This is a genomic window from Streptomyces sp. NPDC030995, assembly GCF_055571215.1.
The window spans coordinates 54,880-152,438 of record NZ_JBVIFS010000019.1 but is presented as its reverse complement, the minus strand read 5'-3'; the positions used below and the strand labels follow the sequence as shown (position 1 = coordinate 152,438).

Genomic DNA, 97,559 nt, shown 5'->3' with positions numbered 1-97,559 from the left:
CTTGCCACTGTCCGTCCCCCCCCCTCCCGGTGTTTTGGTGGCCCCCCCCCCCCCCCCCCCCCCCCCCCCCCCCCTCCGCCTTGCGATGCACGGCACCAGACAACGCGGGCTTGACCGGCAAGATCCGAAAGAGACGGCCTAGGGCCGAGCTCGTCCCCGTCCCCGTTCCCGTCCTCGTCCCCCTCCTCCTCGACCTCGACCACCCCGACCCGTCCGGTCGGCCACGGTCAGCGCTGGTACGTGCCGACCAGAGTGCCTACGGCCAGTTCCTTGCCCTTGACCGCGCGGTGCACGGTGTCGACGGCGGGCCGGTCGTGCAGGGTGAGCGGCTCGGACAGCGCGTACAGGCGGAAGAAGTAGCGGTGCGGTCCGTGCCCCGGCGGAGGCATCGGCCCACCCCAGCCCACGCGCCCGAAGTCATTGGGCCACGGCAGCCCGCCTCGTGGTTTCTGCCCCTCCTCGGCTCCGGTGGCCCCCGGATCGATGCCGGTGACCAGCCAGTGCAGGAAGGTCCCTCCCGGGGCATCCGGGTCCTCGCAGAGCAACACGAGCTCAGCGGTCCCCTCGGGCGCCGCCGACCAGGTCAGGGGCGGCGAGACGTTCTCGCCCTCACCGCTGTACCGGCGGGGGATCGCGGTGTGATCGTCGAACGCGGCGCTGCTGAGTTCAATTCCGGTCATGCGCGGCGCCCTACCCGCGGGCGGCGGCGCGGACACCAGCCCGCCGGGCAGAACACCCGATCAGCGGCGTCTTCCCGCCGAACGGGCGCCGATGATGGCAGTGTGCCGACAAGGATTCTGCTCGAAGGACGTCCGGGCGTGGGCAAGACGACCGCCATTCGCCGGCTGGCGGATCTGCTGCGCACGCGCGAGGCCGTGGGCTTCACCACGGAGGAAATCCGTCAGGGTGGCAGCCGGGTTGGTTTCGCCCTGGAGACACTGATGGGCGAGCGGGCGATGCTCGCCCACACCGGATTCCCGGGTCCGACGCGTGTCGGGCGGTACGGGGTCGACTTGAGCGTCATGGAACGGCTGGCGCTGCCGTCGCTCCAGCCGACGGCGGCGCCCGGGCGGCTCGTCCTGATCGACGAGCTCGGCCGGATGGAACTGGCTTGTGTCCCGTTCCGGGACGCGGTACGGGCACTGTTCGGCACTGCCGTGGACATCGTCGCCACGGTTCAGGCGCACCGAGACCCGTTCACCGACGCCCTCAAACAGCGCCCGGACGTCGAGGTCGTCCACCTCACCGCGGCCAACCGGGACAGCCTGCCCGAAGCACTGGCGGCCCGGCTGGAGGGCGGGCCCTCGTGAACCGTCCGCCTGAGCACCGGCTCCCCAGCCACCCGTGACCGGAGCCGGGACCCCTCCCGGATGCGTGTTCCGGCCCCGCCGAGGATCGTGGATCCTGGCTCTTCTGTCCGCGCTCTGCCAGAGCACGGCGGCCTCCGGGAGGTTCGATGCGCCGTGTACTCGCACTTGTGCTCTCGGGGCTGTTCGCGGCCATGACGGGCTGCTCCGGACAAGCCACGGTCACCACGGCACCGGCGAGCAGCACGCCGGTCCGGGGAGCGGCGATCGCCGTAGAGCCGCCGCCCACACCGTCCCGGCCCGCTGCCGCCGGGGTGGGGACCACCATCGACCTCACCGGCCTCAACGACGGCGAGAACCTCGCGGTCACCCTAGTGAAAGTCGTCGACCCGGCCCGCGCCAAGAACCCGTACTCCACCCCCGAGGCGGGAGCTCGGTACGTGGCGGCCCAGTTCCGGCTGAAGAACACCGGCACCGCTGTCTACCAGGACTCTCCGAGCAAGGGCGCGAAGGTCGTGGACACCCAGGGTCAGCAGTTCAACGCGGCATACGCGGAGACCAGCGCCGGCCCCGATTTCCCCGGCAGCATCACCGTCGCGCCCGGGGACACCGCACTGGGATTCATCAGCTTCGAAGTTCCCGCCACATCCGAGATCACCAAGGTGCAGTTCTCGATGAACAGCGGCTTCGCCCGGAACACCGGCCAGTGGAACGTGCCCTGACCCCGCCTGGCTTCCCACCCTTCGGCTCGGCTCACAGGTTCGCGAGCTTCCGCACCGCCCGCTCGGATGCCCAGCACGGCTCGGCGGCGAACAGGTCCAGCCCCCAGCAGCCTCCGAGGTCGAGCCCACCACGTGCATGCGGACACCCAGGGCCAGTCACTGCCTGTCTTCACCCTGGCACACCTGCTGGGCTTCGACCTCATGCCCAGGATCAGGAACTGGAAGGGCCTGACCTTCTACCGGCCCAGCAAGACCACCGAGTACGTGCACATCGACGCTCTGTTCGGCGAGGCGGGTAAGAACTCCATCGGCAACCAGGGCGTACTCGCCGACAACGACCCCGTCGAGCAGGAGAAGGCGATGAAGTTCAACTCTCTGCTCACGAATGCGGTGATCTTCCACAATGCCCTGGACATCTCCGAGATCGTCCGCCAGCTGCTGGAAGAGGGATGGGCGATCGATCCTGAGGACCTGGCCCATATCTCGCCGTACCTGACCGAGCACATCAAACGGTTCGGCGAGTACAGCACGCACGAACTCGGCATCGAACCCGACGCGTACGACCCGAAGCTCGACGTCGACTTCACCCTGCTGCGCGAGGGGGATCTGAACGTCGTCGGCTTGGACCAGGCCGCGTGATGCCGGGTGCGGCCACGATCGGTGAGGCGGCGAGCAGCCCCGTGCGCGCGGGCCGGTGTCTGTACCGCGCCGGTGCGCCCGCGGCGACGACGCGGGCGCCGAGTCGTCAGGCGGGCTGGACGGTGATTGTGCAGAGGCGCTTGGTGGCCCGGGTCAGGGCTACGTACAAGTCCCTTTCCCCGCCGGGGCGGGCCGTGATGATTTCCTCGGGGTTCATGACGACGACCCCGTCGAATTCCAGGCCGCGTGCTTCGGACGCCGGCACGATGCGTGCGTGGTGAGCGATGCCTTGGGCCGTCAGCTCGCTCACCCTGGTGTCCGCGCAGATCACTCCTAGAAGCTCGCCCGAGTGCGCGGTGCTCTGGGCGCGCAGTTCCTGAACGACGGCGGTGACCAACCCGTCCGGAGGTGTGGTCACGGTGCGAGGGCTCTCACCGCTTCGCAGTGACCGTGTGGGCTTCTGGTCCGGAGCGATCCGCGTGAGCAAGTCCCTGACGCTCTCCAGGATCTCCTGCGTGGTGCGGTAGCTGACGGTCAGGTTGTGCAGTTTGAACCGCGGTCCGACGTGGGGGCTCAGTGCTTCCTTCCAGTCGCGTGCTGTCGCGACCGGGCCTGCCTGGGCGAAGTCACCCACCAGCGTCATCGCCCTTGCCGGGCAGCGGCGGACGATCATCCGCCACTGCATGGCGGTCAGTTCCTGCGCCTCGTCGACGACGACGTGCCCGTACGTCCGCTCGGGGGGGCCGTCGACCAGGCTCGCCGCCTCGTCCAGCAACGGCACATCGGCATCGGTCCACGGGTCGTCCGGACCGCGCAGCAGAAGGGACCGCTCCTGCGCGGTCAGGCGGGGCAGGCGCTCGGCGAGAGCGCCGGCGTTCGTCAGGAGCGCCTTCACGAGGTCACCGGGTACCAGCTGCGGCCACAACACCTCGACCGCTCGCTCGACGTCGGCGTCGCCGAGGAGATCGGCTCGGATGGCGTCCAGGTCCAGCTCGTGGGCCGGCCCTGGATCGGGCGCACCTTCGACACGGCGCTGGGCGGCTCCCGTGAACCGGTCGAGGTTGAGGCCCGTCATCCTTTCGGCATCGGCGTCGATCTGCTCCAGGAGGTCGCCCATGTCCCGTTGCATCGCGTCGGTGACGGCGTCGGCCAAGAGCTCTTTGAACACCTGGCGCGCGGGGTTGTGCCCCAGTACGGCTGCCACGGCGGCGTCGCGTGCCGTGGCGACTTCCTCGCCGGAGAGGTGGACCAGCTCCTGTCCGACCCGCACGGTGAAGTCACCGGCGGGGGCTTGGTGGACGCGCAGCAGGCCGGCCAAGGCGTCGGCGAGGTCGGAGCTGCCCTTGAGACGCGCCGTATCGAACGGGTCCACCGTGTCCGTGGACACTCCGGCCAGTTCCCGGCAGGTCGCCAGAACGACGTCGTTCTCTCCGAGCGAGGGAAGGACCTGGGAGATGTAGTCGAGGAACCGGGCGTTCGGGCCCACCACCAGGACACCCTCCTCCGCGGCGCGCGGGAACGCGTACAGGACATAGGCCGCCCGGTGCAGGGCGACCACCGTCTTGCCGGTGCCGGGCCCGCCCTGCACCACGGTCACCCCGCGGTGGGCGGAGCGGACGATCTCGTCCTGCTCGGCCTGCAGCGTCGCGACGGCCGCGTGCATCCTGCCCGTACGCCGTGCCGACAGAGCCTCGGTCAACGGGCCGTCCCCCACGACGTCCTCGTCGGTCGGGGCGGTCCCGTCCAGCAGTTCGTCGCTCACCGAGATGACCGTGCGCTCCTGGAGGCGCAGGTGCCGGCGCCGCCGCAGGTCCATCGGGTGGACCGGTGTCGCCTCGTAGAAGGGCCGCGCCGCGTTCGCGCGCCAGTCCACGAGCAGAGGCAGGTCATCCTCCTCCGTATGCAGTCCGATCCGCCCGATGCGCAGAGCCGTGCCATCCGTCCAGTCGATGCGGCCGAAGACCAACCCCTTTTCGGCGCCCTCCAGCCGGCCGATTTCCTTGGCCAGACGCTCGGCGGCGATTTCTCTCTCGTATGCCTCACCGGCGCTTTCCGTCGGGGCCTTCAGCACATTCGCTCGGTGTACTTGCGCCTCGGAAAGCCGCTCGGTGAGCAACTCGTATAAGGAGGACACATAATCCCGCTCCGATTCAACCGCACGCACAGCGGGATCATTCATTTTCGACAACAGGGGGCTCCTTCGATTCGAGCCACACCATACGGTCAAAGTTCCCTAAAGATAAGTCTTGACTTACTTGGCAAGCCATGGCCTGGCCTACGACTGAATCCATGACGGCTGACCGTATGGCGCATCTTGCATTCCGCCGTTCCGTATATCGCTACTTGCGCTCCCGATGCCCGCGTGCCTTATGGCGAGCCCGCCCTTGGATGCCGGCGATGTTTTGCCGCGCTCGGGAAAAGGGGGAAGATCCGGCGAGGCGACCGGCGCCATCGAGCTCACTGCCAGGGGGCATCTGGTCGCTTCGTCTGGCGACCCGACCGAGGAGACGAGCACAGAATGGGTCAAGCCCTCGACCGGTCCACCACTGCCCGACCCGTGCCGACGGCCCCGTCTCAGGACCGCAGCACCACGCCGCCGTCGGTCGCGGCCGACCCAGAGAACGGATCGGTGAACTCTCACCCCGTTCGCCGCCGCGACGCCCGGCGGCAGGCCCGTCCGTGCCCGGACCATCCGACCCGCGCCGCCCAACCTGGATCCGCCGATCTTCGGCCTCCGCGTCTTTGATGTCGTCAAAGGAACGAATGACGACAGGCGCGGCGGGCCTCCAATGAACGGCCCCGGTTGTCTTCGAGGAGCAGGCCGGGACCTCCAGCGCGAACTGACCTACGACGGGCTGCGGGCCGCCGAGGCGAAGGGCAACAAGGGCGGGCGCCGCCCCGCCGTCGCGGACCTCCTGCCCGAGTACACGGCCGTCGATCCGGGCGCCCCGCCCCGGAACTGGCGGTCGCCGTCGACATGCCGGGCAAGGTCGCCGACTTCCTCCGCGCCGCCGAACTGGAGCCCGCCGAGCGCGCCACACTCGACCAGGGCATCACCGTACGACGCGGCCAGGGCTACACCCTGCGCGTCACCGCCGTCCTCGCGGTCCACCGGCGACTCCTCGACCTCTGCCAGGTCCTCGACGGCACCGCGGCGCTCCCGGCCCAGCGCAAGGCCCGCCGCGAGTACGAGAACCGCGTCAACGCACTCCCGGCTGCCAGCCTGCGTTGAGCTGACCGACCACCACACCCGCCAAGATCAAGAACTGGCGGCTTTTGGGCTTACCTCGGCGCTAGCCCTCGAGGACTTCACCGTCGATGCGACTTCGGGTTCCATCGCCGACGTCGCCTCTTCCGTGGTCACTGCCGTCGGCTGGCACTGACCCTCGACCTTCTACGGATGGTGCCGGCGTGCGACGCCCGTAGCAGGAGGGCGATCCAGCTGCGGTAGGGCTTCCACCTCTCGGCAATGCGGACCAGTGCCTCGGTGCCGGTCGTCCCGCTCTCAAGGGTGTACGCGTCGGCCATGGCGGCGTGCAGCCGGGGTTCGTGGCGGGGGAACACGTCGGGGTGTCCGGCGCCGCGTACAAGGATGAGCTCGGCAGAGAACGGGCCGATGCCCGGCAGTTCCCGCAGTGCGGCGAGGGCGTCCTCGGCCGGCAGCGCGCGCAGGCGGGCGGCGTCCAGTTCGCCGGCGGCTGCGGCTTCGGCCACGGCGTGCAGCCGCCGTGTCTTCACCTCGGTCAGGCCGGGAAAGCTCGTGATCGTCCGCAGGACCGCCGGTGCGGGGAAAGCGAACAGCTCTTGGCCCGCGACCTCGACGCGCTGTCCGTGCCGCCGGGCGAGCAGGGTTTTCACGGCGGCGGCGTGGCTCATACGGACCCGCTGGCCTACGATCGCCCACGCCGCGGCCTCGTAGGGCGAGTTGAAACAGACTGGCCGCAGGCCGGGGAACTCCCGCATCAACTCCGCGACCACCGGATCGGCAGAGCTCAGCTCGGGAAGGCGAGTGCCGTCCACGTCCAGCGAGAGGATACGCGCCACGTCGGCGGCGGCAGCCTTGTCGCGGGGGTCGCCGGGCGCCACGGGCGATGCCAGACCGGTGCCGTCGGCGTCGGCGGGGTGGAGCACGATCTCAGCCCGCACCGCGCCGGCCGCCCCCGCAGCCGCCGTCTCGTCCTGCCGCACCGCGGCGGTGACGGTGAAGCGGCCGTCGTCCGAGGGGAAGGCCAGCCGGAGGATGCCGTCCTGCCCGCCTCGGTAGGGGGCCGGGGTGAAGCCCTCGAGGAAACGCAGGCCGGCCGCGAGCGAGAACGGGCCCTGGGGGGTGAAGACGACGGCCGTCATGGTCAGCCTCCGTGCACGGTGAGCCGGTAGCCCTCGGGGCCGGTGAAGGTGAACATGGGGCCGAACGGGCCGTCTTGGAGCGGAGTGACGTCGACGCCGGCGCTCACGAGCTGCTCGTGCACCTGTGCGGCATTCGTGGTCCGCAGCCACAGGGCCACCCCGAGTCCGGGGCGCGTGTCGCCGTCCAGGTCGACACCCGGGAGCGGCTCGCGGACGGCGAACGGGATGGGGCTGCCGGCGAAGACCACCGCGCCGGGCGGTGAAGAGGGCGCACGGCGCATACCGAGGTGCCCTTCGAAGAAGGCCGCTGCGGCCTGCACGTCCTTCACCTGCAGAGCGACGAAGTCGGGGCCGTCGACGGTGGCGGGCATGGTTCCTCCCAGAACTTTGATGTCAACACTTTGACATCGAGACCGTAGGGCCACTGCTCGGGTATGTCAAAATGCTGACATGGAAGACCGTGCGCCGATCCCCCTGCCCCACCCCGCCCAAGACGTCACCGAGCACGTGGGTTACCGCCTCAAACGCGCCTCGGCGGCCCTGCGCGGTGCCATGGACAAGGCCCTGCGCGACCACGACCTCACCGTCCCGCAGTACTCCTGCCTCGAACTCCTCGACCAGAAGCCGGGCCTGTCCAATGCCGACCTGGCCCGCGGCACCTTCGTCACCAGGCAGTCCGCGAACGTCGTCCTGCGCGGCCTGAAAGAGGCCGGTCTCATCACCCGGCCCGCCACCACCGACCACGGCCGGGCCCTGCCCGTCCACCTCACCCCCGCCGGACAGGAGCGCCTGCACGCCGCCCGTGCCGCCGTCTACGCCATCGAAGTACGCATGATCAACGCCATCCCGGCCAAGCGCCTGGCAGCGCTCCTCGCGGACCTCGACACCATGACCGAGGCCCTCGGCGAGTGAGCAGACAGGGCAGGCGAGAGTCACCCCTGGGGGTTGTGTCGCGCACGCGCTCGGCGTCACTTCTGCACGTGGGCTCCCCGACTGCGACGACCCGGCCCCGCCTGTGGGTCCGGGCGCCCGGCGAGGCGCCCCCGCGGTTCGGCGCCCGGGGGCCGAGAGCGGTACCTGGCCAGCGGTGATCTCCGGCACCGAGGCGTACTTCGAGCGCGAGATGGGGCCGATCTCCCCCGTCCGGGCCGTGCCCGCGCCCCGCCTCTCCAGGGATCTGAAGTACGCCAGTTCACGGGGTCGCGAATGCGCCAGTTCAAAGGAACGGTGCATTCCCGTGCACGGAAAGTCTGTTCGAGAGCTGCCCGGTAGCTAAACAGCCTGTGCATTACGGATGCCTAGTTTGAGGCGTGATGAGGGCGCTGCCCGTCACGTTGTTACTGAGGAGTTGTCCGTGAGGTCGTATTCGCCGTACATCGCCGGACGCGATGTCGAGCCCAGCAAGTGGATCTACTGTCTGCGCGCCAGCGCGCTGCTGGACGACGCGTTCGGCGCGCTGTCACTCAAACGCGAACTGGACCGCGGCGCAGAGCCCGATCCCGACGACACTCGCATTGCCGGCCGGGTGGGGCTGTCCACCCTCGACCAGTCCGAGGCCGCCCTGAAGGCGGCCAAGGAGGCCCAGCGGGAGTGGGTCAAGGTTCCGTTCAAGGAGCGGCTCGCGTTCGGTGCGAGGTTCCACAGCGCGCTGCAGGACCGGGTGGACGAGTTCATCGACGTACTGGTCGCCGAAGGGCACCCCCGCCGGCTGGCCGAGTGGGAGGTCGCCGGGTGCATCACCGGGTCCAGCCCCGAGACGCTGGCGGCGAACGCGGAGATGATGGAGTTCTCGCAGCGCATCGGACAGCGCGAGGTGCGCCTGGTCCGCAAGGCGGACGGCGTGGTCTGCCTGAGCCCCCCGCAGAACGCCGCCGCGTCGAACTCGCTGCTGGGCATACCCGCGCTGATCGCCGGCAACTCCCTCGTCGTGAAGGCGCCGCGGAGCACCCCCCTGGGTGTCGCGTGGGCCTGGCGGGAGATCGCCGCGCCCCTGCTGGAGGAGATGGGCGCGCCGGCGGGGACGCTCAGCCTCGTGTGCGGTCCTCCGCGGCCGATCCTCGACCAGTGGCTGAACAGTCCGTACGTGGACGACATCATGTACTTCGGTGACAGCGTGCGCGGCGTCGAGCTGGGCAACGAGTGCAGCCGTCACGGCAAGAAGCCGATCCTGGAACTCGCGGGCAACGACGGCGTCCTGGTGTGGAAGGACGCCGAGCTCGACCTGGCCGCACGGGCGCTGAGCGAATGCTTCTACGGGTCGAGCCAGATCTGCATGGTGCCCAAGTACGTGCTGGTGCACCCCGACATCGCCGACGAGCTGAGCGCCCGTCTGGTGAAGCTCGTGGAGGAGCTGCGCCCCGGGCGCCCGGAGGCCCCCGACGCGGTCCTCTCGCCGGTGATGAAGACGGCGGACTTCTTCACCGTCCTGCAGGACTCCCTCGAAGCCGGCGCCACCCTGGTGCGAGGCGGCGAGCGGATGGACTACGACGGCACCATCAGCTCCTCGGGTGTCTTCGTCACGCCCACCGTCCTGCGCGTGGACGGTCTGGAGGCGGCCGAGCAGGTGCGCGCGGTGCGCGAGGAGACCTTCTTCCCCATGCTGCCGCTCGTGGTGCCGAGCCCGGCGTCGGACGCCGAGGTCCTCGCGGACGCCATCGCGTTCATCAACAACAACCCCTACGGCCTGCGCAACTCCCTCTGGGCCCAGGACCCGGGTGTGATCGAGGCGTTCTGCGACGAGGTCGGCAACGGCGGACTCCTCAAGATCAACGACAGCCACCTCGGCTTCGTGCCCTCCCTGCCCACCCACGGCGGCACGGGGCTGACCGGCGGAGTCTTCGGAGAGTGCAACTTCCCGATGCTGCGCACCAGCCACCTGCAGGGCATCAGCATCGCCACCGACGTCATGCCGCGCATCTCCGTCTTCGACAGCGCGCTGCCCCCGGGCCGCACCGCCACCCCCGCCCCGACGGCCGAAGGGGCCGCCCGATGAGCTGGCTGTCTTCCGAACGCGACACCCTGGAGAGGTTCCTGCCGGGCCTGGACAAGTCACTGGCCGCGCTGGCCATGACCGAGCTGGAGAAGGAGGGCAACCCGGGCCTCGCCCTGTTCAAGGACGCCGGCGGTACCGGACTGCTGGTCTCCGACGAACACGGCGGCCTGGGGGCGACCGCGCTGGAGGCGGTCCGCTGCACCCGCGCCATCGGGGTCCGGTCGCCGTCCCTCGCCGTGGCCACCACCATGCACAACTTCTCGGTGGCCTGCCTGGTCGCGCTGGCGCAGCACAGCGAGGGCTTCGAATGGATGCTCCTCGACGCGGTGGCCCGTGACCACCTGCTGATGTCCAGCGCCTTCGCCGAGGGCAACACCAACCAGGGCATCCTCGCGCCCACCATGACGGCCCGCCCCGACGGGACGAACTGGCGGATCAGCGGCACGAAGCGGCCCTGCAGCCTCTCCCGCTCGATGAACCTGATCACGGCGAGTGTCGCTCTGATGCAGCCCGACGGCAGCCAGCAACTCGGGATCGCCGTGATCCCCGCCGACTCGCCGGGGATCACGGTCCGCCCGTTCTGGCAGAGCACCGTGCTCACCGGGGCCGAGAGCGACGAGGTCGTCCTGGAGGACGTGTCCGTCTCGGAGGAGCTGATCGTCCGGCCGCAGCTGGATCCCGATACCAACCTGGACTACCTCCAGACGGTCGGTCTGGTGTGGTTCTCGCTGCTCGTCGGCGCGAGCTACCTGGGCGCGGCGAGCGCGCTGGCCGAGCGGCTGCTCGCCTCCGGCCGGGGCACTCCCGCCATACGGGCCGAGGTCCTCACCGAACTCGAGGGCGCCGCCATGGCGTTGGAGAACGTGGCATCGATCGTCGACGCCGGTCACGTCGGCAACGACACCCTCGCCAAGGCCCTCATCGCCCGCTACACCGTGCAGGGTGCCATCCGGCGCGCGGTGGACACCTCGGTGGAGGTGCTGGGCGGCATGGCCTTCATCACCGCGCCGGAGGTGTCGTACCTGGCGGCGGCGTGCCACGCGGTGCAGTTCCACCCCCCGGCCAAGCACTCGATCGCGGCGGCGCTCGAAGCCCACTTCACCGGTGAAGCCCTCCGGGTCCAGTGACCCCGGCGGCCCCCGCCGCACCGCCGCGTGCGGGGGCCCGCCACCGACACACACTTCCGTACCGATCCAAGGAAGAAGACCTGCATGACCACTTCGGACACACACCCCGATGCCGCCGTCGCAGCCCTCGACGCGGCGGCCGACACGCTGAGCGCCTTCCGGCGGCACCTGAGCAGTGGCCGGGCTTCGCTGGGCGAGATGTTCGGCGGGCACCTGGAGGCGCGTTCACACGGCACCCTCCTGCACACCCGTGGCGGCATCGACTACCTCAACTGCGCGGGCTACGGGGTGTTCATCCTCGGTGCCACCCACCCGCACGTCACCGAGGCCGTCATCGAGCAGGTCCGCACCCACCCGGTGTCCTCCCGGATCCTGCTGGAGCCGCTCGCCGCCGAGGCTGCCCAGGCCCTCGTCGACGTCTGCCCGCCGGGACTGACCAAGGTGCACTTCGTCGGTTCGGGCACCGAGGCCACCGAGACCGCGATCAAGCTGGCCCGCGCCCACGGCAAGCGACGCCTGATCACCACGGTCAACGGCTACCACGGCAAGACCATGGGCGCCCTCAGCGTCACGGCGCGCGGCATCTACCAGGACACCTTCCGGCCGCTGCTGCCCGAGGTCGAGCAGGTCCCGTACGGGGACGCCGCCGCGCTGGAGCAGGTCCTCAAGGACGGCCCCGAGTCCTGCTTCATCCTCGAACCGGTGCAGGGCGAGGGCGGAGTCATCATTCCGCCCGTCGGCTACCTCACCGAGGTGCAGCGCCTCTGCCGCGCCTACGGAACCTTCCTCGTCGTCGACGAGATCCTCACCGGCATAGGCCGCCTGGGCCGCTGGTGGGGTGTGAACGCCGAAGGCATCGAACCCGACGTGATGCTGGTGGGCAAGGGACTCTCCGGTGGCGTCATTCCGGTGGCTGCCGCCGTGGCCACGGAGAAGGCGTACAAGCCCTTCGACAAGGACCCCTTCCTGCACACGTCGACCTTCGCCGCCGCACCGGTGGCCATGGCCGCCGCGAAGGCCGCCATCGAAGCGGTGACCTTCGAGGACGCCGTCGGCAAGGCCGCGAAGATCGGCACCCTCCTACGGGAAGCCATCGCGGCCAGCGCCCAGCGCCACTGCCCGCACCTGATCCGCGAGGTCCGCGGAGAAGGCCTGCTGATCGGCATCGAAGCCCACGACGCGGGCCTCGCGGGCGAGCTGGTGCTCGACCTCCTCGACGCCCGCGTGCTGGTCAACCACTCGCTGAACAACTCCACCGTGCTGCGCCTCACCCCGCCGGCACTGATCACCGACGCCGAAACGGACCAGCTCCTCACCGCCGTGGACGATTCGTTCGCCGCGCTGGGCCGCCGCTTCCCGTCCGCCGACCGATAAGGAACCCAGGCAATGCAGACCGTCACCATCGACGCGCTCATCCATGGCCGCACCGCGACGGACGTGTTCGACACCGTCAGCGACTTCGCCCGCTATCCCGCCCTTGTCGAAGCGGTCCGGCTGGTCCGGGTGGACCCGCCGACCGCCGACGGCGCCCTGCCCAGCTACTGGGAGGTGTACTTCCGCAACGGCATCCTGCGCTGGAGCGAGTCGGACCGGTTCGACCGGGAGAACCTGACCATCGTCTTCGAGCAGACCGAGGGCGACTTCGACGTCTTCCAGGGGGAATGGCGGCTCGCCGCGGACGGAGCGGACACCACCCTGTCGTTCCGCTCGGAGTTCGACTTCGGTGTGCCCAGCCTGGCCAGCATCATCGACCCGGTCGCCATCCGTGTCCTCACCGAGAACATGGAGCGCATCCTCCTCGGCCTCTTCGACGAGAAGGTCACCTTCCGCCACGCCTCGTCCACGCTGGACCGCTCGGCTCGGGTCCCGGCGGCGCCGTCAGGCTCCTAACCGACTGACCTGCTGACCTGCTGACCTGCTGACCGGCTGACCGACCGGCTGGTTGTCCGACCGGCCGAGGTCATCAAGACGGCGTGGGCGCCACGCGGCGAGACGGCTCAACCCCCGAAGTCGTCGATGCCCCCCGCGTGGCCGCCCACGCTTCACCCCGATCACGCCTCGGTTTGCTCCACCCTGTCACGCGCGGCCGACAGACCCTGGACCCCCTCTCCCGGATCCGCCACGCAGGCGCCGCTCGCCCGGAAGGGCTCGGCGAGCTGGGCGAGATAGCCCACCGGGTAGTCGGGCTTGTCCGCCATTCCGAGGTCCGCGCTCGTGAACCGCCGGGCCGGATCGAAGGAGTACGTGCCCAACATCCGGTCCCAGATGAGCGTGAACAGGCCGAAGTTGACGTCACCCACCCCCGCCCACTTCAGGTGGTGGAAGCGGTGCCCTTCGTTCAGCGCCAGCACCCCTCGCAGCGGTCCCACGCGGTAGTCGGCGTTGGAGTGCTGCATGAGCAACTGGACGGCGGCCGCGAGGGAGAGCCCGGCGGCGACATCGACCGGGAGCCCGATGACCAGGAGGGGAGCCACGCCGACGGCCAGCTCCACACTCTGGTGCAGGGGATGTTTCATCAGTCCGTTGAAACCGTAGAACCGGCCCACGGAGTGGTGGACCGCGTGGAACCGCCACAGGATTCCCACCTTGTGGCTGGCGAAGTGCACCAGGGTGGTGCCCGCATCCGCCACCAGGATCGCGAAGAGCACCTGGAGGGCGAAGGGCCACCCGTGCGGCCACACGTCGGCGACGGTGACGAAGGCGGCCAGCAGCGGGATGGTCGTCACACTGCCGAGGACCAGGGTCTCGTTGACCACCGCGTGCGCGGCGTCACGGCCGCCGTCCCCGGCAGGCTCGTTCCACTCCGGGAGGTACGGCACGAGGCGCTCGGCCGTGAAGGACGCGGCGATCGCCACCGCGAGGAGTGCGAGCAGCCACAGCCTGGAGGCGCCCGCGGCCAGAAGAGCGATGCCCGCCCCGTTGATTCCCAGCAGCAGGAAGGGGGCGTAGATGTAGCGTACGAAGTCGTTGCCCATGTCCATCAGCGTGCGCCGCGCCGGCTCGACCGGCTTGGACGGATCCGCCGCGCTCTCGGACGGCGGGCCCCCTGTCAGAGCCCGCTGACAGGCCCTCGCCCCGGCCGCCGACCGTACCCACTGTGGGCCAACCGCGTGGTGATCCCCGACTTCGGCCTTTCCCGCGCGAGCCCGCGTCCGTTCTTCCGTCCTCCTTACGAGAACCTCGGAGTCGCATCACGGGCTGATCCCCGTCCGGCCGGCGGTCAGCCGCGTTCCGTCCTGCGCGCCGCCCCCGGACCGGGCAGCGCCTCCGATGAAGGTGGTCACCATGACGTCCCGACGCGAGACCCACAACGTGAGCGACACCGTCTTCCGCGCCGTCTACGACTCCCCCGCCTCATTGCCGGGCCGCCACCGATGGGTGACCCGCGAGGACGACGTGCGCAAGGTCGAGGAGCTGCTGGGGATGGAGGCCGGCACGATCGGCGCGCCGCTCTGGGTCAGCGGGGACACCCGGGAGTGTTCGGCATGCGGCAGGGAGCCCAGCTGGCTCGACATCGTCTCCTCGGCACTCGGCGAGGTGCACGAGCGCAAGATGATCGCCGAAGTGATCCTGGGTGATCGCAAGTACGTCAACGTCGAGGCCCCCGAAGCCATCGCCGGGCTGCGCTGTCACGGCTGCAGCACCCCGATCGAGGACCTGCGCAGTTTCAAATGCCACAACTGGGCCTACGCCTTCGGTGACCTGCAGCGGGTCCTCGACAAAATCGCCTGACGGTGGGCACGGTGCTGTGAGGCCGGGCCTTGGAAATCCCCGGCCTCACAGCACGCGCGCGGACCTACGTCCTCAGCGGCACAGGGCCGTGTCCACGACGCTGTCGAGATGCCTCGTGCCGGCCCCGTCGGTCGGAATGCTGGTCACTGCGACGTTGGCGGCGCGGCCGTCGTCGGTCACTCCGCCCCGGGTCTCGTATCCCGTGATGTCACCACCGTGACCCCAGTAGTCACCGCCGCACGACAGTGGCCTGCTCATGAGCCCCAGTCCGTAGCCGGCGCCGGTGTCCCCGATGGGGACGGTGGTACGCATCTGGGCGAGCTGGGCCGCCGGGAGGAGACGGCCGGCCAGGAGCGCGGTGAAGAACCGGTTGACGTCCGAGTTGGTGGAGATCATCTGACCTGCCGCCCAGCCCGCGGAGGGGTCGATTTCCGTGACGTCGCGCAGGGGTGCGCCTGCGGCATCCCTCCGGTAGCCCTTGGGATGCGGCTCCCGGATGGTCACGTCACCGGGGGCGGGGAAGTAGGTGTGGCGCAGCCCTATGCGCTTGATGACGCGCTGGTCGATCTCCTCGGCGAGGGTCCGCCCGGTGACCTTCTGGACGATCAGGCCGGCCACCACGTAGTTCGTGTTGCTGTACCCCCATTTCTCCCCGGGGGCGAAGTCGGCCTTGTGCTGGAAAGCGAGGTCCAGGAGCTCGCGGGGTTCGAAGTACCGGTGCCGAACCATGTCCTCCTCGACGTACTTCTCGTAGTCGGGAAGCCCGCTCGTGTGCTGGAGGAGCTCACGGACGGTGATGTGGTTTCCGTCGATGCCCTCCCCGCGGACGACGCCCGGAAGATAGGTGTCGACCATGGTGTCGAGGCCGACCTTCCCTTCAGCGACCAGTTGCAGCACGACCACCGCGGTGAACGTCTTGGTGGTGCTGCCGATCCGCACCTGCCCGTCCTTGGGCACCTTCGAGCCGGTGGCCACGTCGCCCACCCCTGCGGTGTACGTGCGGGTGCGGCCCTCGCCGTCCTTGACGCTCGCCAGCGCGGCGGGCAGGCCGTCGGTGTCCACCAGCGCGTTCAGGCCCTGCTGGACGGTGTCCGGCCTCGCGGCGGCGAACGCCGCGGGCGGCGCCAGGGCGCCCATCGCCATGACACCGACGGCCACGGCGACCGCGGCCGACATGAGTCTGCGCCGGCCGATCCGCTGCCGCCCGAGGGAACCCGACCTCTGCCATGCTTGCTCACGCACGAGCCAACTCCTGTGAAATCGTTGGGAAATCAGCGGTATGTACGGGTCCAGGTTGTCCTGATACGGCCGCCCGGGACGATCCTGCTACCGCCCATCTCCAGGTAGGGCTAACCCCCTGCGCGGGGTGGGCCTCACGCGCGCGGCTCGAAGCGCCAGGCCGCGAGCGCCGCCTGGTCGCGCCGGCGTAGCGCGGTGTTGAGGTCACCGAGCGGGCGGATCACGTCGCGGTAGCCGTCGAGCCCGAGCGCGAAGAAGAAGTCGATCACCACGCGGCCGCCGGGCTCGACCGCGAGCGTGCTCACCGAGGCGCCGGGCAGGAACGTCTGCTGGGGCGCGGCCGGAAAGCCGGTGCGGGCGAGCGCCGCCAGCAGTGCGTGGATCCGCGCGGGATCGACCCGGCCGCGCGCGCCGCGGACCTCGCCCCTGACCCACTGCTGGTAGCCGAGCGTGCCGTCGGTCGTCAGGGTCAGGACCTGCCGGCCCCACGGCGCGTCGGCCGCGGTCGGGTGGCCCTGCTCGAAGGTGATCGTACGCACCGCAGGCACCCGCATCGCGGCGAGCGGGGCGTCGTCGGGGCGGTCGTGGCCGTCGTGGCCGTCGTCGTCGGCCTCGTAGGTCACGTCGCTGCGGCCGTCGGGCTGGTGGGTGACCACCTGGCGCAGCTCGTCGCCGTGCCAGGTGTAGACGTCGCGCGAGGTCGGGGCGTCGGTGCCGTCGAAGTGGTCCTCGACCTGGGGCCGGCCGTCGGGATCCGTCTCGGTGCGGGCACGCGCGGTCAGGGTGCCGTCGGCGCGGTGCCGGTCACGCTCGATCACCCGGCCGGTCGCGGTCCGAGTCGTGCGCACCACCTCGTACGGGACCGCGCCGTAGCGCGTGGCGTGCCCGGTCGGCTCGACGCCTTCGTAGATCACCTCGCGGATCGCGCCTGCGTGGAACCGCTCGACGATCGCCCCGATCCCGGTGTCGATCCGCCGCACGTGGTGGGGCCGGCGGGCGGCGTCGGCGGCGGTGAGCTCGTCGTCGGGCTCGCAGCTCTGGTGGGCGAAGTAGCGGGTGCTCATATCCTTGACGTACTCCCCGCCCTAAAGGACGGGGATTCCTACCACGGTCGGCTGACCGTCTCGGTGGCTTCCTGCTTCAACGCGCTGCGCCGGGACTTTCGTCCTGGTCTTACCTGCGCTCCGCGAGGCGTTTAGCCTGTCCGCCCGTCCGGCGGCCAGGATGTTGCGTGCGGCGTTGACGTCGCGATCGTGGACGGTCCCGCACTCCTGACAGGTCCACTCACGGACCGACAGGGGCTTGGGACCGTCCTTGACGCCACAGGCCGAGCAGACCTGAGACGTCGGCTCGAACCGGCCGATCCTTCCGAAGTACCGGCCATGCTTAGCGGCCTTGTACTCCAGCATCCCGACGAACTGCGACCAGCCAGCATCGTGTACGGACTTCGCCAGACGAGTGCGGGCCAATCCCTTGACTGCGAGGTTCTCCACGTAGACCGCTTGGTTGTCGCGGATCAGATCGGTGGAGAGCTTATGCAGCCAGTCGCGCCGCCGGTCCGCCACGCGGGCGTGCTGGCGTGCGACCTTGGCCCGCGTCTTGGCGCGGTTGTTGCTTCCCCTGGCCTTTCGGCTCAAGGTCTTCTGCATCTTTTTGAGCTTCTTCTCAGCTCGGCGCAGGAAGCGGGGGCTATCGACCTTGGTCCCGTCGGCGAGCACCGCGAAGTGCCCGAGGCCGAGGTCGATGCCGGTCTCGGTGTCCAGCTCGGGCAGCACGTCGGGGTTGGTATCCACGACGAAGCTCATGAAGTACCGGCCCGAGGAGTCCTTGACCAGGGTCATGGAGGTCGGTGCGGCCGGGAGCGTTCGGGACCACTTCACCTTGACGTTGCCGACCTTGGCGACGTACACGGTCCCGTTGTCCGGGAGGGAGAAGGCGTTGGCGTTGAAGCGGATGGACTGCCGGGTGTCCTTCTTCGACTTGAACCGGGGTGCGCCCATCTTGGGGCGCTTGCCCTTGAGCCCGTCGAAGAAGTTCTTGTAGGCGGTGTCCAGGTCACGAAGCGACTGCTGGAGGATCACCGACGAGACGTCGGCGAGCCAGGCCCGTTCCTCGGTCTGCTTGGCCTGGGTGATGTGCAGTTTCGACAGTTCCGCCGACTGCACGAACGGCAGGCCGGCCGTGTACGCCTCCCTGCGGGCGCGCAGGCAGTCGTTCCACACCACGCGGGCGCACCCGAACGCCTGGGCCAGCGCACGGCGCTGGGGGACGTCCGGGTACACCCGGTAGGAGTAGCGAAGCTGCATAGTCGTGATCATAGTTGCGGTTGGTCTCATGCCTACAACTGACGAGTTCCGCCGTGGCAGACACGTGGTTTCAGCGATGCACGTGCACTTGGGCTTCGTGACGAAGTACCAGCGCGGGGTGTTCAACGACGAGATGCTGACGCGGCTCGAAGAGATCATGCGCAAGGTATGCGAGGACTTCGAGTCCGAGCTGAAGGAGTTCAATGGCGAACGCGATCACGTCCACCTCCTGGTGCACTTCCCGCCCAAAGTCGCCGTCTCCAAGCTGGTCAACAGCCTCAAGGGCGTCTCGGCCCGATTGATCCGACAGGAGTTCACCGGCCACATCAACCAAGCGATCACGCACGGACACCTGTGGTCGCCGTCCTACTTCGCAGCCTCGTGCGGCGGCGCACCGCTGGCGATCATTCACCAGTACATCGAGCAGCAGAAACGTCCGCTGTGACCTGCGGGTCAGAGCAATCCCGAGATGCATTCATCCCCGGCCTGAAAGCCGGGGCATTCTGCAAGATTCCCGGTAAAGCATCTGGTGAGACGCGACGGTGATCAAGGCTGCCGCGTGGACGGCACAATGATCCGGTGGGCGCCCCGATCAATGTCTTCAGGCTCTTCGACTACCAGCCGTGCCAGCACGGGCTGCTGGTGCGCGTGCTCCGGCCCGCCGCCTCGAACGCTGACCAAGGGGCGTTGGACGGCGCCGACTCCGTCGCCGATTCGGCGACGGAGCGCCTTCGCGCTTCGTGGGAGCGGGGGCACTTGCAGCTCGAATGTCCGCACCCGCACACGTCGAGCCTGGTCGCCGAGATGCAGTACGAACCCGTCGGGGAGGACCTCTTCGGCCCTGGTCGCCGGCAGTTCGGCGTATGGGTGGCGGGCACGAGGTACGGCGCACCGTGGATGGTCCTCGGGACCGCACCGACCGAAGCGGAGTTCTGGCGAGAGGTCCAGGAGGACCCTGACCTCCTCGCCCTCGGCCCCCAGGCGCCCGCCGAACTGCGCCACGTCCATTTCCTCACCGACGAGGACGGCCCATCAAGCCGGCAGTCCTGACGGAGAGCCGGCGGTCCGCCTGACCGGTGCGCGGCGCCCTGCCCTTCTGACCGCACGGCACCGCGAGGCACCGCGCGGCACCGCACATCTATCCATGACCTGTCACATGTGAAATATTACCTGCGCTGCGGCACACCGCCGGGCTCAACTCACGGAAAGGCAAGCCACGTTGCGCAGACTCGCTGCGGTGGGAGCGGCGATATCCCTCGCCGCCCTCACCCTCCTCTCCACCCCCGCGCTCGCCGCCACCCCGCCTCCCGCTCCGCCCCTCGGCGGGCCGCAGGCCGAACACGCCGCCGCCCCGCCGCCCGCTCCGCTGGAACTCCAGCGCCAGTCCCTGCGCCGCCAGGCCCTCGAAAGCGTCGCGGCAGGCGGCGGCGCCGGCCTGCGCGCTGAGGCGGACGGCACCCTCCCCCGTACCGCGAAGATCGACGAGCGGTACGTCGAACTCGCCCAGGAACGCAAGGACAAGGTCTTCGTCATCCTGGCCGAGTTCGGCGACCAGACGGACCCGCGCTTCGGCGGCACTCCCGGCCCCCTGCACAACACCATCGGCAGGCCCGCCCGGGACGACAACCACACCCTCTGGCGCAAGGACTTCGGACGGGACTTCTACCAGCGGCAGTTCTTCTCCACGGATCCCGGATCGGCGTCCATGCGCGCCTACTACCGGCTCCAGTCGTCCGGCCGCTACGACATGGACGGCACCGTCTCCGACTGGGTCAAGCTCCCCTTCAACGAGGCCCGTTACGGCACCGACAACTGCACCGAGCCGGGCCAGTGCCGCACCAACTGGGACATGATCCGCGATGCCACCGCCGCTTGGTACGACTCCGAGCGCGCGAAGGGCCGTACGCCCGAGCAGATCAAGGCGCAGCTCGCCGAATACGACGTGTGGGACCGTTACGACGCCGACCACGACGGGAACTTCGACGAGCCGGACGGCTACCTCGACCACCTGGTCGTGGTGCACGCGGGCAAGGACCAGACCTGGGGTGGCGGCGCCCAGGGCAAGGACGCGGTCTGGGCGCACCGCTGGTTCGCGTACTGGAACCAGGCCGGCAGCGCGGGCCCGGAGGGCAACAAGGCCGGAGGCACGCCGGTCGGCGACACCGGCATCTGGGCCGGCGACTACCTCACGGGCGGCGAGAACAGCGGAGCCGGGCTGTTCTCCCACGAATTCGGCCACGACCTGGGCCTGCCCGACCTGTACAGCTCCGACGGGGACAACAGCGTCAACTTCTGGTCCCTCATGTCTTCGGCGTCCTACCTCGGCAAGGGCCCGAACACGACGGGCGAGTTCCCCGGCGACCTCGACCCGTGGAGCAAGCTCCAGCTCGGCTGGCTGGAGTACACGGAGGCCGACGCGGGCCGCAAGACACGCGCGGTGCTGGGCGTTTCCGGCTACAACACCGAGGACCCACAGGCCCTGCTGGTGCACCTGCCGCCCTCGGTGACCCGTACCGAGCTGACCGACCCGTACGAGGGCGCCAGCCAGTGGTGGAGCGGCACCGGCGACTTCATGGACAACACCCTCGGCCGTACGGTCGACCTCACGGGGGCCGGCTCCGCCCGGCTGAACGCCCGCGTCTGGTACGACATCGAGCAGGACTTCGACTTCCTGACGGTGGAGGCGTCCACGGACGGCGGCACGAACTGGGCGCCGCTGCCGGGCACCGTCGACGGGGCCGCCATCCCGGAGAAGGGGGTCTCCGGCACCTCGTCCGGCTGGCGGGAACTGGGCGTCCCCCTGGACCGGTTCGCCGGGCGGAGCGTCCAGCTGCGGCTGCGCGTGACCTCGGACAGCAACACCCACGGCAAGGGCGTCACCTTCGACGACATCCGGATCACGGCGGACGGCGGCCGGGAGCTGCTGCGCGACGGCGCGGAACAGGGCGCGAACGGCTGGACGGCACACAAGTGGTCGCGCACGGAGGGCCGGACGGGCATCGCGGAGCACCCGCGCGCGTATTTCGCGGAGAACCGCCGCTACACGGGCTACGGCAGCCTGCTGAAGTCCGGCCCGTACAACTTCGGCTTCAGCGGGGACAAGGTGGAGTTCTACCCGTACCAGCAGGGCGTGCTGATCTGGCTCTGGAACACCGAGTACAGCGACAACACCACCAAGGCCCACCCGGGCGGCGGTCTGCTGCTGCCGGTCGACGCCCGTCCGGAGCCGCTGCGGTTCGCGGACGGCGTCCTGCTGAACGCTCGGGCCCAGACCTTCGACGCGCCGTTCTCCCTCCGGGCGAGTGACCGGATCGTGCTGCACAAGGCGGGCTCCCCGGTGGTGATCCCGTCGCGGCCGGGCGTCGCGGTGTTCGATGACCGCCACGGCTCGTACTGGAACGCCGAGCTGCCTCAGCTCGGGGTCCGGGTCCCGGACACCGGAACGCGGATCACGGTGGAGAAGGAAGCCTCGGGCGGCGCCCGCACCACCCTCCAGGTCAGCCCCTCCCCCTGACGGACCCAGACCGTTGCGAACGGCTCCGGCCGTTCGCAACGGTCTCTTCCCGGCTGTCGGCCCGCCGTGGGAGCGGACGCGGCGCAGCCGGGGCCGTGGGTCTGTGACTCCGCCCACCCTCCCTTGACCTGCGAAGGAAGGGTTGCCTAATTTCGATGCCATGGCCCCCGACGCCCCCGCCCCTTCCCCCGACGCCTCCGGCGCGCCCGCGCTGGTCGACTTCGCGGTCGACCTCACCTCGCAGGAGGTGCTCCGCCGCGCCCAGGTGATGGCGGCGCTCGGCCCGGACTGGGATCCGATCGACGTGCTGCTCGGCGAGGAGGCCGCTTACGACCTGCTGTACTCCGGACTCGACGCGGGGCAGCAGCGCCTCTACGACGATCTGGTCGCGGCCGGTGTGCTGCCCGCGCGGGGAGACGGCCGTGCTGCCGATTGACCCGCAGGCCGACCCCGGGCGCCGTGCCTGGGTGGCCTGCCCGAAGTGCGCGGACGCGCGCGGCTGCGAGCCCTGCGAGCAGCGGCGTACCTGTTCCACCCACTGGCGCTACCTGCTCACCAACACCGGCAGTCTGCTCCACCTCCAGTGCCCCGCGTGCACCCACGTCTGGGTGCACGAGACCGGTTTCGGCGCCACCCGCTCCCTGTGGGACCGCGTCCTGGGTGCTCTGCCCGGTTCCTGAAGCGTGCCGGGCCCGTGTGCCGCCTCGGCCCCGCCGCAGGCCTGCCTCCGTGCGGTGCGCTCCCCCGGCCGGCCGGCGGTCAGGCGACGACGCGACCGCGCAGGATGATGCGGCTGGGGTGGGCCAGGGCGGAGGGGTCGAGCGTCGGGCCGGTGTCATAGGCGACGAGGTCGGCGGGCGCCCCGTCGACCAGGCCGGGCAGACCGAGCCAGGAACGGGCCGCCCATGATGCTGCGCCCACAGCCGCTTCGGCCGACAGACCGGCGCGGACCAGCCATGCGACCTCCGAGGCGACGGTGCCGCACGGGAAGCTGTCGGTGCCGGCCAGCACGGTGACGCCGGCCTCGTGCGCGGCCCTGACGTTGGGCAGCATCCCTCCCATCCGGCCAGCCACCAGTCCCTGCCGGCACTCGGCTCCGCGGCGCGCCGTCGGTCCGCCCGGCGCCGAAGACGCCGAGCGTCGGAACGAGCGCCGTGCCTTGAGCGGCCATCCGGTCGATGAGGCCGGGGTCCAGGTGCATGCCGCGCTCCAGGCTGTCGACACCGGCCAGAACGGCGTTCCGGCTGCCGTCAGCCGTCTGGCAGTGCGCCGCCACCCGGCCGCCGATCGCATGCACGGCCTGTACGACAGCGCCGAGGATCTCCGGCGGCAGTGCCGGTTCATCGTGTTTCCAGTCGGCGATGACCTTGCACCAGCCCGAGGAGGCCTGGGCTTCCTCGACGGCGGCGCGTACGAGGTCGGCCTCGCTCACGTCCCGGCCGAAGCCGGGGAAGAACCGGCCGGGGGTGGCCAGCCAGCGTCCGGCCGAGCGGACCCGCGGCATGTCCGGGTCCTCGTCCACCCAGTCCGGGATGCGAGCGGCCGATCCGGGGGTGCGCACCAGGAGCACCCCGGCGTCGCGGTGATCGGTCAGGTGTCCACGGAGCACCTCGTCGCGGAACGGCTGCATGCCAGCGGTTGGCGGCTTCGCCCAGGGTGCGCCCGGCGCCCTCGGCCACGAAGGTCCACATGGCCGCGTCGAAGTGGAAGGCCGGGTCCACCTCACGGAGGAACCAGGCGCGCAGCGTCTGGCTGCAGCGCTGCCCCGGGGGCAGGACGGTGTCGGCCGTCAGCGGCTCGGTGAGTTGGCGGCCGACCGCGCGGCGGGGTGCGGGTGGCGGGGAGACGTGCCGTCGAGGACGGCTGCGAGCGTGAGCAGACCCGTACCGATCATCTGCGGGAGATCGTCGAGTAATGGGCCTGGCCGTCGGCGAACTGCGCGGAGCCGGCCGCGAGGTGGACGCCGAGATCCTGGCGCACATCTCGCCGGCCCGCAGCACGGTGGTGAACCACTACGGCTCGATCACCGTCGACTACGAGCACGAACTGGCCCAGCTCGACGAGCGGGGACACCGGCCGCTGCGGACCGTGGCCATGGACGATCCCGGAGCCGGGCTGTAGTAGCAGTAGCCCTCGGCGCCGCCTCCATGCGGGCGGCGCCGAGCCCGATCGGCGGTGAATCGCCCCACTGTGACTGCGGCAGCGCAGGGCAGCGGGGCGGGTCAGGAGGGGTGGGAGCGGACGGTCGCCCAGACCGCCGCCGGGTATGTCGTGTCTTCGCTACGGGCAGCTGGTGACGGTGTCGCCGGGGCCGGGGCCGGGGGCGCAGGTGTCGCTTCCGGGCCCGCCGTTGAGGGTGTCGGCGCCGTTGCCGCCACTGAGGATGTCGTTGCCGGGCTCGCCGTTGAGGGTGTCGTTGCCGTTGCCGCCACTGAGGGTGTCGTTGCCGGGCCCGCCGTTGAGGGTGTCGGCGCCGTCGCCACCGCTGACCGAGTCGTTGCCGGAACCGCTGAAGACGGTGTCGTTGCCGTTGCCCGCGCTGATGCTGTCGTTGCCGCCGAATGAGCAGATCACGTCGTTGCCGGCAGTGCCGACGAGGCTGTTGGCGGCGCTGGTGCCGAGGATCGTGCAGCCGTGGGCGTTGTTCACGGTGGTGTTCGCGGTGTCGGTGTTGTTGGCCGGCACGGGGTCGGATTCCGTGGCGCTGACCGTGGCGGTGTCGGAGATGGAGCCGGTGGCCGTGGGTTCGACGACGACGGTCACCGTGGCGCTGGTGCTGGGGGCGAGGGTGCCCAGGGTGCAGGTGGCGCTGGTGGATGTGGTGGTGCAGGTGCCCTGGCTGGGCGTGGCCGACACCAGGGTCGCGCCGGCTCCGCTGACGGTGTCGGCCAGCGTGACGCCGGTGGCCGACAGGGTGGTGCTGGTGTTGGTCACCGTCACGGTGTAGGAGGCTTGATCGCCCAGGCTGACGGTCGCCGGCCCGGTCTTGGTGACGGCCACGTCCACGCCGACAGGGGCAGCGCCATCCTCGTACCGGGCCAGCCCGAAGTCAGTGCCCGCCTGGCCGGCGGCGACGATCTTGCCGTCGGTCTGCAGCGCCACCCCCCGAGCATTGTCGAATGTGCCGAAGTCGGTGGTCACCGTGCCGTCGGTGTCGAACGTGGTGTCCAGGCTGCCGTCGGTGTTGTAGCGGGCCAGCGCGAAGTCGCCCGGCCCGCCGGCGGCGACGATCTTGCCGTCGGCCTGCAGCGCCACCCCGTTGGCCTGGCCGGCGAAGGCGGTGGTGACCTTGCCGTCGGTGTCGAAGGTGGTGTCCAGGCTGCCGTTGGTGTTGTAGCGGGCCAGCGAGAAGGCGGTCGACCCGCCGGCGGCGACGATCTTGCCGTCGGTCTGCAGCGCCACCCCGAAAGCCCTCTCGGTGCCGCCGAAGTCGGTGGTGACCTTGCCGTCGGTGTCGAAGGAGGTGTCCAGGGTGCCGTTGGTGTTGTAGCGGGCGAGCGCGAAGTCGAGGTTGCCGGCCGACTCTCCCTCCCCGGCGGCGACGATCTTGCCGTCGGCCTGCACCGTCACCCCGTGAGCCTGGTCGAAGCCGAGGGCGAAGTCGGTGGTGACCTTCCCGTCGGTGTCGAAGGTGGTGTCCAGGCTGCCGTCGGTGTTGTAGCGGGCCAGCGCGAAGTCGGTGTCGGTGGCGCCGCCCGTGTCCGTTCCGCCGGCGGCGACGATCTTGCCGTCGGCCTGCAGCGCCACCCCGAGAGCCTCGTCGCCGGCGAAGAAGCCGGTGATCACCTTGCCGTCGGTGTCGAAGGTGGTGTCCAGGCTGCCGTCGGTGTTGTAGCGGGCCAGCCCGAAGTCGAAGCCCGCCCCGCCGGCGACGACGATCTTGCCGTCGGCCTGCAGCGCCACCCCGTTGGCCCGGTCGTTGCCGCCGGCGAAGTCGGTGGTCACCTTGCCGTCGGTGTCGAAGGTGGTGTCCAGGCTGCCGTCGATGTTGTAGCGGGCCAGCACGAAGTCGCCCGCCCCGCCGGCGCCGACGGCGACGATCTTGCCGTCGGCCTGCAGCGCCATACCTCTGGCTACGTCGTTGCCGCCGGCGAAGTCGGTGGTCACCGTGCCGCCGGTGCCGAAGGTGGGATCCAGGTCGCCCGGCGCCGCCAGCGCGACCCCGGGACAGCACAATACGAGCGCCGCGCCCATGGCCGCTGCCGCCCCGACCCGGCTGTTCCTCGACCACTGCCCGCCTGTGGCACGTCTCGTACGTCGTCTGAACGCGAAGAGCAGATCAGGAAGAAACGTGGACATGGCCATTCAAGCTGCCTTTCGTCTTCGTGCCGCCACTCGCGCCACCGCATCCAGCGGTCATCGCAGCGACGCCACTTCTCGCGGGTACCTCGTGCACTCGCTCGTTGGCAGATCCCAGTAGGACGGCACACCGACCCGGGACGCTCACAACCACAGCTATTCCTCGCCACCCTGATGACGCTTCATGGGTTCGGCCAAGCGATGTCCAGCAGCGCCTGATCAGCCCAGTCATGACCTATTGCCCGACGGGCCGTCGGCGATCACCGAGACGGCCAGGCCCGCGCGCAGGACCGAGCAGGGATCATGAGGACTGGTGGGACGCCGCACAGTCGCGGCGGTCGGGGGGCGTTTCATAGGTGTTCGCTCGTGAAACACGGCGGCGTCCGCCGATCAAGCTGCAAGGTGGCCGTCCAATACCACACCGCCCGCTTCCGGCTCGTGACCCAACTCGCCAAGGCCCTGAACGTACCGACCCCCGCCCTGCGCAAGCCCGGCCGTTCGGTGATCTTACGGGCGCCTCACGATTCAGGATGGGCCAGCCGGCCGAGCAGCTCCACCGCCTCGTTGACAGCGACCGGCTGGAAGAAGCGCGCGTCGGCCTCTTCGACGGCGGCGATCGCGCGCGGCGCCAGCTCAGCGCCGGCGTCGGTGGCCCGCAGTCGCTTGGCGCGGGTGTCGGCGGGATCGACCTCGCGCTCGATCAACCCCTTGGCCTCCAGGGCGCGCAGGACCTGCGAGGTCATCTTGACGTCGGTGCCGGCCTGGCGGGCCAGGGCCAGTTGGTTGGGCCGTTCGCCCTGCGTGTTGAACCACCAGGTGCAGGCCAGCAGCACGAACTGGACGTGGGTGAGGCCGAGCGGGGCGAGGGCCGCGGCGATGCCGCGCTGCCAGCGCAGCGTGGCGTGCCAGAGCAGGAACCCGGGGCTCTCGCCCGGTGCGAGGGCCATCAGTCGCACGCCAGGTCGACGAGGGCGGCCATGGTCGAGGGCCAGTCGGCGGTGATGGCCGGGCCGATTTCGGGGCCGACCTCATCGGCCGCCACCCCGGTGATCTCCATCCGGTACGTCACCCGCGTACGCAGGCGCTCGCCCCGGTCGAGCCGGTGGACCGTGCGCAGGACCAGGCCGTCGAACCGGGCCTCGTCCACGAACAGCTCGTCGGCGGCCGCCTCGGCGATCCGCAGGTGCACCGGGTCCGGGCCTGCCGGGTTCATCACGATCTCGGTCCCCGCGGCGAACGGACCGTTGATCTCGATGCTCTCGATGTCAGCGTTCCACTTTCCCCAGTTCTCGACGTCGGCCCACAGGCGCCAGATCGCCTCGGGCGCGGCAGTGGTCTCGGTGCTGTGCTCGTACGTCCACATCAGGCGGTCTCCTCGGTCCGAAAGTCTTCGCACAGATTATCTGCGCGCAGCCTATCTGTCCATGAGCATCCCGGAGAATCCCGGCCCCGGGTGTCAGGCGCGGAGAGCGGCGTCGAGCTCGCGAATGAACTCCCCCACGCGCCCGCCTCCGGGCGGTGCGGCCGGCAGACGGCCGAGCACCGCGGTGACCTCGGTTGGTGCGTGATGACGCGCCCATTCGAGGGTCCCCGCGGTGACGCGCCGGTCTTCCCCGGATGCCAGCTCTTCCGCTCGCGCCGCATGCGCCGCCGCACCGAGAATGTGTTTCACCTGATGCGCGCTCGCCTTGGGATGAAGGTACGCAGCGGCCGCCGCATGGCTCGCTGCTCGTGCGGCGTCGACCGCAGCGGGTGAAGCGGCTTCTCGCGCCGCTCTGTGCGCCGCCCACGCACTCTGCCGCAGAGCGCCGGTGCGCCGGCCGCCCCCGGCGAAAGCGTGCGCCGCATCGATGGCGTCGCGAGGGCGCGTGTCGGCGGGCAGGCTCTGTTCGAAGATCGACAGCACCCTGCGCGCGCAGTCTGCGGCGTAGCCCGCGATCCGACGGAGTTCGTGTTCGCTCAGCTCGATCTTGTCCGACTCGGTTGGCACGGCTCAATCTTGCCGCAGCCAGCCCGTCCCCTCCGCAACCGCCGTCGTGAGGTCGTGCGCCACCGCGTGCTCCGTTGCCCGCACCTGACATGCTTCGTCTCATGTTGATGGTTGATGTCCTGGCAGACGTGGCGAAGACGGGTCGGCTGGGGCCCGTGTTCATCGGAGCCGACTGGGGCGACGTGGTCGCAGCCCTCGGTGAGCCGTGGGATGCCGGATCCATGAGCGGGGACGGCGAGTTGCCGCGTCTCTTCGGCTACGGGGACCTTGAGCTGAGTGTCTGCCACTGCCGGAAGGTCTCTCTCATCTGCATCCAGACCTGGCGCGACGCCGTCGCGCTCCCCCGGCCCGTGGTCGAGGGGACGGGGACCTTCCCCGCGGGGCTCACGTACGCGGAGGTGGTTTCCGCCCTGGACGGCGCCGGCTGCGCCTGGGAGCCCTACCCCGCGCTGACCTTCGGTGATCAATGCACGCTCGTGGCGCTCCCGTCAGGAGCGCACTTCACCTTCGAGATTCCCGAGGATGAAGAGCCCGTGCTGAACGTCGTGGGCCTGCCGGGCGACGGACACGACTGCTCGGCACGGGCCACAAGCCGAGATCACTGACGAGCGTGCCGTCGCTATCCGAGGGGGATCCGGCCGCTCGGATGGTCCTTCGCCCTGCACCACCAGAGCGCTTCGCCTTCGTGCGTGACGGCGTGCAAGCCCTTGTCGTGTTCCGGGCAGAGCGGCCACAGCCGGCCGTAGCGGTCGGCGAGGTACGTCTGGATGGCGTCGGCCACTTCCGCGCGGACCCCGGCGGGTTCGAACGACTGGATGGCCGACTCGGCCACCGTGACGATCCCCGCCGGAAAGTCGGTCGAAGGATGGGTGAGTTCCGGACGGATGCCGATACGGAGGTCCGTGTCCCGCTCGGCGGAGGCGGCCACCGGGGGGAGCGCCTCCAGGACGCACCGCGCCTTCCGCTCGAACGCGATCCGCGCGAAGCGGTCCGCGGGCAGCTCCCCGTGCTCGCGGTAGACGTCCCGGATCCAGTCGGCCGGCCGGCTCTCGGCGATCTGCCAGCCCAGCTCGGATTGGACGCGCTCCAACCACTGCTCGAAGAGCTGTTCGTAGCGGAGCTCGCGCTCGTTGCCGGCCATGTGGTTGTCCACCTCTCGATGGTAAACGAATCGGCTGACCCGGCCGGAGGGGCCGGGTCAGCCGCGGGTTCCCGCTCGAACCGTCAGGGCGGCTCAGCGGGGGTCAGTGCTTTTCGGTGCGGTCAGTAGCGGTAGCTGCCTCCGCCTCCGAAGTTCTGGAACCGGTCCCAGTAGTACTTCTGGTAGCCGACCTGGGCGGTGCCGCGCGCGTGGAACTGCACGGAGTCCCCCGGGTCGTTCCAGCACGTGAAGCCCCAGCAGCTGTGCTTGCCCCGGGCTCCGTTGCCGTACCAGTAGCCGTGGAAGTTGTACCAGCCCAGTTCGCCGTGGCTGTAGCTGCTGGCGAAGACCCGGTGTCCGCTGACCGACAGCTCGTAGCGCCAGCCGGCGTAGATGTAGGCGCTGCTCCAGCCCCTGCGGAACCACATGTCCCACTGCAGCGAGCACTTGTGCGAGGACCTGTCGCAGATGCGGCGCATGCGGACGCAGTTGAAGGAGTTGCAGTCCGTCTGCACGCGCTCCATGAGCGCCGTGCCGTCCAGGTCGTACTTGTTGCGGGGATCGGCACAGGCGTACTCGTACCGGTTGCAGCTGCCGCCCGCGATCGGGTCGATCGACAGGAAGCGGCCGACGGCCGGGCTGTAGAGCCTGGCACCCATGAGGGTGAGTCCGGCGGGCGTCTCGGTGGAACGCTGGTGGCCGCCCAGCCAGCTGTAGCGGCTGGCCGTCTGGCCGGCACGGGCGTTGCCGTACTCGTCGTGGTCCAGGGCGACCGGGGGCTGGCCGGCGTCCAGGGGCAGCTGCAGGGCCACGTCTCCGTGGATGTTGGTCAGCTGCAGGACGGTGCTTCCGGTCTTGCCCGTGGTGGCCGCGAGTCCTCCGGCGAGGCCGTCGACGTTGCGGGTCAGGGCGCCGGTGGAGATGTTCTCCACGATCCACCGGGGGTTGTCGCCGTCACCGGCGTAGTGGTTGACCTTGGACGCGGTCTGGGTCCACGTGGAGCCGCTGCCGGTCTCCACCGTCCAGGAGCGGTACCGCAGGGCGGGATCGAGCGCCCAGGTCTGGCGCGTGCCGTTCGCGGTGTGCTGCTGCGCGAGGTCGTTGGCGTAGTAGCCGAGCGTGGTACCCGGCAGAGCCGTGGTGCGGCCGAACGCGTCGTAGGCGTAGCCCGTGTCGACGAGCCGGTCGGCACTGTCGTGGGTGTGGGTGGTGGTGGTGCCTCCGGTGGTGGGGCAGTCCGCGCCGGGGGCTCCGGTCACGGCGGTCAGGGACTTGCGGTTGGCGCGTGCGTCGAAGGTGTAGTCACGGCGCGTGCACAGGGTGTTGGAGGTGTCGTCGACGCCGGTCAGGCGGCCGATGCCGTCGTAGCGGTAGTCCTGGGTGGACCAGCCCGCGTGGGACGCGGCCTGACCGTGGATCGTCTCGTTCACCGTGTCGGAGTAGACGGTGGTTCCGTCACTGTCACGGGTGTAGGTGCGGGCTACCGCGGCCCCGGCCGGGTCCTGCGTGACCGTCGCCGAGTAGCCACCGGGCAGCTTCTCGGTCACGACGGAGCCGTTCGGTCCGTAGACGGCCTGGAAGGTGCCGGCGACGGAGTCGGTGACCGCCGTCGGCAGGCCCCGGGGCTCGGTGGTGTGGTCGTAGGCGTACGTGACGGTCGAGGGCGCGTTGTCGGCGAGCTTGACCGGCCGGTTGAGCAGGTCGTACTCGGTCGTGGTGGTGCCGCCGTCGGCGTCGGTGTAGGAGATCACCCGGCCGAGCTTGTCGAACGTCTTGGTGACCGAACCGCCGGTCGCCGAGGTGGTCTTCACGGCCCGGCCGGTGACCGGGTCGTACTCGGTGGTGATGTCCGGGACGGCCTGGCCGACCCCGCCGGTGGTCGAGACCTTGGTCGCACGGCCGGCGCCGTCGTAGGTGGTGGTCGAGGTGCGGGTGGACCCGTTCGCCGTGTCGATGGTCTTGGCCGCGTTGCCGAACCAGTCGTACTCGGTGGTCGTGGTCGGCAGCTGCGACGGGTTGGTGCCGCCGCCGGTGATCGCTCCCCCCGGACCGGTGGAGCAGACCTGGTCGGCCCACTCCGGGCGGCCCTGGCACGTGCCGGTACCGGTCGCGGACCAGTAGGCGGTCACGCGGGTCGCCGCGTCGGTGCCGGTGGCACCGGGCGAGCGCTGCTTGACGACGCGGCCCTGGGCGTCGTACTCCGTCGTCTCGGTGATCGAGAGACCGCCCGGGTTCTTGATCACCTGGGTGGGCAGGCCCTTGGCCCAGTCGTACAGGGTCTGTACCGCGCGGGTCTCACCGTGGACGGTCGGGTGCTCGCGCACCTGCGCACCACTGGTGACCTTGGTGACCTGGTCGCTGACCTTCGCGCTGCCGTCCGTGGGGCGGCCCGCGTCGTACTCGGTGACGGTCCAGGGCCGCGCGGTCACCGACGTGCCGGCGGGGACGAGCACGGTGGTGCCCGACTTCAGGTCGGCGGTCAGGTCGATCCGGCGCAGCGGACCGAATTCCTCCAGCTGCCGGGTCCCGGCGTCGTTGTAGACCGTCCGGTTGGCCAGCAGGTCGGCGCGCTCGGCGGTGGTGAGCCGTTCGATGCCGAGGTCGGCCTGGGTGGCCTGTGCTGCCGGGCCGGCGCCGAGGGCGATGGCCCGGTTGCCCGCGCCGAGTTCGCGGACCGGGTTGCCGAAGCGGTCGTACTCGGTGGTGGAGATGTGGCCGCCCGGGGCGGCGAGGTTGGACTCCCGGCCGGAGACCCCCATGTAGTGCACGGTGGCCCGCTTGTAGGCGGCCGCCGTCAGGGAGCTGCCGGTGTGGGAGGCCGGGACGGCGTCGGCGGGGAAGACCGCGGTCGCGTCGGTCGGGGCGTCGAGCTGGCCCCAGGCCTTCACGTCGGCGGTGCCCATCGCGTACGGCGCACTGGTGCCGGTCAGCGGTACGTCGTAGACCACGGCGGTGGCCGCGGTGCCTTCCTCCACGTCGGCGGTGCCCGGCTTCAGGCCGGACCGGGAGGCCTTGAAGAGCATCCCCTCCCCGGCGGTCGCGGCATTGCCGGCCTTGCCGTAGGTGAAGGTCCACGGCAGCTCACCGGGCGGGGTCAGCCGGGTGACGCGGCCCGCGGTGTCGTACTCGTACGCGGTTTTCAGCGCCGGGGAGATCCGCGGGTTCCACGTCTCACGGAGCCGCCCGTCGCTGTCGTACGCGTAGGTGGCGATCTCCTGGGCGGTGGAGGTGGCGGCTCCGGGCGCGGTGGCCCACAGGCGGACGCTCTTCAGCTGGCCGAGGACGTCACCGAAGGCACCCGCGGTGGCGGTGGTGGCGGACGGGTAGACGAACTCCAGCATCCGGCAGCCCTTGGTGGCCGGGGTCGCCGCGCAGGTTGCGGCCTGGGCGGCCGAGGTGGGCGCAATGATCCACTGCGGGAAGGCGACCGCCTTGCCCCCGTAGGTGGTCTTGCCGGAGATGATCTTGGTCTCGGTGTTGGTCAGTCCGTCCCGCAGGGTCGAGGAGACCTGCCAGGTCGGCACTGCGGGGTCGGGCTTGGTGAAGGCGGTCACCGTGCCCTGGCCGTCGGACAGGGTGAAGGATCCGGTGACGCTGCCGCTGAGGACGAGGCCCTCCGCGCCGGGCTCGGGGATCCAGCCGTTCTTCGCCGCGTTGGCGGTGAAGTGCAGTTCGTCGCCGTCGGACTCGGTCACGGCGACCGCGGTGTCGGAGATCCGCCGGATGTGGGAGTAGTCGGCGGTGCCGAGCTCGGCGACGGTGCCGGCCACCCACTCCTTGCCGAAGATGGGCGCCTGGCCCTCGCTGGCGGCGCCCTTGTCCGGGGTACGGGAGGAGGCGGTGCGGGAGACCGAGAGGCCGAAGGCCGAGGCGTCATCGGCGGAGAGGTCGAAGTCGCCGGTGAGCAGGTTCACCGAACCGGGGCCGACAGCGGAGGAGACCGCGCCGGAGGCGTTGCGGTCCACGACCGCGGTCAGCGGCTCCGTCGCTCCGGTGGCCGCGCCCGGTCCGGTGAAGTCGGCCTTGATCTGGACGGTGCCGTCGGGATCGACCGTGTCGGTGGCGTTCCACACCAGCGGCGCGGTCTTGCCGCCCGTGAGCGGGACGGGCCATGCCGTCAGCGGGGTGCCGCCGGCGGTGACGTGGCCGGGCGGGATCTGCGTCCACGCGTCGGCTTCGGAACGCCGCCAGGAGAAGGTCGCGTTGTCGTACTTGGAGCCGTCCGCCTCGGCCAGCAGCGGCAGCCGGCGGGCGGTGCGCTCGCCGTCACCGGGCTGGACGAAGCCGCCCGGACCCGCGTGGAAGGTGTACGCGACCGGCTCGGACTTGTTGTCCGCCTTGTCGACGGTGCGGACCTCCAGGGTGTGGGTGCCGTCCTTGGGCGGAGTGACCGAGATGGCCTTCGCACCGGAGGCGCCACCCGTGGCGACCTTGGTCCAGGTGGTCCCGTCCAGGGACCATTCCAGCCAGTTGTGGTCGGCCGCGGGCGGGGTGACGGTGAAGGTTCCGGCCTGACCGGCGCCCTTGACCCAGCCGTTCGACGGGTAGTCGGTGGAGGTGACGGCGGACGGGGCGGAGGGAGCGGAGGTGTCGACCGTGAAGGTCTTCCAGGCCGACCAACCGAGGTTGTAGTGCGTGCCGTCGTAGGGGCTGGTGCGGAACTTGTAGGTCTTGCCGTTGGTGAGGACCCCGGCGGGCACGCTCACGGAGGCGACCTGGCCGGAGGGAACGAAGGGTGACACCAGCACGTTGCCGACCTGGGTGTCGGTCGCGCTGTCGAAGATCTGGAAGGTGCCGTTGATCTTGTCGCCGTTGGCGTCGGTGAAGGTGTCACGCAGGGTGGGCGTGAGCGAGTTCACGACGTAGGCGCCGCCGTAGGAGAAGAACGGGGCGCCCGCCTCCTGCTTGGTGCCCGTCTTCGGACGGTAGTTGTACGTGACGGTCAGCTTGGGCGGGTTGGCGGCGGCGTTGGCGGAGTTGACCCGCTTCCACTGCTTGATGTTGTTCTCGTCCGTGGCCCGCAGGCCCATACCGGAGAACGCCCACTTGTTGTTCGCCCAGTGCTGGACCAGGCTCGTGACGTCCGCGTTGATCCAGCCGTCCGGGGCCGAGGTACAGGCGGGGTTGCCCTTGGTCTCGGTGGAAGTGGCCATCTTGGTGACCATCGCCGGCTGGCTCGTCCAGCGGGAGGCGGTGGAGGCGTTGTTCGCCGTCCACACCTCCCAAGGCTGAGCGGTGCAGTCGGTGTTGCCGGAGTGGAAGTTCCACAGGGACAGCTGGGCACTGGAGACCAGCGCGTCCGCGACCGGGGCGGTGTTCCAGGTGATGAAGGAACGGGCGGTGCGGAAGGTTCCGTCGCCGTTCTTCGTGCCCGGGTTGCCGAGGTCGAGCTCGGTGTCGTTGGACCAGTCGACGGTCTCGCCCTGCTGGACGTAGGTGTCGAAGAGGTTGCCCAGCGAGGACGTCGAAGGGTCGACGGTCACGGGGTACTTGGTGGCCGCGTCCGAGAGGAAGGCAGCGTCCGGGGTGATGACGAGGTCGACGCCGTCCTTGGCCTTGACGACCTTCAGACCGACCTTCGCGCGGCGGGTGTGCTCACCGGAGACGGGGTCGACGGTGGCGTCCCACATGACCGGTGCCGGCATCGTCGCGGTCTTGTTCGACTTCTTGTCGGTGAACAGCACACTGCCGTCCGCCTGCTGCTCGACCTTCAGACCCTTGGTCTTCAGCGGCAGCGTGTACGAGAAACCGGCCGCGGGCTTCGCCTTCACCTCGACGAACTGCTCGAAGCCGGTGCGGGTCGCCTCGACGACCACGTCCGCGCCCGGCACCGCCTCCGGGTAGGTGGCGCGGGTGCCGTCCAGCGTCGGCGCGGGCAGGCCGCCCCGCCACTGGAGGGTGATCGCCTCGTCGCCCTGGCCGAGCGTGACCAGGTCGGTGGCGGGCGCCTGCTGCGCCGCCTTGAGCGAGGCGGCCTTGGAACCGGACTTGCCTCCGAGCCGCAGGCCCTTGGGGTGGGCCTTGGCGGCGACGGAGCCGTCCGGGGCGGCCAGCAGCGCGACGTCGACGTCACGCCAGTCACCCGACGCACCGTCGCGGAAGCGGATCGGACCGGCCGCCACCTCGGTCGTGAGCGAACCGTCCTTGTTCGCCCACGTCGTGGACGTCTCGGTCCGCTCGGACAGGGCCTCCACCCGCGCGCCGGACAGGCGTGCGGCCACCCGGGCCGCAGCGATGTCCGCTGCCTGCGTGGCAGTCGCCTGCCGTGTGTCGCCGGTCTTCGGTGCCGTCAGGGGGGCGGCGATGGCCGGCGCCGTGGAGCCGTAGAGGGCGGAGACCGCCATCCCGAAAGCCAGCCCGAAGGTGACGGAACGCCGTGAAGCGGAACCTCGGCGTCTGCGGCGCCCCCCGTCGGGAGGCTGGGTCGACATGGGTATCCGGAAGGACAAAGAAACCCCCAGGTGAGATGCAGTGGAAATGCCTGCCGCCTCGAAGTCGTGCAGGCACGCAGGGAAGATATCCACCGGAAAAACGGCCAATCGGGGGCAAGTTGCGTGAACCGTGGGGATCTGCGCGATGAATGTTATTTGATCTTGATTGACTCCTCGTTCGATTGATTCCGGTTGCGTCTGGTTACCGCCGGTTCGACAAAGCACACCCGGCACGGCGGCGCCAGGCTCCGGGGCCGACCGGCCGCCCGGCCGCGGGTGCGGTCGGGCGGCAGGTCGGCCGGTCGGCCACCTCCGGGGTGTCAGGCGGCCGCGCCCCCGGCGTTCCGCTTCTCGGGCCTCATTCGGCGGACTCGGGTGTTCCGAAACGCTCGACGATGAGCGCCGCCAGCACGTCCGGTTGTTCGGTCAGGAAGTAGTGCCCGCCGCCGGCGATTTCCTCCAGCTCGATCTGCGTCGCGTAGCGCTCCCACCTGAGGTACTCGCGCTCGTATCCCTCGGTCACGCTGTCCGCATCACCCATCACGACCACAACCGGAACGGTCAGCCGCTTCTCCTGGTCCTTCTCCGCCTCGATCTGGAAGAGGAGTCCCTGGGTCATGTCGTGCCGGATCACGTTCAGGACGGTCTGCAGGTCGGAGTCGTCGAGTGCTCCGTTGAACCCCCCGATCGATGCCATGTAGGCGTGGAGGGACTCCGCCGGCAAGTTCGTGGCCACTTCCAGCTGGGCCCCCGGGTCGACTTCGGGCAGGGCGGCTCCGATGTACAGGGCGGCCGGGTGCCGGCCCGTCTGCTCGAGCCGTCGCGCCACCGCCACCGCGAGTGAGGAACCGGCGCAGTGGCCGTACAGGGCGAAGGGGCCGCTGATGGAACTGCTGATCTCAGCGGCGATCAGGTCGACGCTGTCGGCCATGGACAGCAGGGGTTCCTCGGGCTGCGTCGGATCGTGACCGGGCAACGCGGCCGCCCACAGCTCCATGCCGGGCGACAGCTCGGCGGCGAGGCCCTGGAAGGCCGCGGCGGTGCCGCCTCCGTACGGGATGCAGACGAGCGTGAAGTCCGCCTCGTGCCGGGTCAGCGGACGGAGGATCGGCTGCTTGCCGTCCGACTCCGCCAGTTCCAGGATGCGGCGGGCGAGCCGTAGCGGGGTGGGGTTCTGGAACACGTCCAGTACCGAGAGTCCTTGTCCGGCCCGGCGGGCGAGGCGCACCGCCTTGACGGAGTCACCGCCCAGATCGAAGAAGTCGTCGTCGGCGGAGATGTCCGAGATCCCGAGGGCATGGCCGAAGGCGTCGATGACGTCCCGCTCCAGGGGAGTCTCCCCGGCCGAACCGCCCGGAGCGCGAGTGCGGGCGTACACCGGCTCGGGCAGGGCTCGGCGGTCGAGTTTGCCGTTGGCCGTCAGAGGGATCTCGTCGATCCCCATGATGGCGGCCGGCACCATGTGGGGAGGCAGGCGAAGCGCGAGGAGACGGCGCAGGTCGGCCGGATCCGCATCACCCGAGCCGTCCTCCAGCACCGCGTAGGCGATCAGCGTGTCGTCTCCGACCGCGTCCTTCCGCGCCACCACGCAGGCCGTCGTGACGCCCGGGCACGCGCGCAGCCCGGCCTCGATCTCTCCCAGCTCGATGCGGTAGCCCCGGATCTTCACCTGGTCGTCCGCACGGCCCCGGTACTGGAGGAGCCCGTCGCTCTGCCGACGGGCGAGGTCCCCGGACCGGTACATCCTCGATCCGGGAGCCCCGAACGGGTCGGCGACGAACCTGCTGGAAGTGAGCCCCGGCCGGTCCCGGTACCCGCGGGCCACCTGGTCCCCGGCGACGTAGATCTCGCCTGTGACACCGGGAGGAACGGGCTGGAGGTTCCCGTCGAGCAGGTAGAGCGCCAGCCCCGGCAGGCTCTGGCCGATCAGGCTCCCGGCTTGGGACGCGCGAGGCGCACTGTCGAGCGCCACGTGGCTGGAATGAACCGTGGTCTCCGTGATCCCGTACATGTTGACCAGAACCGGAGCGTCGTCGGCGTGCAGCCCGTACCAGTCCTCCAGGCGGGCCAGGTCGAGCGCCTCGCCGCCGAACACCACGTAGCGCAGGGCGAGTCGTTCCCCGGTCGCCGGATCGTCCTTGTTCGCTTGGAGCAGCTGGTAGAAGGCCGAAGGGGTCTGGCTGAGGATGCTCACCTTCTCTTCGACCAGCAGCCGCAGGAGCTCGTCCGGCGAACGCCTCGTCGTGGTGGGGACCACGACGAGGCACCCTCCGTGCAGCAGCGGTCCCCACAGTTCCCAGACGGAGAAGTCGAACGAGTACGAGTGGGCCATCGACCACACGTCGGAGGCGCGGAAATCGAAGAGTTCCCGCGTGGCGGCGAACAGGGCCAGGACGTTCCGGTGCGGTACGACCACCCCCTTGGGGCGTCCCGTGGAACCCGATGTGTAGATGACGTAGGCGGTGTTGTCCTGCGACTTGGGGCAGCGGAGTTCGCCGGGCTCCAGGTCGTGGCGGGGAAGACCGGCCAGGCGGCGGAGGGTGGACGCGGCGTCGATTTCCACGGCGGGAACGTCCGGCCGGGAGGCGCCGGCGGCCGCCACGCCCGACGTCGTGAGCAGCAGGAGGGGATCCGCGTCCTGGAGCAGGAACGCGATCCGGTCCTCGGGGTAGTCGGGGTCGACCGGGAGGTACGCGGCTCCGGACTTGAGCACCGCCAGCAGCGCGACGACGAGGTCGACCGTCTGCGGCATCGCGACGGCCACGAGCCGTTCCGGGCCGGCGCCGTGCTGGACGAGCAGCCGCGCCAGTCGGTTCGCCCGGGAGTTCAGTTCCTCGTAGGACAACGACGAAGTCCCGCACTTCACGGCCGGTGCGGCGGGGGTTTCGGCGACCTGCGCCTCGAAGGCTTCGGCGAGGGTGTGCTGCGGATCCGCTGCCGGCGTCGTCCGATGCGGGCGGACCTCCAGGAACCGGCGGCGCTCGGCGGCGTCGAGCAGGTCGACCTCTCCGATGCGGCATCCGGCATCCGTGACCACCTGGTGCAGGAAGGCCTCGAACCTCGCCCGGTGGTCCTTGAGGTCATCGGCGGTGTAGAGGCCCGCGTTGGCGTCGAACCCGAACTTCAGACCCCGTGGCGTTTCGTAAGCGCCGAACATGAAGTCTTCGATCGGGCCGGGCGTGAGGTTCTGGTGCCGGGCGGGGCACTCTCCGAAGGACAGCCCGGAGCCGAGCGACAGGACGTTGGCGATGGGACCGAAGATGCGGGCGTCCCCGTGCTTCCGCCGCAATTCGCGGCGCAACTCCTCGAAGCGGTACCGGCGGTGACCGCGGGTCTCCTTGATCTTGCCGGCGACCTGCTCGATGAGCTCCGAGAAGCGCAGGGTGCGAGGGACGGACAGCCGCAGCGGAATCACGTTGGACACCATGCCCGGAGTGGTCGCCGAAGGTCCCGGCCGGCGGTTCGCCACCGGCATCCCGACGACGACTTCGGCTGACCCGGTGAGGCGACTGACGTATGCGGCGAACGCCGCGATCACCACTCGAGGCAGGTTCGTCCCGTGAGCGCGTGCGCACTCGTACACGAGGCCCGTCAGTTCGGCGGTGGCGTGCCAGGTCTCCCTGACCGGCACCCCCGCCGGCATCATCGAATCGTCGCTCAGGCCGGGTACGTGCTCGATTCCCTCGAACTCGTTCAACCAGTAGCGGCGGTCTTCCGAGAACTCGGCGGACGAGCGGTAGCGCTGATCCTCTTCGACCAGGGAGAGCAGGGTGTCGAACTGCGTTGCGGGAACGGCCCGATGAGCGGTCAGGGCGTCGTAGACCTCGGCCGCGCGGCGAGTCAGGAGGTGCGTGCTGACACCGTCGGCGCCCAGGTGGTGGAGTTGGTAGAACCAGACGTGCCTTTCCGGGGATATCCGGAGAATCGCATGACGCTGCGTCTCACCCAGGACCGGGTTGAGCGGGCTGTCGACCTTCGCGCTCATCCAGTCCTGGGCCGCCGTCCACGGCTCGTCCTCACCGGTGAAGTCGACGAGGGGAACGTCCACGGACTCGTGGGATTCCACTCGCTGCCAGGGCCCGTCGGCGTCCTCACCGCAGGATATGCGCAGCGCCTCCGCCTCTTGTGCGGTGCGGCGGACCGCTTCCCGAAGTAAGTCAGGGCTCACCCGGCCGGGTATGTCCAGGAACTCGCTGATGGTGTGTGCGAGCTTGGAGTCGTCCAGTTGCAGTCCGTACCAGATTCCGGCTTGGCCTTCGGTCAGCGGGAGCCTGGGTGCAGACGAGTTTTCCATGGTTCAAGAAACCCCGGTTCATGAGGGAATGGCGCGCCCTCTGCCATCCGGAAGGCGCACGCCGATGACCGGATCCATGTTCGGGTCCGTGACCCGAGGGTAATCATTCGATTCCCGTGGAAGAGGAAACCGAAATGCAAATTGAAAGGTTCCGTTTGCATGCACAATCGCGCGAAGTGCCGCCCGCCGGGGCCGTCGACCCCCGGGCTGCTCGTCAGCCGCGCTCGAAGCAGTGCGAGTGGCCGATCACGCGGAAGCCGCGGCGCTCGTACCAGCGTCGTGGCCAGTCCGCCGCATCAGCGGTCAGGAACCGGGTTCCGCAAGCCTTGTCGGCCGCCATGCGAAGGGCGGTGCCGAGGACGGCATCGGCGTAACCGCGCTTGAGGTGTGCCTGCGAGGTGATCAGGTCCTCGATCTGGGCTGTGCCGGTTGCCGGGTCCAGATAGAGGTCGGCCCATGAGGCGACCTCGCCCGTCGCCGTGCGGGCACCGATGAAGTGAACGGCGTCGGCCCCGCGGCGGCGGGCCTCGCGTCGGTCGACGAGGTGACGCAGGACCTCGTCGTCGACGTCCGGAAGGAAGCCCCGCCATCGCCGGGTGAGTGGGAGACGTATCGCGTCGAGGTCCACTTCCTCCGCGCCTCCGCCTGCCGGTACCGGGCCCGCGTGCAGCATGACAAGGTAGGTGGAGTGGGTGTATCCGGCCCGGACAAGCGGCTCGGCGCACGCCGCCCCGACCTCGTCGTCGAGGACGGAGATCAGCCGGTGTGGCAGATGCCCCAGTGCCTGCTCCGCAATGGCGGGCAGCGCCTCGGTGTCCACGGCCGTGTCGATGACGACCTGGTTGTTCGCCCGGGAGTGCGCGAAGGCGTCGTCATACACGGCGAAACCGCCGGGGAGGTCGACGGTACGCGCGGCCTGGCGGCGGGCGAAGGCAGACAGGAAGGTGCTGATCCGCTGCAGTTCTGAGTCCGGCATGAGGGGAGCGTAGGCAGCCGCGCCCATGACCGCCTACGCATTTTCCCCGGGCAGAGCCGCGCGCCGGCGGGCCGAGCACGACCGGACGGTGAGGGGGCCGCCGGGGAGCCGCGTGTGCCGATATTCGTTTCGTGCCGTGTGGGAGGCGCCGTACCGTGGCGCGGTGACGACTCGGATGATCATTCTCAACGGTGGTTCCAGCTCGGGGAAGTCCGGGATCGTACGGTGCCTGCAGGCCGTACTGCCGGATCCGTGGCTGGCGTTCGGATGCGACTCGTTCGTCGACGCCATGCCCGCGAGGATGCAGGCGTCGGACGCGGGGATCACGTTCGCCGCGGACGGCGGGGTGAGCGTCGGGGAGGACTTCCGGGCGCTGGAGGCGGCCTGGATGGAAGGCATCGTGGCGATGGCCCGTGCAGGCGCCAAGGTCATCATCGATGACGTCTTCCTCGGCGGAGCGGCCTCCCAGCAGCGGTGGCAGAAGGCGCTTGGCGGACTGGCCGTGCTGTGGGTCGGCGTCAGGTGTGAGAGCGCTGTCGCCGCGGGCCGTGAGGTCGCACGAGGAGACCGGGTTCCGGGGATGGCAGCGTCGCAGGCGGATGTGGTGCACGAGGGGGTGCTCTACGACCTGGAGGTGGACACGACGCGCTCCGAGTCCCTGCTGTGCGCCCGAACCATCGCCGCCCACGTCAGCTGATCGACATCTCCAGCTGCCAGAACAGCCGGTTTCCCAAGCACTGCGTCAGGTACGGAACACCGTCCGTGTACCCGGATCCGCGCCCATCGCCGAGCATGCGCGCGGCAAGGCTGCGGTGGGCCGACTTCCACCGCTGGTGCCTGCTTTCCAGTCGGCTCAGCGCCGCGTCGAGGCGATGCCACTCCGCCCGGCCGGAGCCTCCCTCCCCACGGAGGTCGAGGTATGCCTGGGCAACCGTGTCGTGGCCGGCGTCTTCGGCTTCGGCTCGTACGGCGGGCACGCTCGTGAAGGCGGCCGACCGCAAGCGCGGGACGGGCGGAACGCCGCACAGGCTCTCGAACCGCTTGTATTGTTCGGACTGAATAGCGCTGGCGCCTTGGGTGTACTGCCGGAAAGCGGAGAATTGCTCCGCCCGCATCGTGGCGGCTATGCGGAAGAGCGCACCGGCGCGCTCGAACATTGCAACCGCATGGTCTATTCGCTCCACACTTTCTTCCAGTCGCTCTGCGCGCAATGCTCCGATGGTCGCCTTCATGTCTGCCGCTATCGCAGTGAAGAGTATTTCGTGGGCCTGCAGGACGCGGATGAAAAAATACTCGTCGTGCAGTACGTAGACGGGCTGGACGGTCACGTCGAACCACCTCCAGGCATCCGTTGCCGGTGGCCGGGGCAGGTGATCGGCGAGATCCTCCAGGCGGGACCGGGTTGCGTGCGCCATCCGTGACGGGAGATCGCCGGCCTCCGACCGGCCGAGGCCCTGCGTCACGAGCCGCAGGGCGTGCCGCAACCGTGTGGCCAGCGTCGCGGGATCCGGGCGGCCCCTTCCCGGCCCCTCGCGCGATCCGCCCGCCGCCTTGATCTCGAAGCGAACGATGTCGGATATGAGCAGGGTGGACATCCGGTCCGCGCTCGGCGCGGAATGCCGTTCGTCCATGAGGAGCTCCAGGACCGGCAGAGCAAGGTAGGTGCGATTCCAGAAACGCCCCTCGTGTTTGTCGAGCGCGCATTCGAGAAAAGCATCGAGGAACGGGCGGTCCGTGGCGTGCCGATGTCGAATGTCACTCAACTGCACCAGAATCCGCTCCGGCAGGAAATGTTTTCCGGTCCGCCGCACGTTTTCCGTGACGGACCGGGCCAGGGAGATACCGTCGGAGTCCACCGGCACCTGATCGGCGGCCGCCCATTTCTTGACCTCCCGATGGGTCGCCCTGTATCGCATCGCGCAGTTCTCAGAGGCCATCGCCACTTGTCTCTCCCAACGTCGTCGTGCATCGCGCTGTCCCGCACGAGGTACCGGAGTCCACTAGGCATGATCGAAAGGCCGCACGTCATGTCTCGGGAATTCGTGTCTTGACAGACGTGAGACGTCCAGGCCCGGGCCGGGCGGGCGGGCCGGGCCAGGCCGGGCCGCATACGGACCCGGTTGAGCCCAAGCCCCAAGCCCGAAGGCCCGAGCCCGAAACCCGAAGCGGCGCTGAAGGCGCAGCGGATAGGGTGACCGGATGATCGAAGTTCGTCGCGCTGGGCCGGGTGACGGGGACGTCCTCGGTGAGATTCACGCCAGGGCCTGGGAGGTCGCGTACGCGCCCTTCTTTGATCCGGAGTTCGCCGCACGCGGTGTCCAGAGCAGGCGGACACGGTGGCACGAGAGGGTCGAACGGGAAACGCCGACGACCCTGCTCGCCGAACACGACGGCCGCCCCCTGGCACTGTCCGCGTTCGGTCCGTCCTCAACTCGGCCGGGACTGGCGGAGATCCACAGCTTCTACAGCCACCCCGACAGCTGGGGCAGCGGCGTTGCCGCGGTCTTGATGACGGAGACACTGCGCCGCGTGCGCGACCACGGATTCACCCGAGTACACCTGTGGACGCTGCACGACACCCCACGATCCCGCCGCTTCTACACCAAGTGCGGCTTCACCGAGAGCGGCAGCGCGCGCCCGTTCGACTTCGGCGATGGCAGCCCACTGGAGCAGATCGAATACGAGCGACCGTGTTGAGCTTCAGCCGAGCTGTTCGGCCAGTCCGACGATGATGCCCTCGGGGCCGCGGACGTAGCAGAGCCGATAGCTGTCCTCGTACTGCGCCAGCTCGCCGACGAGTTCGGCGCCGTGGGTGCGCAGGCGCGCAACGACGTCCTCGATGTCGTCGACGGCGAACATGATGCGACGGATGCCCAGCGTGTTCGCCGGCGCGTCCTTCGGCTCGGGGCGGATCGCCTTCGGCGTGTGGAACTTCGCCAGTTCGATCCGGCCGTGGCCGTCCGGGGTCCGCAGCATCGCGATGTCCTGTCGGACGTCGTCGAGCCCGATGACACGCTCCGCCCAACGTCCCTCGATCGGAGCCTTGCCCTCCAGCTCCATGCCGAGTTCGACGAAGAACGAAATGACAGCGTCGAGGTCGTCGACAACGATGAGGACGTTGTCCATCCGCTGGATCGCCATGCCAGGTCTCCTTGGTGTGGGTACGGCCACGGTGGCCGCACCCGCCGCTGAGACGGAGCGGCCAGGCCGTTCTCGACATCCTCTGCCACATCGTCGGTCGCTGACCGACACCGACACCCGACCGGAGTACCCCGGCGCGCCGCGGACCGCACCTCGGTCGCAGTGTGGGAGGGATGAGCGAGACCGCTTCCCCCGAGCGTCGCCCGCGCCGCAGGCGCTTCGAACCCGCCGTCGGCCGCCAGAGCGATTGCTACTCGGGCTGGGCGTGACCCCTCATCATGGTGCCATGACCATCGAAGTTCGCCCGGCTTCGGTCTTCGAGGACGTCCGCACCCTGCTCGGCCCGAAGTCCCCCGGATCCAACGTCTGCTGGTGCCTGAGCTACCGCATCCCGTCCAAGCTCAACAACGAGCTTCGCGGTGCGGCCCGCGGTGAATACGTCGCCGACCTGTGCCGTGACCAACCCCCTCCGGGCGTGATCGCCTACGACGACGGCGAGCCCGTCGGCTGGGCCGCCGTGGCACCGCGCTCGGACACCTCCTTCGCCCGCAGCCGGAAGATCCCGCACGTCGACGACCTGCCGGTCTGGTCCCTGTGGTGCATCCGCGTACGCCCCGGTCACCGGCGCAGAGGGATCTCCCACGCCCTCATCACGGGCGCCGTCGACTTCGCCCGTACCCACGGCGCCCCCGCGATCGAGGCCTACCCCCTCGACAACGGTGATGCCAGGGTCGACCTGACGATGGCCTACGCCGGAATCCGGAAGAACTTCGAACGCGCCGGGTTCACCCACGCCGCCGACACCACGTCGGTTCTGGCCGGTCACCCCCGCATCCTGATGCGGCTCGACCTGCGCTGACACAACGGCCCAGGCCTCCACCGCCGGCACCACACGCGTGCCGCCGCCGCACGTCCGCAATGTTGCAGAGGACTCTATGCAGAGAGTCCTCTGCAACTTAGGCTGTCGGCATGAGCGATGAAAGCAAGCGACTCCCAACGGACCGTCACAAGCCCGTACGGCGTCTCGACGCCCGCAGCCTGCGCGGGCTGGCGCACCCCTTGAGGATGAGCATCCTCGACATGCTGACCCTCGACGGCCCTGCCACGGCCACCGGTCTGTCCGCACGCCTCGGCGAGAACACCGGCACCGTCAGCTGGCACCTGCGGCAGCTTGCCGAGCACGGGTTCATCGAAGAGGAAACCGGCCGGGGCACCAAGCGTGAACGCTGGTGGCGAGCCGTGGAGGACACGAAGATCCTGGAGACCGCCGAGTTCAGCGACGACCCCGAAGCCAGAGGCCCGATGTCCGTCTACATGCACGAGTTGGTGCAGCAGTACTTCAGCCGGGTCACGCATTACCTGAGCGAGAGCTGGGACGGTGACTGGCAGCGCGCCGGGACGATCGGTGACTGGCGGGATCTACGACTGACGCCGGCGCAGCTCACGTCACTCAACGACGAGCTGATGGCTGTCATCGCCCGCCACACTCCTCCTGCAGGCACAGAGCCTGCGCCCGGGGCGCTGCCGGTCATCGTGCAGATTCAGTCGTTCCCCCGCAAAGCCGTAGAGCGGAGCGAGGGGTGAGCCGGGAAACGAACGTCAGTCTTCTGCGTCGGCATCGGGACTTTCGCCTGCTGTGGTGTGGTGAGACCGCGGGAAAGTTCGGTGCTTCGGTCACCGCTGTGGCGATGCCCCTGATCGCTGTCTCAACCCTGCACGCCAGCACATTGGAGGTCGGCTTACTGAGCGCCTCGGCCTGGCTGCCCTGGCTGGTGATCGGACTCCCCGTGGGCGTCTGGGTCGACCGGATGCGCCGCAGGCCCGTCATGGTGACCGCTGCCGCGGTGTCCTTCCTGCTCTTCGCCGCTGTTCCCCTCGCACAGCGGACCGGCCACCTGAGCATCGGCCTGCTGATGGCCATCGCCGTGCTGACGGGCACCGCCGGGGTCTTCTTCCAGACCGCCTACAGCGCCTATCTCCCCAGCCTTCTCGACCCCGAGGACCAGCCCGAGGGCAATGCCAAACTCCACGGCAGCGCGTCCGCCGCACAGATCGGCGGTCTCGGTTCCGCCGGTGTGATCGGGCAGACCGTCGGCGTGGTGAACGCCATGTTCGCCAACGCGGCGACGTTCCTCCTGTCCCTCCTCTGCCTGGTCAGCATCCGCCATCGGGAGCCCCGCCCCCAGAGGCCGACCGTCCGCAAAGCACTGTTGAGCGAGGTCGGTGAAGGCTTGCGGCTGGTCGCGGGCGATCCCTGGCTCCGTACACTGACGCTGTTCGGAGCCGCCTCGAACCTGGCTCTCATGGGCTATCAGTCCATCCAGGTCGTCTTTCTCGTCGATGCCGTCGGCCTGGCTCCGGGCGCTGTCGGTGGACTCATCGCGGCCACCAGCGCGGGCGGTATCGCCGGGGCCCTCATCGCACGCCGCGCTGCCGGCCGCATCGGGACGGCCCGTGCCGTTTTGCTGTTCGAGCTCGGGTTCGCGATGTTCGCCCTGCTCATCCCGGCCGCCTTCACCGGACCGGGGCTCCTCCTCTTCGTCGCGGGCGGATTCTGCGTAGCGGCGGGCGTGGTCGCCGGAAACGTCATCAAGGCGAGCTTCCAGCAGCGCTATTGCCCGCCGGAGCTGCTCGGGCGCCTGACCGCGAGCACGGCCTTCCTCAACTTCGGCACGATCCCGCTGGGGGCCCTGCTCGGCGGATGGCTCGGAACGGTCTACGACCTCCGCACCGCCATGTGGATCGCGACGGCGGGAGTACCACTCGCCGCACTCGTCCTGGTCTTCTCCCCGATCCGGCGCACGCGCGACCTGCCCACGACCCCGTACTCCCGGAACGGCCCGGGGTCGGTTCCCCGGCAGAGCCTGTCCCCGCAGTCACACTGACACCCGCACGGTCAGCGGGTCGACGCAGAAGGCGGCAAGGGACATGGGCTCGCCCGTCATGTCGGCCCGCGCGGCCGGAACCGCGCGCCGTGCCCGCGCGTCTGTCGCGAACATGGGAGAGAAAACAGCGAGACAGGCATCGGGCACGAGCGTGGGGGGCATAGACGCCGTCGGACGCCTCCTCGCCGGTGTGGGCGCGACGGCCGGCGTGTTCATATGGACGCCGCGGGCGGCATTCAGTATCGACGGTGGCTTCGAGGCCCACGCCCGTGACCTGAGCGTGCTCTACGTCGATCTGCCGCTCATCGTGCTCGGCGGCATTCTGATTCCGCTTTCCACCTGGACCCTGACCCTACGCTGGGCGCGGCGCCCCTGGGTCGCGGCGCTCGCGGCCGTGGCCACGCTCGCCCTCGGCTTGTGGGGTCTCACCGAGTGGTACACCCCCCGCCAAGACCCCGACCCCGGCTACGAGGGGGGTCTCTGACTTCGCCTGCCACCCGGCCGGTGCTTGGCAGGCGAGGTCCTCCGCGGGGATCCTGCCCGGCCGGATACGGGTCGAAGATGACTGAACCACCCCGGGCACGGTACGAAGTCTCCTGTGAACCATGAGATCCAGCCCGCGACCGTTCGGATATTCATCGCGCTCGCCCCGCCCGACGACGCGAAGGAAGAACTGGCACGGGAACTGCACCCCTCCTACGAGGCCTACCCGCGCATGCGGTGGAACCGCATCGAGGACTGGCACATCACCCTGGCGTTCCTCGGGGAGCTCCCCGTCACGGCCATTCCCCTCCTGCGACCGCCCCTGGCGGACCTCGCAGCAACGCACCAGCCCCTGCAACTGGCGCTGCGCGGCGGCGGGCACTTCGACGAACGAGTCCTGTGGGGCGGAATCGACGGAGACATCGACGGGCTGCACCTGCTCGCCACCCAGGTACGCGCCGTAGTCAAGGAGTGCGGAATCGCCTTCGTGGACCGGCCGCTACGCCCGCACCTGACACTCGCCCGAGCCCGCCGCAACGACGTCACCTCCGCGGTCGAAGCCGCCACTCGGCTCTCCGCATTCACCGGCCGCCCTTGGCACACCGAGCGCCTCCACCTCGTCGCGAGCAACCTCGGCCGCGGCCCGGGTCCCATCCACTACCGCGACGTCGATGCCTGGAACTTCGGCAGCGGGGGCTGAAGTCCCCCGTGAGCCCCTGCGCGGCGGCGGCGCGTACGACGATCAGTCGACGACGAAGAGCCGGGCACCCTCCTGAGTGCTGGAGCGGTGCGGCTCCATGTCGTCGCCGACCTGGTAGCTGCTGCCCGCCTTGATACCCGGTCCTCCACTTGACCCCAGAGCCAGCCGCGAAGGAGCGGCAGGTCCTGCCCGGTGGCCCTGGCGATGTCCCACGCATGGATCGCGGCGTCGTGCGGCGCGGCGGCGGTGCCGAGGCTGGCGGGCATCGGCCCCGTGGGGGTGGGCACACTCTCAGATCGAACCGCCCGCCTCGCGCACCACCCCCGCGGCCCCTCTGGACGTCAGGCGAGATGCGCGCGGGCTACCCAGTGATGGTCGTGGGAAGGGCAAAGACGCTCGGGGGGAGAGGGCAGCCATGCGCATGCACCTTCGGAAAGCTGCCTCAACGTGTATGCCTCTGCTTGCCAGCCGCGCTGGCCCAGGAAGCCGCCGAAATCATCCAAGCCGAGCTGGAACGCGGATCCTCGGGACTTCATGAACGCCAGGAACTTCTCATTGACCGGATCACTATAGAATTCGGCATGCGGTGCATCGATGAGCAGAATCGAACCCCGGCTCGACATCTTCTTGACGTTCGTGATCAGCCGAGTGAAATGTTCGAGCTGCAGGTACGGCAGCAGGCCTTCAATGACCCAGACGGTAGGCCTGTCCGGTGCGTAGCCGGCGGCTTGCAGTTGCTGGGGCCATGTGTCGTGGCGAAGGTCTGCGCTGAGGGAAACACGGCGGCAGGTGAGCTGGTCTTCGACCGGTGCGAGAAGCTTCTCCTTGGCTTCCAGCTGGCCCGGCAGGTCGATTTCGAAAAACTGAGTGCTCTCGGGAAGAGCAAGACGCCAGGCGCGAGTGTCGCTGCCCGCCGCGAGGCAGACCACTTGCGTGATTCCTTCGGCGACCGCCTGGCTGAGTGCGATGTCACCGAAACGGCCTCGCACAATCACGGATCCGACGGTACCGCCGGCGGCCAGCGCCTCGTCGGCCATCATCTTCGACTGGGGTGTGCTCAACAGCGCGGCATAACGATCCACCAGGTACGGGTCAGGCCGATCGTTTTCCATGGCTCTGATGACGGCGGTTATGAAACTGGTTTCCTTAACGGCCTCAGACTTGTCATCCTGCCGGGCTGTGTCTGTCACTCTGCACTCCAGGTGTTGCGCCGCATGGCCGGCTGATGATGTTAACTGACAGACAGTGAGGGTCGTGAATTGACCCAGTCCTGATCGAATTTCCCTGTCACGGCATAGCTGCGGGATATTTCCGCGAGTTCCTCTTCGCTGAAGACATCACTTACGTCTCCAAATCCATGGGGGGCCCTTTCATGAGCCAGGGTGATGACTCTTTCCGGCCCCATGGAGCGATTGCTCTTTTGAAGTTCCGTCATCTGCGGTCGGCGTTCGTCTTCATAGGCCTGCAACCCGTTGCCCGCGTCGGAGTGTGCGGCAAGATGCCACGCAAGCACTCGCGCGTCAATGATGGCCTGTGTGGCTCCGTTGGATCCGGCAGGGTACATCGCGTGGGCGGCGTCACCCAGGAGTGTCACGTTGTGGAACGTCCACCGCGGGATGGGATCCCTGTCGATCATCGGGTATTTCTGTACGTGCGACGTATTGTCCAGGAGGCCGGCCAGGTCTACCCCAGGGGGTGACCATTCGCCGAATTGCCGCAAGACTGCCTTCCGCTTTTCTGAAGCGTCCCCTGAGGGCTGCTGGAGCTCGTCGGTTTCCCTTTCCGGGAAGGCTGCCACCCAGTTGATCAGAGTTTTGCCCGTCGTTTCGTCCTTGTCGATCGGGTACAGGACGAGCCGCCTTCTGTCATCCCCCAGCACAGCCATTGAACTTCCTGTGAGGAACGCATCTCCCCAGGCAGTTCCTCGATACAGTGTCATACCGTTTGTCGGGGGAGGGCCCTCGGCAGGATAAAACGCCGCTCGCACGGTCGAATGAATGCCGTCTGCGCCGATGAGTACGTCCGTATCGACGGTCCGCCTGGAACCGTCCCTGCCTGTGAAGAGTCCGCAGGTCCTGCCGGGCTCATTGACCAGGCCGACGAGTCGGGCGTCAGTGACGACAGCACTGTCGCCCAGGCGGCGCCGCACCTCCGCGGCCAGGACCGAGACGAGGTGAGAGCGCGATATCGAGATCTGGGGCCATTTGTAACCGGCCAGGAGTCCGCGGTCTTCCCGCCACACAAGATTTCCGTGCGGGTTGTACATCGCCAATTCTCGCGTGCGGATTGCCCGATGCAGCAACTCGTCCAGCAATCCGAGTTCGGCGAGCTCACGAACAGCGTTGGGCAGTATGTTGAGCCCGAGCCCGTGCGGGCGGAGATCGGGATCGGACTCGAAGACGGTAATGTCTTCAAATCCTGCCGCGTGAAGACTGATTGCGGCGGCCAGTCCGGCTATCCCGGACCCGGCAACGGTGATTTTCGTCGCCTTCACTTCACTCCCGTAGGTCACGGCGTATGAATTCACTTCGCAGCGGTCGCGCCGATCATGGCTCCGTTTTGCCTTGTGAGGGTGAGGATCTCTTCAAGGAGCTCCACGCTCCCTCCCCCACTGCCCAGTTCGTAGAGCCCGACCTCCACGTGATAGGCACGTCGTGCCATCACCAAGTGTTTTCCGCGAAACGAAGTGAGCGATCTCAGTGCTTGCCGCAGACCTCTTGCACTGGACTGCACGCGCTCCGTCTCGGGCGACGCGCAGGAATCAGCAAGAGCCGCAGCGACTCGAGAGGCTATGGAGGGCATTTCTGTCCACTCCGAATACCGCTCCTGCCAGCTGGGCAGAGTATGCAGGGCAACCTCGTCGCAAAACTTCAGATACTCTCGGCTCCCTCGATCGGATGCCCACAGCAGTACGTCGATCAGGAAGAGCGGGATGTGCGCGGCAGCCGGTCCCATGTACTTCTGGCCCGCTATGTGAACATCCTCGAAGAACGGCCTGAGCACCTGGGCAAAGAATTCAGGTGTGACCTTCTCAATCACACTGCCCATCGCCCTGTCGGCTGCCGTTATATGCGATGCGAGGGACTCCATCTTGTCGGCGTAAGCAGGACTACCTGGTTCTTCGTCCTGCAGAGAGCGGCCGACTTCAACGGCGTGTGCGAGATCCGGCACGCAGGTGCGCACGGCACCGATGAGACTGCGCTCCATTTGGTGTCCGCTGTAGAGCCGCTCCCTCTCACCCACCGGATTCCAGCACGTGTAGTGGTACACCGTGTCCCGCGGGATCATGTGCGTACGCTGCCCCAGCAGTTCAAATGATCCGGTTGCGCCGGGGATGATATCGAAGGCAGACACGCCATGCCTTTTGAGGCTTCCCAGGTACATGCCCAGATCGCGCATGGCCGCGAGGCACTCGGGGAGCGTGAAAGCGGCGACGCACTCTTTGGAGGGAAGCGCCTCACTGAGGACCCGCGCCAACGCGTCGATGTCTGCGGATTCATTCATTTTCGACAATGTGCGAAGGTCTTCGTCCAGCTTCAGCGGGTCAAGCCGCCTGACCTTCTCATTGCCTTCCTCGGAAGTTACATCTATATCGGTCTTGCAGTGCATGTGAACCAACTCTTCCGATGAGGCTTCATTTTCACTCCTGGTTCAGCGATTCGTACCGCTCGCTATCCAGCTTCGTCTCGACGATCAGGCGGAGCCCGCTTGAGTACATGGTCGTGCACCTTTGACGGAATCCGCTCCCGCGCCCCGCGGCGCATAATCCCGCCAGTTACCGTGGCCTCGGCCCCCCGGAAGCAATTTCGACGTTAGCAGTCGGAGGACACATCAGACAGATTCACTCCGCATTCGTCCCCGTGCATTTTGCATATTGACAAGCTTCGTCTGGCCTTTCCCGAGGCGAGCCGGGCGGCGCCGCTAACGCGGACGCGGTGGCGGCGTCGACTCCCTGGCCTGACTGGCTGGAACTACCCCTGGTGCTCGGTGAGCCACTATGAGTAACGTCGCCTCCGTCAAGATCAGGTTCGGAGGAGCACCATGGGCGAGACACAGGCAGCAGCTGCCCTTGCCGAGCAGATCCCTCCGCTCGTCGACGCCATTCCCCCTCAGATGATCCGGGAATTCAGGACGGCGGGCAGGCTGGCTACGGGGCTGCGCATCATCTCGTCGAAGGATGACGCGGCAGGAATCGCGGTCTCCGATCGCATGACCACTCAGATCCAGGGCTCGGTCCAGGCGTCGCGGAACGCCAACGACGCCATCTCCTTTGCGCAGATCACCGAAGGCGCCCTGCAGGAGGTCACCAGCGAACTCCACCGCATCCGCACGCTGACGGTGCAGGCAGCCAATGGGACAGACGGCAAGAGTGACCGGACTGCCATCCAGCAGGAGATCCAGCAGCGCCTCGAGGCGATCGAAACCGTATCGAAGCAGACCCGGTTCGACGGGACGAACGTGCTGGCTCAGGACAACACCCTGGCCTTCCAGGTCGGCCCGAATGACGGCAACACCATCGAAGTGGCGATGAAGAAGATGGACGTCAGCACGCTGGGCCTGACGGGCTACGACGTCACGAGTCAGGCCGACGACTCCCGGCCCGCCCTCGTGGACCCCCTGGCCGCCATCGACGATGCCCTGATCCAGGTCACCCACTACCGCTCGACCCTGGGCTCCATCAACGAGACCGAGGCTCGGTCCCGTGTCCAGGACACCGACTACGCGGCCGAGACCGCCAATTGTGTGCAGTCCAGCATCCTCCAGCAGGCCGGCATCGCTGTGCTCGCACAGGTCAACGCGCAGCCCCGGAGCATCCTGCCGCTCCTTCAGAACCTCGGCTAGCAACCAGCCCCGGGGCCTCGCGGGTTTGGCGCCGGAACGCGACGCGGGCCGGGACCTCAGGTGGTCCCGGCCCGGAGCACAGCGCTCGTGCTACTCGCCTTCGAGTGCCGCCACCAGCTGAGGCAGGTTGCCGCCGGCCACGATGAGGGCGAGGTGGTCGTGGTAGTCCCGGCTGCTGACGATCAGGCCGTCGCGGACCCGCAACACCTGGATGTTGGCGGCCTCGAAGGTCCGCCCGGTCCCCCGGTGATGGACCTGGTAGTCGTACTCGGCGACGACCACTTCCGCGTCGTCGGTTTCCCGGACGACCACGTTCGCCGGGGTCAGCTCCACGGGCGAATGTGCGGCGACTTGGGCGAACCGCTCCTCGAGTACGGCCCGCCCCTCGAAGCGGCGCGGACCGACCGGCTCGAAGACGGTTTCCACTACGGCGTCCTCGGCATAGAGCTCGGCCAGTTCCGTGTACCGCCCGGCACTGATGCCGTCGATCAACTTCTGGAAGACCTGTCGTGGCGACAGCGTTTCAGGCATGACCAACCTCCAGTGAGATCCATGGATAGAATCGGACTAGCGACTCCGTTTCGACGATACGGACTGGAGACTCCGGTTGTCCAGGGTGGTTCTGCCGTCGACAGAGAAAGGTGGGAGACGGATGGGTGGCGCTCAGGAGCGCCCGCTGCGGGCGGACGCGGCCCGCAACCGGGCCAGGCTGCTCGACACCGCCACGGAGGTGTTCACCACCCGCGGCGTCAGCGTGCCGACCGAGGAGATCGCCCGGGCCGCCGGGGTCGGAGTCGGCACGCTCTTCAGGCACTTCCCGACCAAGGAGGCCCTGCTGGAAGCCGTGATGGTGCGCAGACTGGAGGCCATGGCCGCCCAGACCGCGCAGCTGGCAGCCGACACGGAGCCCGCCGAGGCCTTCTTCGCCTGCTTCCGCCTGGTGGTGGAACAGTCCGAGGGCAAGAACGAGTTCGCCCAGGCCCTCGCTGCGGCCGGGGTGGACGTGCACGCGTCCCTGCAGGAGCCGACCATGGAGATCCAGGCTCGGCTGGCCGATCTGCTGGCGGGCGCGCAACAGGCGGGGGCGGTCCGCCCGGAGCTCGGCCTGCCCGAGTTCATCGCCCTCCTGGCCGGTACTGGCAGGGCGATGGAACAGCTCGGGGCGGATCCGGAGCCCCGGGAGCGGATCTTCGAGGTGGTCTTCGACGGGCTGCGGCCACGTTGACACGCCTGCGGTGGTCGCCCCCCGGCCGGTTGACCGTCAGGCTTGGTGAAGGGCGATGGTCCAGGTGTGGACGGTGTTCCGGTCTTCGCGGCGTGGGTGGGGCTCGCCGATCCTCGCCGTGATGTGGTCACCGTCCCGGTGCAGGGTCGCCGTGTAGGCCCACGCCCGTTCGGGGTCGACGGGCAGCAGTTCGGCGAGGACGGTGGCATTGAGCCGACGATCGACGGCGCGCAGCACTCCGGCATCGATGACCAGGATGGTGCCGTCCTCAAGGACGAGCGGCCGCGGGCTCGACGAGTCGGTGAGCCGGGGGCCGCGTTCGATGGCGCCGCCGGGCAGCAGGCGGACGACCCGGCTGTCGGTCGGGATGTTGCGGTCGGCCTCGACGACGCGGATGCCGCTGCCGATGACGTAGTGACCGTAGCTGCGCCACGAGTCGACGAGGGTGCCGTCGCGGTCGTACTGCCAGGTGTCGAAGACGTCGTAGCCCTCCAGGCCGAGCAGGAAGCGGCCGCCGCCGAGCGCCGCACCGCGCGCACCGCGCAGTTCGGCGATCAGGGTGCCCTCAGCCAGGTCCAGCAGCAGGGCCGGGCCGAGGTTGCCCCAGGCGGTGTACTCGATGGAGTCCGTGGTGGCCAGGACCCGGCCGCCGGATATGTGGGCGGCGTTGGGGTAGCCGGCGCAGCGGTGGGTCCAGCGGGTGCGGCCGGCCGCGTCGACGCAGCTGATCTCGCCGAGCTTGCCATGGATCCGCAGGTCGTCACGCCACGCGAGCGGCTGCCCTTCGGAACGGTCCGGCTCCTCCGGCGGGTCGCCGGCCTTGCGTCGGTGCTTCACGACGGTGGCGCGCCAGGGGGCGGACGGTGCCCCCGCGGTGTGACCGGTTTCCTCGGACCTGTGCATGGCCGCGATGCTAACCCGCGTCCGGGTGGTGGCCGAGCCGTCTGTCGGACCGAGGCGATCAGTGAAAGGCGGTGGCGTTCTCCGAGGCCCACTGCCGAAACGTTCGGGCGGGCTTTCCCGTGACCTCGGCGACCGTGTCCCGCACCCTCAGCAGCTCGTCGTTGGCGTCCCCTCCCGTGACGTCGAGCACCGCGTCCGCGGCGTCGGATCCGAAGACCGCGGCCATCTGGGCGTGCGCCTGCAGGCGGCTGATCTCGGTGAAGGGCACGTGCCGGCCCAGAGCGGCCGCGATGGCCTCGACCTGTTGCCGGGCGGTCACGGGCTCCGGCCCCGTCAAGGCGTGGACGCGTTCCCGGTGACCGGGCCCGGTCAGCGCGACCCGTGCCACCGACGCGACGTCCGCTGGGTGGATGGTCGGCAGTGCCGTGTCCGCGTACGGGGCGCGTACGGTCCCGTAGGCGCGGATGGACGCCGCCCACATCAGGGCGTTCGAGGCGAACTGCGTCGGACGCAAGATCGTCCAGGCCATGCCGCTGTCCCTGAGCAACTGCTCCACCGCAAGGTTCTCCCTCGCGGGCTCCAGGTGCGGATGCGTCTGGACGGTGATCGACGACACCAACACCACGTGCTCCACACCTGCCTGCCTGGCGGCTTGGATGATGCCGGCGTCCGCGCCGAGACGTGACACGAGGAACAGCGAGCGCATCCCCTCCAGCGCGGGCCGCAGCGACGCCGGGTCCGCCAAGTCACCCTCCGCCGCCGCGACTCCTTCGGGGAAGGCGGCCCGTGCGGCATCACGGGTGAGCGCGCGCAGCGGCCCGGCCCCGTACGCGGACAGCTCCTTCAGCAGCGCGCTGCCGATGTTTCCGGTGGCGCCTGTCACAAGGATCATGCGCATGCCTCCCCTGTCGTCGGGTGATCAACTGGGAGAGACGCTAGGAGCTCAATCACGCTTCAGGTCAAGAGGATCCCCGGCCGCGGGCTGCTCGGCATCGAGCAGCCCGGGCCGGGGCCGGGCCAGTACCGCGCCGGGTGCTACTTCGGTGCGATCCAGAGCTGGCGCTTGTTCGTATTCGCCGTGTAGAGCTGGATCACGGTGCCGTTGGCGGTCGAGCCGCCGGTCACGTCAAGGACCTTGCCCGACGCGACGTGCACGATCTGGCCCTTGCTGTTGACGGACCAGTGTTGCGCAGCCGAGCCGTTGCAGTCATAGAGGCTGATCTTGTTGCCGTTCGTGCTCGCATTGCGTGCGTTGTCCAGGCACTTGCCGAAGGCGCGGAACGTACCGTCCTTGCCCAGAATCCACGACTGGGCCACCGAGCCATTGCAGGTGTAGAGCTGGATCTGCGTGCCGTTCGCTGCCTTTCCGCCCTTGACGTCCAGGCATTTGCCGCCGAGTCCGCTCACCCTGCCCTGCGGGGACAGCGCGGCGCCGGCTCCGGCGGCGAGTCGGCGCAGGCCCTGTACGTCAAACTGCTGTACGTACGTGCCCGCGCGCTTGTCCTGGTACGCGTACGTGGGTGAGCACATGACCGGGAACTGGCCGGAGTCGGTCCCCTTGATGCAGTCGCCCTTGGTCAGGCTGCGGTTGGCGTGCGTCAGCCCCAGCGTGTGCCCGAGCTCGTGGCTGACGTGGTTGCGCAGGTACGTCTCGCCCATGGCAGCGGTCGGCTTCCCGGCCGAGGTGAAGAACTCGCTGTCGATGTAGGCGTGTCCGCTGGTGACGGTGTCGGGCACGGAGGAAGCGGTGAAGCCGCAGCTGAGGTTCGCGCTTCCCGACCCGTCGCGGACCACCTTCCAGCCCGTGCTGCCCATGCTGCCCTCGCCGGCGGGCGGCAGGCACGGCCGGTGCAGGACGCCGACGACCACCTCGCCCTTGAGCCTGGCGTACTCCCAGCCGACCGGCTTGGTGTCGACGGCGACGGAGAGGTTGGTGATGCGCTGCAAGTCCGCGGCAGAGGCCTTCACGTAAGGGGCCAGCCAGTCCGCGGACTTCTGATCGTAGAACTTGATGGTGTAGCCGGTCGGCAGCCATTTGGTCGCACCGCTCAGCTTCCACCCTTCGCCCTGGGGTGGTGCGGGGGCGGCGGCCGCAGCCGCCCTCGGCGCGGGCGCTGCCATCGTAGTGCCCAGTGACATGACACCGTTCTTGAAGCTGGTGTCGTCACTGCCGGACGGAGCGGAGTCCTCCCCGTGGGAGTCGGGCGCCTCCACGGGCACCGACAACTCCTCCGAGCTCGAGGCCGTCGGCTCGGGGTCCTGAGTGCCGAACGCGGTGGAGGAGAGCTGGAGACTTCCCACGATCGCCGCCACGGCTGCCGCCGCGACGATGGATATCCGATGCTTGCCTGTGAATCCCAAGTGCCTGTTTCCCTCTCATACATCAATCGAACAGATGATAGGGCAGGTCAGCAAGGCCCCTGGCAGGCAGTCGAGTTAACGCACCGTACGGTGAACTCGCCGCCACGAGCTCAGCATTGCTTCGGCTCGTAACCCGTGTGGGCGGGCGGGAGAGTGGAGGGTGCGGCGGGAGTCGTTACGGAGTGCGGCTGCTCGGCCGCGGGAACCGGCAGGTGCGGTACGGGATGCGCGTCCCCGGTAGCGTCCCCCGAGCACCCTGCCGATCAGCTCGCCGTCGTTCGCTTCTCCCGCCGGCACCGCACGCCCCGTTCCGTGATTGCGCGTCAATTGAACATCTGGCGGCGGAACAGCAAAGGGCTGTCGTCGGGGCCGCTCAGGGGGTGCGGCCGGTCGCTGAGGGAGGGCTCGACGGTGGACGGTAGTCGAGCATCGAGGTGCGGACCTGGTCGAGGTAGGGCCGGATGCGCTCGAGCTCCGCGCCCTGTTTCTGCACCCTCCACGTGGCGATCCGGTAGGCGGCGGCGAGGTTGAGCGCGGGATCGCCGGGGACGCCTTCCAGTTCCGGGGCGATGGCGCAGAGCATCCTGCCCACGGCCGGGATCGAGTCCTCGGGGGTGAGCGGGGGTTCGGGCACGGTGTGCTGCCTGTCGGGCGGCAGGTAGTACCGCAGGACGCGGGGGGTCCAGCGGGCAATGCCGTATTCGTCTTTGGCCGGGTCGCTGAGGTCGGGGTCGAACCCGCTCTCGGTCTTGAGCATGGCCGCCACCAGCGCGGGGGTGATCTGCGGGACGCCGCACATCGTGCCCGCCTCGATGATCAGGGTCCGGTAGCGCGGTGGGATGTCGGTGTCCGTGCGCAACCACGCGGCGTCCCCGGGGAGTCGGGCGCCCGTGGGCGGTGCTGCCTCGTTCTGCGCCCCGTCCGCGCGGGGCACGGGGGCCTGCCGCGGGCCCGCATCGCCGGACACGGCCACACAGAGCGCCACGAGGACGGCCACGGCGATGCGCAGGGGGGCCGACTGCCGCAACGGCGCTGCCAGGTACGGACTTTGCAGGCGTGGTCGCCGTGGCGGTGCGGCCCGGGTCGGAGGCGCCGCGCTCAGCGGGGAGCCTGTGGGCGGCGGTTGGGGCGGTGGGGGCGGGTCCGGGGGCGGGGTGGTGATGAGGCTGTGCGTGTGGATGCGGCGCTGTTCCCACTCCTCCGGGTCTCCGCCGCACGCGCTCACGAACGCCGCCAGCACCGCGGCGCTGGGCAGCCGGTTGCCGGACGCGGCGTCGGCCAGGGTGGAGGCCGAGTAGTGAGCGCGGGTGGCGAGCTCACGGTAGGGCGGACTCCCCGCCTGCCGTCGTAATTCCCTCAGGTCATGGGCGAATCGGGCCAGGGGGCCCTGCCGGGGATCGAGCGGCTGTTCCTGGCGTCCCACGTCTTGGTCCTCCTTCTCCGCGGGGGCGGGCGGTGTGCCTGGTGCGCGTAGGGGCGGTCCGGCTGTCGCGACGGAGAGCGGGGAGCGGGGAGGCTCCGATGTCCGGCGATTGTCCGGGAACTGTTCGGCAAGGTCACCGGGCCGGGACACGGGGGCTCGACTCCGGTTTGAATGGCCCCGGATCACGGTGTGCGAGGGGCGGGGGGAGCGCCACGGGACCTCGTACTCCGGACCGCTTCCTGCCGGAGGGCCACGGGGTGACCCGCGCCCTCCGGCAGGGAGGCACCGGAGGGTCAGAGGGGGTTCGGCGGCGACATCCATGGACTTATCCAACCCGCCCGAGGGCGCGGTGACTTCGGTTTCCGTCCCGTCGGACCTGTGGGCAACTTCACAGGCCCGCAGGTCAGGGTGGCTTCAGGGTCCCTTGCCAAGTGACCGGCCACTCTTTGTCGGAAGGACATCACTTCATGAGAACCCTGCTGTCCGGTGCGCGCGTCCGCGCGTCTCTTCGCGTCACCGCCACCTCCGCCGCCCTGGCGCTGGCCGTGGCGCTGACCGCCCTCACCGGCCCCTCGGCGCGCGCCGACGCCCCCGCGATCCCGGACTTCACCGACGGCTTCGGCCTGACGCGCGTCGCCGGGGCCACCGAAGTCCGTTCCGGCAGCGACTTCACCCTCACCGTCACCACCCCGCAGCTGTCCGGCCGCCACAAGATCCGCGTCTTCCTGCCCGGCGGCTACGCGGCCGACCCCGCCAAGCGGTGGCCGGTGACGTACTTCCTGCACGGCGGGGGCGGCACCGTGGACGATGCCGGGGCCGCCCCGGCGCTGCGCTCCGACTCCATGATCACCGTGGTGCCGGACGGCGGCCTGAAGGGCTGGTACGCCGACTGGCTCATGCAGAACACCGCCGAGGGCGCGGCGAACTGGGAGACCTTCCACCTCGGCCAGGTCGTCCCCTTCATCGACGCGAACCTGCGCACCGTCGCCGACCCGTCCCACCGGGCCGTCGTGGGCCTGTCGATGGGCGGCTACGGCGCGCTGCACTACGCCGAGGCCCGCCCCGGCCTCTTCGGTCACGTCGCCTCGCTGTCGGGGGGCATCGACTTCGGCATGGCGGAGATACGGGCGGCCGTCCTGGCCACCGAGCTCAACCTCACGGGCGCGTGGTGCGCGGTGAGCACCTCGACTCCGTCCGGCAGCGGCCGGTGCACCGAGTACGGGCCCTACGTCGACAGCGATGCGATCTTCGGCTCGCCCTATCCGGTCTTCAACGCGGACCGCGTCTGGAACGCGGTCAACCCAGCGGCCCCGGCCAACCTGGCCAGGCTGAGCGGCACCGGGATCACTCTCTACACCGGCGATCAGGGACCCCTCGACCACTTCACCGCGATCGCCACCACGACCGTCAAGACCCGTCTGGACCGGCTCGGCATCCCCAGCCGGTTCGTGAACTACGGCAACGGATCGTCGCTGGCCGCCACCTGCGACGGCGGCCACAACTACGGCTGCTGGGCCCCCGCCCTCGCCGACTACATGCCCCGTCTCGCCGCCTCGTTCGCCGCGGCGGGCTAGGCCGTCTCTTTCGGATCTTGTCGGCCGAGCCCGCGGCGTCTGGTGCCGTGCATGGCAAGGCGGAGGGGCGTGCCGCGTACTGGACGTACTCGGGCGCCCCGACAACGCGGCCAGGTGCCGTGCCAGGCGTCGCGGGCCCGACAAGATCCGAAAGAGACGGCCTAGTGCTGTGGCGGCCGGCCGCGCGGGGGACGGCCGGCCCGCCGTGGCACACCACTCGGGGACCGCTCCCGCCGTCCCCGCCCGTTCAGCACCCCACACCATCTGGAGGAATGACCGATGTCCCAGCCTTCACGGTCCGGCGACCACGCCGCCGCCGTCACCCGCAGGACGGTTCTCCGGGCCGGAGCCGGCGTCGCCCTCGCGGCGGGCACGGGTATGGCCGGCGCCATGCCCGCCGCCGCGGCCCCCACGGTCCAGCGGGGTACCCCGCTGTGCGAGCAGCCCGGTGACTCGGCGAACGCGCAGGGACTGGGTTCGGGTGACCTCGCCATCCCCTACCGTCGCGAGCACGACAACTCCTGGGGCTACGTCTTCGGGGACTCCTGGGCCGGTCCGGGCCTGAGCGGCACCTACCTCGGCTCGCCGGTCATGCTGAACCAGGCCGCCTTCGACGCCTCCGGCGCGACCCCGATCTCGTTCACCTGGGCACAGCCGAGGGGTGGCGCCGCCTGGCAGATGTTCGACTACCGGCACGACCAGGACAACGGGCACGGCTGGGAGGTCAGCCGCATTCCGAGCGACTGCATCGAGTTCGGCGGCCGCACCTACATCCAGTACACCTCCGTGGCCGTGTGGGGCCCGCCCGCCGGCTACGACGGCTCGCTGATGTCGGGGGTGGCGTACTCCGATGACCACGGCGTCACCTGGCACGACTACCCGTACCACTGGGCCGGTGACACGCAGGGCGTCAACCAGTCCATGTACGGGATGTGGTCCTTCGCGGGCATCGACCCCGACGGCTGGCTGTACATCTTCTCCAAGCGGTGGAACGGCAGCCACCGCAACACCGCCGACGGCGGCGCGATCCAGCTGTTCCGCATCTGGCCGGACGATTTCCGCGCGGGCAACTTCGGCGCCCAGCAGAACTGGGTCTTCGCGGACAACCGCTGGCAGTGGACCAGCGCGGCCCAGCCCACTCCGATCCTGACGGGGAACAACATCGGCGAGTTCTCGGTGAAGCGGATCGGCGGCACGTACTGCATGAGCTACTTCGACGTGACCGACTACTCGATCTGCACGCGGACCGCGTCCCGGCCGGATGCCGTGTGGACGGCGCCCAAGCCGCAGATCGTCGGAAACAACTCCTGGCCTCCCAACCACTGGGGCAAGCCGCAACTCCCGTTCCTGTACGGCGGATACATCCACCCGGGCAGCGCCGGTCCGACGTCCCTGACGCTGATCGTGTCGCAGTGGAACGGCCAGGTCGGGCAGTCGCCCTACCGGGTGCTGCAGTACGACGCCGTCAATCCGTGACCCGTGCCCGGTAACCCATGACCCGTGACCCATGACCACCCAAGGAGCGAGACATGTCAGTGGCCTTAGGCAAGGCGCGGTTCGCGGCGCTCGTCGGTGCGGTGTGCGCTGCGGTGCTGACCCTGCCGTCGTCGCCCGCGCAAGCCCGGACCTCCGCGGACCACGCCGGCACGCTGGCGGCGCTCAAGACGTTCCAGGCGAACGCGGGTCCGGGGGCCGCCGTGCACGCCGGTGACGGCGCCGGCTCCTGGACCCTCTCCGTCGGTACCGGCACCATCAACACCAACCGGCCGATCCAGGCGACGGAGCACTACCGCATCGGCAGCCAGACCAAGGTCTTCACCGCCGCGGCGGTGCTGCAACTGGTCGACGAGGGCACGGTCGCCCTCGACACGCCGATCGAGCGGTACCTGCCGGGCGTGGTCCGCGGCAAGGGGCACGACGGCAACGTCATCACGGTGCGCCATCTGCTCCAGCACACCAGCGGCATCCCGGTGAACTCCCTGCCGGCTCCGCAGGCCGCGCCGGACGGCACGTACACGCTGGCCGCGGTGGTGGCGGACGGGCTGCGTCTGTCCTCGGCGTCCGCGCCCGGCACCACGTTCGCGTACTCCAACACCAACTACGAGATCCTCGGCATGCTCCTCGAGAAGGTGACGGGCCTGCCGGCCCACGAGGTGATCACCCGCCGGATCATCGCGCCGCTCGGCCTGTCGTGGACCCGCTTCCCGGCGCCGGGCGACCGTGCCCTCCCCACTCCGGCCGTCCGCGGGTACCACGGCATCCGGGTGGGCTCGTTCTACTTCTGGACCGACGTGCCGGCTTTCGAGCCCTCCTTCTTCAGCACCTCAGGCGCGATGATCTCGACACTGCAGGACGTCACCGCGTTCCACCAGGCGCTGCTCGGCGGCAGGGTCGTCTCACCAGCGGGCCTGGCCGAGATGGAAAAGGTGATCAGCTTGGGCGCCCCCGACTCGGGCTTCGGGTACGGGCTCGGCCTGATCAGGCACCCCCTTCCGTGCGGCGGCGTGGCCTGGGGGCATGACGGCGCGATACCGGGCTACTACACACAGACACTGGTCACCGAGGACGGGCGGCACGCGTCCGTGGTGACCAATGCCCACCTCACGACCCGGATTCCCGCGGAGCAGATGAACGCGCTGCTGAATTCGGCTCTGTGCGAGAACCGGTCCTGAGGGGCGGGACGCGCGTCCGCTCCTGATCGCCGAAGACCTCCTGCGCGGTGCAGGTGCGTGGTCGCCCGGGCCGTGTCCGGCGGCCGCGTCCGGGCCCCCGTCGCCGCGCAGGAGGTCTTCGTGCGGGGTCGTCGCCCCTTCGCGAGCAGGTCCGGGCCCCGGTCACCGATGTGCCGGGTTCTGTCAAGTTACGAATAGCCGGGGCTACGGCCTCCTCCCTTGTCCGGGCACGGTGGAATTCCAGCCGTGCCGACCGCGTGGCGCTCGTCCCACCCCGCCGCCCCGGTTGCTGTCCGCCCAGGGCACCAGGACAAGGAAGACTCCTCATGACCGACATCGCGATCACCGGACTCGGATGCCGCTTCCCCGGCGCCCCCGACATCCACGCGTACTGGAAGCTCCTGATGAGCGGCGAACGGCAGTTCTCGGCCGTCCCGGCGGAGCGCTGGAACCACGAGACCTTCCACGCACCCGGCGACCGGTCCGCCCCCAATGCCGCGTACACCGACCAGGTCGCCTTCCTGGAGCAGGTGGACCGCTTCGACGCCCTGCACTACGGGGTGCCGCCGGCTCGGGCCCGGGCCATGGACCCGCAGCACCGGCTGATGCTGGACGTCTCGCGCGAGGCCCTCGACGACGCGGGGCTGGGCCGCGGCGACTTCGACCGGGAGAACACCGGGGTCTTCTTCGGAATATCGGTGTCCGACTACAAGGACCTGATGACGGCCCCCATCCGGGCCATCACCCTGGCCGACGACTCCGACGAGTCCGACGAGTCCGACGAGCGGGACGCGGCGGACCGCCCCGGTGGCCTCGACGCGGCCAAGGAGCAGGCAGGCCGGCTCGGCACCGTCGATGCCTTCACCCTGCCCGGGAGCCTTCTCAACATGGCGTCCGGCACCGTCAGCCGGCAGTTCGACCTCGGGGGCCCCAGCTTCACCGTCGACGCCGCCTGCTCCGGCTCCCTGGTCGCCCTCGACCAGGCGATCGCCCACCTGCGCCAGGGCACCTGCCGGATCGCCGTCGTCGGCGGCGTGTACCTCAACCTCACTCCCGACAGCCTGGTCGGCTTCTCCAGGCTCCGCGCGCTGTCCGCCACCGGGGTGTGCCGCCCGTTCGACGAGGGGGCCGACGGCTTCGTCCTCGGCGAAGGCGCCGGTGTCGTCGTCATACGGCCGCTGGCCGACGCGCTCGCCGACGGCGACCGTGTCTACGCGGTGATCAAGGGCATCGGATCGGCCAACGACGGCGCGTCTCCCGGACCCCTCGTCCCGACCGCCGAGGGCCAGCTGCGCGCCATGCACCGGGCCTACGACGACGCGGGCGTTGCCCCCTCCTCCGTGGGCTTCCTCGAGGCCCACGGCACCGGCACCGCCGCGGGCGACCGTGCCGAGGTCGAGGCGCTGCGCCGGCTGCGCACCGAGTTCCCCGACGACGACCCCAGCCTGTGCTACCTCGGCTCGGGCAAGGCCCTCATCGGGCACGCCCTGTCCGCGGCGGGCATCGCGGGACTGATCAAGACGGCCCTCGTCGTCCACCACCGCACGATCGTCCCGCAGCCGGAGACCACCCCCCACCCGGACCTGGGCATCTCCGCCGCGGGCCTGCGCTTCGCCGACACCGCGCGGCCCTGGCCGAGCACGGGCGCTCCGCGGCGTGCCGCCGTCAGCTCGTTCGGCTTCGGCGGCACGAACGTCCACGTGGTTCTGGAGGAGCGGCCGGCCCGGGCCGCCGCCGGCCCCCTCCCCGTACGCGCCGAAGCGGCCGGACCCCAGCTCGTCCTGCTGTCGGCCGGCAATCCCGGACTGCTGGACGAGCACATCGGCGCCGTACTCGACGTACTCGACGGACTCGACACGGCGGACCGCCCGCCGATCACGGCACTGGCCCACACCCTGGGCGCGCGCAAGCCGATGACGGCCCGCCTCGCGATCGTGGCCGCCGACACGACGGAATTCACCGAGCGGCTGCGCCACGCACGCCGGCAGCTCGCCGACGGTGCCACGGGCGACCTCGGCGACGGCGCCTTCGCCGCCGCCGCTCCCCTGCCCGCCGAGCAGCGCCGCATCGCCTTCCTCTTCCCCGGTCAGGGCAGTCAGCAGCCGGCCGTGATGCGGGACCTCTACGAGAGGTTCACCGGCTTCCGGGCGGCCGTCGACGTCCTGAGCGCAGTGGCTCGGAAGGACACCGGTCTCGACCTCACCGATCTGCTGTACGGCCAGGCCGCCACCCCCCATCGCGACCCCGAGGAACTCAGGCAGCGGATCGCCGCCACCGATGTGTGCCAGCCGCTGCTCGGTACCGTCCAGACGGCCTCCACCCGTTTCCTCGCCGACTGCGGCATCACCCCCGACCTCGCCCTCGGCCACAGCGTCGGAGAGTTCGCCGCGGCCGCGGCGGCCGGAGCACTCACCGACGAGGACACCATCCGGCTGCTGACCCGCCGCGGCGCGGCCCTGCGGCAGGCCGAGACCGGCCTCGGGGGCGGGATGCTCGCCGTGCAGAGCGACAAGGAGACCTGCCGCCGGCTCACCGACGGCATCGACGACGTGTGGCTCGCCTGCTTCAACCAGCCGCGGCAGGTCGTGGTCAGCGGCACGCCGCAAGGGCTCGCCGCCATGCGGCAGGCCTGCGCCGAGGCCGGGATCGTCACGGTGACGCTGGAGGTGTCCAACGCCTTCCACTCGCCGCGGCTGGCCTCCGCCGAGGAGACCATGCGCGCGGACCTCGCGAACCGCCGCATCAGCAGTCCCGTCCTGCCGTTCGTCTCGTCCGTGAACGCGGAGGTCTGCACCGATCCCGACCGCCTGCGCGAGCTGTGGGCCCGGCACGCGTCCACGCCGGTCCACTTCGGCGATGCCGTCCGCACCGCCTACGACCAGGGGGCCCGCGTCTTCCTCCAGGTGACCGGCGGCAGCTCGCTCCTCACCTCGGTCCGCCGCAACCTCACCGGCCACGGCGACGTTCACGTCATCCCCGCCGGAGGGGAGGCGCCGGACAGTGGACGCGCCTTCGTACGGGCCCTCGCCCGGCTCGCGGTCCTGGGCGCCCCGGTCGACCCGCGCGCCCTGGTTCCCGTGGAAGACCGCCGTCTGCTGGACCTGCCGGTGGCGAGGCTCGAAACCCAGTCCTACTGGGTGCCGGGCAGGCGCCCCGCGAAGAACGACGCGTCCGCGTCCGCCCTCACGCCCCAGCCCGTACTGCCCCAGCCCGTACCGTCCCAGGAGACTTCGATGAACGCCCCCGTGAACCACCCGGTGAACGACCACATGAACGAACTGCTCCAGCTGGTTCAGCAGCAGGTCACCCTGCTCACCCGCCTCGGCGCGGCGCTCAGCGAACCGAGCCCTGCCGCACAGGTCACCGCCCCGGCGACCGCCGCACAGGTTCCCGCTCCGCCCGCCGCCGCACGGGTCACCGCTCCGCCGGCCGCCGAAACCGCACCCGTGCCCGCTTCCCCGGCCGTGCCCGACCCCGCTGCCCCGGCCCCCTCGCCCGCTTCTCGCGCAGCGGCCGACAAGGAACCCTCGCTGATCGGGAGCATCGACGAGGTCACCGACGCCGTACTCGCGCACGTCGCCCGGATCAGCGCGTTTCCGGTGAGCCATCTGCGCAACGACCAGCTGCTGATCGACGACCTCGGTTTCGATTCGCTGATGCTCACCGACCTGTTCACCTCCATCAAGCGGCAGTGGCCGCGGTGGATGTTCGACGAGACGATCGCCGACCGGCCGACCGTCGGGAGGATCGCCGCGCTGATCGCGAACGGCTCCGCGGACGCCGTACCGGCAGCGGTCCCCGGACCACGGGCGGTCCACAGCGATGAAAGCCCGCCCTCACCGCCCGCCGACCCGCCGCCCGCCGACCCGCGTACGGACCCGCGTACGGACCTGCCTGACGCGGACGGCTCCGCCACCACCCCGCAGCCCGAGGAGCACACGCGGATCGAGTGCTTCCCGGAGGTCACCGCCCACGGCGAGCGCGTCGCCTCGATCGCCCGGATGGGGCTGCCCAATCCGTACTTCCTCGTCCACGAGGGCGGTATGACGGACACGACCGTCATCGACGGCCGGGAACTCCTCTCGTTCTCCAGCTACAACTACCTGGGCATGGCGACGCACCCTCGGGTGAACGAGGCGGCCAAGGAGGCGATCGAGCGCTGTGGCACGTCGGTGTCCGCCAGCCGGCTGCTGTCCGGCAGCCGTCCGCTCCACCTGGAACTCGAGACGGAACTCGCCGACCTCCTCGGATGCGAAGCCGCGGTCACCCTGGCCAACGGGCACGCCACCAACGTCACCGTGATCGGGCACCTCGTCGGACCCGGGGACCTCGTCATCCACGACTCCCTCGCCCACGACAGCATCCTGCAGGGATGCAAGCTCTCCGGAGCGACCCGGCGGCCGTTCCCCCACAACGACGCAGCCGCGCTCGACGCCATCCTCACGCAGGTCCGCCACCAGTACCGGCGGGTGCTCGTGGTCATCGAGGGCGTGTACAGCATGGACGGCGACATCGCCGACCTGCCCGCCCTGGTCCAGGTCAAGCGCCGGCACGGCGCGCTGCTGATGATCGACGAGGCGCACAGCATCGGCACGACCGGCGCGACGGGGCGCGGCATCGGCGAGCACTTCGGCGTCGACCGCTCGGCCGTCGACCTGTGGTCGGGCACGCTGTCGAAGGCACTGGCGAGCTGCGGTGGCTATGTCGCCGGGAAGCGCTCGGTCGTCGAGTACCTGCGCTACACCGTTCCCGGCTTCGTCTACAGCGCCGGAATGACCCCGGCCGACACCGCCGCGTCCCTGACCGCCCTGCGAGTGCTGCGTGCCGAGCCGCAGCGCGTGACCCGTCTTGCGCAGAACGCCGCCCTGTTCGTCCGCCTCGCACGCGATGCGGGCATCGACATCGGGGACAGTCACGACACACCGATCGTCCCGTGCATCGTCGGGGACTCGCTGAAGGCCCTGCGACTGGCGGAGGCCCTGTTCCAGCAGGGCATCAGCGTCAATCCCATCCTCTACCCGGCAGTACCCGAGGAGATGGCCCGGCTGCGGTTCTTCATCACCTGTGACCACACTCCCGACCAGATCCGTCAGGCGGTGACCGCGCTGGAGTGCGAGCTGCGGCGCCTGGACCCGGCCCTCGCCGCCGCCTGACCCCCCGCCGCCATGCACACCCCCTTCCCGTCGATCGCGCCGGGCGACGTCCACCGATGGGGCGGAGCCGCCCTCATCGTGGCCCGGCGCCCCGACCTCCAAGAGGTACCGGCTCTCTCACCGGCCGAACAGCGTGTGGTCCAGGCGCTGCCGGCCTGGCGGCAGCGCGAGTGGCTGGCCGGCCGTCTGCTCGCCAAGCGCCTGGTCGGCGAGGTCGTCGCCGTCCCGGCGAGCGACGTGGAGATCCTCCCCAGGGAGGACGGCAGCCCCTGCGTCGTCGTCGGCGGCAGCCCGATGCCCGCCGTGAACGTCTCCATCAGCCACACCGCAGGCCACGTCGCCGCGGCCCTCGCACCGGAACCGGTCGGAGTGGACCTGTGCGAGACCGCCTCGGCAGCCGCGGTGCGCCGCGTCGCTGACCACGTCCTCTCCCCCGCGGAGCTCTCCCTCATCGGGACGGACCGGGCCGATGCCATGGCCGGCGCCTGGGCGCTGAAGGAATCCGCGGTCAAGGCCGACCGGAGCGGCATCTTCGGCGCCGCTCCGCGCCGCGTCGTGATCCTCGGCCTGCGGCCGCCCGTACTGAGCGGGGGGCGCCGCGCGATGGTGTGGCAGGCGGGGGGCGCGGTCCTCGCCCTCGTCCTCGCGGAGCCGTGACAGCACTGCATTGGTGCTCCTTGCCCTGCCGGATCATGCTTGTCAGTGGAGCCCCCGGCCGTGCAGGTTGCCGTAGGAACAGCGGCAAAGGAACTAGCGAGGGTGAGATGAGCGGCGATGGAGCAACTTCCCACCTCTCCTGGTGAGCGGCCGCAGGAGACACCGGAGGAGACGAACGCCTCCCATGAGCCGCCGTACACGGCCACGGCCACCATCAGCGAGCAGGGCATCGTGACCGAGTGGGGTGAGGATGCCCGTCGACTCCTCGGCTACGTGCCCTCCGAGGTCGTGGGACTGCCCGCCGCCCGCCTGCTCGCCGATGGCGTCGGCGCTACGGTGCGGCGGATCCCGCCGCCCGGGCAGGAGCGGTGGAACGGCACGGTGGCGCTACGGCACCGCGACGGCCGGCGCCTCGAACTGGCACTGCTCGCGCACCGCTCGACGTCCACCGACGGGACCGCCGAGTGGTCCGTGGTGTCCGCCGTGGCGGGCGAGGCGCGTGCGGCCTGGGGCGAAGCGCTGCCGGATTGGACGTTCACCCAGTCCCCCTGCTTCCTGGCGATCTTCGACACCGACCTGCGGCTCGTGCGGGCGAACGCCGGCATGGAACGCACGCTCGGCCTCACGGAGGCGGAGATGCGCGGCCTGCGTCTGCGGGACATCGCGCCGGATCCCGTGAGCGACGAGACCGAGCGGGGGATGCGCCTGGCGTTGGAGAGCGGTGAGCCGCAGTACGTGGATGCCTTCGTCCACTTCAGGGGTGCGGGCGCGGAGCACGGCTGGGCGACCTCGCTGGCCCCGTTGCGGGACCCGGACGGCCGGGTGCGCGCCGTGTGCCTGGCCGCGCACGACAGGACCGGGATCCAGGTCGATCAGCAGCAGATGGTCCTGCCGGACCTCGCCGACGCCCCCGTCGGCACCACCGCGGACAGCACCCGCACCGCGGAGGAACTGGCCGCGGCCGCCGTCCCCCGGCTCGCCGACTTCGCGGTCGTCGACCTGCTGGAACCGCTCCCGCGCGGCGACGAGCCGTCCTCCGGCCCGGCCGAAGGGCCGATCACCGTGTGCCGCACCGCGGTGCGGTCGATCGTCGGGGGAAGCCCGGAGTCCCGTGTCGGGGTCGGAGAGACGACCGTGTATCCGCCGCAGTCGCCTCCCGTGGAGTGTCTGACCGCGGGCCGCGGCGCCGTGTACGGGACGTCCGAGCCGGCCATCGCCCGATGGGCGGCCCAGGACCCCGGGGCCGGCTGGATCAGCGAGTACGGGACCCACTCGATGATGATGGTGCCGCTGCGTGCCGGCGGCACCACTCTCGGCTTGGCCGTCTTCAGCCGCCAGGCCCACCGGGAGGCCTTCCAGCCGGAGGACCTGCGGCTGGCGGAGGAGATCACGGCCAGGGCGGCCGCCGGCATCCACAAGGCCGGCCGGCACGCGCGGGAGCACACCAGCACCATGACGCTCCAGCGCAGCCTGCTGCCGCACACGCTGCCGAATCAGTCGGCGCTGGAGATCGCTTCCCGCTACCTGCCCGCAGGTACCGAGGCGGGGGTCGGCGGCGACTGGTTCGACGTGATCCCGCTGTCCGGCGCCCGGGTGGCCCTGGTCGTGGGCGATGTCGTCGGCCACGGCATCCGCGCCTCCGCCACCATGGGCCGGCTGCGCACCGCCGTACGCACGCTGGCCGACGTCGACCTGCCGCCCGACGAGCTGCTCACCCACCTCGACGACCTGATCATCCACCTGTCCGCCGACGAGGCCGACCGGGAGGCCGCCGGGGAATCCGCCGGGGGTATCGGCACCACCTGCCTGTACGTGGTCTACGACCCGGTCACCAGCCGCTGCACCGTCGCCCGGGCCGGGCACCCCCCGCCCGCCGTGGTCTCCCCCGAAGGCTCCGTGTACCTCCTCGACGTCCCGGCCGGACCGCCGCTGGGCCTGGGGGGCCTCCCCTTCGAGACCATCGAGGTCGAGCTTCCCGAGGGCAGCATCCTCGCCCTGTACACCGACGGTCTGCTGCAAGCCCGCGACCATGACATCGACGAGGCCCTGGACAGCATGTTCGCGGCCCTCGCCCGTCCGGCCGCCACGCTGGAGACGGTCTGCGACCGCGTACTGACGACCATGCTGAGCCACCGTCCCGATGACGACGTCGCCCTGCTCGTCGCCCGGACCCGGGCCCTGCATGCCGACAAGGTCGTCATCTGGGACCTGTCCTCCGACCCCTCCGTCGTCGCCGACGCCCGTCGGCAGGCCACCGACCAGCTGACGGTCTGGGGGCTCGACGAGGCCGCCTTCGTCACCGAGCTGGTGGTCAGCGAACTGGTCACCAATGCCATCCGCTACGGCCAGCCGCCCATCCAGCTACGGCTGATTCACGAGAACACCACCCTGATCTGCGAGGTCTCCGACGCGAGCAACACCGCCCCGCACATGCGGCGTGCCCGGACCTTCGACGAGGGAGGGCGGGGCCTGATGCTGGTCGCCCAGCTCACCCAGCGCTGGGGCACCCGGCATGCCCCCATCGGCAAGACCATCTGGGCCGAGCAGTCCCTCGTCGGGTTCTGAAGAGGGGCGTGCGGGCGTTAGAGGGGCGTGCGGGCGTTAGAGGGGCGTGCGGGCGTTCCCTGTGACACGCCTGTGACAGTCGGCGGACACGGCCATGAAGTCGGGCGGACAGGCTCTTTATCAAGGACATACCGCGACATTCAGGGATATGTCCCCTGCTTCCGAGGGCGTGAGCACTGATGACCGAACCGATTCGTCGGAGGGAATCCCATGAGCCTCACACTCATCGCACCGCAGGCCGAAGCCCCCGCAACCGAGACCGCACCTGCGCTGGCTCCGCGTGAGCAGGAGGCACTGGGACACATCGCCGCAGGGTGCACGTACCTGCAGGCGGCCCGCAACATGGGGCTCTCCAAGCACACGGTCGACGCCTATCTGCGCCGCATCCGGGCCAAGCTGGGCATCCACAGCACGGCGGAACTGACCCGGCTGGCCATCTCCCTGGGACTCTGACCACACGACCTGGAACCCGCCCGGCGGGCCGCGGAAGCGCGGGGATCCACCTTGAACGGTGGATCCCCGCGCTTGTCGTTGCCCCCTCCCACCAGTACGACCGGCCGCCTCCCGATCACGGGAGGCCGCCGGTCGTACTAGGTAGCACCGGACGGGCGCGGGGGCGGCCGTCACCTGTCCGTGTCCGTGTCCGTGTCCGGGGGCGGTGCGGTGGCACCCAGCATCCGCCGGGCGTCCAGCCACACCCTCTCGAACTCCCCGGCCGAGATCGCGCCGGCGCGCGGCGCGTCCTCCCATCCCGTGAGCCTGCCCTCGCCGACGAGGCCGTACCGCTGCTCATACCGGCTCATAGTGGCGATGTCCGCGCGCTCCTGAAGCCGGAGAACCTCCTCCAGGGAAGCGGCGGTCACCGGCGTGCCGTTATCGCCTCGCAGGTCCACTTGCCGAAGAACCCACCCCTCCTCATCACCCTCGAAGTACTGCCACAGCCCTCGGGCCTCGTCATATGTGCGGATCCACATCACCATGGCACCACGCTCGCGCAGGCGACAGGGCTGCTCCAGTACGGCACGCGCGTGGCTGCGAACAGCTCACCCCGTCGCCGAGCACCGGGCCTGTTCTTTGATGGGCATGCCGGGCAGGCAAGAGGCCGGCGGCGAGTTCGCCGCCGGCCTTCGGCCGGGATGTGGAGCCGGTGGGGGGGGTCAGCCGGCGCCGCCGTTGCCGCCGCGGCCGCCCTGACCGCTGGTCTGGCAGCCGACGCCGACGCAGATGCCGCCATCGCCGCCGCGGCCGCCGGTGCCGCCATCGCCGCCGGGCAGCGCGGCCCCGCCGTTGCCTCCGTTGCCGCCGTTGGCGCTGCCGCTGCACACGCCGGCACAGATCCCACCCTTGCCGCCATTGGTGCCGTCGCCGCCCGGCTGGCCAGTGGTGCCGTTGCCGCCGTTCGCGCTGCCGTTGCACAGCCCGGCGCAGATCCCGCCCTTGCCGCCGTTCGTGCCGTTGACCGATCCGGTGCAGTTGCCCGCACACACGCCGTCCCCTACGCGGACACTGCCGTTGCCCACCTTGACGCCGCCGAGCACCGCGCCGCTGCCGAACCGGCTCCCGCCCGGCCGGCTGTCACCGCCGCCGTAGGCGGGGCCCTGATGCTGGCCGGCGGGTGCCGCGGCCACGTGGTTCGGCAGCGTCGGCGCTGCCGTGGCGGCCGGCACCATCGCACCGGCACCGATCAGAGTCGTCGAGATGACGAGACCTGCACGGAACTTCCAAGAGCGCATACGCATGAGATTCTCCCTTGCCGAGAAATTGCTGGTCCGCTGGACGGAATTCGGGTGTCGGTGAAAACGGTGCCGGAAAACAGCGGGTGCCCCGGCCTGTAGAGGGCCGGGGCACCCGTTCCTTGACCCTTTCCGTCGCACCCTGCCTGCCCGCTTTCGTGCCTCAGGTGGTGGTGAGACTCATCAGGGCGAACCAGTCGCCCTCCATGTACTGCCGCTTCCAGGTGTCGAGCTCCTCGTGCGAGATCTTGTACTTCTTGGCGATCTTCTCCTTCGTCTCGTCCGAGTCGTCGGCCAGCAGGGTGATCACGATGCGTACCTTGTCCACCACCGAAAGCTCCGACTTCGACTTGTCGGGCAGGTCCTCGAACCGGAGGCAACCCGAGCGGCCGGGCTTGCCGGGCTGCCCCGGCTGACCGGGCTCGCCGCCCTTGCCGCCTTCTCCGCCCTTCCCGCCTTCGCCGCCTGCGCCACCGGGGATGCAGTGCGAGGGCTGGTCGGCCAGGGCCGAGGAGCTGATGCCGGTCGGGGTGTGGGACTGCGAAGCTTGCGCGGCGCACGCCGTGCCCGTGACGAGAGCCAGTGAGGCCGCCGCCAGGATGATCGGGCGCTGCCAGGTAGTCGTGAACATGGGGTTTCTCCGTATTCGTAAGCATGTGGGGGTGGGGGTGGGGAGTGGGGGGTGGAGGCCCGGAAGGCCTCCACCCCGTCCAGCCGGGTGCGGGTCAGAAGATGCTGCCGCCTCCGGCGCCGCCGCCGCCGCCGGTCCCACCGAAGAGCCCGCCGAAGCCGCCCAGGCCGCCCTTGCCGCCGTTGCCGCCCTGGAAGACGCCGAAGCCGCCGTTGCCGCCCTTGCCGCCGTTGCCGCCCTTCAGGAGGCCGTCACCGCCGCCGCCGCCGTTGCCGGCGTTGCCGCCGAACAGGCCGGAGCCGCCGTTGCCGCCCTTGCCGCCGTCGCCGCCGATGACGCCTTCACCGCCACCGCCGCCACCGCCGCCGCCGCCTCCGACGAGGACGCCGTTCCCGCCGGCGCCGCCGTTGCCGCCCTTGCCGCCGGTGCCCAGAACGCTGCCCCCACCGGAGCCGCCGGAGCCACCACCGCCGCCGATGATGCCGCCACCGCCGGCGCCACCGTCACCTCCGGCGCCACCGGCGGCCGGGAGAGCAGTAGCCACGTGGGCGGGCATCGGAGCCGCGCTTGCCATGGACGCCGGAAGGACGACCCCTCCCGCAACCACGGCGGCCGAAGCGATCAGCGTCGCGAATCGGAAGCCCCGACGGTGCGGACGGACAACGTTGTTGGTGTGAATCTTGCGGTTCATGACTTTTCTCCAACCGATTTAGGTGAATCATTGGGTGCCCCGGGAATTCGGGACGATGCGGTGATATCGGTGAGGGAAAGAACCCCTTGGAAAGGTGTTCCGTCTCTCCCCTGCTGCCTCATTTCGTTTCCGGTGAGGCCCGCATCACCAGTAAGCCCGACCGGCACACCAGGGTCACGTTCCGGAAACTCGGGACTTGACACCTGTCCAAGCCCGGGATAAAAGACCGGGCGGCGCACGGGTTCGGGCCCCACCGCTGCCGCGGTGGGGCCCGAACGTGTGATCAGTCCCCGCCGGGACGCCGGATCACTGGAGGGTGTAGACCCGGCGCATGCCGTTGTCGCTCAGGGCCGCCACGGAGCCGGCACCGACGCGCTGGGGCATGACGACACCGTCGGCCCAGCCGTTGCCGCCGTCGAGCTCGTGGAGGCGTGCGTCGCTCTCCACCGCGTAGACGAGGCGCACGCCGTTGTGGCTGACGGCGGACACGGTGGTGGCCTGGGCCGGCGAGACCTGGGCGTTGGACCAGCCTGCGGCGCCGTTGACCTCGTGAACGGTGCCGTTCTGGATGGTGTACAGAAGACGGGATCCCCCGTGGTTGACGGCCGACACCTCCGTCACGGAGCTCGTCGTGGTGATGGGCGAGTCCGACCATCCGGCGCCGCCGTTGATCTCGTGGACCACGCCGTTCTCGACGACGTAGACGAGCCGGCTGCCGTTGATGCTGATCGCGGACACCGCCGTGACCGGCCCCGAGGTGGGGATGTAGCCCTCGGCCCAGCCATTGCCGCCGTCCAGCTCGTGCAGCCGGCCGTTCTCCACGACGTACACCAGCCGCACGCCGTTGTGGACGATCGCGGAGACCGCGCTCACCGGGGCGCTCGTGGGGATGTGGCCGTCGCCCCACCCGGAGGCGGCGCTGCGCTCGTGCAGCTGGCCGTTCTGGATCGAGTAGACCGTGCGGGAGTCGTTCCACATGATCGCGCTGACTTCGGTCGAGGACGCGCCGGTCACCGTACCGTCCGACCAGCCCGTGGACAGGCCGCTCACCTCGTGCACGGCGGAGCCCAGGCCCAAGGGGGAGATGTACGCGCTCGCGCGCTGACCGCCCGCGTTCACGCCGGTCCGCCAGTTCCATGTGGTGCGCTGCACGGTGTTGCTCTCGTTGCCGCCCACCGTGGTGACGGTGTCACCGGAGACACCCACCACGATGTTCACGTGGTCGGCATAGCTGCCACCGGAGTTCAGGTTGTAGACGACCGCGTCGCCGACGTGCGGGACCTGGCTGACGGTGCCCTTGGCCGCCCCGTACTTGTAGAAGTCCACGGCGCTGATGTCCAGCCCGGTCAGGTCGGACACCCCGGCGCGCTCCCAGACCCATCTCGCGAACACCGCGCACCAGCCGCCGCCGGGGCAGTTGCCGTAGTACGAGCACGTGTGCGGCTGGGTCGCCTCCTGGTTGGCGACGGCGGCGATGTCCGAAGCACTGGCGGCTTGCGCGGAGGGTATCGCCGCCACCTGCGCGGCGGCGGCGAGGCACAGACCCGCCATGGCGACGCCGATACGGCGGATCAGGGTTGATTTCACGTTCGGACTCCTCGGGTGGACGGCTGGATGCGGCGCTTCTGGCACCCGCGGAGAGACTGGACGACGCCTCTGTAAATCCCCTGCAAGAGCAGCCGAAGCCGTCCGGAGGCCTAGGGGGTGGGCCGGGACAGTTCGCCGTACTCGCGCGCGCCGAACGCGGCGAAGACGCGCAGCGCGTCGGAGCGGAGCTCGGCGGCCTTCTCGTGGTCGCCGTTGGCCTCGTGTACGGCTGCCAGGTCACGGCCGGCCCGTGCGCAGAACAGGGGCAGGCCGAGGCCGTCCCAGATCCGGACGGCCGCGTCGAGTTCCCGTACGGCCTGGTCGAGCCGTCCTTCGGCGAGCGACAGCTCACCCAGGGTCCGCAGCACCAGGCCCTCACCCAGCGGATCCGTGTGGTCACGGCATTCCCGGAGGGCGGCGGCCAGCGTGCCGCGCGTCCCGTCCGTGTCGCCGAGCCTGATCAGCGCCTTGACCAGGGCCTGATCGGCGTATGCGGCCATCAGGCGGTCACCGATCCCGCGGAACTGACCGGCGGCCACCGCGCACAGTTCGGCGGCCTGCCGGTACTCCCCCGCGGCTCGGTGTACGAGCCCTCGCGCGCGCAGCGCCAGGGCCTCTCCCCGGATGCTGCCGATCCTGCGGTAGGCCGCGGACGATTCGTCCAGCAGCGCGTGCGCTGCGGGGAAGTCGCCCTGCTCCAGGTGCACGGAGGCGCCGAGCCGAGCCGTGTGCCCGATGCCCGCGTCATCACCGAGCGCCCGGAAGCTCTCGCGCGCACGCCCCAGCTGGGACCTCGCGGCCGCGAACCGGCCGCGTTCCCGGTTCGCCGAACCGAGGCCGGCGAGGACCGTGGCCACGCCCCGCGCGTCACCGACCTCGTCGAACAGGGGAAGGGCCTGCGCGAAGTACCGCTCGGCGTCGGCGTACCGGTCCTCCTCGTAGCGCAGCTGCCCGAGTCCGGCCAGCACCGTGGCCTCGCCGGACAGGTTGCCCGCCCGGCGCGCGGCGGACAGTGCCGCGGTGTGGACACGGCCCCACTGTTCGAACCGGTTGCCGACCGCGAAGGCCGAGGCGGCGAGCGCGGCGGCGAGTTCACACGCGGCCGCGTCGAGATCCATCGCGGCGGCCCGCTCGACCGAGGCGATCAGCGTCGGCTCCTCGGTGGCGAACCAGGCCAGGGGATCGGCCAGCGCCGGCGCGGCCGCCTCGGGAGCGACGGGCCGGGCCGCCCCGCTCGACGTGGCGGCCGGCTGCACCGCGCCCGACGGGTGGACGGCCATGGCCTGCCTGACGAGCCACAGCCAGCCTCCCAGCACCCGCCCCATGGCGGCGGACCGTACGGCGGCCGGCTGGGTCTCCTCCGCCTGCTCGGCGGCGTAGACCCGGAGCAGATCGTGCATCCGGTACCGGAGCTGCCCGGCGTCCACGCGGCAGGCGAGGGGCTCCAGGAGTTGAGCGTCTATCAGCCGTTCGCACACGTCCTCGGCCACCGGTTCCGGTACGTCGAGCAGCGCTGCCACCAGCCATCCCGCGAACTCCGAGACGCCGAGGAGGCCGAGCCGGGCGAAGGTGAGGCGCGCCTGGTCGTCCAGGGCGTCGTAGCTGAGGCCGAAGCTCGTACGGACTTCCAGGTCCCCGGCCCGAAGTTCGTTCAGGCGGCGGCGCTCGTCGGCCAGCCGGCCCAGGAAGGTCGAGAGACGCCAATGGCGGCGGGTGGTCAGCCGTGCTCCCGAGATGCGCACGGCGAGCGGCAGGTTGCCGCACAGCCGGGCCACTTCGGCGGCCGCGCCGGGCTCGGCGGCGACCCGGTCCGCGCCGGCGATGCGTGCCAGCAGTTCCACGGCCTCCGCGTCGGCGAGGACGTCCAGTTCGACCCTGGACACGGCGGCGAGCCCCGCCAACCGGTTGCGGCTGGTCACCAGGACGCCGCAGGAGGGGCTGCCCGGCAGCAGCGGCCGCACCTGGGCCTCGTCGCCGGCGTCGTCCAGGACCAGTAGCATCCGACGACCGCTCAGCAGGCTGCGGAACATACCGATCCGGTCCTCCAGCCGGTCCGGTACGGCGCTGTCCGGTGTCCCGAGGGCACGGAGGAATCCGGCGATCACCTCGGTGGGCAGCGCCGCGGGCCCGACGGTGCCCCGCAGGTGCGTGTAGAGCTGGCCGTCCGGGTAGGCGGCCACCAGCTGGTGGGCCGCCTGAAGGGCGAGCGCCGACTTTCCCACCCCGCCGCAGCCGGACACCAGCCAGAGCGAACCCGAGGTGGTGAGCCCGTCGACGAGCGCGCCCAGCGCTTCGGCGCGGCCGATGAAGTCCGCGACGGCCGATGGCAACTGGGCCGGTTTCACCGAGGGCAGGGATACGGGGGCGTGCTCCTTGCCCGGGGGCGCCGCGAGTTCGGGGTCGGCCCGCACGATCGACTCGTAGAGGCGGCGCAGTTCGGGGCTGGGATCGATGCCGAGCTCGTTGGCGAGCAGCCGGCGCCCCTCGTGGTAGGTCGCGAGCGCGTCCGCCTGACGACCCACTCGGTACAGGGCGGTGATCAGCTGGCCCCGCAGGCGCTCGCGCAGGGGCGCGTCGGCGACCAGTGCGGGAAGCTCCCCGAGCAGCTCGGCCGTGCGGCCGAGAGTCAGGTCGGCGGCGGCCCTTTCCTCCAGCGCGGCCAGCCGCAGTTCGTCCAGACGGTGGGCCTCCGCCCGTAGCGCCTCACCGATTCCGCCCAGCGGCGCACCGCACCACAGGTTCAGTGCGGAGCGCAGCAGCCCTGCGGCTCGCTCCGCCTCGCCTGCGGCGAGTGCCTCCCGTCCGTGCGCGGCGAGTCGTTCGAAGACCGCCAGGTCCAGGGCATCGGCCGGTACGTGGATGACGTACCCGGGCGCGCGGGTTTGGAGCACGTCGCCCACCGCGCGCCGCAGAGACGACACGTAGGTCTGGATCAACGCCCTTGCGGTGGGCGGTGGTTCCTCGTCCCACACCTGATCCACCAGCCGGTCCACGGACACGACCCGGCCGCGCTGGAGCAGGAGGGCGGCGAGCAGGGCACGGGGCTTCGGCCCGCCCAGCGTGAGCCGCTGCCCCTCGCGCCACGCCTCGACCGGCCCGAGCAGCCGGAACTCCATCGGATTCCCCCCGAATCAGCGGTGTCAATGCCGCAGGGAGTCTACGAGGCGGGTGCGCGGCCCCGCCGCTACCAGTCGATCAACATGACGCCGCTGCTGGCGCCGCTGGCCAGGCCGAAGACCGCTGTCTTCGTGCCCGGGCCCAGGCGGCCCTGATCTCTGGCGAGGGCGAGCTGGAGGGGGAGCGACCCGGCGCCCATGTTGCCGGCGTTGCGGAAGGCGGGCACGACAGCGTCCGCCCGGACACCCAGGCGTTCGCAGATCACGCGGACGAAGGGGACCGACGGCTGGTGGATGCAGACCAGGGGGAAGTCGCCGGGATCGGCGTGCTGCTCCTTCAGCCACTGCCTGGCCTGGGTGTCCAGTCCGAGGAAGGAGGCGAACAGCTGCTCGGAGTCGATGTGGAGTCCGACCGGCCGGCCCGGAGCCTGGTGGGGGTTGAACAGGGCCGCGGCCGGCCAGCCCGCGGAGTTCGCCATGAAGGCGCTGGCGACGATCCCCGGAGTGTCGGCGGCTTCGACGAGCAGGGCGGCGCCCATGTCTCCGCCGGTCAGGGAGGCAAGGCCGGTGACCAGCTCCTGCGGGCTGAGCGTCCAGCGGCTGAGCCGGCTCAGGACCTCCCCGCACGCGATGAGGACCCTGCGGTACCGGCCGCAGCGGATGAAGGCGTCGGCGACCTCCAACGCGTTCAGGACGCTGTTGCAGGCATTGGAGACATCGAACACCGGGCAGGTGAGACCGGTCTTGGCCGCCACGAGGTGGCCGTTGGCGGGTTCTTGGACGTCGGCGCTGACAGCGGCGAACAGCAGCAGGTCGACGTCACCCGGCTCCACGTGAGCTTGCTTCAGAACGCGGTCGACGGCGCGTGCGGCCAGGTCGGACGGCAGGTCGCCGTCATCTGCGACGACCCGCTCCTCAAGGCCGTACAGCCGCCGCAGCAGCCGAGGCGGAACCCGTAGGCCCGGACTGTGCTCGCGCAGCCGGTCCTCGATGGCCTGGGAGGTCTGCCGGCCGGCGGGCAGGTGCACAGCGACCTGCGCGATACGGCTGAAGGCACTCATGCGGCGACCCGGCCCCTCACCACACCGTGCTCCGACCGATGCTCTGCCCATGCGCATGCCAACGCCATCAGGTTCCCTCGTGATCTCCGGGCGGCCGGGGCGCCGTGCGCGCCACCGGCATCCAGTGACCAACGACCGAGGCGGCGCGCAGGTGCGGCGCCTCCTCGCCGAGGCGCCAAGGCGCCAAGGCGCCAAGGCGCCAAGGCGCCAAGGCGGAGCATGGCCCGCCGGTCAGACGGCGGCCTCCGAGATGAGGAAGTCCAGGAAGCGGTCGGCCAGCGGTTCGCCCAGGAGGGGCTCCAGGAAGAGGAACTGCCCCTGGGGGTTGACCTCCAGCCACACCGGTTCGCCGTCCGGCGTCAGTTTGATGTCGATGATCCCCATGCGCAGGCCGAGCCGCCGCAGGACCGCCGTGACCCGCCGGGCCAGTGGTTCCGGGACCTCCCACTTGGAGATGGGGACGTTCAGGTCGGGGCGCCAGTCGAGGCTGTCCGTTTCGATGAGGGCCGCGCACATGTCCTCACCGAAGCAGTTGAGCCGGACGTGACGGCGCCCGGGAACGTACTCCTGGTAGACGGCGGGGCACACCTGGAAGGACTCTTCGGGAATCGAGGACGGGTCGTCGAGGTACTGGGTGAACATCAGCGGCCCGCTGGCCCCCAGCACCGGTTTGACGATGACCCGGCCGGTGCGGCGGACGAACTCGATCACCTCCTGGCGCGACTGCGACACCAGGGTGCGCGGCACCCGGAAGCCTTCCTCGCGTGCCACGGCGAGCTGGTACAGCTTGTCCGCCGCGCGGTCGGTCGCCTCCGGGGGCGACACCCACCGGCCGGCGAAGGCGGCCGCCAGCATGCCTCCGAGCGCTCCGCGGCAGTCGTTGTTGACCAGTCGTCGCGCGTGGTCGCTCGCCGCGTCGGCGGATGTCTGCTGGTTCGCCCTCATCCTCCGCCACCACAGCACCTGGACGTCCTCCAGCGGTACCGCGATCCCTTCGGAGGTCAGCACCGTGGCGGGCGAGTCCCCGTGTGAACTCCAGCTGAGGCTGGGCTGCCCGCTGATCCGGTCGCATTCGACGACGTGGAAGGGCCTGTAGTGGCGGCGGGCAGCGGCCTCCCGGATGGCGAGTGCGTGGAGGTCGTCCTTGATCGATACGGTGAGGATCATTACTCGGGACAGTCCACGCAGCAGTCATCACTGCAACCGCAGGAGCACGACTCGGACGCCGAGCCCGCCATGTCGCTGGCATCGATCTTGAGGCCCGTCGTGGCGCGAACGCCCTCCTCCCACGCACGCAGGTCTTCCGGGGCCTCCAGGCGGATGTAGGACTCGGGTTGGACACGCAGGACGACGGGGGGCGCCGCCGACGCGGCCGCGGAGGAGAACTTCGTCAGTCCCTTCCGCTCCTTTTCAACGGGCTCTCCGAGCTTGAAGGAAGCCATCGCGACCATCTCCGCTGCTGCCTTGGTTGGTCCATCATTTCCCTTCATCACAGCACCGTGAGCTCGCCGCCGCATCCTGAACTAGGGCCAGATTCAACTTCCTTGGCCGTACGGTCTCCGGCAAGGAAGGGCGGGGGGCGAACCGGAATCCGGTGCACCGTGCACGGCCGTCCTTCCACCGCGGTGCAGAATGGCGGGCATGCGCGCTCCCATCGGCCCCTTCGACGAGGCCCGCCCCGCTCCCGACTGTCTCGACGAGCTGATCGGGCCGGTGGCCGACGCGATCCGCTCCTGGCACGGCAGCGTCCCCGCCGAGCAGATCGTCCACATCGACACCGATCCCGCCATCGCCGACACCGCCGCCTTCGTCGAGCACTACGGGCAGGAGCTCCTCGGGCAGTCGGCGAACTGCGTGATCGTCGCCGCCCGCCGGGGCGGCGAGACCGCGCTCGCCGCCTGCGTGATCCCCTCCGGCGCCCGCGCCGACGTCAACGGCGCGGTGCGCCGTCGGCTCGGTGCGCGCAAGGTGTCCTTCGCCCCGATGGAGACGGCGGTGGAGCGGACGGGCATGGAGTACGGCGGCATCACCCCGATCGGTCTCCCGGTGGACTGGCCGCTGCTGGTGGACCGGGCGGTCGTCGACATGCCGTACGTACTGATCGGCAGCGGCCGTCGCCGCGGCAAGCTCATCGCCCCCGGCAAGCTGTTCGCCGAGCTCCCCGGCGCAGAGGTGATCGACGGCCTCGCCGGCTAGGTCCTGTCCGGGCCGTGTGATGCTGGCGGCATGACTGATCGACGCGAGGTTGTCATCGCCCACTGGCCAGGCCAAAGCCCTGCCGCAGAGAAGGGGTTGGCCGAGCTGCTGGCGGCCTACCACCTGCAGACGGAGGGGGAGAAGGGCGAGGCCGTGGCCGACGTGAACGGGTTGCCGGACCGCTACCGGGCGGAGATCTCGGATCCGCGGTCCGCGTTCGTCGACGATGTCGTGATGGTGGCCCTGAGCGGGGGCGCCACGGTGGGGTGCCTGGTGTTGACCGCCCCCGTGGCCGGGCACGCAGAGGTCAAAAGGCTCTGGACGGACCCGGCCTTCCGGGGCCGGGGGATCGCCTCCCACCTGATCGGCTCCGCGCTCGAGCAGGCCGTGGCCAGCGGCGTCCGTACGGTACGGCTGTCGGTGTGGAAGTGGCGGGTGGGGGCCATCGCCCTCTACGAGCGGCTCGGTTTCACCGTCACCGAGTCATGGGACGCCCGGGATCAGCTGGTGTGCATGGAGCGCGCCGTGTGAGCGGCCACGGTCGCGGCCGGCCACGACCGCGTCACTCGCCGACGGCCGCGGAAGGCCTTGGGCCGGTGATCCGTGGCGGCCGTGCGCGTGCCCCGGATCGGAGGGACGATGGACCGTGCGGGGCCGTCTGCGGCCGAAGCCGGGCGGGTGGGAAGGGAGCGGACCATGCTGGGCAGCAGCAAGGCTTTCAGTGGCTTCTCGGTCGACACGATCGAGAACGTGAAGGATTTCTACGGCTCAACCCTCGGGCTACGGGTCTCCGAGGACCACGGGATGTTGTTCCTGCACCTCCACGGCGGCAATGACGTCCTCCTGTACCCCAAGGAGAGCCACGCCCCCGCGACATTCACCGTGCTGAACTTCCCGGTGCCCGACATCGACCAGGCCGTCGACGGCCTGGTCGCCCGCGGCGTGACCTTCGAGCGCTACGAGGGCTTCGGGCAGGACGCGAAGGGGATCGCCCGCGACCAGGACGAAGGCCCCCCGATCGCCTGGTTCAAGGACCCCGCGGGCAACATCCTCTCCGTGCTCCAGGTGAGCGAGGCGTAGGCGGCAGGGTTACGCAGCCAGCTCGAACAGGAGCCCGTCACTCGAACAGGGCCCTCGAACGCGCGGACGCCCAGCCGGGCACCGCGGCGGTATGACCTCACGCCGCTCGGCCCGGCCGGCGCGCCCGCCACTGCCACGTGCACTCACCGAGCCCGCCCGCGCCCAGCGTGCACTCCACCGGGGCCCGACGCCGGGCTCCGGAGTCCCGTGTCCTGCTCGGCCGCAGAGCGCCACCGCGCCCGCGCCCTCGCCGTAGACCGACCGCTGCGCGGAATCTGTGTTCAGAGCCTTGTGCGCCCAGGGCGGACGCTGCTATTCCCTTCCATTAGGAAAGTTTCCTTACGATCGCCGGATCGTCAATGGGACGGAGACACCTTGAGACCCCCACGCGTTCGCCCGGCCGCCCTCGCCGGAGCCGCAACCCTCGCCGGCGCCCTGCTCACGGCCCTCATCACAGCCCCCGGGGCCGCGGTCGCCGCCCCCGTCACCCACGAAGCCGAGAGCGCCGTCATCTCGCAAGGTGCGGCCGAGTCGAACCATGCCGGATTCACCGGCAGCGGGTTCGTCAACTACGACAACATCAACGGCGGTTACGTCGAGTGGACGGTCAATGCCGCCCAGGCCGCCGACGCCACGATCAACCTGCGCTACGCCAACGGCACCACGGCCAACCGCCCGATGACCATCACGGTCAACGGCACGGCCGTCGCCACGAACAAGGCGTTCAACGGCACCGGAGCCTGGACCACCTGGGCCACCACCGGCCTGACCACCGCCCTCAAGGCGGGCGCCAACACCATCCGGGCCACCGCCACGACCGCGAGCGGCGGTCCCAACGTCGACCACCTCACCGTCGACACCGGGTCCACTCCCCCGCTACCGGGCGCCACTCCCGTCGGCGTCAACGGCCGGCTCGCCGTCTGCGGCACCAAGCTCTGCAACCAGTACGGCAAGCCCATCCAGCTGCGCGGCATGAGCACCCACGGGACGCAGTGGTACGCGAACTGCCTCACCGGCGGTTCGCTCGACGCCCTCGCCAAGGACTGGAACGCGGACGTCCTGCGCGTCTCCACGTACGTCCAGGAGGACGGCTACGAGAGCGACCCGCAGAAGTACACCGACCTCGCCCACTCCCTCATCGAGCAGGCGACCGCCCGCGGCATGTACGTGATCGTCGACTGGCACATGCTCGATCCGGGTGACCCGAACTACAACCTGGCCCGGGCCAAGACGTTCTTCACCGCGATCGCGAACCGCCACAAGGGCAAGAACAACATCTTCTACGAGATCGCCAACGAGCCGAGCGGCGTGGCCTGGTCCAAGATCAAGTCGTACGCGGAGCAGATCATCCCTGTCATCCGGACCATCGACTCCGACGCCCCGGTCCTCGTCGGCACCCGCGCCTGGTCCTCCTTCGGCGTCTCCGAGGGAGGCGATGAGACCGAGGTCGTCAACAACCAGGTGAACGCCTCCAACATCATGTACACGTTCCACTTCTACGCGTACTCGCACCGCGAGGAGTACCTGGACACGCTCTCCCGAGCCGCCGACCGGATCCCCGTGTTCGTCACCGAGTTCGGCACGCAGAACTACGCGGGTGAGGGCAGCAACGACTTCACCATGACGCAGAGGTACCTCGATCTGATGGCGGCCAAGAAGATCAGCTGGACCAACTGGAACTTCTCCGACGACAACCGCACCGGCGCGGTCTTCAAGACGGGCACCTGCGACAGCAACGGCCCGTGGACCGGCACCGGTTCGCTCAAGCCCGCCGGGGTCTGGATCCGCGACCGCATCCGCACCGCAGACAGCTTCCCCACCGGCTGACCCACCCGGCCGCCACCCGCCGAGCGCCCTCGGCAGCTCCGCGGGTGGCGGTCGCAGCAGGTTCAACTCCCGTTCATGCCACGCTCGCCGGGCCTCCCTAGCCTCCCTGTGTCCGTCACCCGACCGAGGGGAAACACCCGGTGTCCTTCACCGTCTTCGCCCGCACGGCCGCCCTGCCGGCCGCCGTCGTGGCCGCCCTGGCCTTCCCGGCCGCACCCGCGCACGCGGCCGCCGGCTCCGTCACCGCGACCGTGGAGACCGCGCCGGTCTCGCACAGCGGAGACGCGGCCGACGACCCGGCGATCTGGGTGCACCCGACCGACCCCGCCAAGTCCGTCGTCATCGACACCGACAAGAAGGGCGCGCTGGAGGTCTACGACCTGTCCGGGACCCGGATCCAGCGGATCAGCGGCGACTTCGGCAACAACGTCGACCTGCGCGGCGACATCGTCGTCTCGGCGGACGACGAGGCCGCCGACGGCAACGGCGCCATGCACGTCTACCGCATGGACCCCGCGACCCGGAAGCTCACGTGGCTGGAGGACGTCCCCACCGAGGTCACCGCGCACGGCATCTGCCTCTACACCTCGCCGGTCTCGGGGAAGCTGTACGCCTTCCCCAACTCCACCTCCGGCCGCGTCGAGCAGTGGGAACTCGCCGTCAGCGGCGACTCGGTGAGCGCGACCTCCGTCCGGCTGTGGGACGCGGGCTCGGCCGTCGAGGGCTGCTACGCCGACGAGACCACCGGCAAGCTCTACCTCGGCGAGGAGGACGTCGGCGTGTGGATCTACGGCGCCGAGCCCACGGCCGGCACCGGCCGTACCAAGCTCGACTCCACCGGCTCCGGCGGACACATCACCGCCGACACCGAGGGCATCACCGCCGCCGGCAACCGGATCTACGTCTCCTCCCAGGGCAGCAACGACTTCACCGTCTACGACCGCACCACCCGCGCCCACCTCGGCCGGTTCTCCGTCGCGAACGGCACCTCGGCCGACGACTGCGAGGACACCGACGGCATCGACGCCACCGCCGCCAACCTCGGTCCGGCCTTCCCGCAGGGCGTCTTCATCTGCCAGGACGGCTCCAACTCAGCGCCCGGCACCAGCGGCAACCAGAACTTCAAGCTCGTACCGCTCCAGCGCATCACCGCGCTGTTCGGCTGATCCTCCCCGGGCCCGGTCGGTCCTACTGCCCGTCGCGCGGCGCCTGCGCGTCACCCTCGGCCCTGGCCATGGCCAGGGCCATAGCCGTGGCCGTGGCCGTGGCCGTGGCCGTGGCCGTGCCTGACGGGCTCTGGGTGGGCTCCGGCGTGCAGGTGACCTCGTCGCGCGGCGTGTAGTGGGTCTTGAACTCCTCGCTCTTCACCTCCAGACCGCCCTGCACGAAGACGCGGCCGACGGTGACGTCGAAGCCTTCGAGCGGGGTCTGGACCTCGCAGAGCGGTCCGCTGCCCGTGCGCTTGGCGGGCGGCGTGATGTTGGTGCGCGGTCCCTTGGTCGCCCGTATCTCGTCGTACTTCTTCGTGCCGAGGAGGGTGATGGTCAGCGAGGTGTCGCTGGATTCGGCCTGGATGTAGAGCGGGTGGCCGGAGTCGTTGACCCAGCGCAGGTCGAGGGTTCCCCAGGCGACGGTGGCCTCGCGGCCCTCGGGGTAGCGCTCGATGTAGAAGGAGTGCGCGCCGTGCTCGACGGGTTTGAGGCCCGCGAAGAACACGGCGTTGAACATGGTGGTGGCCACGGCCGAGACGCCGCCGCCCGGCGATTTCACGTACTGGCCGTTGTTGATCATGATGCCGTCGACGAAGCCGTTCTCCGGGGTGCGCTCGCCGACCGTGCGGTTGAAGCTCCACTCCTCCCCCGGCTGGACCACCGAGCCGTTGATGAGCTCGACGGCGCGGCCGATGTTGGTGCTGCGGTACGGGGCGGCCGGGAAGGCGACGGTGAAGGAGGAGACCTTCTCCTTGATGCCGAGGCGCCGCGCTTCGGCGCTCGCGAGGTCCAGGCGGCCCGGCACGGTGGCGACCTCGGCGCTGCGGGCCGCGCCCGTGCGGGTCAGCAGGGGCAGTACGGCCCGGCCGAGCGCGGCTTCCGTGACCCGGCGTCCCGTGCCGCCCGCCGTGTCGGGAGCCCGGGTGGCTGCCGCGATCGGGCGGGCCACGGCGGGGTCGGCGAGCAGACCCTTGGAATCCAGGTCCGGCGCCAGACGGCCCTCGCCGTCGGACTTCATCTCCAGGTGCTCACCGAGGACGGCGGGGCTTATGGCTATGCGTTCCCCCGCCACGGTGAGCGTGACGGGCCCCGACATCGCCGGCTGCGCGAACTGCCGCATGGCCCGTCCGGTCTCGTCGGCCCCGATGCGCGGCTGGGTGCGCTCGACCGGCATCTCGACCGGGCCGGAGCGCGCCCGCAGGTATCCGTCACGGAGGGTGTCGAGCGCCCGGTCCTCGATCAGCGCCACGCCGGGCCGGGGGGCGACGGCCTTCGCCGTGCCCTGCGCGAATTCGATCAGCCCGTCGCGGGCCCGCTGCCGGGTGGTCGCGCCGATGTGGTCGACCGCGGCTCGGCCGGTCCGCTCGTTCATGGTGACCACGGGCTCGACGTCCCGGTCGACGGAGGCGAAGAGCCTGCCGATGACGGTGGCCGGACCGTATCCCGTGTGTACGGCGCGGTCGACGGTCGCGGCGGTGTCCAGTGACAGCCCGAGAGCGGCGGGATCGGCCTTCTCGACGTGGTCGCCGATCTTCATGGCGACCGGCGCCGCAGCGGTGGGCCCGAGCTCCCGGGCCAGCGCCTGCTGGGCCTGCGCCCGGCTCATTCCGCCGATGTCCACGCCGCGGACCCGCGTACCCCGGTCGATGTCACCACCGGTGACGAGGCCGGTGACGTAGAGACCGCCCAGCCCCAGGACGACGGCTCCGCCTGCCATCGGCAGAGCGATCCGCCAGTTGCCCGTCTTGCCCGTCCAGCTGCCCACGCGTCCCATGCCTCTCACCGTGGCGCCGACCGGTCCATCTGGTGGCGCGGGCCGCGACAGCAGCCGGTATACGACGATTACGGGAAATAATGATTGCCCTTAATCGTCCGATTCGGTGATGGATGAGACGGTTGTCACGATGTGGGGGCAGCGCGCCCCGGTCCGGTTACGGAACGTGACGCGCCTGGGCGCTACGGCCCGGGTCAGAGGCGCGCGGCGCGCCCCAGCCGGCCCAGGTCCACGAACTTGAAGTCCGTGTTGGTACGGGCCTCCCCGTCGGGCCCGGTGACCTCGGGCGTGTTGGAGCCGTCCTGGACGACCAGCAGGCCGTTCGGGAACTTCGTACCCAGCGGTGCGCTCATGACGGCGGCGCCGTCGCACACCTCCGAGCCGTCGGGCGCGCCGGGCCCGGTGCCCGCGGCGATGCGGAAGCCGCGTACGTACGCGTTTCCGTGCTCGCGGTCGAAGACGGCGAAGGTGTCGTCGCCCTGGCTGGAGGCGAGCAGGTAGCCGCCGTGCCCGGGGTGCTCGGGGTCGCGCCAGATGGTGAGGCCCTCCACGTCGGCGGATACGTGCCGTCCGCCGAAGCCCGGGTCCGCGCCCGCTTCGCATTCCTCGGTCTGCGGGTTCCAGGTGCCGGGCACCCCGAAGGAGCGGACCTTCTCGATCAGGCGGGCCGGGGAGCGCAGGTCGGCGTCGAGCTTCCAGATGCCGACGTCCTCCTGCCCGGCGTAGAGGTCACCGGTGTCGGGGTCGACGACCATGCCCTCGACCTGGGGGAGCTCGCCCGGTTCGGCACACGGCGCCCACGTCTTGCCGTCGGGCAGCGTGAAGGAGGAGGGCAGCGAGGTGGTGCGGACCGTGCGGTAGCCGACCTTCCCCTGCCCGTTCGGCAGCAGCTCGGCCAGCGCGAGGGCGGTGGCGTGGCGCCGGCTGGTGACCGCGAACGAGCGGCCGCTGCGGCGGTCGGTGTACGCGGCCAGGCCGTACGCGGTCCGCTGGTCGTTGACCTCGTCCTGACCGGCCGAGAAGACCGGCGGGGCGGCCGCCTCGTCGGTGACGTCGACCAGGGGTGCGCCGCGCCGCTCGGGGTCGATCCGGTAGACGCGCAGCTGGTCCCGGCCACGGTCGGAGACCACGGCCACGTCGTGGCGGCCGTCGGGGAAGCGGAGGCCCGTGATCAGGTCGACGTTGTTGAAGCGTCCGGGCTTGTCGCCGTCCCTCGGCGGGGGCGGCGCCGGCAGGGACTGCACCTGGCGCCCGTCCAGGTCGTACACGCGCAGGCCGCCCTCCTTGGCCGTCGCGATCACCAGGCTGCGGTCGGGGTCCTTCGGGTTGCGCCAGATCGCCGGGTCGTCGGCGTTCGCGTTGCCGCCGGCCTCGTCGTCGAAGAGGGAAGGCGTCTCAACGGAGGCCGACACCTGGGGCAGCCGCGATGACCCGGCGCGGTCCACGCCGGCGTGCGCCGGTACGGCGATCACGCCCAGGACCACGACCGTCGCGGCGGCGATGACCGGCGTCCGCCTTCTTGAGATCACGCTCATCTTGTCTCCTCCTCACAGGGTTCCGACGTGGTCCCCCACCATGATCTACCCGTGAGTGGCCACCATGGAGCAGGCGTGACGTGGGCATGACCGCACGATGAAATCGCACAGCCGCCGCGCCCGGGCGGCCCACGTCAGGCCTAGCTGAGCCTGCACGTGCCCTCGAAGCCCGCGAGCTTCCCGGAGAAGCGGACGAGGCGACCCAGACCTCGCGGAACGACCCGGGTGCGCATGGTCACCACGGCATCGATGGCGACCCCGGCCGGGGCCCGCACCAGCAGCCGCAACTCCTCGTTGACGTGGAGGAACTCCCTGTCGGAAGCGTGGAAGTCCCAGTAGGCGGTGGTGAATCCGATGCCCGACGACGTGATGCGGGGGCAGTAGACCGTACGCCGCCTGAGCAGCTGCGGCGTCAGGTCCGCGCCCAGGGCGGCGCCGGCCGCGCTGAACCTGAGTCCCCCTCCGAGGCTGGTCTCGATCTCGATGGGCTCCTCGCCCTCCACCAGCGTGGGCGACATGTCGGCGATGGTGGCTCCCGGCGAGGGCGAGAGGTCGAGCACCAGGCGCGACCAGCGCACCGTGCACTCGGGGTGCGTCTGGACGACGCAGATCAGCGGGATGTCGTAGCCCTGGACAGCGGGATCTCCGGTGTCGACGGCCGTCACCTCGCCCCGGGCCAGTCCGATCCGGGTGTCGCGGCGCAGCAGGCTGACGGTCGCCTCGTCGAGGCTCTGATAGCCCCGGTCGGGCTCGTCCTCCTCGACGGCCGGGGTGATCAGGCCGAGCAGGTCGAAGCCCGGCGGCAGCTGCTCCGCCACTCCAGCCGCTCGAGCGGCTTCGGCGGTGTCGGCCATGTCGGCCGTGTCAGCGGTGTCCGGCATACGGTGCGTCCTTTCCTGTGGTGCGGGGGGCACGCCATTCGCCGAGCAGGCAGAAGCCTGCCCATCGGTCCAGCCGGTCTCCGCCGGGACGGTCGCGCGCCGCCAGCATCGCGGTGCGCAGGGCCTGGCCCGGCGGTTCGCCGGACAGGGTGAGGTCGTGGAAGTCGCCCATGATCGGGGCGGTCGTCGCATCGGGGACCCGCCACAGGCTCATGATCAGCGAGCGCACTCCCGCGAAGAGCAGGGCCCGGCTGAGGCCGAGCGTCTCGTCGGTGCGGCCGGTGCGGCCCAGGCCCGTCTCGCAGGCGGAGAGCACGGCCAGCCGCACGCCGTGCCAGTTCTGCCGGAGTACGTCGTGGCCGGTGAGCACGCCGTCGGCGAGGACCAGGCCCGAGGAGAGCGGATCGTCGCTCTGGAACGAGGCATGGCAGGCCGCGTGCAGGATCTCCGCGCCGGCCATCTCGTGCAGGACCCGCTCCCGGGTCGCCGCCTCGCCGATCAGGGGCGTGGACCCGAGGCGGGGGCCGAGCAGTTGTGCCTCGGCGCGGGCGTGCGGCAGGTCCCCACCGGGGTCGCCCAGCACGACGGCGCCCCGGCCGGCGACCGCCGTACGGTGGCCGAGCGTGCGGAGCAGGGAGACGCTGGGCAGGTAGCCGACGGGGTTGCGGTCCAGGAGGGTGGCGCCGCCGTCCGGTGACAGGGCGTGGAACGGCACGTTGTGCAGGGCTCCGGTCGGGCAGATCAGTACGGTGTCCCCGGGCGCGGTCAGCCCCTTCAGCGGAGCCACGAGCGGACCCAGCACCTGCTGGAAGAGGCCGGGCATGTCGATGGCCATCTCGCGTACCTGGCCCGCGCTGCCGAGGTTGTCCGCGATGAAGCGGTGCATCTGGTCGGCGTCCGCGTCGATGCCGGTGACGGCCAGCCCGGTGCGGGGGTCCAGGGTGAAGAGCACGGTGCGGCCGTCGCCGAGCTGTGCGTAGGAGGCCACCACGACCCGCTCGCCGGCGAGTTCGTCGAGGACGGCGCCGGGTGCGGTCACCGTGGAGCGGCGGATGGCGACGTACTCCTCGGCCGCCGGGCAGCGCTCGGCGATGGCGGTCCACACGGCTGAGAGCTTCTGTCCGATGTCGTGGTGCAGGGCCCAGTCGGTGCGCGGCGCCTGTGCGACGGCGGTCCGCTCGCGCAGCAGCGCGGCCTCCCTGGCGAGCAGTTCTCGCGGTGCGTCGGCGGGTGCGCGGAGTTCGGCCGTGCTCATGGCATCGAGCAGGGAACGTGCCCGCAGCCGTTCGGAGACCGTGAACGCCGCCTCCGTGCTGCCGTGCCCGTCGATCCGGTAGCGGGTGAGCAGCTCGTACGCGTCGGCGCGCTCGTCCTGGATGCTCCGCCTGAGCTTCGGGTCGGTCTGCAGGGCCCGCACCAGGTCGGCGAGGTCCACGCCGAGTTCGAGGACGGCCGTGGCGGTCTCCGGCTCGCCGGCCTCCCAGGCGGCTCGGGCCATCGGGCCGATGACCGGCCAGGCCCGTTCGGGGTGCTCGATGCGTACCGGTTCACCGGGCACTCGGCGCGGCCGCCACAGGAAGGGGTCGCCGTCCCGGCCGGGCACGCCGGACAGGTGCAGGACGTGTTCGTACGCTTCGAGGGGATCGCCCAGATCCGCGCGCTCGCCCAGGATCTCGGCGGTGACCATCCAGTCGGCCGACAGCCGGTCGGCGTTGCCCGCGTTGCACGCCCGGGCCTCGGCGATGTGCCGCAAGGCGGTGCGGTTCAGCCCCAGCTCGAAGAGGGCCTTCGCACGGGAATGGTGGACGAAGGCGAGGGTCTGCTTGACCGGTGACCACCCCGCGTCCCGCTCGGCGAGCGGCAGGGCCTGGTCCAGGAACCGGAAGGTGTCGTCGGCGTCACCTTGCCGCTGGCTCACCACGGACGCGTGGACCATCCGCAGGATCCGCTCCTGGTCGGAGCCCGGGACTCCCTCGCTCCATTCCTGTGCCCGCCCGCGGTAGCCTTCCGCGGCCTCCTCCTCGCCGCAGCGATCGGCGGCCTTGGCCAGCTCCTCGTACAGCCTGGCCCTGGGGTTCCCCTCCAGGGCTGCGCCGAGGATGCCTTCGAGCTGTCGTCCGACGCGCTCCCGTTCGACCCGGTCGGTCTCCAGCCATCCCTCGGCCTGTCGGAGGACCGCGAGGGCCTCCGTGTACCGGCCCACGTCCCCGAGGATGTCGGCCATGTGCTCCAGGGCGCTGGACACGAGCAGGGCCTTCCCCGCGGACTGATCGTCGTCCTCGGCCCACTGGCCCTGCAGGGACTCCGCGAGCTGCACCCGGCGCCGGGCCAGGAGCAGCGCCCTCCGGGTGTTCCCGGCCTTCGCGCTCCACTGCCAGGCCAGTGCCCACAGCCCCGCGTACGCGTCACCGAAGTGCTCCGGCAGCCACCTCTCCTGCCAGCGCGCGAACCCCTCGTCGTCCTCGATGCAGTCCAGCAGCTCCGGGATGGAGGGGTCCTTCTCCCGCATGGCCTCTTCGAGCTCCTGGGGGACCTGCGCCTGGATCCCCGAAGCCGACAACTGCTGGAACACCGGATCGCCTTGGGCTTCCTCCGGGGACGTCGCCGCGCCGTCGGTGCTCTTCTCCGGATCGCTCTCCGGCCTGTGCAGCACGGCGCGCAGCCGGCCGAGCGATCTGCGCACCATCGACGAGGATGCCGGGTGCGCCGAGAGGGGTGCCGACTCGCGTACGGGTACGGGCGCGGCCGAGGATTCGGGCTCGGGCGGGAGCGAGGCGAGTGCCTGCCTGGCTCCGCCGTAGCCGGGGTCCATGGCCAGTGCGCGCCGGTAGCAGGCGCGGGCCCGCTCCGGCTCGGCCTGCATGCGGAACGTGTCACCGAGGAACCGCCAGGCCATCGGTGTCTCTTCGGCTGCCAGGGACTCCTCGAAGTACGCGCGGGCGACGTACCGCTCCTGCCGCACGTAGTGCACGTCTCCCAGCCACAGCAGCGCCATCGCGCTGTCCGGGTCGAGCTCCAGTGCCCGCCGGTAGCAGGCGGTCGCCTCCGTCAGCTCGCGGCGCTGGAAATGCTCGTCCCCGCGCCGCAGGAGCTCGTCCACATCGGTGCGGGGCGACAGGGGCACCGGCGCGTCCAGCGCCACTCCGAGCAGTCGGGCGACCGCGGCCGCCATCGGAGGGTCCTCCTCGGCGAGCTTCCTGAGCTTCTCGGCTCCGTCCGGGCTGCCTTCGAAGAGCGCCGCGAGCAAGTGCGCCTCCATCTCGGGTGGCGGGAGCGATGCGGCGCCGGGATCGATGGTGAGGGTGCCGTCCTCGAACCGGGCCAGCAGCGGGGCCGGCGGCAGGGCGAATCCGCCGCGCATGTCCGTCGGCAAGATCTCGACGAAACCGTTGTCCCCGCGGATCCTGGCCAGGTGGGCGTCCCAGACCGCGGCTTCGGGGGAACCGAGCTCGCTCAGGATGATGGCGAGCAGGGTCAGCACCTCCTCGTCCTCGGGACCGGGCGGGTCGGCCACGCGGGCGCGGAGTATCGGCACGGCCCTCTCGCTCCTGCCGCTGTTCCGGTAGACGAGTGCGAGCCGCATGGCCGTGGGCTTGTCCTCGGGCCGGTCCGCGTGCAGCGGCTCGAGCACTTCGACCGCCAGCGCCGGCATGTCCAACTCGTAGTAGATCTCCCCCAGCGTCTCCTGGAAGACGGCCAGCCGCGGGTGACCGGCGAACACCTCGTCCAGTACGCGCGCCCGCTGCGCGGCCCCGCCGCTCTGCTCGGCCACGGCCCGCAGTAATCGGCTGAGCAGGGCCCGGAACAGTTCCTCCGCCTCGCCGTCGCGGTGCTCGCGCAGCCAGCCCTCCAGCAACGCGCGCGCCGTGGCGGGCTCCTCCGTCTCCCACCAACGGCCTGCGGCCTCACCTGCCGAGACCCTGGCCCTCAGCGCCCGCCACACCTCCTCGACGGCCGGGCCCCGTCCTCGGTCCCCCAGGGGTTCCAGCGCCCGGTCCACGGCGGCCGGAAGGCCGTACTCCTGCGGGTCGGTGTCCGCCGTGGCGAGCATCCCGAGCCGCCCCAGGGCCACGGCCAGCGGGTTTCCCGTGGCGGCGCCGAGATGTTCCGCCTGCGCGAACTGCCGGTGCGCCTCCTTACGGTCTCGCATGCGATCGGCCGCGACCCCTCGCAGGACATGCGCTTCCACCTGGATCCGTTCACCCAGATCCAGGTCCGAGCGGCCCCCGCTCGACGCCGCGACGCCCAGGCCGATGGCTGCCAGCACCTCCGCCATCGCGCGGGCCGTCTCCTCGTCGTGCCAGCCGATGCCCGCGTCGGCGGCGAGCGCGAACAGGTCCTCGGTCAGGGAGGCGTGGTCCACCGTCCCCGCGCTGCCGCAGGTGCGCAGCAGCTCCTCCGTGGGGAGCGAGCCGAGCCGACGGATCTGCTCCCCCGCCGCCACCGGGTCCCGCGACTGCGGCCGGGTGAACATGTCGGCCCTCAGCGAGCTCCAGAGCCTGAGCAGTGTCCAACCGAACATGACCGCCCCCCTGCGTCATGCGTGCCTGTGTGACCCGTACCGAACAGTACGTCGCCCCTCACCCCTCCAACGCCGCTTCTCACGGACTTGGTTCCCGCACGGGCGATCACGGGATGCCGGCCGGCCGACCGGCCGGCGCGGAGCCGCGGGGCCTTTCTTAGCGGAACGTTAGATCTGCGTGGCGGACCTTGTCCGGGTGCGACGGCGGACGCATGCTCTGGGCACTCATCAGGGACTTCCGTCTGGAGCCGCCATGTCCTCGTCCGCCGTCATGCCCGGATCGCCCGGATCGCCACCCGTGGACGAGCGCAAGAAGCGCCGTCTCGCACTCATCGGCGGGTCCCTGGGCAATCTCGTCGAATGGTACGACTGGTTCGTCTACGCCAGCTTCGCGATCTACTTCGCCGACTCCTTCTTCCCCGGCGACAACCCGACCACGCAGCTGATGAACACGGCGGGGATCTTCGCCGTCGGCTTCCTGATGCGCCCGGTCGGCGGGTGGATCCTCGGCCGCGCCGCCGACCGGCACGGGCGCAAGAGCGCGCTCACGCTCACCGTCACCATGATGTCGGTGGCCGCCCTGCTGATCGCGGTCGCCCCGACCTACGGACAAGCCGGCTACTTCGGCGCGCTGGTGCTGCTGCTGGCCCGTCTGCTCCAGGGGATGAGCATCGGCGGCGAGTACGCGGCCAGCGCCACCTACCTCACCGAGGCGTCGGCCCGCGATCGGCGCGGCCTGGGCTCGTCCTTCCAGTACGTGTCGATGACCTGCGGCCAGCTGCTCGGCCTGGGCATCCTGATCACGATGCAGCACACCCTCACCACGGCCCAGTTGGAGAGCTGGGGCTGGCGGATCCCGTTCGTCCTCGGGGCACTGTTCGCGGTGGTCGTCTTCTGGCTGCGGCGACGGCTCCAGGAGACCGACGCGTTCAAGGAGGAGTCGTCGGGCGGCGACGTGCACGACGACAGCACGCGCGGCACGCTGAAGGCCCTGTGGCAGTACCGGCGGCAGGCGGGCCTGGTCATGGCGCTCACCCTCGGCGGCACCGTGGCGTACTACACGTACACCACCTACCTCACCAAGTACCTGGTCGGCAGTGCGGGCATGGAGAAGACGACCGCCACTCTGGTCAGCTTCACCGCGCTGACCCTCTTCGCCGTGCTGCAGCCCTTCGCCGGGATGCTGTCCGACCGGATCGGCCGCCGTCCCCTGCTGATCACCTTCGCGGTGGGCTGCACCGTCGGCACGTACCCGATCATGACCGCCCTGGGCTCGGCGTCCTCGTACTGGTCCGCGCTGGGGCTGTCGCTGCTGGCCCTGGTGATCATCACCGGCTACACGTCGATCAACGCGGCGGTCAAGGCCGAGCTGTTCCCCACCCGGGTGCGCGCCCTGGGCGTGGCACTGCCGTACGCGATCGCCAACGCGCTCTTCGGCGGCACGGCGGAGTACGTGGCCCTGTGGTTCAAGAGCAGCGGCCACGAGAAGACGTTCTTCTGGTACGTCTCCGGGTGCGCGCTGATCTCCCTCGTGACGTATGTGCTGATGCCGGACACCCGCAACGCCGCACTCAGCCGCGCCGAGATGGAGGCCGGCGCGGATGCCGAGCAGGTCAAGGGACAGGACCGGCCGACGGCGGCTCGCGTAAACTGATGCGCCAGGTCGTCATCGGTCGCGAGCCGCGAGGAACTTCCCATGCACGCGCTTCTCGTCGAGGACGACGACCGCATGGCCCAGGCCCTCGGCACCGCCCTCGCCCAGCGCGGACACACCGTCCGCAGGGTCGGCCGCGCCCTGGACGCCCTGCGGCACGTGCGCGAGGCCGAGTTCGTCCTGCTCGACCTGGGCCTGCCCGACCTCGACGGACTGGAGCTGCTGCGGCGGCTGCGTACCGTCTGTGACGCGCCGCTGATCGTGGTGACCGCGCGCTGCGAGGAGCGCGACATCGTGCAGGGGCTGCGGGCGGGAGCCGACGACTATGTCGTCAAGCCCTTCCGGATGGCCGAGCTGATGGCCCGCATCGACACCGTACGCCGCCGCACGGGCGCGAACTCCGGCCGTTCGGGCGCCGGT

The 97,559-nt window shown here is 70.2% G+C and carries 81 protein-coding genes and 1 pseudogene (1 of these 82 running past the window's edge); 41 read left to right on the top strand and 41 right to left on the bottom strand.

Features of this window, described 5'->3' with window-relative positions:
* Window positions 1–227 precede the first annotated feature (227 nt).
* Window positions 228–680 (bottom strand): YbhB/YbcL family Raf kinase inhibitor-like protein, encoded by a 453-nt coding sequence (locus ACZ45T_RS26235; protein ID WP_468445322.1) that lies wholly within the window; start codon window positions 678–680, stop codon window positions 228–230.
* Between the two features lie 138 nt (window positions 681–818).
* Between ACZ45T_RS26235 and ACZ45T_RS26230 the strand changes: the two genes are divergently transcribed.
* The 3 genes from ACZ45T_RS26230 (at window position 819) to ACZ45T_RS26220 (ending at window position 2,668) form a co-directional block, all read left to right on the top strand.
* Window positions 819–1,310 carry a nucleoside-triphosphatase gene (locus ACZ45T_RS26230; protein ID WP_468445320.1) on the top strand — a complete coding sequence of 164 codons (492 nt, stop codon included), beginning with the start codon at window positions 819–821 and terminating at the stop codon, window positions 1,308–1,310.
* Window positions 1,311–1,456: 146 nt separating this feature from the next.
* Window positions 1,457–2,029: a DUF4352 domain-containing protein gene (locus tag ACZ45T_RS26225; protein WP_468445318.1), complete on the top strand. Its 573-nt coding sequence runs from the start codon at window positions 1,457–1,459 to the stop codon at window positions 2,027–2,029.
* 132 nt (window positions 2,030–2,161) lie between these two features.
* The gene (locus tag ACZ45T_RS26220) at window positions 2,162–2,668 is read left to right on the top strand and encodes a Tn3 family transposase (RefSeq protein WP_468445316.1); all 507 of its coding nucleotides are present in this window, start codon (window positions 2,162–2,164) and stop codon (window positions 2,666–2,668) included.
* A gap of 106 nt (window positions 2,669–2,774) precedes the next feature.
* Here ACZ45T_RS26220 and ACZ45T_RS26215 read toward each other — a convergent pair whose 3' ends face one another.
* Entirely contained in the window at window positions 2,775–4,847 is a 2,073-nt protein-coding gene (locus ACZ45T_RS26215) for a HelD family protein (protein WP_468445332.1), read from the bottom strand.
* 798 nt (window positions 4,848–5,645) lie between these two features.
* Here ACZ45T_RS26215 and ACZ45T_RS26210 point away from each other — a divergent pair.
* A complete protein-coding gene (locus ACZ45T_RS26210) occupies window positions 5,646–5,900 on the top strand; it encodes a hypothetical protein (protein WP_468445314.1) in 255 nt (84 codons plus the stop codon).
* A gap of 128 nt (window positions 5,901–6,028) precedes the next feature.
* Here the strand turns inward: ACZ45T_RS26210 and ACZ45T_RS26205 are convergent, their stop codons facing one another.
* Both ACZ45T_RS26205 and ACZ45T_RS26200 read right to left on the bottom strand, forming a co-directional pair.
* Window positions 6,029–7,015 carry a DNA-3-methyladenine glycosylase family protein gene (locus tag ACZ45T_RS26205; RefSeq protein ID WP_468445312.1) on the bottom strand — a complete coding sequence of 329 codons (987 nt, stop codon included), beginning with the start codon at window positions 7,013–7,015 and terminating at the stop codon, window positions 6,029–6,031.
* 2 nt (window positions 7,016–7,017) lie between these two features.
* Window positions 7,018–7,386 (bottom strand): VOC family protein, encoded by a 369-nt coding sequence (locus ACZ45T_RS26200; protein WP_468445310.1) that lies wholly within the window; start codon window positions 7,384–7,386, stop codon window positions 7,018–7,020.
* Window positions 7,387–7,465: 79 nt separating this feature from the next.
* On the opposite strand from ACZ45T_RS26200, the gene ACZ45T_RS26195 reads away from it, so the two are divergent.
* The 5 genes from ACZ45T_RS26195 to ACZ45T_RS26175 all read left to right on the top strand — a co-directional run bounded on the left by ACZ45T_RS26195 (window position 7,466) and on the right by ACZ45T_RS26175 (window position 13,024).
* On the top strand, window positions 7,466–7,927 hold the full coding sequence (locus ACZ45T_RS26195; protein ID WP_468445309.1) for a MarR family winged helix-turn-helix transcriptional regulator: 462 nt from the start codon (window positions 7,466–7,468) through the stop codon (window positions 7,925–7,927).
* A gap of 442 nt (window positions 7,928–8,369) precedes the next feature.
* Window positions 8,370–10,007 (top strand): aldehyde dehydrogenase family protein, encoded by a 1,638-nt coding sequence (locus tag ACZ45T_RS26190; RefSeq protein WP_468445307.1) that lies wholly within the window; start codon window positions 8,370–8,372, stop codon window positions 10,005–10,007.
* Complete coding sequence (locus ACZ45T_RS26185; protein ID WP_468445305.1) at window positions 10,004–11,134, top strand: acyl-CoA dehydrogenase; 1,131 nt, start codon at window positions 10,004–10,006, stop codon at window positions 11,132–11,134. The genes ACZ45T_RS26190 and ACZ45T_RS26185 overlap by 4 nt, the downstream gene beginning before the upstream one ends.
* Window positions 11,135–11,218: 84 nt before the next feature.
* On the top strand, window positions 11,219–12,508 hold the full coding sequence (locus ACZ45T_RS26180) for an aspartate aminotransferase family protein (protein ID WP_468445303.1): 1,290 nt from the start codon (window positions 11,219–11,221) through the stop codon (window positions 12,506–12,508).
* 12 nt (window positions 12,509–12,520) lie between these two features.
* On the top strand, window positions 12,521–13,024 hold the full coding sequence (locus tag ACZ45T_RS26175; protein ID WP_468445301.1) for an SRPBCC family protein: 504 nt from the start codon (window positions 12,521–12,523) through the stop codon (window positions 13,022–13,024).
* A 161-nt stretch (window positions 13,025–13,185) separates the two neighbouring features.
* On the opposite strand, the gene ACZ45T_RS26170 is transcribed toward ACZ45T_RS26175, so the two are convergent.
* Complete coding sequence (locus ACZ45T_RS26170; protein ID WP_468445299.1) at window positions 13,186–14,109, bottom strand: sterol desaturase family protein; 924 nt, start codon at window positions 14,107–14,109, stop codon at window positions 13,186–13,188.
* Between the two features lie 310 nt (window positions 14,110–14,419).
* On the opposite strand from ACZ45T_RS26170, the gene ACZ45T_RS26165 reads away from it, so the two are divergent.
* Window positions 14,420–14,866 (top strand): hypothetical protein, encoded by a 447-nt coding sequence (locus tag ACZ45T_RS26165; protein WP_468445297.1) that lies wholly within the window; start codon window positions 14,420–14,422, stop codon window positions 14,864–14,866.
* A gap of 72 nt (window positions 14,867–14,938) precedes the next feature.
* Here the strand turns inward: ACZ45T_RS26165 and ACZ45T_RS26160 are convergent, their stop codons facing one another.
* From ACZ45T_RS26160 to ACZ45T_RS26150, 3 genes are all read right to left on the bottom strand, one after another.
* The gene (locus tag ACZ45T_RS26160) at window positions 14,939–16,042 is read right to left on the bottom strand and encodes a serine hydrolase domain-containing protein (protein ID WP_468445330.1); all 1,104 of its coding nucleotides are present in this window, start codon (window positions 16,040–16,042) and stop codon (window positions 14,939–14,941) included.
* Between the two features lie 197 nt (window positions 16,043–16,239).
* Window positions 16,240–17,169 (bottom strand): hypothetical protein, encoded by a 930-nt coding sequence (locus tag ACZ45T_RS26155; RefSeq protein WP_468445295.1) that lies wholly within the window; start codon window positions 17,167–17,169, stop codon window positions 16,240–16,242.
* A 21-nt stretch (window positions 17,170–17,190) separates the two neighbouring features.
* A complete protein-coding gene (locus tag ACZ45T_RS26150; RefSeq protein WP_468445293.1) occupies window positions 17,191–18,411 on the bottom strand; it encodes an RNA-guided endonuclease InsQ/TnpB family protein in 1,221 nt (406 codons plus the stop codon).
* 28 nt (window positions 18,412–18,439) lie between these two features.
* Here ACZ45T_RS26150 and tnpA point away from each other — a divergent pair, with 28 nt between their 5' ends.
* The 5 genes from tnpA (at window position 18,440) to ACZ45T_RS26125 (ending at window position 22,605) form a co-directional block, all read left to right on the top strand.
* Window positions 18,440–18,856, top strand: coding sequence for an IS200/IS605 family transposase (tnpA, locus tag ACZ45T_RS26145; protein ID WP_468445291.1), 417 nt, complete (start codon window positions 18,440–18,442; stop codon window positions 18,854–18,856).
* Window positions 18,857–18,990: 134 nt separating this feature from the next.
* Window positions 18,991–19,461, top strand: coding sequence for a hypothetical protein (locus tag ACZ45T_RS26140; protein ID WP_468445289.1), 471 nt, complete (start codon window positions 18,991–18,993; stop codon window positions 19,459–19,461).
* A gap of 187 nt (window positions 19,462–19,648) precedes the next feature.
* The gene (locus ACZ45T_RS26135; protein ID WP_468445287.1) at window positions 19,649–21,925 is read left to right on the top strand and encodes an immune inhibitor A domain-containing protein; all 2,277 of its coding nucleotides are present in this window, start codon (window positions 19,649–19,651) and stop codon (window positions 21,923–21,925) included.
* A 160-nt stretch (window positions 21,926–22,085) separates the two neighbouring features.
* Complete coding sequence (locus tag ACZ45T_RS26130) at window positions 22,086–22,361, top strand: DUF6400 family protein (RefSeq protein WP_468445285.1); 276 nt, start codon at window positions 22,086–22,088, stop codon at window positions 22,359–22,361.
* Window positions 22,348–22,605, top strand: a complete 258-nt coding sequence (locus ACZ45T_RS26125; RefSeq protein ID WP_468445283.1) for a hypothetical protein — start codon at window positions 22,348–22,350, stop codon at window positions 22,603–22,605. The genes ACZ45T_RS26130 and ACZ45T_RS26125 overlap by 14 nt, the downstream gene beginning before the upstream one ends.
* 79 nt (window positions 22,606–22,684) lie before the next feature.
* Here the strand turns inward: ACZ45T_RS26125 and ACZ45T_RS26120 are convergent, their stop codons facing one another.
* A complete protein-coding gene (locus ACZ45T_RS26120) occupies window positions 22,685–22,978 on the bottom strand; it encodes an amidohydrolase family protein (protein WP_468445281.1) in 294 nt (97 codons plus the stop codon).
* Between the two features lie 308 nt (window positions 22,979–23,286).
* Between ACZ45T_RS26120 and ACZ45T_RS26115 the strand changes: the two genes are divergently transcribed.
* Entirely contained in the window at window positions 23,287–23,511 is a 225-nt protein-coding gene (locus ACZ45T_RS26115; RefSeq protein ID WP_468445336.1) for a hypothetical protein, read from the top strand.
* Window positions 23,512–23,610: 99 nt separating this feature from the next.
* Here ACZ45T_RS26115 and ACZ45T_RS26110 read toward each other — a convergent pair.
* Window positions 23,611–23,907, bottom strand: a pseudogene (locus ACZ45T_RS26110) (hypothetical protein); the annotation flags it as partial.
* Between ACZ45T_RS26110 and ACZ45T_RS26105 the strand changes: the two are divergent.
* Window positions 23,840–24,046 carry a hypothetical protein gene (locus tag ACZ45T_RS26105; protein ID WP_468445334.1) on the top strand — a complete coding sequence of 69 codons (207 nt, stop codon included), beginning with the start codon at window positions 23,840–23,842 and terminating at the stop codon, window positions 24,044–24,046. The pseudogene ACZ45T_RS26110 and the gene ACZ45T_RS26105 overlap by 68 nt on opposite strands.
* 159 nt (window positions 24,047–24,205) lie before the next feature.
* On the opposite strand, the gene ACZ45T_RS26100 is transcribed toward ACZ45T_RS26105, so the two are convergent.
* The 4 genes from ACZ45T_RS26100 to ACZ45T_RS26085 form a co-directional block, all read right to left on the bottom strand.
* A complete protein-coding gene (locus ACZ45T_RS26100) occupies window positions 24,206–26,224 on the bottom strand; it encodes a calcium-binding protein (protein ID WP_468445279.1) in 2,019 nt (672 codons plus the stop codon).
* A 518-nt stretch (window positions 26,225–26,742) separates the two neighbouring features.
* A complete protein-coding gene (locus ACZ45T_RS26095; RefSeq protein ID WP_468445277.1) occupies window positions 26,743–27,171 on the bottom strand; it encodes a MarR family winged helix-turn-helix transcriptional regulator in 429 nt (142 codons plus the stop codon).
* Window positions 27,171–27,587: an SRPBCC family protein gene (locus ACZ45T_RS26090; RefSeq protein WP_468445275.1), complete on the bottom strand. Its 417-nt coding sequence runs from the start codon at window positions 27,585–27,587 to the stop codon at window positions 27,171–27,173. The genes ACZ45T_RS26095 and ACZ45T_RS26090 overlap by 1 nt, the downstream gene beginning before the upstream one ends.
* A gap of 93 nt (window positions 27,588–27,680) precedes the next feature.
* Window positions 27,681–28,214: a putative immunity protein gene (locus ACZ45T_RS26085; RefSeq protein ID WP_468445273.1), complete on the bottom strand. Its 534-nt coding sequence runs from the start codon at window positions 28,212–28,214 to the stop codon at window positions 27,681–27,683.
* Window positions 28,215–28,315: 101 nt separating this feature from the next.
* On the opposite strand from ACZ45T_RS26085, the gene ACZ45T_RS26080 reads away from it, so the two are divergent.
* A complete protein-coding gene (locus ACZ45T_RS26080) occupies window positions 28,316–28,819 on the top strand; it encodes a hypothetical protein (RefSeq protein WP_468445271.1) in 504 nt (167 codons plus the stop codon).
* A gap of 14 nt (window positions 28,820–28,833) precedes the next feature.
* On the opposite strand, the gene ACZ45T_RS26075 is transcribed toward ACZ45T_RS26080, so the two are convergent.
* The 4 genes from ACZ45T_RS26075 to ACZ45T_RS26060 form a co-directional block, all read right to left on the bottom strand.
* Window positions 28,834–29,367 (bottom strand): hypothetical protein, encoded by a 534-nt coding sequence (locus ACZ45T_RS26075; RefSeq protein ID WP_468445269.1) that lies wholly within the window; start codon window positions 29,365–29,367, stop codon window positions 28,834–28,836.
* 110 nt (window positions 29,368–29,477) lie between these two features.
* On the bottom strand, window positions 29,478–35,699 hold the full coding sequence (locus ACZ45T_RS26070) for a DNRLRE domain-containing protein (RefSeq protein ID WP_468445267.1): 6,222 nt from the start codon (window positions 35,697–35,699) through the stop codon (window positions 29,478–29,480).
* A gap of 445 nt (window positions 35,700–36,144) precedes the next feature.
* Window positions 36,145–40,080 (bottom strand): amino acid adenylation domain-containing protein, encoded by a 3,936-nt coding sequence (locus tag ACZ45T_RS26065; protein ID WP_468445265.1) that lies wholly within the window; start codon window positions 40,078–40,080, stop codon window positions 36,145–36,147.
* 214 nt (window positions 40,081–40,294) lie between these two features.
* Complete coding sequence (locus tag ACZ45T_RS26060) at window positions 40,295–41,056, bottom strand: GNAT family N-acetyltransferase (RefSeq protein ID WP_468445263.1); 762 nt, start codon at window positions 41,054–41,056, stop codon at window positions 40,295–40,297.
* A gap of 163 nt (window positions 41,057–41,219) precedes the next feature.
* Between ACZ45T_RS26060 and cpt the strand changes: the two genes are divergently transcribed.
* Entirely contained in the window at window positions 41,220–41,753 is a 534-nt protein-coding gene (cpt, locus tag ACZ45T_RS26055; protein WP_468445261.1) for a chloramphenicol phosphotransferase CPT, read from the top strand.
* On the opposite strand, the gene ACZ45T_RS26050 is transcribed toward cpt, so the two are convergent.
* The gene (locus tag ACZ45T_RS26050; RefSeq protein ID WP_468445328.1) at window positions 41,746–42,993 is read right to left on the bottom strand and encodes a tryptophan 2,3-dioxygenase family protein; all 1,248 of its coding nucleotides are present in this window, start codon (window positions 42,991–42,993) and stop codon (window positions 41,746–41,748) included. The genes cpt and ACZ45T_RS26050 overlap by 8 nt on opposite strands.
* A gap of 262 nt (window positions 42,994–43,255) precedes the next feature.
* Between ACZ45T_RS26050 and ACZ45T_RS26045 the strand changes: the two genes are divergently transcribed.
* Complete coding sequence (locus ACZ45T_RS26045; protein WP_468445259.1) at window positions 43,256–43,753, top strand: GNAT family N-acetyltransferase; 498 nt, start codon at window positions 43,256–43,258, stop codon at window positions 43,751–43,753.
* 3 nt (window positions 43,754–43,756) lie between these two features.
* On the opposite strand, the gene ACZ45T_RS26040 is transcribed toward ACZ45T_RS26045, so the two are convergent.
* On the bottom strand, window positions 43,757–44,197 hold the full coding sequence (locus ACZ45T_RS26040; RefSeq protein ID WP_468445257.1) for a VOC family protein: 441 nt from the start codon (window positions 44,195–44,197) through the stop codon (window positions 43,757–43,759).
* A 286-nt stretch (window positions 44,198–44,483) separates the two neighbouring features.
* On the opposite strand from ACZ45T_RS26040, the gene ACZ45T_RS26035 reads away from it, so the two are divergent.
* From ACZ45T_RS26035 to thpR, 5 genes are all read left to right on the top strand, one after another.
* On the top strand, window positions 44,484–45,056 hold the full coding sequence (locus ACZ45T_RS26035; protein WP_468445255.1) for a GNAT family N-acetyltransferase: 573 nt from the start codon (window positions 44,484–44,486) through the stop codon (window positions 45,054–45,056).
* Window positions 45,057–45,166: 110 nt separating this feature from the next.
* A complete protein-coding gene (locus ACZ45T_RS26030; protein WP_468445253.1) occupies window positions 45,167–45,781 on the top strand; it encodes an ArsR/SmtB family transcription factor in 615 nt (204 codons plus the stop codon).
* Window positions 45,778–47,082, top strand: coding sequence for an MFS transporter (locus tag ACZ45T_RS26025; protein WP_468445251.1), 1,305 nt, complete (start codon window positions 45,778–45,780; stop codon window positions 47,080–47,082). The genes ACZ45T_RS26030 and ACZ45T_RS26025 overlap by 4 nt, the downstream gene beginning before the upstream one ends.
* A gap of 43 nt (window positions 47,083–47,125) precedes the next feature.
* Window positions 47,126–47,566 (top strand): hypothetical protein, encoded by a 441-nt coding sequence (locus ACZ45T_RS26020; protein ID WP_468445249.1) that lies wholly within the window; start codon window positions 47,126–47,128, stop codon window positions 47,564–47,566.
* A 114-nt stretch (window positions 47,567–47,680) separates the two neighbouring features.
* Window positions 47,681–48,265, top strand: coding sequence for an RNA 2',3'-cyclic phosphodiesterase (gene thpR, locus ACZ45T_RS26015; RefSeq protein ID WP_468445247.1), 585 nt, complete (start codon window positions 47,681–47,683; stop codon window positions 48,263–48,265).
* Between the two features lie 341 nt (window positions 48,266–48,606).
* Here thpR and ACZ45T_RS26010 read toward each other — a convergent pair whose 3' ends face one another.
* Genes ACZ45T_RS26010 through ACZ45T_RS26000 form a run of 3 tightly spaced genes read right to left on the bottom strand, consistent with a single transcriptional unit; the run spans window position 48,607 to window position 51,874 of the window.
* Window positions 48,607–49,455: a class I SAM-dependent methyltransferase gene (locus ACZ45T_RS26010; RefSeq protein ID WP_468445245.1), complete on the bottom strand. Its 849-nt coding sequence runs from the start codon at window positions 49,453–49,455 to the stop codon at window positions 48,607–48,609.
* Window positions 49,456–49,496: 41 nt separating this feature from the next.
* Window positions 49,497–50,777 (bottom strand): FAD-dependent monooxygenase, encoded by a 1,281-nt coding sequence (locus ACZ45T_RS26005; RefSeq protein ID WP_468445243.1) that lies wholly within the window; start codon window positions 50,775–50,777, stop codon window positions 49,497–49,499.
* 11 nt (window positions 50,778–50,788) lie between these two features.
* The gene (locus ACZ45T_RS26000) at window positions 50,789–51,874 is read right to left on the bottom strand and encodes a monodechloroaminopyrrolnitrin synthase PrnB family protein (protein WP_468445241.1); all 1,086 of its coding nucleotides are present in this window, start codon (window positions 51,872–51,874) and stop codon (window positions 50,789–50,791) included.
* Between the two features lie 432 nt (window positions 51,875–52,306).
* Between ACZ45T_RS26000 and ACZ45T_RS25995 the strand changes: the two genes are divergently transcribed.
* Entirely contained in the window at window positions 52,307–53,107 is an 801-nt protein-coding gene (locus tag ACZ45T_RS25995; protein ID WP_468445239.1) for a flagellin N-terminal helical domain-containing protein, read from the top strand.
* Between the two features lie 90 nt (window positions 53,108–53,197).
* On the opposite strand, the gene ACZ45T_RS25990 is transcribed toward ACZ45T_RS25995, so the two are convergent.
* Window positions 53,198–53,638 carry a nuclear transport factor 2 family protein gene (locus ACZ45T_RS25990; RefSeq protein ID WP_468445237.1) on the bottom strand — a complete coding sequence of 147 codons (441 nt, stop codon included), beginning with the start codon at window positions 53,636–53,638 and terminating at the stop codon, window positions 53,198–53,200.
* A gap of 121 nt (window positions 53,639–53,759) precedes the next feature.
* Here ACZ45T_RS25990 and ACZ45T_RS25985 point away from each other — a divergent pair, with 121 nt between their 5' ends.
* Window positions 53,760–54,332, top strand: a complete 573-nt coding sequence (locus ACZ45T_RS25985; RefSeq protein WP_468445235.1) for a TetR/AcrR family transcriptional regulator — start codon at window positions 53,760–53,762, stop codon at window positions 54,330–54,332.
* Between the two features lie 36 nt (window positions 54,333–54,368).
* Here ACZ45T_RS25985 and ACZ45T_RS25980 read toward each other — a convergent pair whose 3' ends face one another.
* From ACZ45T_RS25980 to ACZ45T_RS25965, 4 genes are all read right to left on the bottom strand, one after another.
* The gene (locus ACZ45T_RS25980) at window positions 54,369–55,235 is read right to left on the bottom strand and encodes a hypothetical protein (protein WP_468445233.1); all 867 of its coding nucleotides are present in this window, start codon (window positions 55,233–55,235) and stop codon (window positions 54,369–54,371) included.
* A 58-nt stretch (window positions 55,236–55,293) separates the two neighbouring features.
* Entirely contained in the window at window positions 55,294–56,127 is an 834-nt protein-coding gene (locus tag ACZ45T_RS25975; protein ID WP_468445231.1) for an NAD(P)H-binding protein, read from the bottom strand.
* 143 nt (window positions 56,128–56,270) lie between these two features.
* Window positions 56,271–57,536: an RICIN domain-containing protein gene (locus ACZ45T_RS25970; RefSeq protein WP_468445229.1), complete on the bottom strand. Its 1,266-nt coding sequence runs from the start codon at window positions 57,534–57,536 to the stop codon at window positions 56,271–56,273.
* Window positions 57,537–57,969: 433 nt separating this feature from the next.
* Window positions 57,970–59,019, bottom strand: coding sequence for a helix-turn-helix domain-containing protein (locus ACZ45T_RS25965; protein WP_468445227.1), 1,050 nt, complete (start codon window positions 59,017–59,019; stop codon window positions 57,970–57,972).
* 467 nt (window positions 59,020–59,486) lie between these two features.
* Between ACZ45T_RS25965 and ACZ45T_RS25960 the strand changes: the two genes are divergently transcribed.
* From ACZ45T_RS25960 to ACZ45T_RS25930, 7 genes are all read left to right on the top strand, one after another.
* Window positions 59,487–60,593 carry an alpha/beta hydrolase gene (locus ACZ45T_RS25960; RefSeq protein ID WP_468445225.1) on the top strand — a complete coding sequence of 369 codons (1,107 nt, stop codon included), beginning with the start codon at window positions 59,487–59,489 and terminating at the stop codon, window positions 60,591–60,593.
* A 279-nt stretch (window positions 60,594–60,872) separates the two neighbouring features.
* The gene (locus tag ACZ45T_RS25955) at window positions 60,873–62,069 is read left to right on the top strand and encodes a DUF4185 domain-containing protein (protein WP_468445223.1); all 1,197 of its coding nucleotides are present in this window, start codon (window positions 60,873–60,875) and stop codon (window positions 62,067–62,069) included.
* Between the two features lie 53 nt (window positions 62,070–62,122).
* The gene (locus ACZ45T_RS25950) at window positions 62,123–63,265 is read left to right on the top strand and encodes a serine hydrolase domain-containing protein (protein ID WP_468445221.1); all 1,143 of its coding nucleotides are present in this window, start codon (window positions 62,123–62,125) and stop codon (window positions 63,263–63,265) included.
* Between the two features lie 326 nt (window positions 63,266–63,591).
* On the top strand, window positions 63,592–68,418 hold the full coding sequence (locus ACZ45T_RS25945; RefSeq protein WP_468445219.1) for an aminotransferase class I/II-fold pyridoxal phosphate-dependent enzyme: 4,827 nt from the start codon (window positions 63,592–63,594) through the stop codon (window positions 68,416–68,418).
* Between the two features lie 12 nt (window positions 68,419–68,430).
* Window positions 68,431–69,075, top strand: coding sequence for a 4'-phosphopantetheinyl transferase family protein (locus ACZ45T_RS25940; protein ID WP_468445217.1), 645 nt, complete (start codon window positions 68,431–68,433; stop codon window positions 69,073–69,075).
* Between the two features lie 117 nt (window positions 69,076–69,192).
* On the top strand, window positions 69,193–71,640 hold the full coding sequence (locus ACZ45T_RS25935; protein WP_468445215.1) for a SpoIIE family protein phosphatase: 2,448 nt from the start codon (window positions 69,193–69,195) through the stop codon (window positions 71,638–71,640).
* 210 nt (window positions 71,641–71,850) lie between these two features.
* Window positions 71,851–72,093 (top strand): response regulator transcription factor, encoded by a 243-nt coding sequence (locus ACZ45T_RS25930; protein WP_468445213.1) that lies wholly within the window; start codon window positions 71,851–71,853, stop codon window positions 72,091–72,093.
* Between the two features lie 170 nt (window positions 72,094–72,263).
* Here ACZ45T_RS25930 and ACZ45T_RS25925 read toward each other — a convergent pair whose 3' ends face one another.
* From ACZ45T_RS25925 to ACZ45T_RS25885, 9 genes are all read right to left on the bottom strand, one after another.
* A complete protein-coding gene (locus ACZ45T_RS25925; protein ID WP_468445211.1) occupies window positions 72,264–72,620 on the bottom strand; it encodes a hypothetical protein in 357 nt (118 codons plus the stop codon).
* Between the two features lie 177 nt (window positions 72,621–72,797).
* The gene (locus ACZ45T_RS25920; protein ID WP_468445209.1) at window positions 72,798–73,379 is read right to left on the bottom strand and encodes a hypothetical protein; all 582 of its coding nucleotides are present in this window, start codon (window positions 73,377–73,379) and stop codon (window positions 72,798–72,800) included.
* Window positions 73,380–73,536: 157 nt separating this feature from the next.
* Entirely contained in the window at window positions 73,537–74,004 is a 468-nt protein-coding gene (locus tag ACZ45T_RS25915) for a hypothetical protein (protein WP_468445207.1), read from the bottom strand.
* A 94-nt stretch (window positions 74,005–74,098) separates the two neighbouring features.
* Window positions 74,099–74,548, bottom strand: coding sequence for a hypothetical protein (locus ACZ45T_RS25910; protein WP_468445205.1), 450 nt, complete (start codon window positions 74,546–74,548; stop codon window positions 74,099–74,101).
* A gap of 453 nt (window positions 74,549–75,001) precedes the next feature.
* Window positions 75,002–76,282, bottom strand: coding sequence for a CHAP domain-containing protein (locus tag ACZ45T_RS25905; RefSeq protein ID WP_468445203.1), 1,281 nt, complete (start codon window positions 76,280–76,282; stop codon window positions 75,002–75,004).
* A gap of 110 nt (window positions 76,283–76,392) precedes the next feature.
* A complete protein-coding gene (locus ACZ45T_RS25900) occupies window positions 76,393–79,398 on the bottom strand; it encodes an AfsR/SARP family transcriptional regulator (RefSeq protein ID WP_468445201.1) in 3,006 nt (1,001 codons plus the stop codon).
* A 68-nt stretch (window positions 79,399–79,466) separates the two neighbouring features.
* Window positions 79,467–80,459, bottom strand: coding sequence for a 3-oxoacyl-ACP synthase III family protein (locus ACZ45T_RS25895; protein ID WP_468445199.1), 993 nt, complete (start codon window positions 80,457–80,459; stop codon window positions 79,467–79,469).
* Between the two features lie 231 nt (window positions 80,460–80,690).
* On the bottom strand, window positions 80,691–81,626 hold the full coding sequence (locus ACZ45T_RS25890) for an ATP-grasp domain-containing protein (protein ID WP_468445197.1): 936 nt from the start codon (window positions 81,624–81,626) through the stop codon (window positions 80,691–80,693).
* Window positions 81,626–81,949, bottom strand: a complete 324-nt coding sequence (locus tag ACZ45T_RS25885; RefSeq protein ID WP_468445195.1) for a hypothetical protein — start codon at window positions 81,947–81,949, stop codon at window positions 81,626–81,628. Before ACZ45T_RS25885 ends, ACZ45T_RS25890 begins: the two co-directional genes overlap by 1 nt.
* A gap of 151 nt (window positions 81,950–82,100) precedes the next feature.
* Between ACZ45T_RS25885 and ACZ45T_RS25880 the strand changes: the two genes are divergently transcribed.
* From ACZ45T_RS25880 to ACZ45T_RS25860, 5 genes are all read left to right on the top strand, one after another.
* Complete coding sequence (locus tag ACZ45T_RS25880) at window positions 82,101–82,655, top strand: YbaK/EbsC family protein (RefSeq protein WP_468445193.1); 555 nt, start codon at window positions 82,101–82,103, stop codon at window positions 82,653–82,655.
* A 30-nt stretch (window positions 82,656–82,685) separates the two neighbouring features.
* Complete coding sequence (locus tag ACZ45T_RS25875; RefSeq protein ID WP_468445191.1) at window positions 82,686–83,186, top strand: GNAT family N-acetyltransferase; 501 nt, start codon at window positions 82,686–82,688, stop codon at window positions 83,184–83,186.
* A gap of 165 nt (window positions 83,187–83,351) precedes the next feature.
* A complete protein-coding gene (locus tag ACZ45T_RS25870) occupies window positions 83,352–83,735 on the top strand; it encodes a VOC family protein (RefSeq protein ID WP_468445189.1) in 384 nt (127 codons plus the stop codon).
* Window positions 83,736–83,942: 207 nt separating this feature from the next.
* Window positions 83,943–85,562 (top strand): cellulase family glycosylhydrolase, encoded by a 1,620-nt coding sequence (locus tag ACZ45T_RS25865; protein WP_468445187.1) that lies wholly within the window; start codon window positions 83,943–83,945, stop codon window positions 85,560–85,562.
* Window positions 85,563–85,702: 140 nt separating this feature from the next.
* Entirely contained in the window at window positions 85,703–86,728 is a 1,026-nt protein-coding gene (locus tag ACZ45T_RS25860; RefSeq protein ID WP_468445185.1) for a phytase, read from the top strand.
* 22 nt (window positions 86,729–86,750) lie between these two features.
* Here the strand turns inward: ACZ45T_RS25860 and ACZ45T_RS25855 are convergent, their stop codons facing one another.
* The 4 genes from ACZ45T_RS25855 to ACZ45T_RS25840 form a co-directional block, all read right to left on the bottom strand.
* Window positions 86,751–88,547, bottom strand: coding sequence for a VanW family protein (locus ACZ45T_RS25855; RefSeq protein ID WP_468445183.1), 1,797 nt, complete (start codon window positions 88,545–88,547; stop codon window positions 86,751–86,753).
* Window positions 88,548–88,741: 194 nt separating this feature from the next.
* The gene (locus ACZ45T_RS25850) at window positions 88,742–90,082 is read right to left on the bottom strand and encodes a phytase (protein WP_468445181.1); all 1,341 of its coding nucleotides are present in this window, start codon (window positions 90,080–90,082) and stop codon (window positions 88,742–88,744) included.
* Between the two features lie 140 nt (window positions 90,083–90,222).
* A complete protein-coding gene (locus tag ACZ45T_RS25845; RefSeq protein WP_468445179.1) occupies window positions 90,223–90,963 on the bottom strand; it encodes a hypothetical protein in 741 nt (246 codons plus the stop codon).
* Window positions 90,947–95,485, bottom strand: a complete 4,539-nt coding sequence (locus ACZ45T_RS25840; protein WP_468445177.1) for a CHAT domain-containing protein — start codon at window positions 95,483–95,485, stop codon at window positions 90,947–90,949. The genes ACZ45T_RS25845 and ACZ45T_RS25840 overlap by 17 nt, the downstream gene beginning before the upstream one ends.
* Before the next feature lie 253 nt (window positions 95,486–95,738).
* On the opposite strand from ACZ45T_RS25840, the gene ACZ45T_RS25835 reads away from it, so the two are divergent.
* Window positions 95,739–97,139 (top strand): MFS transporter, encoded by a 1,401-nt coding sequence (locus ACZ45T_RS25835; protein ID WP_468445175.1) that lies wholly within the window; start codon window positions 95,739–95,741, stop codon window positions 97,137–97,139.
* A 42-nt stretch (window positions 97,140–97,181) separates the two neighbouring features.
* Window positions 97,182–97,559: the 5' portion of a response regulator transcription factor gene (locus ACZ45T_RS25830; RefSeq protein ID WP_468445173.1), read on the top strand. Its footprint extends 339 nt past the window's final position; 378 of the gene's 717 nt are visible here — the first part of the coding sequence; it begins with the start codon at window positions 97,182–97,184; its stop codon lies beyond the right edge, outside the window.

Coding starts and splice junctions, on each gene's coding strand:
- ACZ45T_RS26235 (WP_468445322.1), bottom strand. CDS start 680: ATGACCGGAATTGAACTCAGCAGCGCCGCGTTCGACGATCACACCGCG.
- ACZ45T_RS26225 (WP_468445318.1), top strand. CDS start 1,457: ATGCGCCGTGTACTCGCACTTGTGCTCTCGGGGCTGTTCGCGGCCATG.
- ACZ45T_RS26215 (WP_468445332.1), bottom strand. CDS start 4,847: ATGAATGATCCCGCTGTGCGTGCGGTTGAATCGGAGCGGGATTATGTG.
- ACZ45T_RS26210 (WP_468445314.1), top strand. CDS start 5,646: ATGCCGGGCAAGGTCGCCGACTTCCTCCGCGCCGCCGAACTGGAGCCC.
- ACZ45T_RS26205 (WP_468445312.1), bottom strand. CDS start 7,015: ATGACGGCCGTCGTCTTCACCCCCCAGGGCCCGTTCTCGCTCGCGGCC.
- ACZ45T_RS26200 (WP_468445310.1), bottom strand. CDS start 7,386: ATGCCCGCCACCGTCGACGGCCCCGACTTCGTCGCTCTGCAGGTGAAG.
- ACZ45T_RS26195 (WP_468445309.1), top strand. CDS start 7,466: ATGGAAGACCGTGCGCCGATCCCCCTGCCCCACCCCGCCCAAGACGTC.
- ACZ45T_RS26185 (WP_468445305.1), top strand. CDS start 10,004: ATGAGCTGGCTGTCTTCCGAACGCGACACCCTGGAGAGGTTCCTGCCG.
- ACZ45T_RS26180 (WP_468445303.1), top strand. CDS start 11,219: ATGACCACTTCGGACACACACCCCGATGCCGCCGTCGCAGCCCTCGAC.
- ACZ45T_RS26175 (WP_468445301.1), top strand. CDS start 12,521: ATGCAGACCGTCACCATCGACGCGCTCATCCATGGCCGCACCGCGACG.
- ACZ45T_RS26170 (WP_468445299.1), bottom strand. CDS start 14,109: ATGGGCAACGACTTCGTACGCTACATCTACGCCCCCTTCCTGCTGCTG.
- ACZ45T_RS26165 (WP_468445297.1), top strand. CDS start 14,420: ATGACGTCCCGACGCGAGACCCACAACGTGAGCGACACCGTCTTCCGC.
- ACZ45T_RS26160 (WP_468445330.1), bottom strand. CDS start 16,042: ATGTCGGCCGCGGTCGCCGTGGCCGTCGGTGTCATGGCGATGGGCGCC.
- ACZ45T_RS26155 (WP_468445295.1), bottom strand. CDS start 17,169: ATGAGCACCCGCTACTTCGCCCACCAGAGCTGCGAGCCCGACGACGAG.
- ACZ45T_RS26150 (WP_468445293.1), bottom strand. CDS start 18,411: ATGCAGCTTCGCTACTCCTACCGGGTGTACCCGGACGTCCCCCAGCGC.
- tnpA (WP_468445291.1), top strand. CDS start 18,440: ATGCCTACAACTGACGAGTTCCGCCGTGGCAGACACGTGGTTTCAGCG.
- ACZ45T_RS26130 (WP_468445285.1), top strand. CDS start 22,086: ATGGCCCCCGACGCCCCCGCCCCTTCCCCCGACGCCTCCGGCGCGCCC.
- ACZ45T_RS26120 (WP_468445281.1), bottom strand. CDS start 22,978: ATGCTGCCCAACGTCAGGGCCGCGCACGAGGCCGGCGTCACCGTGCTG.
- ACZ45T_RS26115 (WP_468445336.1), top strand. CDS start 23,287: ATGACCTTGCACCAGCCCGAGGAGGCCTGGGCTTCCTCGACGGCGGCG.
- ACZ45T_RS26105 (WP_468445334.1), top strand. CDS start 23,840: ATGGGCCTGGCCGTCGGCGAACTGCGCGGAGCCGGCCGCGAGGTGGAC.
- ACZ45T_RS26100 (WP_468445279.1), bottom strand. CDS start 26,224: ATGTCCACGTTTCTTCCTGATCTGCTCTTCGCGTTCAGACGACGTACG.
- ACZ45T_RS26095 (WP_468445277.1), bottom strand. CDS start 27,171: ATGGCCCTCGCACCGGGCGAGAGCCCCGGGTTCCTGCTCTGGCACGCC.
- ACZ45T_RS26090 (WP_468445275.1), bottom strand. CDS start 27,587: ATGTGGACGTACGAGCACAGCACCGAGACCACTGCCGCGCCCGAGGCG.
- ACZ45T_RS26080 (WP_468445271.1), top strand. CDS start 28,316: ATGTTGATGGTTGATGTCCTGGCAGACGTGGCGAAGACGGGTCGGCTG.
- ACZ45T_RS26070 (WP_468445267.1), bottom strand. CDS start 35,699: ATGGCGGTCTCCGCCCTCTACGGCTCCACGGCGCCGGCCATCGCCGCC.
- ACZ45T_RS26065 (WP_468445265.1), bottom strand. CDS start 40,080: ATGGAAAACTCGTCTGCACCCAGGCTCCCGCTGACCGAAGGCCAAGCC.
- ACZ45T_RS26060 (WP_468445263.1), bottom strand. CDS start 41,056: ATGCCGGACTCAGAACTGCAGCGGATCAGCACCTTCCTGTCTGCCTTC.
- ACZ45T_RS26050 (WP_468445328.1), bottom strand. CDS start 42,993: ATGGCCTCTGAGAACTGCGCGATGCGATACAGGGCGACCCATCGGGAG.
- ACZ45T_RS26045 (WP_468445259.1), top strand. CDS start 43,256: ATGATCGAAGTTCGTCGCGCTGGGCCGGGTGACGGGGACGTCCTCGGT.
- ACZ45T_RS26040 (WP_468445257.1), bottom strand. CDS start 44,197: ATGGCGATCCAGCGGATGGACAACGTCCTCATCGTTGTCGACGACCTC.
- ACZ45T_RS26035 (WP_468445255.1), top strand. CDS start 44,484: ATGACCATCGAAGTTCGCCCGGCTTCGGTCTTCGAGGACGTCCGCACC.
- ACZ45T_RS26030 (WP_468445253.1), top strand. CDS start 45,167: ATGAGCGATGAAAGCAAGCGACTCCCAACGGACCGTCACAAGCCCGTA.
- ACZ45T_RS26020 (WP_468445249.1), top strand. CDS start 47,126: ATGGGCTCGCCCGTCATGTCGGCCCGCGCGGCCGGAACCGCGCGCCGT.
- ACZ45T_RS26000 (WP_468445241.1), bottom strand. CDS start 51,874: ATGCACTGCAAGACCGATATAGATGTAACTTCCGAGGAAGGCAATGAG.
- ACZ45T_RS25995 (WP_468445239.1), top strand. CDS start 52,307: ATGGGCGAGACACAGGCAGCAGCTGCCCTTGCCGAGCAGATCCCTCCG.
- ACZ45T_RS25990 (WP_468445237.1), bottom strand. CDS start 53,638: ATGCCTGAAACGCTGTCGCCACGACAGGTCTTCCAGAAGTTGATCGAC.
- ACZ45T_RS25985 (WP_468445235.1), top strand. CDS start 53,760: ATGGGTGGCGCTCAGGAGCGCCCGCTGCGGGCGGACGCGGCCCGCAAC.
- ACZ45T_RS25980 (WP_468445233.1), bottom strand. CDS start 55,235: ATGCACAGGTCCGAGGAAACCGGTCACACCGCGGGGGCACCGTCCGCC.
- ACZ45T_RS25975 (WP_468445231.1), bottom strand. CDS start 56,127: ATGATCCTTGTGACAGGCGCCACCGGAAACATCGGCAGCGCGCTGCTG.
- ACZ45T_RS25960 (WP_468445225.1), top strand. CDS start 59,487: ATGAGAACCCTGCTGTCCGGTGCGCGCGTCCGCGCGTCTCTTCGCGTC.
- ACZ45T_RS25955 (WP_468445223.1), top strand. CDS start 60,873: ATGTCCCAGCCTTCACGGTCCGGCGACCACGCCGCCGCCGTCACCCGC.
- ACZ45T_RS25950 (WP_468445221.1), top strand. CDS start 62,123: ATGTCAGTGGCCTTAGGCAAGGCGCGGTTCGCGGCGCTCGTCGGTGCG.
- ACZ45T_RS25945 (WP_468445219.1), top strand. CDS start 63,592: ATGACCGACATCGCGATCACCGGACTCGGATGCCGCTTCCCCGGCGCC.
- ACZ45T_RS25940 (WP_468445217.1), top strand. CDS start 68,431: ATGCACACCCCCTTCCCGTCGATCGCGCCGGGCGACGTCCACCGATGG.
- ACZ45T_RS25935 (WP_468445215.1), top strand. CDS start 69,193: ATGGAGCAACTTCCCACCTCTCCTGGTGAGCGGCCGCAGGAGACACCG.
- ACZ45T_RS25930 (WP_468445213.1), top strand. CDS start 71,851: ATGAGCCTCACACTCATCGCACCGCAGGCCGAAGCCCCCGCAACCGAG.
- ACZ45T_RS25925 (WP_468445211.1), bottom strand. CDS start 72,620: ATGGTGATGTGGATCCGCACATATGACGAGGCCCGAGGGCTGTGGCAG.
- ACZ45T_RS25920 (WP_468445209.1), bottom strand. CDS start 73,379: ATGCGTATGCGCTCTTGGAAGTTCCGTGCAGGTCTCGTCATCTCGACG.
- ACZ45T_RS25915 (WP_468445207.1), bottom strand. CDS start 74,004: ATGTTCACGACTACCTGGCAGCGCCCGATCATCCTGGCGGCGGCCTCA.
- ACZ45T_RS25900 (WP_468445201.1), bottom strand. CDS start 79,398: ATGGAGTTCCGGCTGCTCGGGCCGGTCGAGGCGTGGCGCGAGGGGCAG.
- ACZ45T_RS25895 (WP_468445199.1), bottom strand. CDS start 80,459: ATGAGTGCCTTCAGCCGTATCGCGCAGGTCGCTGTGCACCTGCCCGCC.
- ACZ45T_RS25890 (WP_468445197.1), bottom strand. CDS start 81,626: ATGATCCTCACCGTATCGATCAAGGACGACCTCCACGCACTCGCCATC.
- ACZ45T_RS25885 (WP_468445195.1), bottom strand. CDS start 81,949: ATGAAGGGAAATGATGGACCAACCAAGGCAGCAGCGGAGATGGTCGCG.
- ACZ45T_RS25880 (WP_468445193.1), top strand. CDS start 82,101: ATGCGCGCTCCCATCGGCCCCTTCGACGAGGCCCGCCCCGCTCCCGAC.
- ACZ45T_RS25875 (WP_468445191.1), top strand. CDS start 82,686: ATGACTGATCGACGCGAGGTTGTCATCGCCCACTGGCCAGGCCAAAGC.
- ACZ45T_RS25870 (WP_468445189.1), top strand. CDS start 83,352: ATGCTGGGCAGCAGCAAGGCTTTCAGTGGCTTCTCGGTCGACACGATC.
- ACZ45T_RS25855 (WP_468445183.1), bottom strand. CDS start 88,547: ATGGGACGCGTGGGCAGCTGGACGGGCAAGACGGGCAACTGGCGGATC.
- ACZ45T_RS25850 (WP_468445181.1), bottom strand. CDS start 90,082: ATGAGCGTGATCTCAAGAAGGCGGACGCCGGTCATCGCCGCCGCGACG.
- ACZ45T_RS25845 (WP_468445179.1), bottom strand. CDS start 90,963: ATGCCGGACACCGCTGACACGGCCGACATGGCCGACACCGCCGAAGCC.
- ACZ45T_RS25840 (WP_468445177.1), bottom strand. CDS start 95,485: ATGTTCGGTTGGACACTGCTCAGGCTCTGGAGCTCGCTGAGGGCCGAC.
- ACZ45T_RS25835 (WP_468445175.1), top strand. CDS start 95,739: ATGTCCTCGTCCGCCGTCATGCCCGGATCGCCCGGATCGCCACCCGTG.